The 115,343-nt window shown below is 51.8% G+C and carries 110 protein-coding genes, 1 other RNA gene and 1 pseudogene (2 of these 112 only partly in view); 49 read left to right on the top strand and 63 right to left on the bottom strand.

The annotated features are described in order from the left end of the window. From lon to bolA, 5 genes are all read right to left on the bottom strand, one after another. Positions 1-2,168, bottom strand: the 5' portion of a protein-coding gene (gene lon / locus ACZRKO_RS00835) for an endopeptidase La (RefSeq protein ID WP_463735392.1). It extends 187 nt beyond the left edge of the window; only the first 2,168 of its 2,355 coding nucleotides appear in the window; its start codon is at positions 2,166-2,168; the stop codon falls past the left edge of the window. A gap of 192 nt (positions 2,169-2,360) precedes the next feature. Beyond that, a complete protein-coding gene (gene clpX, locus ACZRKO_RS00830) occupies positions 2,361-3,635 on the bottom strand; it encodes an ATP-dependent protease ATP-binding subunit ClpX (RefSeq protein ID WP_463735391.1) in 1,275 nt (424 codons plus the stop codon). Positions 3,636-3,829: 194 nt separating this feature from the next. Next, a complete protein-coding gene (gene clpP, locus ACZRKO_RS00825; RefSeq protein ID WP_463735390.1) occupies positions 3,830-4,453 on the bottom strand; it encodes an ATP-dependent Clp endopeptidase proteolytic subunit ClpP in 624 nt (207 codons plus the stop codon). A gap of 437 nt (positions 4,454-4,890) precedes the next feature. Then, complete coding sequence (gene tig, locus ACZRKO_RS00820) at positions 4,891-6,195, bottom strand: trigger factor (protein ID WP_463735389.1); 1,305 nt, start codon at positions 6,193-6,195, stop codon at positions 4,891-4,893. Between the two features lie 459 nt (positions 6,196-6,654). Beyond that, complete coding sequence (gene bolA, locus ACZRKO_RS00815) at positions 6,655-6,969, bottom strand: transcriptional regulator BolA (RefSeq protein ID WP_463735388.1); 315 nt, start codon at positions 6,967-6,969, stop codon at positions 6,655-6,657. A 366-nt stretch (positions 6,970-7,335) separates the two neighbouring features. Between bolA and ACZRKO_RS00810 the strand changes: the two genes are divergently transcribed. The 8 genes from ACZRKO_RS00810 to ACZRKO_RS00775 all read left to right on the top strand — a co-directional run bounded on the left by ACZRKO_RS00810 (position 7,336) and on the right by ACZRKO_RS00775 (position 16,462). Next, positions 7,336-7,914, top strand: coding sequence for a lipoprotein (locus tag ACZRKO_RS00810; protein ID WP_463735387.1), 579 nt, complete (start codon positions 7,336-7,338; stop codon positions 7,912-7,914). 175 nt (positions 7,915-8,089) lie between these two features. After that, entirely contained in the window at positions 8,090-9,568 is a 1,479-nt protein-coding gene (gene ampG, locus ACZRKO_RS00805) for a muropeptide MFS transporter AmpG (RefSeq protein ID WP_463735386.1), read from the top strand. Positions 9,569-10,122: 554 nt separating this feature from the next. Further along, entirely contained in the window at positions 10,123-11,076 is a 954-nt protein-coding gene (cyoA, locus tag ACZRKO_RS00800; RefSeq protein ID WP_463735385.1) for a cytochrome o ubiquinol oxidase subunit II, read from the top strand. 3 nt (positions 11,077-11,079) lie between these two features. After that, positions 11,080-13,071 carry a cytochrome o ubiquinol oxidase subunit I gene (gene cyoB / locus ACZRKO_RS00795; RefSeq protein ID WP_463735384.1) on the top strand — a complete coding sequence of 664 codons (1,992 nt, stop codon included), beginning with the start codon at positions 11,080-11,082 and terminating at the stop codon, positions 13,069-13,071. After that, the gene (locus tag ACZRKO_RS00790) at positions 13,061-13,678 is read left to right on the top strand and encodes a cytochrome o ubiquinol oxidase subunit III (RefSeq protein WP_463735383.1); all 618 of its coding nucleotides are present in this window, start codon (positions 13,061-13,063) and stop codon (positions 13,676-13,678) included. Before cyoB ends, ACZRKO_RS00790 begins: the two co-directional genes overlap by 11 nt. Continuing rightward, complete coding sequence (locus tag ACZRKO_RS00785) at positions 13,675-14,007, top strand: cytochrome o ubiquinol oxidase subunit IV (RefSeq protein ID WP_463735382.1); 333 nt, start codon at positions 13,675-13,677, stop codon at positions 14,005-14,007. Before ACZRKO_RS00790 ends, ACZRKO_RS00785 begins: the two co-directional genes overlap by 4 nt. A gap of 18 nt (positions 14,008-14,025) precedes the next feature. Then, positions 14,026-14,910 (top strand): heme o synthase, encoded by an 885-nt coding sequence (cyoE, locus tag ACZRKO_RS00780; RefSeq protein WP_463737430.1) that lies wholly within the window; start codon positions 14,026-14,028, stop codon positions 14,908-14,910. 187 nt (positions 14,911-15,097) lie between these two features. Next, positions 15,098-16,462, top strand: a complete 1,365-nt coding sequence (locus ACZRKO_RS00775; RefSeq protein ID WP_463735381.1) for an MFS transporter — start codon at positions 15,098-15,100, stop codon at positions 16,460-16,462. A gap of 79 nt (positions 16,463-16,541) precedes the next feature. On the opposite strand, the gene ACZRKO_RS00770 is transcribed toward ACZRKO_RS00775, so the two are convergent. Further along, positions 16,542-17,033 carry a YajQ family cyclic di-GMP-binding protein gene (locus ACZRKO_RS00770; RefSeq protein WP_463735380.1) on the bottom strand — a complete coding sequence of 164 codons (492 nt, stop codon included), beginning with the start codon at positions 17,031-17,033 and terminating at the stop codon, positions 16,542-16,544. A gap of 258 nt (positions 17,034-17,291) precedes the next feature. Between ACZRKO_RS00770 and panE the strand changes: the two genes are divergently transcribed. Together panE and yajL are read left to right on the top strand one after the other, a co-directional pair. Continuing rightward, positions 17,292-18,203, top strand: a complete 912-nt coding sequence (gene panE / locus ACZRKO_RS00765; protein WP_463735379.1) for a 2-dehydropantoate 2-reductase — start codon at positions 17,292-17,294, stop codon at positions 18,201-18,203. Continuing rightward, positions 18,166-18,771, top strand: coding sequence for a protein deglycase YajL (gene yajL / locus ACZRKO_RS00760; protein WP_463735378.1), 606 nt, complete (start codon positions 18,166-18,168; stop codon positions 18,769-18,771). The genes panE and yajL overlap by 38 nt, the downstream gene beginning before the upstream one ends. A 75-nt stretch (positions 18,772-18,846) precedes the next feature. Here yajL and thiI read toward each other — a convergent pair whose 3' ends face one another. Then, a complete protein-coding gene (gene thiI, locus ACZRKO_RS00755; protein ID WP_463735377.1) occupies positions 18,847-20,295 on the bottom strand; it encodes a tRNA uracil 4-sulfurtransferase ThiI in 1,449 nt (482 codons plus the stop codon). A 293-nt stretch (positions 20,296-20,588) separates the two neighbouring features. Between thiI and xseB the strand changes: the two genes are divergently transcribed. From xseB to ACZRKO_RS00735, 4 genes are all read left to right on the top strand, one after another. Further along, entirely contained in the window at positions 20,589-20,831 is a 243-nt protein-coding gene (xseB, locus tag ACZRKO_RS00750; protein WP_463735376.1) for an exodeoxyribonuclease VII small subunit, read from the top strand. A gap of 6 nt (positions 20,832-20,837) precedes the next feature. Further along, positions 20,838-21,767, top strand: a complete 930-nt coding sequence (gene ispA, locus ACZRKO_RS00745; protein ID WP_463735375.1) for a (2E,6E)-farnesyl diphosphate synthase — start codon at positions 20,838-20,840, stop codon at positions 21,765-21,767. 19 nt (positions 21,768-21,786) lie between these two features. After that, entirely contained in the window at positions 21,787-23,649 is a 1,863-nt protein-coding gene (gene dxs, locus ACZRKO_RS00740; RefSeq protein WP_463735374.1) for a 1-deoxy-D-xylulose-5-phosphate synthase, read from the top strand. 153 nt (positions 23,650-23,802) lie between these two features. Continuing rightward, a complete protein-coding gene (locus tag ACZRKO_RS00735; RefSeq protein WP_463737429.1) occupies positions 23,803-24,777 on the top strand; it encodes an aldo/keto reductase in 975 nt (324 codons plus the stop codon). A gap of 92 nt (positions 24,778-24,869) precedes the next feature. Here ACZRKO_RS00735 and pgpA read toward each other — a convergent pair whose 3' ends face one another. The 6 genes from pgpA to nrdR form a co-directional block, all read right to left on the bottom strand. Beyond that, entirely contained in the window at positions 24,870-25,364 is a 495-nt protein-coding gene (gene pgpA, locus ACZRKO_RS00730; RefSeq protein WP_463737428.1) for a phosphatidylglycerophosphatase A, read from the bottom strand. 77 nt (positions 25,365-25,441) lie between these two features. Beyond that, entirely contained in the window at positions 25,442-26,428 is a 987-nt protein-coding gene (gene thiL / locus ACZRKO_RS00725; protein WP_463735373.1) for a thiamine-phosphate kinase, read from the bottom strand. 128 nt (positions 26,429-26,556) lie between these two features. Continuing rightward, the gene (gene nusB, locus ACZRKO_RS00720) at positions 26,557-26,976 is read right to left on the bottom strand and encodes a transcription antitermination factor NusB (RefSeq protein ID WP_463735372.1); all 420 of its coding nucleotides are present in this window, start codon (positions 26,974-26,976) and stop codon (positions 26,557-26,559) included. Between the two features lie 20 nt (positions 26,977-26,996). Next, positions 26,997-27,467 (bottom strand): 6,7-dimethyl-8-ribityllumazine synthase, encoded by a 471-nt coding sequence (ribH, locus tag ACZRKO_RS00715; protein ID WP_463735371.1) that lies wholly within the window; start codon positions 27,465-27,467, stop codon positions 26,997-26,999. Between the two features lie 180 nt (positions 27,468-27,647). Then, positions 27,648-28,772 carry a bifunctional diaminohydroxyphosphoribosylaminopyrimidine deaminase/5-amino-6-(5-phosphoribosylamino)uracil reductase RibD gene (gene ribD / locus ACZRKO_RS00710; protein ID WP_463735370.1) on the bottom strand — a complete coding sequence of 375 codons (1,125 nt, stop codon included), beginning with the start codon at positions 28,770-28,772 and terminating at the stop codon, positions 27,648-27,650. 8 nt (positions 28,773-28,780) lie between these two features. Beyond that, positions 28,781-29,230, bottom strand: coding sequence for a transcriptional regulator NrdR (gene nrdR / locus ACZRKO_RS00705; protein ID WP_463735369.1), 450 nt, complete (start codon positions 29,228-29,230; stop codon positions 28,781-28,783). Positions 29,231-29,434: 204 nt separating this feature from the next. Here nrdR and ACZRKO_RS00700 point away from each other — a divergent pair, with 204 nt between their 5' ends. Beyond that, positions 29,435-30,004: a SadB/YajI family lipoprotein gene (locus tag ACZRKO_RS00700; protein WP_463735368.1), complete on the top strand. Its 570-nt coding sequence runs from the start codon at positions 29,435-29,437 to the stop codon at positions 30,002-30,004. Between the two features lie 73 nt (positions 30,005-30,077). On the opposite strand, the pseudogene ACZRKO_RS00695 reads toward ACZRKO_RS00700, so the two are convergent. The 6 genes and pseudogenes from ACZRKO_RS00695 to queA form a co-directional block, all read right to left on the bottom strand. Next, positions 30,078-30,693, bottom strand: a pseudogene (locus ACZRKO_RS00695) (cytochrome-c peroxidase); the annotation flags it as partial. Between the two features lie 199 nt (positions 30,694-30,892). After that, complete coding sequence (secF, locus tag ACZRKO_RS00690; protein ID WP_463735367.1) at positions 30,893-31,864, bottom strand: protein translocase subunit SecF; 972 nt, start codon at positions 31,862-31,864, stop codon at positions 30,893-30,895. 10 nt (positions 31,865-31,874) lie between these two features. Then, complete coding sequence (secD, locus tag ACZRKO_RS00685; protein ID WP_463735366.1) at positions 31,875-33,722, bottom strand: protein translocase subunit SecD; 1,848 nt, start codon at positions 33,720-33,722, stop codon at positions 31,875-31,877. Positions 33,723-33,749: 27 nt separating this feature from the next. Next, complete coding sequence (gene yajC, locus ACZRKO_RS00680; protein WP_140470712.1) at positions 33,750-34,082, bottom strand: preprotein translocase subunit YajC; 333 nt, start codon at positions 34,080-34,082, stop codon at positions 33,750-33,752. A gap of 165 nt (positions 34,083-34,247) precedes the next feature. Further along, entirely contained in the window at positions 34,248-35,372 is a 1,125-nt protein-coding gene (gene tgt, locus ACZRKO_RS00675) for a tRNA guanosine(34) transglycosylase Tgt (protein WP_463735365.1), read from the bottom strand. Positions 35,373-35,482: 110 nt separating this feature from the next. Beyond that, entirely contained in the window at positions 35,483-36,556 is a 1,074-nt protein-coding gene (gene queA, locus ACZRKO_RS00670; RefSeq protein ID WP_463735364.1) for a tRNA preQ1(34) S-adenosylmethionine ribosyltransferase-isomerase QueA, read from the bottom strand. 135 nt (positions 36,557-36,691) lie between these two features. Here queA and ACZRKO_RS00665 point away from each other — a divergent pair, with 135 nt between their 5' ends. The 3 genes from ACZRKO_RS00665 to ggt all read left to right on the top strand — a co-directional run bounded on the left by ACZRKO_RS00665 (position 36,692) and on the right by ggt (position 40,130). Next, on the top strand, positions 36,692-37,273 hold the full coding sequence (locus ACZRKO_RS00665) for an ACP phosphodiesterase (RefSeq protein ID WP_463735363.1): 582 nt from the start codon (positions 36,692-36,694) through the stop codon (positions 37,271-37,273). 208 nt (positions 37,274-37,481) lie between these two features. After that, complete coding sequence (locus tag ACZRKO_RS00660; protein ID WP_463735362.1) at positions 37,482-38,084, top strand: peroxiredoxin C; 603 nt, start codon at positions 37,482-37,484, stop codon at positions 38,082-38,084. A gap of 282 nt (positions 38,085-38,366) precedes the next feature. Next, positions 38,367-40,130, top strand: coding sequence for a gamma-glutamyltransferase (gene ggt, locus ACZRKO_RS00655; protein ID WP_463735361.1), 1,764 nt, complete (start codon positions 38,367-38,369; stop codon positions 40,128-40,130). 76 nt (positions 40,131-40,206) lie between these two features. On the opposite strand, the gene proY is transcribed toward ggt, so the two are convergent. The 5 genes from proY to phoB form a co-directional block, all read right to left on the bottom strand. Continuing rightward, positions 40,207-41,631 (bottom strand): proline-specific permease ProY, encoded by a 1,425-nt coding sequence (proY, locus tag ACZRKO_RS00650; RefSeq protein WP_463735360.1) that lies wholly within the window; start codon positions 41,629-41,631, stop codon positions 40,207-40,209. Positions 41,632-41,777: 146 nt separating this feature from the next. Beyond that, positions 41,778-43,097, bottom strand: coding sequence for a branched-chain amino acid transport system II carrier protein (brnQ, locus tag ACZRKO_RS00645; RefSeq protein WP_463735359.1), 1,320 nt, complete (start codon positions 43,095-43,097; stop codon positions 41,778-41,780). A 444-nt stretch (positions 43,098-43,541) separates the two neighbouring features. Continuing rightward, positions 43,542-44,645 (bottom strand): cobalamin-independent methionine synthase II family protein, encoded by a 1,104-nt coding sequence (locus ACZRKO_RS00640; RefSeq protein WP_463735358.1) that lies wholly within the window; start codon positions 44,643-44,645, stop codon positions 43,542-43,544. A gap of 237 nt (positions 44,646-44,882) precedes the next feature. Beyond that, a complete protein-coding gene (gene phoR, locus ACZRKO_RS00635; RefSeq protein ID WP_463735357.1) occupies positions 44,883-46,208 on the bottom strand; it encodes a phosphate regulon sensor histidine kinase PhoR in 1,326 nt (441 codons plus the stop codon). A gap of 87 nt (positions 46,209-46,295) precedes the next feature. Continuing rightward, entirely contained in the window at positions 46,296-46,985 is a 690-nt protein-coding gene (phoB, locus tag ACZRKO_RS00630) for a phosphate response regulator transcription factor PhoB (protein ID WP_463735356.1), read from the bottom strand. Positions 46,986-47,226: 241 nt separating this feature from the next. On the opposite strand from phoB, the gene sbcD reads away from it, so the two are divergent. The 3 genes from sbcD (at position 47,227) to ACZRKO_RS00615 (ending at position 52,148) form a co-directional block, all read left to right on the top strand. Next, a complete protein-coding gene (gene sbcD, locus ACZRKO_RS00625; protein WP_463735355.1) occupies positions 47,227-48,465 on the top strand; it encodes an exonuclease subunit SbcD in 1,239 nt (412 codons plus the stop codon). Next, positions 48,462-51,710 (top strand): exonuclease subunit SbcC, encoded by a 3,249-nt coding sequence (gene sbcC, locus ACZRKO_RS00620; RefSeq protein ID WP_463735354.1) that lies wholly within the window; start codon positions 48,462-48,464, stop codon positions 51,708-51,710. The genes sbcD and sbcC overlap by 4 nt, the downstream gene beginning before the upstream one ends. Positions 51,711-51,941: 231 nt before the next feature. Further along, positions 51,942-52,148 carry a hypothetical protein gene (locus tag ACZRKO_RS00615; protein WP_463735353.1) on the top strand — a complete coding sequence of 69 codons (207 nt, stop codon included), beginning with the start codon at positions 51,942-51,944 and terminating at the stop codon, positions 52,146-52,148. On the opposite strand, the gene mak is transcribed toward ACZRKO_RS00615, so the two are convergent. Further along, positions 52,145-53,065: a fructokinase gene (gene mak / locus ACZRKO_RS00610; protein WP_463735352.1), complete on the bottom strand. Its 921-nt coding sequence runs from the start codon at positions 53,063-53,065 to the stop codon at positions 52,145-52,147. The two genes, ACZRKO_RS00615 and mak, sit on opposite strands and share 4 nt — an antisense overlap. A gap of 176 nt (positions 53,066-53,241) precedes the next feature. On the opposite strand from mak, the gene rdgC reads away from it, so the two are divergent. Further along, complete coding sequence (gene rdgC / locus ACZRKO_RS00605; protein WP_463735351.1) at positions 53,242-54,156, top strand: recombination-associated protein RdgC; 915 nt, start codon at positions 53,242-53,244, stop codon at positions 54,154-54,156. Positions 54,157-54,364: 208 nt separating this feature from the next. Here rdgC and ppnP read toward each other — a convergent pair whose 3' ends face one another. Further along, entirely contained in the window at positions 54,365-54,658 is a 294-nt protein-coding gene (gene ppnP, locus ACZRKO_RS00600; RefSeq protein ID WP_463735350.1) for a pyrimidine/purine nucleoside phosphorylase, read from the bottom strand. 198 nt (positions 54,659-54,856) lie between these two features. Here ppnP and ACZRKO_RS00595 point away from each other — a divergent pair, with 198 nt between their 5' ends. Further along, the gene (locus ACZRKO_RS00595; protein WP_463735349.1) at positions 54,857-55,750 is read left to right on the top strand and encodes a LysR family transcriptional regulator; all 894 of its coding nucleotides are present in this window, start codon (positions 54,857-54,859) and stop codon (positions 55,748-55,750) included. 78 nt (positions 55,751-55,828) lie between these two features. On the opposite strand, the gene ACZRKO_RS00590 is transcribed toward ACZRKO_RS00595, so the two are convergent. The 8 genes from ACZRKO_RS00590 to ACZRKO_RS00555 form a co-directional block, all read right to left on the bottom strand. Further along, positions 55,829-56,506 (bottom strand): AroM family protein, encoded by a 678-nt coding sequence (locus ACZRKO_RS00590; RefSeq protein ID WP_463735348.1) that lies wholly within the window; start codon positions 56,504-56,506, stop codon positions 55,829-55,831. Between the two features lie 5 nt (positions 56,507-56,511). Then, positions 56,512-57,441 carry a DUF1177 domain-containing protein gene (locus ACZRKO_RS00585; RefSeq protein ID WP_463737427.1) on the bottom strand — a complete coding sequence of 310 codons (930 nt, stop codon included), beginning with the start codon at positions 57,439-57,441 and terminating at the stop codon, positions 56,512-56,514. A gap of 164 nt (positions 57,442-57,605) precedes the next feature. Beyond that, positions 57,606-59,186, bottom strand: a complete 1,581-nt coding sequence (locus tag ACZRKO_RS00580; protein WP_463735347.1) for an OPT/YSL family transporter — start codon at positions 59,184-59,186, stop codon at positions 57,606-57,608. Positions 59,187-59,278: 92 nt separating this feature from the next. Beyond that, positions 59,279-60,043, bottom strand: a complete 765-nt coding sequence (locus tag ACZRKO_RS00575) for an IclR family transcriptional regulator (RefSeq protein WP_463735346.1) — start codon at positions 60,041-60,043, stop codon at positions 59,279-59,281. 498 nt (positions 60,044-60,541) lie between these two features. Beyond that, positions 60,542-60,733 carry a YaiA family protein gene (locus tag ACZRKO_RS00570; RefSeq protein ID WP_463735345.1) on the bottom strand — a complete coding sequence of 64 codons (192 nt, stop codon included), beginning with the start codon at positions 60,731-60,733 and terminating at the stop codon, positions 60,542-60,544. A 149-nt stretch (positions 60,734-60,882) separates the two neighbouring features. Continuing rightward, complete coding sequence (gene aroL / locus ACZRKO_RS00565) at positions 60,883-61,407, bottom strand: shikimate kinase AroL (RefSeq protein ID WP_463735344.1); 525 nt, start codon at positions 61,405-61,407, stop codon at positions 60,883-60,885. A 270-nt stretch (positions 61,408-61,677) separates the two neighbouring features. After that, entirely contained in the window at positions 61,678-62,256 is a 579-nt protein-coding gene (locus ACZRKO_RS00560) for a class I SAM-dependent methyltransferase (RefSeq protein ID WP_463735343.1), read from the bottom strand. Positions 62,257-62,541: 285 nt separating this feature from the next. Continuing rightward, entirely contained in the window at positions 62,542-62,817 is a 276-nt protein-coding gene (locus ACZRKO_RS00555; protein WP_463735342.1) for a YdgH/BhsA/McbA family protein, read from the bottom strand. A 314-nt stretch (positions 62,818-63,131) separates the two neighbouring features. Here ACZRKO_RS00555 and ACZRKO_RS00550 point away from each other — a divergent pair, with 314 nt between their 5' ends. Next, positions 63,132-64,055 (top strand): DUF808 domain-containing protein, encoded by a 924-nt coding sequence (locus ACZRKO_RS00550; RefSeq protein ID WP_463735341.1) that lies wholly within the window; start codon positions 63,132-63,134, stop codon positions 64,053-64,055. A 46-nt stretch (positions 64,056-64,101) separates the two neighbouring features. Here ACZRKO_RS00550 and ACZRKO_RS00545 read toward each other — a convergent pair whose 3' ends face one another. Then, the gene (locus ACZRKO_RS00545; RefSeq protein ID WP_463735340.1) at positions 64,102-64,872 is read right to left on the bottom strand and encodes a class I SAM-dependent methyltransferase; all 771 of its coding nucleotides are present in this window, start codon (positions 64,870-64,872) and stop codon (positions 64,102-64,104) included. A gap of 138 nt (positions 64,873-65,010) precedes the next feature. Between ACZRKO_RS00545 and ACZRKO_RS00540 the strand changes: the two genes are divergently transcribed. From ACZRKO_RS00540 to sseA, 3 genes are all read left to right on the top strand, one after another. Continuing rightward, entirely contained in the window at positions 65,011-65,799 is a 789-nt protein-coding gene (locus tag ACZRKO_RS00540) for a helix-turn-helix transcriptional regulator (protein ID WP_463735339.1), read from the top strand. 80 nt (positions 65,800-65,879) lie between these two features. Continuing rightward, positions 65,880-66,437 carry a GNAT family N-acetyltransferase gene (locus ACZRKO_RS00535; protein ID WP_463735338.1) on the top strand — a complete coding sequence of 186 codons (558 nt, stop codon included), beginning with the start codon at positions 65,880-65,882 and terminating at the stop codon, positions 66,435-66,437. Between the two features lie 53 nt (positions 66,438-66,490). Next, entirely contained in the window at positions 66,491-67,336 is an 846-nt protein-coding gene (gene sseA / locus ACZRKO_RS00530) for a 3-mercaptopyruvate sulfurtransferase (RefSeq protein ID WP_463735337.1), read from the top strand. Between the two features lie 10 nt (positions 67,337-67,346). Here the strand turns inward: sseA and ACZRKO_RS00525 are convergent, their stop codons facing one another. The 5 genes from ACZRKO_RS00525 to purL all read right to left on the bottom strand — a co-directional run bounded on the left by ACZRKO_RS00525 (position 67,347) and on the right by purL (position 75,553). Continuing rightward, complete coding sequence (locus ACZRKO_RS00525; protein WP_463735336.1) at positions 67,347-68,138, bottom strand: phosphate/phosphite/phosphonate ABC transporter substrate-binding protein; 792 nt, start codon at positions 68,136-68,138, stop codon at positions 67,347-67,349. Positions 68,139-68,151: 13 nt separating this feature from the next. Beyond that, positions 68,152-69,156 (bottom strand): fatty acid desaturase, encoded by a 1,005-nt coding sequence (locus ACZRKO_RS00520; protein WP_463735335.1) that lies wholly within the window; start codon positions 69,154-69,156, stop codon positions 68,152-68,154. Between the two features lie 162 nt (positions 69,157-69,318). Continuing rightward, positions 69,319-70,614, bottom strand: a complete 1,296-nt coding sequence (agp, locus tag ACZRKO_RS00515) for a bifunctional glucose-1-phosphatase/inositol phosphatase (RefSeq protein WP_463735334.1) — start codon at positions 70,612-70,614, stop codon at positions 69,319-69,321. Positions 70,615-70,779: 165 nt separating this feature from the next. Continuing rightward, on the bottom strand, positions 70,780-71,379 hold the full coding sequence (gene pagP, locus ACZRKO_RS00510) for a lipid IV(A) palmitoyltransferase PagP (protein ID WP_463735333.1): 600 nt from the start codon (positions 71,377-71,379) through the stop codon (positions 70,780-70,782). Positions 71,380-71,662: 283 nt separating this feature from the next. Next, positions 71,663-75,553, bottom strand: coding sequence for a phosphoribosylformylglycinamidine synthase (gene purL / locus ACZRKO_RS00505; protein WP_463735332.1), 3,891 nt, complete (start codon positions 75,551-75,553; stop codon positions 71,663-71,665). 279 nt (positions 75,554-75,832) lie between these two features. On the opposite strand from purL, the gene mltF reads away from it, so the two are divergent. Beyond that, the gene (mltF, locus tag ACZRKO_RS00500) at positions 75,833-77,299 is read left to right on the top strand and encodes a membrane-bound lytic murein transglycosylase MltF (RefSeq protein ID WP_463735331.1); all 1,467 of its coding nucleotides are present in this window, start codon (positions 75,833-75,835) and stop codon (positions 77,297-77,299) included. Between the two features lie 2 nt (positions 77,300-77,301). On the opposite strand, the gene tadA is transcribed toward mltF, so the two are convergent. Beyond that, the gene (tadA, locus tag ACZRKO_RS00495; RefSeq protein WP_463735330.1) at positions 77,302-77,841 is read right to left on the bottom strand and encodes a tRNA adenosine(34) deaminase TadA; all 540 of its coding nucleotides are present in this window, start codon (positions 77,839-77,841) and stop codon (positions 77,302-77,304) included. 286 nt (positions 77,842-78,127) lie between these two features. Between tadA and yiaY the strand changes: the two genes are divergently transcribed. After that, positions 78,128-79,279, top strand: a complete 1,152-nt coding sequence (yiaY, locus tag ACZRKO_RS00490) for an L-threonine dehydrogenase (RefSeq protein ID WP_463735329.1) — start codon at positions 78,128-78,130, stop codon at positions 79,277-79,279. A gap of 68 nt (positions 79,280-79,347) precedes the next feature. Here yiaY and yfhb read toward each other — a convergent pair whose 3' ends face one another. Genes yfhb through murQ form a run of 3 tightly spaced genes read right to left on the bottom strand, consistent with a single transcriptional unit; the run spans position 79,348 to position 82,287 of the window. Then, entirely contained in the window at positions 79,348-79,986 is a 639-nt protein-coding gene (gene yfhb, locus ACZRKO_RS00485) for a phosphatidylglycerophosphatase C (RefSeq protein ID WP_463735328.1), read from the bottom strand. 4 nt (positions 79,987-79,990) lie between these two features. Then, entirely contained in the window at positions 79,991-81,355 is a 1,365-nt protein-coding gene (locus ACZRKO_RS00480; RefSeq protein ID WP_463737426.1) for a PTS transporter subunit EIIC, read from the bottom strand. A gap of 38 nt (positions 81,356-81,393) precedes the next feature. Then, complete coding sequence (murQ, locus tag ACZRKO_RS00475; RefSeq protein ID WP_463735327.1) at positions 81,394-82,287, bottom strand: N-acetylmuramic acid 6-phosphate etherase; 894 nt, start codon at positions 82,285-82,287, stop codon at positions 81,394-81,396. Positions 82,288-82,430: 143 nt separating this feature from the next. Between murQ and ACZRKO_RS00470 the strand changes: the two genes are divergently transcribed. Both ACZRKO_RS00470 and ACZRKO_RS00465 read left to right on the top strand, forming a co-directional pair. Beyond that, a complete protein-coding gene (locus tag ACZRKO_RS00470) occupies positions 82,431-83,279 on the top strand; it encodes a MurR/RpiR family transcriptional regulator (protein ID WP_463735326.1) in 849 nt (282 codons plus the stop codon). A gap of 101 nt (positions 83,280-83,380) precedes the next feature. Further along, complete coding sequence (locus ACZRKO_RS00465; protein ID WP_463735325.1) at positions 83,381-83,635, top strand: YfhL family 4Fe-4S dicluster ferredoxin; 255 nt, start codon at positions 83,381-83,383, stop codon at positions 83,633-83,635. A 22-nt stretch (positions 83,636-83,657) separates the two neighbouring features. Here ACZRKO_RS00465 and acpS read toward each other — a convergent pair whose 3' ends face one another. The 7 genes from acpS to lepA all read right to left on the bottom strand — a co-directional run bounded on the left by acpS (position 83,658) and on the right by lepA (position 90,211). Beyond that, the gene (acpS, locus tag ACZRKO_RS00460) at positions 83,658-84,038 is read right to left on the bottom strand and encodes a holo-ACP synthase (protein ID WP_463735324.1); all 381 of its coding nucleotides are present in this window, start codon (positions 84,036-84,038) and stop codon (positions 83,658-83,660) included. Then, positions 84,038-84,769, bottom strand: a complete 732-nt coding sequence (pdxJ, locus tag ACZRKO_RS00455) for a pyridoxine 5'-phosphate synthase (protein WP_463735323.1) — start codon at positions 84,767-84,769, stop codon at positions 84,038-84,040. The genes acpS and pdxJ overlap by 1 nt, the downstream gene beginning before the upstream one ends. Before the next feature lie 104 nt (positions 84,770-84,873). After that, the gene (recO, locus tag ACZRKO_RS00450; RefSeq protein ID WP_463735322.1) at positions 84,874-85,611 is read right to left on the bottom strand and encodes a DNA repair protein RecO; all 738 of its coding nucleotides are present in this window, start codon (positions 85,609-85,611) and stop codon (positions 84,874-84,876) included. Between the two features lie 11 nt (positions 85,612-85,622). Next, the gene (gene era / locus ACZRKO_RS00445; RefSeq protein ID WP_463735321.1) at positions 85,623-86,528 is read right to left on the bottom strand and encodes a GTPase Era; all 906 of its coding nucleotides are present in this window, start codon (positions 86,526-86,528) and stop codon (positions 85,623-85,625) included. Next, the gene (gene rnc, locus ACZRKO_RS00440; RefSeq protein WP_463735320.1) at positions 86,525-87,205 is read right to left on the bottom strand and encodes a ribonuclease III; all 681 of its coding nucleotides are present in this window, start codon (positions 87,203-87,205) and stop codon (positions 86,525-86,527) included. Before rnc ends, era begins: the two co-directional genes overlap by 4 nt. Before the next feature lie 201 nt (positions 87,206-87,406). Further along, entirely contained in the window at positions 87,407-88,384 is a 978-nt protein-coding gene (lepB, locus tag ACZRKO_RS00435) for a signal peptidase I (protein WP_463735319.1), read from the bottom strand. Between the two features lie 27 nt (positions 88,385-88,411). After that, entirely contained in the window at positions 88,412-90,211 is a 1,800-nt protein-coding gene (lepA, locus tag ACZRKO_RS00430; protein WP_463735318.1) for a translation elongation factor 4, read from the bottom strand. A gap of 394 nt (positions 90,212-90,605) precedes the next feature. Between lepA and ACZRKO_RS00425 the strand changes: the two genes are divergently transcribed. Beyond that, complete coding sequence (locus tag ACZRKO_RS00425; protein ID WP_463735317.1) at positions 90,606-91,427, top strand: DUF6585 family protein; 822 nt, start codon at positions 90,606-90,608, stop codon at positions 91,425-91,427. Between the two features lie 11 nt (positions 91,428-91,438). On the opposite strand, the gene rseC is transcribed toward ACZRKO_RS00425, so the two are convergent. Genes rseC through rpoE form a run of 4 tightly spaced genes read right to left on the bottom strand, consistent with a single transcriptional unit; the run spans position 91,439 to position 94,142 of the window. Beyond that, positions 91,439-91,918, bottom strand: a complete 480-nt coding sequence (gene rseC, locus ACZRKO_RS00420) for a SoxR-reducing system protein RseC (RefSeq protein ID WP_463735316.1) — start codon at positions 91,916-91,918, stop codon at positions 91,439-91,441. A gap of 17 nt (positions 91,919-91,935) precedes the next feature. After that, positions 91,936-92,886, bottom strand: coding sequence for a sigma-E factor regulatory protein RseB (gene rseB / locus ACZRKO_RS00415; RefSeq protein WP_463735315.1), 951 nt, complete (start codon positions 92,884-92,886; stop codon positions 91,936-91,938). Further along, entirely contained in the window at positions 92,886-93,536 is a 651-nt protein-coding gene (rseA, locus tag ACZRKO_RS00410) for an anti-sigma-E factor RseA (protein WP_463735314.1), read from the bottom strand. Before rseA ends, rseB begins: the two co-directional genes overlap by 1 nt. A 30-nt stretch (positions 93,537-93,566) precedes the next feature. Next, positions 93,567-94,142: an RNA polymerase sigma factor RpoE gene (gene rpoE / locus ACZRKO_RS00405; RefSeq protein ID WP_463737425.1), complete on the bottom strand. Its 576-nt coding sequence runs from the start codon at positions 94,140-94,142 to the stop codon at positions 93,567-93,569. Between the two features lie 214 nt (positions 94,143-94,356). On the opposite strand from rpoE, the gene nadB reads away from it, so the two are divergent. After that, positions 94,357-95,958, top strand: coding sequence for an L-aspartate oxidase (gene nadB, locus ACZRKO_RS00400; protein WP_463735313.1), 1,602 nt, complete (start codon positions 94,357-94,359; stop codon positions 95,956-95,958). A gap of 49 nt (positions 95,959-96,007) precedes the next feature. On the opposite strand, the gene trmN is transcribed toward nadB, so the two are convergent. Next, the gene (trmN, locus tag ACZRKO_RS00395; RefSeq protein WP_463737424.1) at positions 96,008-96,754 is read right to left on the bottom strand and encodes a tRNA(1)(Val) (adenine(37)-N(6))-methyltransferase TrmN; all 747 of its coding nucleotides are present in this window, start codon (positions 96,752-96,754) and stop codon (positions 96,008-96,010) included. A gap of 157 nt (positions 96,755-96,911) precedes the next feature. On the opposite strand from trmN, the gene srmB reads away from it, so the two are divergent. Further along, entirely contained in the window at positions 96,912-98,243 is a 1,332-nt protein-coding gene (srmB, locus tag ACZRKO_RS00390) for an ATP-dependent RNA helicase SrmB (RefSeq protein WP_463735312.1), read from the top strand. Between the two features lie 79 nt (positions 98,244-98,322). On the opposite strand, the gene grcA is transcribed toward srmB, so the two are convergent. Further along, positions 98,323-98,706: an autonomous glycyl radical cofactor GrcA gene (gene grcA, locus ACZRKO_RS00385; RefSeq protein ID WP_463735311.1), complete on the bottom strand. Its 384-nt coding sequence runs from the start codon at positions 98,704-98,706 to the stop codon at positions 98,323-98,325. A gap of 346 nt (positions 98,707-99,052) precedes the next feature. Here grcA and ung point away from each other — a divergent pair, with 346 nt between their 5' ends. Next, complete coding sequence (ung, locus tag ACZRKO_RS00380; protein WP_463735310.1) at positions 99,053-99,733, top strand: uracil-DNA glycosylase; 681 nt, start codon at positions 99,053-99,055, stop codon at positions 99,731-99,733. A gap of 48 nt (positions 99,734-99,781) precedes the next feature. Here the strand turns inward: ung and grpE are convergent, their stop codons facing one another. Then, positions 99,782-100,369, bottom strand: coding sequence for a nucleotide exchange factor GrpE (grpE, locus tag ACZRKO_RS00375; RefSeq protein WP_463735309.1), 588 nt, complete (start codon positions 100,367-100,369; stop codon positions 99,782-99,784). Between the two features lie 135 nt (positions 100,370-100,504). On the opposite strand from grpE, the gene nadK reads away from it, so the two are divergent. The 3 genes from nadK (at position 100,505) to bamE (ending at position 103,615) form a co-directional block, all read left to right on the top strand. Beyond that, a complete protein-coding gene (gene nadK, locus ACZRKO_RS00370) occupies positions 100,505-101,383 on the top strand; it encodes an NAD(+) kinase (protein WP_463735308.1) in 879 nt (292 codons plus the stop codon). Positions 101,384-101,496: 113 nt separating this feature from the next. Then, a complete protein-coding gene (gene recN, locus ACZRKO_RS00365) occupies positions 101,497-103,158 on the top strand; it encodes a DNA repair protein RecN (protein ID WP_463735307.1) in 1,662 nt (553 codons plus the stop codon). 112 nt (positions 103,159-103,270) lie between these two features. Continuing rightward, complete coding sequence (bamE, locus tag ACZRKO_RS00360; RefSeq protein ID WP_463735306.1) at positions 103,271-103,615, top strand: outer membrane protein assembly factor BamE; 345 nt, start codon at positions 103,271-103,273, stop codon at positions 103,613-103,615. 77 nt (positions 103,616-103,692) lie between these two features. Here bamE and ACZRKO_RS00355 read toward each other — a convergent pair whose 3' ends face one another. Both ACZRKO_RS00355 and ACZRKO_RS00350 read right to left on the bottom strand, forming a co-directional pair. Further along, entirely contained in the window at positions 103,693-103,977 is a 285-nt protein-coding gene (locus ACZRKO_RS00355; protein ID WP_463735305.1) for an RnfH family protein, read from the bottom strand. Beyond that, entirely contained in the window at positions 103,970-104,404 is a 435-nt protein-coding gene (locus ACZRKO_RS00350; RefSeq protein WP_463735304.1) for a type II toxin-antitoxin system RatA family toxin, read from the bottom strand. Before ACZRKO_RS00350 ends, ACZRKO_RS00355 begins: the two co-directional genes overlap by 8 nt. A gap of 157 nt (positions 104,405-104,561) precedes the next feature. Between ACZRKO_RS00350 and smpB the strand changes: the two genes are divergently transcribed. From smpB to ACZRKO_RS00325, 5 genes are all read left to right on the top strand, one after another. After that, positions 104,562-105,044, top strand: a complete 483-nt coding sequence (gene smpB / locus ACZRKO_RS00345; protein WP_463735303.1) for an SsrA-binding protein SmpB — start codon at positions 104,562-104,564, stop codon at positions 105,042-105,044. 49 nt (positions 105,045-105,093) lie between these two features. Next, positions 105,094-105,456: a transfer-messenger RNA gene (gene ssrA, locus ACZRKO_RS00340) on the top strand. 193 nt (positions 105,457-105,649) lie between these two features. Next, positions 105,650-106,843 carry an integrase domain-containing protein gene (locus ACZRKO_RS00335; RefSeq protein ID WP_463735302.1) on the top strand — a complete coding sequence of 398 codons (1,194 nt, stop codon included), beginning with the start codon at positions 105,650-105,652 and terminating at the stop codon, positions 106,841-106,843. 13 nt (positions 106,844-106,856) lie between these two features. Continuing rightward, positions 106,857-108,515 (top strand): RNA-directed DNA polymerase, encoded by a 1,659-nt coding sequence (locus ACZRKO_RS00330; RefSeq protein ID WP_463735301.1) that lies wholly within the window; start codon positions 106,857-106,859, stop codon positions 108,513-108,515. After that, positions 108,512-109,252: a hypothetical protein gene (locus ACZRKO_RS00325; RefSeq protein WP_463735300.1), complete on the top strand. Its 741-nt coding sequence runs from the start codon at positions 108,512-108,514 to the stop codon at positions 109,250-109,252. The genes ACZRKO_RS00330 and ACZRKO_RS00325 overlap by 4 nt, the downstream gene beginning before the upstream one ends. A gap of 337 nt (positions 109,253-109,589) precedes the next feature. Here ACZRKO_RS00325 and ACZRKO_RS00320 read toward each other — a convergent pair whose 3' ends face one another. Beyond that, entirely contained in the window at positions 109,590-109,760 is a 171-nt protein-coding gene (locus ACZRKO_RS00320) for an ogr/Delta-like zinc finger family protein (RefSeq protein WP_463735299.1), read from the bottom strand. Continuing rightward, positions 109,760-110,479: an NAD-dependent aldehyde dehydrogenase gene (locus ACZRKO_RS00315; RefSeq protein WP_463735298.1), complete on the bottom strand. Its 720-nt coding sequence runs from the start codon at positions 110,477-110,479 to the stop codon at positions 109,760-109,762. Before ACZRKO_RS00315 ends, ACZRKO_RS00320 begins: the two co-directional genes overlap by 1 nt. Positions 110,480-111,012: 533 nt before the next feature. Here ACZRKO_RS00315 and ACZRKO_RS00310 point away from each other — a divergent pair. From ACZRKO_RS00310 to ACZRKO_RS00285, 6 genes are read left to right on the top strand one after another with little or no spacing between them, the layout of a single operon-like run. After that, on the top strand, positions 111,013-111,273 hold the full coding sequence (locus ACZRKO_RS00310) for a helix-turn-helix transcriptional regulator (RefSeq protein WP_463735297.1): 261 nt from the start codon (positions 111,013-111,015) through the stop codon (positions 111,271-111,273). Beyond that, complete coding sequence (locus ACZRKO_RS00305) at positions 111,270-111,500, top strand: hypothetical protein (RefSeq protein WP_463735296.1); 231 nt, start codon at positions 111,270-111,272, stop codon at positions 111,498-111,500. Before ACZRKO_RS00310 ends, ACZRKO_RS00305 begins: the two co-directional genes overlap by 4 nt. Before the next feature lie 13 nt (positions 111,501-111,513). Beyond that, positions 111,514-112,038: a host cell division inhibitor Icd-like protein gene (locus ACZRKO_RS00300; RefSeq protein ID WP_463735295.1), complete on the top strand. Its 525-nt coding sequence runs from the start codon at positions 111,514-111,516 to the stop codon at positions 112,036-112,038. Then, entirely contained in the window at positions 112,035-112,298 is a 264-nt protein-coding gene (locus ACZRKO_RS00295; protein WP_463735294.1) for a hypothetical protein, read from the top strand. Before ACZRKO_RS00300 ends, ACZRKO_RS00295 begins: the two co-directional genes overlap by 4 nt. Further along, the gene (locus tag ACZRKO_RS00290) at positions 112,295-112,636 is read left to right on the top strand and encodes a DUF5375 family protein (protein ID WP_463735293.1); all 342 of its coding nucleotides are present in this window, start codon (positions 112,295-112,297) and stop codon (positions 112,634-112,636) included. The genes ACZRKO_RS00295 and ACZRKO_RS00290 overlap by 4 nt, the downstream gene beginning before the upstream one ends. An 11-nt stretch (positions 112,637-112,647) precedes the next feature. Then, complete coding sequence (locus ACZRKO_RS00285; protein WP_463735292.1) at positions 112,648-114,978, top strand: primase-helicase zinc-binding domain-containing protein; 2,331 nt, start codon at positions 112,648-112,650, stop codon at positions 114,976-114,978. 347 nt (positions 114,979-115,325) lie between these two features. Here the strand turns inward: ACZRKO_RS00285 and ACZRKO_RS00280 are convergent, their stop codons facing one another. Continuing rightward, a protein-coding gene (locus ACZRKO_RS00280; RefSeq protein ID WP_463735291.1) for an HNH endonuclease crosses the window boundary here: on the bottom strand, positions 115,326-115,343 show its end. 759 nt of this gene lie beyond the right edge of the window; 18 of the gene's 777 nt are visible here — the last part of the coding sequence; its start codon lies beyond the right edge, outside the window; its stop codon occupies positions 115,326-115,328.

The following is a 115,343-nucleotide window of genomic DNA, read 5'->3' as shown; positions in this document are numbered from 1 at the left end:
AGCTTCTCTTTCAGACCACCGATCGGCAGAACCAGACCACGCAGGGTGATTTCCCCGGTCATCGCCACGTCGGCACGAACCGGGTTACCGGTCAGACAGGAAACCAGGGCGGTACACATCGCGATACCGGCGCTTGGACCGTCTTTTGGCGTAGCCCCTTCAGGTACGTGAACGTGGATATCACGTTTCTCGTAGAAGTCAGGGTTAATACCCAGTTTATCCGCACGGGCACGTACCACTGTCAGCGCCGCCTGGATGGATTCCTGCATGACTTCACCCAGAGAGCCGGTGTAGGTCAATTTACCTTTACCCGGCACGCAGGCAGTTTCGATAGTCAGCAGTTCACCACCGACTTCGGTCCAGGCTAAACCAGTTACCTGACCGACGCGGTTTTCGGTATCAGCACGGCCGTAATCCACTTTCTGCACGCCAAGGAAATCTTTCAGGTTGTCGCCGTTGATCTCAATGTGCTTGAGGGTTTTATCCATCAGCAATTGTTTGACCGCTTTACGGCACAACTTAGAAAGTTCACGTTCCAGGCTACGCACGCCCGCTTCACGGGTGTAGAAACGAATAATGCCGATGATGGCGCTGTCGTCGATCGTCAGTTCGGTCTTCTTCAGGGCATTACGCTCAATCTGTTTCGGCAACAGATGCTGTTTCGCGATGTTCAGCTTTTCATCTTCGGTATAGCCGGACAGACGAATCACTTCCATACGGTCCAGTAACGGTGCCGGAATGTTCATTGAGTTGGACGTCGCGACGAACATCACGTCTGAGAGATCGTAATCGACCTCCAGATAGTGGTCGTTAAACGCCACGTTTTGCTCTGGATCCAGCACTTCCAGCAGAGCAGAAGCCGGGTCACCGCGCATGTCCGAAGACATTTTGTCGATCTCATCTAACAGGAACAGCGGGTTTTTAACGCCCACTTTCGCCATTTTCTGAATCATCTTACCCGGCATGGAGCCGATGTAAGTGCGGCGATGCCCACGGATTTCCGCTTCATCACGCACCCCACCCAGCGCCATACGGACATATTCACGGCCAGTTGCACGGGCAATGGATTGTCCCAGTGAGGTCTTACCCACACCCGGAGGCCCAACCAGACAGAGGATCGGCCCTTTAATTTTGCTGACGCGCGTCTGCACAGCAAGATATTCAAGAATACGGTCTTTGACACGTTCGAGGCCAAAGTGGTCGGTATCGAGAACTTCTTGCGCTTTACGCAGATCTTTCTTCACTTTGCTGCGGGCATTCCATGGCACCTGAAGCATCCAGTCGATATAACCCCGTACAACGGTGGCTTCGGCGGACATCGGCGACATCATTTTCAGCTTTTGCAGCTCAGCTTCGGTTTTTTCACGCGCTTCTTTCGGCATTTTTGCCGCATCGATTTTGCGTTTCAGCGCTTCGTGTTCGTCAGGCGCATCGTCCATTTCGCCCAGTTCTTTCTGAATCGCTTTCATTTGCTCATTCAGATAGTACTCACGCTGACTCTTTTCCATCTGTTTTTTGACACGGTTACGGATGCGTTTTTCAACCTGTAACAGGTCGATTTCCGATTCCATCATCGCCATCAGATATTCCAGACGCTCTGTGATATCAAACATTTCCAGTACGGATTGTTTGTCACTGAGTTTCAATGGCATATGTGCGGCAATGGTGTCAGCCAGACGGGCTGCGTCTTCAATGCTATTGAGTGACGTCAGCACTTCCGGTGGGATCTTTTTATTCAGTTTGATATAGCCTTCAAACTGATTAATGGCGGTGCGAACCAGAACTTCCTGTTCGCGCTCGTCCACGGCCGGTGATTCAAGGTATTCAGCCTGAGCAGCAAAGTGCTCTCCGCTGTCAGACAGCGTAGTAATACGTGCGCGCTGTAAACCTTCAACCAGGACTTTGACAGTACCGTCAGGCAGTTTCAGCATCTGCAATATGGAGGCAACTGTGCCTACAGAGAAAAGATCGTTAACACCCGGCTCATCGGTAGACGCTTCTTTCTGCGCAACCAGCATGATTTTTTTGTCGTGATCCATCGCAGCTTCGAGGCAGCGAATCGATTTTTCCCTGCCAACAAACAACGGGATCACCATGTGCGGATAAACCACCACGTCGCGCAAAGGCAAGACGGGGATTTCTATGCGTTCGGAACGCTCAGGGTTCATAGAGCTCTCTCTTAGTTTAGCTTCCGCCAGGTTAAGGAAATCTCGTGAAACACGAGTCAAACGGGTTTCAGCAAGTCGTTATCTGAGTATATGGGGATGAATATCTGACATTCAACGACAAGAATGCGAGTAAAAAAAAATGGGGGACAAAATCCCCCATTTCTTCACTAACCTTATGGAACAGTTGGCTAATTATTCGCCAGATGCCTGTTGCGCTTCAGGTTTACCATAAATCATCAGGGGTTCTGACTGACCCGAAATAACGGATTCATCGATAACCACTTTCTCAACGCTGTCCAGTGATGGCAGGTCATACATGGTATCGAGCAGTGCGCCTTCAACAATTGAACGCAGACCACGCGCACCTGTTTTACGTACCATCGCTTTTTTGGCAATCGCCACCAGCGCTTCATCACGGAATTCCAGTTCAACACCTTCGAGGTTGAACAATGCCTGATACTGCTTAGTCAGCGCATTTTTCGGTTCTTTCAGGATCTGGATCAGCGCGTCTTCGCTCAGTTCGCTCAGGGTAGCGACAACAGGCAGACGGCCTATAAATTCCGGGATCAGACCAAATTTGATCAAATCTTCCGGTTCAGCCTGAGCCAGTAACTGACCTTCAGTGGCTTTTTCAGACTTACCTTTCACTTCAGCACCAAAACCAATGCCAGTACCCGTGTTAATACGCTGTCCAATCACCTTATCCAGACCGGCAAACGCGCCGCCACAGATGAAGAGGATCTTGGAGGTATCAACTTGCAGGAACTCCTGCTGAGGATGCTTACGTCCGCCCTGAGGTGGAACCGCAGCAACGGTACCTTCGATCAATTTCAGCAGCGCTTGCTGAACACCTTCACCGGACACGTCACGAGTGATCGATGGGTTATCAGACTTACGGGAAATTTTATCGATTTCATCGATATAAACGATCCCGCGCTGCGCTTTTTGTACGTCGTAATCACATTTCTGCAGCAGTTTCTGGATGATGTTTTCCACATCCTCACCGACGTAACCGGCTTCGGTCAGCGTGGTGGCATCAGCCATGGTAAATGGTACATCCAGGAAACGTGCGAGCGTTTCAGCCAGCAACGTTTTACCGCTACCAGTAGGACCGATCAGCAGAATGTTGCTCTTGCCTAATTCGATACCATTAGTGGTATCGCCATTACGCAGGCGCTTGTAGTGGTTATAAACCGCCACAGCCAGAACCTTTTTAGCGGGTTCCTGCCCGATGACGTAGTCATCGAGGTGTTGGCGGATCTCATGGGGAGTCGGCAGTGCACTGCGTTCGCGGTGCGGCGCGACTTCTTTAATCTCTTCGCGAATAATGTCGTTACACAGATCGACACACTCATCGCAGATATACACTGACGGCCCGGCAATCAGCTTACGCACTTCATGCTGGCTTTTGCCGCAAAAAGAGCAGTACAGCAGCTTTCCTGAACCGTCTTTGCGCTTATCTGTCATCAGTAAACCTCTTCTTTAGTATCTGTTCCGCAAAAATACTCGGTACGGCCATGTTAATCGCTGCCGTGTTGACGGCGGATGGCTGTTATGTCGGTGATAGGCGAAACGCAGCACTCACAATAAAACTTATGCGTCAGCCCGCGTTGCCTCAGTATGACTTAACTATAGACCATCAACCCGGCAGATTTAAGCCGTCATTCGCGATGGGTAAATACGGAGTCAACCAGTCCATACTCTACAGATTCTTGTGCTGACAAGAAACGGTCACGCTCGGTATCGCGCTCGATCTCTTCCAGCGATTTGCCAGTATGCTTCGCCATCAGCTCATTCATACGGGATTTCACTTTCAGGATCTCTTTGGCGTGAATTTCAATATCCGTCGCCTGTCCCTGGAAACCGCCCAGAGGCTGGTGAATCATGACGCGTGAGTTTGGCAGGCAGAAACGCTTACCTTTCGCCCCTGCAGTTAACAGGAACGCGCCCATTGAACAGGCCTGGCCCATACAAATGGTACTGACGTCAGGTTTGATAAACTGCATGGTGTCATAGATAGACATACCGGCAGTGATCACGCCGCCCGGAGAGTTAATGTACAGAAAAATGTCTTTTTCCGGACTCTCGGCTTCCAGGAACAGCATTTGAGCCACAATCAGGTTAGCCATATGGTCTTCAACCTGACCCGTCATGAAAATAATACGTTCCTTCAGCAGGCGGGAGTAGATGTCGTAAGAACGCTCACCCCGTGAAGTTTGCTCCACAACCATGGGAACCAGTGCCATGTTCGGTGCAAATTGATCTCGTCCACTATTGTATGACATAACCGTCTCCTAATAGAATTCTCTTTGGCGCTAGTTAAACCGATTCTACTTGAGATAAGCATTGATGACTATGCTCAAGCGGCCAAGTCGCCGATTACGCGGCTGACGGTTGTTATCAGTCAGAATTTAACAGCAAAGTACTCTGCATTTGTAGTTAACAATTGGGGGAATAAACACCCTTTTTCAAGTCTGCAGTGAGATTTCTTTTCGCGACAGACACAATTTGTTCATCCCCTGGCTCTGCAAAAATGTCTGCTCGCCCTCAATTTTGTCAGCGGCTGCACCACTTACCGGTTATCTCAACTCACTTCGGTAAATATAGTGCAAAAACAACAGCAAAAAAGAAAAATGTCACACTCTGCGCATAAAAAAACCCGCAGTAAAAACTGCGGGCTTTGTTTTTGAGCATATGTAAGCTCAACAACGTACATAAAACATTATGCAGGTTGAGTTTGGTTCATCAGTTCAGTAAAGGTAGTGGCTTTCTCAGTCACTTTCGCTTTAGACAACAGAGTTTCGACCGCTTGTTCTTCCAGCGCGACGTTACGCATGTTGTTCATCAGCTCTTTATTTTTGCTGTAGAACTCAACAACTTCAGATGGATCTTCGTAAGCAGAAGCCATTTCTTCGATCAGCGCTTTAACGCGATCTTCGTCAGCTTTCAGTTCGTGCTGGCTGATCACTTCACCCAACAGCAAACCAACCACTACGCGACGTTTAGCCTGCTCTTCGAACAACTCACGCGGTAATTCCAGCGCTTGTTTTTCGTTGCCGCCAAAACGCTGTGCAGCCTGACGGCGCAGAACGTCAACTTCACCGTCGATCAGTGCAGCTGGAACATCGATGTCGTTGGCGTTAACCAGACCGTCGATTGCCTGAGTTTTGATGCGGTTACGTACAGCACCTTTCAGTTCGCGTTCCATGTTTTTACGCACTTCAGCACGCAGACCTTCAACAGAACCATCAGCCACGCCGAAACGTTTGATGAACTCTGGAGTCAGTTCTGGCAGCTCACGCACTTCAACTTTCTTCAGGGTAATGACGAATTTAGCCGCTTTACCTTTCAGATTTTCAGCGTGGTAATCTTCTGGGAAGTTTACGTCGATGGTGAATTCTTCACCGGCTTTGTGACCAACCAGACCTTCTTCAAAACCTGGGATCATGCGGCCCTGGCCCATTGCCAGAACGAAATCAGAGGCTTTGCCGCCTTCGAATTCTTCGCCGTCGATAGAACCGGAGAAATCAACAGTGACACGATCTTCTGCTGTTACAGCAGCGTCACTTTCTTTCCAGTCAGCTTGTTGCTTGCGCAGAGTTTCCAGCATGGTGTCAACATCGGCATCGTTAACTTCAACGACTGGTTTTTCAACTTCGATGTTTTCCAGATCTTTCAGCTCTACTTCTGGGTACACTTCGAATTCAACGGTGTAGTTGAAATCTTCGCCCAGTTTGTATTCACCCGGCACATATTTAGGCGCGCCAGCTGGATTGATTTTTTCTTTGATGATCGCATCAACGAAGTTGCGCTGCATCAGATCACCCAGAACGTCCTGACGAACAGAAGCACCGTAACGCTGCTCGATGATGTGGCTTGGTACTTTGCCTTTACGGAAGCCGTCAATACGTACTTTTTTAGATACGTTGACCAGTTCGCTGCTCACTGCTTTTTCAATGCTGTCAGCAGGAACAGTAATCGTTACACGGCGCCCAAGGCCTTGAGTGGTTTCAACAGAAACTTGCATCTTGTTACCTCAAAAAAATTACAGTGCTCGGTCAACTCCAGAAGTCGTTCTCAAGATGAGAAGCGTGGAAAAGAACGAACTTACCTTGAAAACGACTTCTAAGAACCGGGACAGTCCTCTATAAGAACGTAGCCCTGTATTCGAAAGCGTCCCGAAACCATTCCGGAAAAATAAGACGCGACATTATAGCGGCGCATAGACGGCGAGTCGAGGACGGTAATCCACTGCGTGGGAGGAAAAATCACATCGCGGTCAATCCCTCGAAAAACGTAGTCGATGCAAAGGCTTAAACAACCCTGTCGCCTGCCCGTCATTTATTCATCACGGCTAAAAACAGAAACGGCCCTCAGGCCGTTTCAAAATTCGCTTCTAGTAATACCGCATCTTGGGAAGAAAGTTCCACTGATACCGTATCGGGAAGAAGATCTTTGTGGTTTTTGAGAGCGGGATCCAGACCCGTCAGGCCAGAGTTCCAGCACCGCGACACGGCGGAGAAGCCGGGACGGTATCTTGTAAACCTTCCCACTCTTTTTGCGTATATGTATGCAACGCCAGCGCATGTACGCTGCCCGCAAGTTCCACGGACAACTCACCGTAAATGGCGCGGTGACGCGACAGAAAACGCTCCCCCACAAACTTATCGGATACTAGCACCACTTTGAAATGGCTCTCTGATCCTGCTGGCACATTGTGACGATAACTTTCATCAGTCACTTCCAGGTACGCAGGTTCAAACGCTGCAACTAATTTTGCTTCTATTTGCTCGCGAATCATAGCAATCTCCTCACACCGCTTTAGCAGAGAACTGCGCCCTCACTGGAACATCTGTCACCTAGTAAGGATAGGCGGGTTTACGACTTATTAGTATGTTACAGAAACAAAATTTCTGCGGCGATTGATAAAAAAGGCGATCAGTTTGTCTTACCTGATGGTATTTAGCCATCATTGCGCAAATTGGCGGGAATCATTAAATATCCATACGTCAGTTTGCTGTACTTCGTGAGATGTAAATGTAGGCAAATGTTGTTTTTTCATACCGTCAGGACTTCCCCCATAAAAAGGCGATGTTATGATGTGCGAACTTTGCGTAACCCGTCCCATTTTGCATCTTGAGTCAGATGCATTTATTGAGAATTTAACATGTTGAAAAAAATAATTTTTCCCGTGCTGGCATTATTGATGCTTGCCGGTTGCGCCACCAGCACCAACACCCTGAATATTGCACCAAAAATTACCTTACCGACTCAGGATCCTACCCTGCAGGGGATCACCATCAGCGTTAACGGCGCTGACCAACGCCAGGATCAGGCGCTGGCAAAAGTGAACCGTGATGGCCAGTTGGTTTCCCTGACACCGTCACGCGATCTGCGTTACCTGCTGCAGGAGTCTCTGGAAAAACAGATGACTGCACGAGGTTATATGATTGGTCCGAATGGCGCTGTTGATCTGCAAATCGTGGTTAATAACCTCTTCGCTGACGTTCAGGAAGGCAATCTGCGTTACAACATCACCACCAAAGCAGACATCTCCATTATTGCTACCGCGAAAAATGGCAATAAGCAGGTTAAAAACTACCGCTCAACCTATAACGTTCAGGGGGCGCTTACCGCCACCAACGATAAAATTACCAATGCGGTTAACAGCACGCTGGGCGATGTCATCAATGATATGGCGCAAGACACCAGCATCAGCGACTTTATCAAGGCTAACGCCCGGTAATTCCGCCGGTATTGGCTGACGAACTACTCCTTCTGCCCGGCACCGTCGGGCAGAACTATTTTTAGCCGTCTTCGCTTTGAAATCACGCGTTCTGCTAATCCCTTCTTTATTATCTCCCTGCATCCTTTATTATGCCCTGCGCCACTCTTTCACCGGTCAGCGGGAACACATTTGCATGGTAAGTCAGTACTTCAAGATTTTCACACAACGCAATACCCTAATCCTGCTGCTGTTAGGCTTTGCATCCGGCTTACCTCTTGCGCTGACATCCGGAACACTTCAGGCCTGGATGACGGTGGAAAATGTCGATTTAAAAACCATCGGTATCTTCTCGCTGGTCGGCCAGGCTTACGTTTTCAAATTCCTCTGGTCCCCGATGATGGACCGCTATACACCCTCATTTTTTGGCCGCCGCCGGGGATGGTTAATCCTCACGCAGTTGCTGCTGGTCGCCGCTATTTTTGCCATGGGCTACATGGACCCGTCAAAAGAGCTGTTCTGGCTGGCTGCGCTGGCCGTGTTGATCGCTTTTGCCTCGGCGTCGCAGGACATCGTATTTGATGCCTACAAAACTGACTTACTGCCTGCGGCTGAGCGAGGCAGCGGTGCGGCGGTATCGGTACTCGGGTATCGTCTGGCTATGCTGGTTTCCGGCGGGCTGGCGCTATGGATAGCCGACCGCTACCTCGGCTGGCAACACATGTACTGGCTGATGGGCGGGCTGATGCTGGTTGGCGTGGTTGCTACGATTATGGCGCCGGAACCTGATGTTTCCGAACCCGCGCCACGCACGATAGAAATTGCAGTTGTCGCGCCCCTGAAAGACTTCTTCGGACGTAACAACGCCTGGCTGATCCTGTTGTTAATCGTTATGTATAAAATGGGGGATGCCTTTGCCGGCAGCCTCAGTACCACCTTTTTGATTCGCGGCGTGGGGTTTGATGCCGGTGAAGTCGGGTTGGTGAACAAAACGCTAGGATTACTGGCGACTATCATCGGTGCGCTCTACGGCGGTATGATGATGCAGCGGCTAAGCCTATTCCGTGCGCTGATGATCTTTGGAATTTTGCAGGCGGTATCCAACGCCGGATACTGGATTCTGGCGGTGACCGATAAGCACCTTTATTCGATGGGCACGGCGATATTCTTCGAAAATCTGTGTGGCGGCATGGGTACAGCAGCCTTCGTTGCCCTGCTGATGACGCTGTGTAACCGCTCATTCTCGGCCACCCAGTTTGCCCTGCTTTCTGCCCTTTCTGCCGTTGGCCGCGTCTACGTTGGCCCGATTGCCGGATGGTTTGTCGAGGCTCACGGCTGGCCGCTGTTCTACCTCTTTTCCATCGTTGCCGCCGTGCCGGGCTTACTGTTACTGGCCGTCTGCCGCCAGACGCTGGAATATACCCAACAGACCGATCAGTTCCTGCCACGCACCGAGTTTTCAGGAAGTTACAAACTGGCCCTGCGTATGTTGTTAACCGGGACTCTCCTGCTGGCCGCCTGGCTCATCTCTCTTATGAGTAACGGACTGGGCTGGACGAACCTGACGACGTTGCCGTATCGTCTGCTTGAAGCCGGTGCACTAATTTGCCTGGTTGGGATTGTGCTTGGCAGCATGCTGGATTTTCTGGCGTTGCGCCGTCAAAAGGCAGCCTAGCTTACGCAGGCCGGTATTTTAGGAATAGGTGTCCTTGCACCAAACATCAAAGTCTGGCCTGATGTATTTTGTTGATCTGTGAAGGGTATTTTGAGCTGGTTCAACCCTAACTGACGGAATCTAATATTGTTATCGAGAGAGTAAATCGAAGCGATTTTCCCTGCGCTAAGATAAGTTTTCCTCAATAATTTATATTTAATAAGTTACAGCATCTTTCAAATACACTTTTTTTTTACCTGCTTTTGATTTTTAAATTCACCATATTTATACATCGCATTAACATTAATTAAACTTACCCAGAACATTACACTTCGCGTTAAATATTCCCCCTGAGTGCTATACCTTGTTTTTGCTCACCATAGTGGCCGTTCCCATCGCAACATATTGTTGACACTGAGAAATTGTCACTCTCCGTGACATCTGTGACCCCGTTAACATAATGTGGCAGCGGCCTGCTGACACTTCCCTAAGCGTGTTTACAGTACTGCAACCTTCCCGTAAAATGCCCGCACACATGGAGCGACAATAGAGCCCTGATTTATTGAGGTCGTTAGATGAGACTTAAGAAATACAATAAAAGTATTGGGATGTTGTCCTTATTTGCCTCTGCGTTAATGTTAAGCGGTTGCAATACGGCATTGATGGATCCCAAAGGAGCAATTGGACTCGAGCAGAGAACACTGATTTTAACTGCAATCGGCTTGATGCTGATCGTCGTTATCCCAGTGATTATCATGGCCTTGGCGTTTGCCTGGAAGTATCGTGCTTCTAACACAAATGCTAAGTACAGCCCGAACTGGTCCCATTCCAACAAAATCGAAGCCGTGGTTTGGACTGTTCCGATTATCATTATTGCCATTCTGGCAACGATAACCTGGAAAACCACTCATGCGCTTGATCCGTTCAAGCCTATCGTATCTGACCAAAAGACAATGACAGTTGAAGTCGTTGCTCTGGACTGGAAATGGTTGTTCATTTATCCAGAACAAGGCATCGCGACTGTTAACGAATTGGTTATTCCTAAAGATGTTCCGGTTCAGTTCAAAGTCACTTCTAACTCAGTGATGAACTCGTTCTTTATTCCTCAGTTAGGCGGGCAGATTTACGCGATGGCCGGTATGCAGACTCAGTTGCATTTGATTGCAAATGAAGCGGGTACCTATAAAGGCATCTCGGCAAACTTCAGTGGCCGCGGTTTCTCTGGCATGAAGTTCAACGCAATTGCGACCCCAACCCGTGCCGATTTCGACACTTGGGTAGCAAAAGTGAAGACCGCGCCTAACCAGCTGGCAACCACCGGCGACTTCAACAAACTGGCAGCCGATAGTATCGACAACCCGGTTGAATACTTCGCCAGCGTCAAACCTGATTTGTTCAAAGAGATCATTGGCAAATTCATGGGTGATATGAACATGCACAAAGGCCAGACCATGCCTATGCCAGCAGGCACAGACATGAAAGGCATGGACATGGGTGATCATGCTCACGCAGCCGGAGCCGAGGAATAAACGATGTTCGGAAAATTAACGCTTGATTCGGTTCCGTATCATGAACCGATTATCATGGTCACCGTTGCCGCGATAATTTTAGGTGGTTTGGCCGTTGTGGCTGGCATCACCTATTTCGGCAAATGGAAGTATTTGTGGACTGAATGGATCACATCCGTTGACCACAAAAAATTAGGTATCATGTACATCATTCTGGCCTTCGTCATGTTGTTGCGTGGCTTTGCCGATGCCGTCATGATGCGTAGCCAGCAGGTCCTTGCCTCCGCTGGCGAACCGGGCTTCCTACCGCCTCATCACTACGACCAAATCTTTACCGCGCATGGCGTGATCATGATCTTCTTCATGGCAATGCCTTTCGTTATCGGTCTGATGAACGTGGTCGTTCCATTACAAATTGGTGCCCGCGACGTTGCGTTCCCGTTCCTGAACAACATCAGCTTCTGGTTTACCGCCGCTGCAGTGATCCTTATCAACATCTCTCTGGGTGTCGGTGAGTTCGCACAGACCGGTTGGTTAGCCTATCCGCCGTTGTCAGGTAAGGAGTACAGCCCGGGGGTCGGGGTCGATTACTGGATATGGAGTCTACAGATATCCGGTATAGGGACCTTGCTGACCGGTGTTAACTTCTTCGCCACCATCCTCAAGATGCGTGCGCCTGGTATGCCGCTGATGAAAATGCCGGTATTTACCTGGGCTGCACTGTGTACCAACGTCCTGATTATCGTGTCGTTCCCAATTCTGACTGTAACCGTTGCGTTGCTGACCCTGGATCGCTATCTGGGCACCCATTTCTTCACGAATGATATGGGCGGCAACATGATGATGTACATCAACCTGATTTGGGCCTGGGGCCATCCGGAAGTGTACATTTTGGTTCTGCCAGTGTTTGGGGTGTTCTCGGAAGTTACCGCGACCTTCTCCAAAAAACGTCTGTTCGGCTACACCTCACTGGTATGGGCAACCATCGCTATTACCGTGCTGTCGTTCGTCGTTTGGCTGCACCACTTCTTCACCATGGGTTCAGGCGCCAACGTCAATGCCTTCTTCGGCATCATGACGATGATCATTTCTATCCCGACCGGGGTAAAAATCTTCAACTGGCTGTTCACTATGTATCAGGGCCGTATCCAGCTTAACGCTGCGATGCTGTGGACCATCGGCTTCATCATCACCTTCTCCGTGGGTGGTATGACCGGCGTTCTGCTGGCGGTTCCGGGTGCGGACTTCGTGCTGCACAACAGTCTGTTCCTGATTGCCCACTTCCATAACGTGATTATCGGTGGTGTGGTGTTCGGTTGCTTCGCAGGCCTGACTTACTGGTTCCCTAAATCTTTCGGCTTCACGCTGAACGAAAAATGGGGCGTGCGTTCATTCTGGTGTTGGATCATCGGCTTCTTCGTTGCCTTCATGCCGCTCTACATTCTGGGCTTCATGGGCATGACTCGCCGTGTCAGTCAGAATATCGACCCTGAGTTCCACCCATTGCTGGTTGTTGCAGCTTGTGGTGCAGCGTTGATCGCACTCGGTATCCTGTGTCAGTTGATCATGATCTTCGTTTCTGTCCGCGACCGCGATCAGAACCGTGATCTGACCGGTGACCCATGGGGTGCCCGTACTCTGGAGTGGTCTACCTCTTCACCTCCTCCGTTCTATAACTTCGCTATCGTGCCGCAAGTTCACGACCGTGATGCATTCTGGGACATGAAAGAGAAAGGCGAAGCTTATGTAAAACCGGCTAAATATGAAAAAATTCATATGCCACGCAACAGCGGCGCAGGCTTCGTCATCGCCATGCTCAGCCTGGTCAGCGGTTTTGCATTAATCTGGGACATCTGGTGGTTGGCGCTCGTTACCTTCATCGGCATTGTTGTGACCTGGATTGTGAAAAGCTTCGATGAAGATGTTGATTACTACGTTCCGGCTGAAGAAGTTGAACGTATCGAGAACCAGCATTTTGAACAAATCAGCAAAGCAGGCGTGAAACATGGCAACTGATACCCTGACTAACCACGACGCAGCCCATGCAGAGCATGGGCACCACGACGCAGGTGAAACCAAAGTCTTCGGCTTCTGGATCTACCTGATGAGCGACTGCGTACTGTTTGCGAGCTTATTCGCAACTTACGCGGTACTGGTGCATGGGACCGCTGGCGGCCCGACTGGTAAAGACATTTTCGAACTGCCGTTCGTTCTGGTCGAAACCTTCTTCCTGCTGTTTAGTAGTATTACTTACGGCATGGCGATGCTTGGCATGACTAAAGGCAGCGTAAAAGCTGTTAACGGTTGGTTGTTCCTGACCTTCCTGTTTGGTCTTGGCTTCATCGGGATGGAGTTGTATGAATTCCATCACCTGATTAAAGAAGGTTTTGGTCCGGATCGCAGTGGTTTCCTGTCTGCCTTCTTTGCGCTGGTTGCCACTCACGGTATCCACGTAACCTGCGGCCTGATCTGGATCATCACCATGATGGTACAAGTAAGCCGCCGTGGCCTGACTGCCGTTAACCAAACCCGTCTGATGTGTCTGAGTCTGTTCTGGCACTTCCTGGACGTTGTCTGGATCTGCGTGTTCACCGTTGTTTACCTGCTGGGGGTATTAGGATGAGTCATTCTGTAACTTCCCATGGCGGCGCAAGCCACGGCAGCGTGAAGTCATACCTGATTGGCTTCATCCTGTCAGTTATCCTGACGGTGATCCCGTTTGCCATGGTGATGAGCGACACTGCTTCGCATTCGCTGATCATTGGCACCGTGGTCGCCTCCGCGGTCATCCAGATCGTGGTCCATCTGGTGTACTTCCTGCACTTAAGTACTGCGTCGGAAGCACGCTGGAACCTGGTGGCATTTCTGTTCACCGCTGTGATTATCTTTATCGTCGTTGTGGGCTCATTGTGGATTATGTATAACCTCAACCTCAATATGATGGTCAGTTAAAGAGCCGAGCTGCACGTGATGATTAAGCAATACCTGCAAGTAACGAAACCAGGAATTATTTTCGGCAACTTAATTTCTGTCATCGGGGGATTCCTCCTTGCTGCCAAAGGCAGCATCGACTTCCCACTCTTTCTCTCCACGCTGGTGGGTGTTTCGCTGGTCGTTGCATCGGGTTGTGTGTTTAACAACTTCATCGACCGCGACATCGACCGGATCATGGAAAGAACGAAAAACCGGGTCCTGGTGATGGGGCTTATACCACCGAAAACAACCCTGGTTTACGCGACCATTCTGGGTATTGTGGGCTTTGCGTTGCTGTATCTGGGCGCCAATCCGCTGGCGATGTGGCTGGCAGTGATGGGCTTTGTGGTTTATGTCGGCGTTTACAGCCTGTATATGAAACGCAAATCGGTTTATGGCACGCTGGTCGGTAGCTTGTCAGGCGCTGCGCCTCCGGTTATCGGTTACTGTGCCGTTACCGGCCAGTTCGATATGGGCGCGGCCATCCTGCTTCTGATCTTCAGCCTGTGGCAGATGCCGCACTCGTACGCGATTGCTATCTTCCGCTTTAAAGATTATCAGGCAGCAGGTATCCCGGTACTGCCAGTGGTGAAAGGTATTTCTGTCGCCAAGCATCATATTACTGTCTACATTTTGGCATTTATGATTGCGACACTGATGCTAACCCTGAGTGGTTATGCAGGGTATAAATATCTGATCGTCGCTGCCGCTGTCAGTATCTGGTGGCTGGGCATGGCGCTGAAAGGTTACAAAGCCGAAAACGACATTATCTGGGCGAGAAAGCTGTTTGGCTTCTCTATCATCACGATCATGTCGCTAAGCTTTATGATGTCGGTTGATTTTAGTTCAACCCCAACATCAATGTTGACCTACATCTGGTAACCCAAGGGTTAGTCTGACGCGCTGCTATTCATCCCGAACACAGCACACTGAAAGGCCAGTAGCGATACTGGCCTTTTCTTTTCCCGCGCCGGGCAGCAATAACCGTAATATCTACTAAAGATCCATCGTTTTACCCTAACTGGCTAACCGCACTACAATGGCCGGATTGTAATCTTGAGGTAGTAATGTGAACGATAACCAAATGACCCCGCAGGAAAGCCGGGCGACATGGGGATTAGGGACAGTCTTCTCCTTGCGCATGCTCGGCATGTTTATGGTATTGCCCGTCCTGACCACTTACGGTATGGCCCTGTCAGGTGCCAGTGAAACCCTTATCGGCATTGCTATTGGCATCTACGGACTGGCTCAGGCCGTCTTCCAAATTCCTTTCGGCCTGCTGTCTGACCGCGTGGGCCGTAAACCGCTGATCGTCTTCGGCTTGATCATCTTCTGCATCGGCAGCGTGGTCGCCGCCTCAACCGACTCCATCTGGGGTGTGATCATCGGTCGTGCAATGCAGGGTTCCGGTGCAATTGCCGCCGCCGTCATGGCCCTGCTTTCAGACCTCACACGTGAACAGAACCGTACCAAGGCGATGGCGTTTATTGGCATCAGCTTCGGCGTAACCTTTGCCATCGCCATGGTACTCGGCCCGATCATCACCCACGCCTGGGGGTTACACGCCCTGTTCTGGGCGATTGCGGTACTGACGCTGGTGGCCATTGTGATCACCTTGCTGGTGGTCCCCTCCCCTGCCACGCATTTGCTCAACCGTGAGTCGAGCATGGTCAAAGGCAGCTTTGGCAAAGTGCTGTCCAACCGCAAACTGCTGAAACTTAACTTTGGCATTCTGTGTTTGCACATCCTGCTGATGTCGAGTTTCGTCGTGCTGCCGCAGGTAATGGAACATGCGGGATTCCCGCCGAGTGAACACTGGCGCGTCTATCTGGTCACCATGCTGGTTTCTTTCGTCGCGGTGATACCTGTGATTATCTACGCCGAGAAGAAGCGCCATATGAAGCAGGTCTTCATGGGTTGTGTGGCAGTGATTCTGTTGGCCGAACTGGTGTTGTGGTACGCAGGTTTGCGCCTGTGGGTGGTGATTGCCGGTATTCAGCTGTTCTTCCTGGCCTTCAACGTGATGGAAGCGATTTTGCCTTCGCTTATCAGCAAAGAATCCCCTGCGGGCTACAAAGGAACGGCGATGGGGATTTACTCCACCAGCCAGTTTCTGGGTGTCGCCATTGGCGGCAGCCTCGGTGGTTTTGTTTATGGTCACATGGGTGCCGGTGCGGTATTTCTTGTCTGCGCCACCATCGCCGTTATCTGGCTGGTGGTGAGTTCCACTATGAGCGAACCGCCTTACGTCAGCAGCCTGCGTATCACGCTCTCTGAACTGGCCGTGAAAGATTTTGCACTCGAAGCCCGCATCAAAGCCCAACCCGGCGTTGCCGAAGCCATTGTGGTTCCGGAAGAGTTGAGCGCTTACGTCAAAGTGGATACTAAACAGACTAACCGGCAAAAACTGGAACAACTGGTGGCTGCTATCTGACGGTACTGACCATCTGGAAACGTCAATAAAAAAGGACGCTAACCTTAGCGTCCTTTTTTTATATCCGCAGCAAAAAGAATCAGTCGCGGAAGTTTTTAAACTGGAAAGGCTGGCCTAAATCACCGTTGCGCACCAGCGTCATCACGGCCTGTAAATCATCGCGGGCTTTGCCGGTTACACGGACTTCGTCGCCCTGGACCTGCGCCTGCACTTTGATTTTGCTGTCTTTGATGAGTTTAACGATCTTCTTCGCCAGTGCAGATTCAATCCCTGAATGCAGTTTGGCTGCCACACTGTACGTTTTACCGCTGTGCTCCATCTGCTCAGGTACTTCGAGCGCCCCGCCTTCAATACTGCGTTTTGCCAGTTTTTCACGCAGAATATCCACCAGCTGGTTAACCTGGAAATCAGATTCACTGGCGCACTTGATAGACTCGTCCTTTTCGTTCAGCTCGAAGCTGGCTGAAATGTTGCGAAAATCCCAGCGGGTGGTCAGTTCACGGCTGGCATTCTCGACCGCATTGCGGACTTCCTGCATGTCAATTTCGGAAACAATGTCGAATGACGGCATAATCTCTTCTCCTGGGATATTAACCCATGTCGTTATGATGATAAGTCGTTTGATGGCGTGCATAATACCGCCTTCGCTCTTTGATGCCAAAAACAAGCCGCATCCTTTTGCAGATTGACGCCCCATCAGACATTAAATGCCCAAATAAGTGTGACACACAGCACAAACAGCTATACTAAAAAACACAAATAAATAACAAATAAGAAACATTACATTCGATTTACTGAGTGCGCTCGATTCAATTGCTCAGGAGGCATAATGAAGATTACAGTACTTGGCTGCGGTGCACTGGGCCAACTATGGCTTTCCACCCTGTACAACCAGGGACACGATGTCCAGGGCTGGATCCGCATTCCACAACCATTCTGCGCCGTGAATGTGATCGGCACTGATGGCACGGCATTCAACCGTAACTTACCCACCAATGATCCGCAGCACCTCGCAGAGAGCGAACTGTTACTCGTGACCCTAAAAGCCTGGCAGGTTTCCGGGGCGGTCAGCGCGTTAATACCCATGCTTAATGATAACTGCACTTTGCTGCTGCTGCACAATGGCATGGGCGCAGGTGAAGAGTTGCCGCCTAACCGTTTCTCGATTTTACAAGGCGCTACGACCCATGCAGCCCGTCACGAAGGCAATTCTATTCTCCACGTCGCCAGCGGCTTAACCCACATCGGCCCGACCTCTGCGCGCGGTGCGGCAGCGAGTCATCTGGCTGATGTTCTGCACAACGCCCTGCCCGACGTCGCCTGGCACAATAACATCTTCCCTTCGCTGTGGAATAAGCTGGCGGTTAACTGCGTGATTAACCCGCTTACCGCCCTGAATAACTGCACCAATGGCGATCTTATTGCATACCCGACTGAAATTGAGCAAATCTGCGCTGAAGTGGCCGATGTCATGGCGATTGAAGGTTATCAGACGCGGGTGGAAACCCTGCTGAGTTATGTTTATCAGGTGATCGACACTACGTCAGCCAATCATTCGTCGATGCTGCAGGACATCCGTACCCAACGTCATACTGAAATTGATTACATCACCGGCTATGTGATTCGCCGCGCGCGCAAGCACGGGCTATCGCTGCCGGTGAATACCCGTTTATTTGAGCTGATTAAAAGAAAGGAAAATGACTATGAGCGTTTCAGTTCTGGTCTGCCTGGCACCTGGTAGCGAAGAGATCGAAGCCGTCACCGCCATTGATTTACTGGTTCGTGCCGGCGTGAAAGTGACGACAGCCAGCGTGGCTGGTGATGGTAATCTGGAGATCCTCTGTTCACGCGGCGTGCGAATTATGGCGGATGTCGCGCTGGTCGACGTCGCTGATAATCCTTTTGATGCCATTGTTTTACCCGGCGGCCTCAAAGGTGCAGAGTGTTTTCGTGACAGCCCGCTGCTGGTCGAAACCGTCCGTCAGACCCATTTTTCAGGCAAGATTGTGGCAGCTATTTGTGCGGCGCCCGCGCTGGTGCTGGAATATCACGACCTTTTCCCGGTAGCCAACATGACAGGTTTTCCGACACTGAAAGGTAAAATCCCGCCGTCAAAATGGTCAGACAGGCGCGTCATGCATGATCCGCGCGTCAATCTGCTGACCAGTCAGGGACCAGGCAGCGCGATGGAATTTACCCTCAAGCTGATCGAACTGCTGCTTGGCAGAGCCAAAGCGGCGGAAGTCGCGGCACAGCTGGTAATGTCACCGGGGATCTATAATTTTACCGACGAAGGTGCTCGGGAATAACCGCCTCTGTCGAGGCAAAAAAAGCACATAAAAAAAACCGGCCAGACCGGTTTTTCACTGCTTTCGTCCTAAAAATTAAGGGCGATAGACTTTCACGTTAGTGAAGCCCTGCTCGATCAGATAAAGCGCCTGTAAGCGGCTCATTACACCACGTTCGCAGTACAACAGGTAGGTTTTGGTCTGGTCGAGATCCGCAAACTGCGCGCTGAGTTTGTAGAACGGCAAGGTCTTCACTTGCACATTTTCCAGCTCAAGCGGCTTGTCATCGGCTTCGTCCGGCGCGCGGATATCCAGCAGAATATCGGTGGAAACAAATTCTGCCACCGTTTCAACCTCAGCCACTTCTTTTGCGGTCTCTTCAGCGATATGGCGGATGTCGTAGTTTTGCGCTTCGCTGACCACTTTATCGAGCACTGAGAAATCAAACATCTGCTCTTCGGCTTCGATTTTGGCTTTCACCGCTTTGACGGTCGGGCTTTTGGAAATGACACCGCAATATTCCGGCATCGTTTTAGCGAAGTCTTCGGTGCCAATCTCGCGGGCAACCTTGATGATGTGCTCTTTATCATGGGAGATAAGCGGGCGCAGGATCAGGGTATCCGTCGCATTGTCGATCAGACGCAGGTTGGTCAGGGTCTGGCTGGAAACCTGTCCCAGCGCTTCGCCGGTCACCAGCGCCTGCACGCCATAGCGTTCAGCAATTTGCGATGCCGCACGCACCATCATGCGCTTAAGTACGACACCCATCTGACCGTCTTCGATCTTCTCAAGAATTTCGCCCACCACCGGCTCAAAGTCGATGGCGATAAAGCGTACCTTGTGTGAACTGCCAAAACGGTTCCACAGATAGTAAGCCACCTGTTTCACGCCAATCTCATGGGCAGAACCACCGAGGTTGAAGAAGCAGTAATGCACGCGACAGCCGCGACGCATCAGCATGTAACTGGACACGCCGGAGTCAAAACCGCCTGAAATCAGCGACAGCACATCTTCCTGTGTCCCGATCGGGTAACCGCCCTGGCCTTCGTGTCGGCTTTTGATCAGCACCAGCTGGTCATCGTAGATTTCAAGCTTCACGGTCACTTCAGGTGAAGTCAGATTCACCTTCGCCGATTCAATATGCTGATTCAAACCGCCGCCGACATAACGTTCAACATCACCGGAACTGAAAGTATGCTTACCACGGCGTTTTACGCGCACGCAGAAGGTTTTGCCTTCCACTTCAGAGCGGTAGGCTTCCAGCGCCTGCTCGAAGATGTTGTGAACGTCGGTATAAGGACGATCTTCCACCTCTTCTACATGGCGGATACCGGGAATGCGGCACAGTAATTCGATGATCAGATCGTGTTTGCTTTCGTCTTTACTGCGAACTTCGATATGATCCCAGTGGCGAACCACCGCGAGAGTCTCGTCGTGAGGCTTTACGATGTTACGGATGCTGCTTGCGAGGATCTTAATGAAGCGCAAACGCACAGATTGACTCTTGATGGTAATTTCTGGGAACAATTTAATGATAAACTTCATGGCAGTCTTTTGTTAGCAGTGAGAATTAGGGGTAGTGAGTAGCTGAACCGGGCGCAAAGAGCCTATTATTGTTAAACCCAATGCAGTGACTGCAAGGGCTTTAGGCTTAACAATGCTTTTTGACTGAACAAAACAGTAGCGGCGCGAAGTATATCACCTAAACTGAGTACTCTGCGCGCAAAACCACATCTCGGATGTCACGCCGACACGGAATTTCAACCGGAGCGTTACTCAGCATCGCAACGCCGCATGGCAGCTCCGTCCATCTGATCCAACGAGTTTGAAAGAGAATTATGCCGAAAAAAGCTGCACCACCTGCCAATTTTGAAACCGCACTGGCCGAACTGGAACAGATTGTCGCCCGCCTGGAATCCGGTGAGTTACCGCTAGAAGACGCACTGAATGAATTCGAAAACGGTGTACAGCTGGCCCGTCAGGGGCAACAAAAATTACAACAGGCGGAGCAACGGGTGCAAATCCTGCTCGACAGCGACAATGACGCTGCGCTGACACCTTTCACACCCGACGCTGAGTGATCTGTTATGGCTGATATTGAGCAACAGGCCGAAATCATCGATTTCAACCACCAGCTTCGCATGCTGCAAAAACGGGTCGACCAGGCGCTGACGACGTATATTGATGCACAGCCGTTCTCCGACAGCTCGCTTGTGAGCGCAATGCGTCATGGTGCGCTGCTCGGCGGTAAACGTCTTCGCCCTTATCTGGTGTATGCCACCGGCGAGCTGTTTGGGCTTGATCTCAAGAATCTGGATGCGCCTGCGGCGGCGATCGAATGTATTCACGCCTATTCGCTGATCCACGATGATCTCCCGGCGATGGATGACGACGATTTGCGTCGCGGCCAGCCCACCTGCCACATCAAGTTTGGAGAAGCCAATGCGATCCTGGCGGGAGATGCCTTGCAAACGCTGGCCTTTACCCTCTTAGCCGATGCCCCGATGCCTGCGGTTCAGATGCAGGATCGCCTGTCGATGATCTCCGAGCTGGCCTCGGCCAGCGGCGTGGCGGGCATGTGTGCCGGTCAGGCGCTGGATCTGGCAGCGGAAGGTCAGCACATTGATTTACAGGCGCTGGAGCAAATTCATCGCCACAAAACCGGGGCGCTTATCCGCGCCGCCGTGCGCATGGGCGCACTGGCAGCCGGTGATGCAGGCCGCGCCGCGCTGCCTGTGCTAGACATCTATTCGCAGGCTATTGGCCTGGCTTTTCAGGTACAAGACGACATTTTGGATGTCATTGGCGATACCGAGAAACTCGGAAAACGTCAGGGGGCTGACCAGCAACTTGGTAAAAGCACCTATCCGGCCCTGCTGGGACTGGACGGCGCACAAGCGAAAGCCAGGGATCTGTATCAGGAAGCCGTCTCTGCATTAGCGCAGTTAGACGCACTTTCCTATAACACTGCGCCGCTCCTGGCGTTAGCCAGCTTCGTTATTGAACGCGATAATTAATTCTTACTATGAGCAACTGATGAGTCTTGAACTAGCCAAATACCCGACACTGGCGCTGGCGGAGAATCCTGAAGAACTCCGTTCGCTCCCTAAAGAGATCCTGCCCAAGCTCTGTGACGAACTACGCCAATACTTGCTGGCCAGCGTCAGCCAGTCCAGCGGGCACTTCGCGTCCGGCCTCGGTACGGTAGAACTGACTGTCGCGATGCATTACGTCTATAACACGCCCTTTGATCATCTGGTGTGGGACGTGGGCCATCAGGCCTACCCGCATAAAATATTGACCGGACGCCGTGACAGGATCTCCACTATTCGCCAGAAAAACGGGCTGCATCCGTTCCCGTGGCGCGGCGAAAGTGAGTTTGACACGCTCTCGGTCGGACATTCTTCGACTTCCATCAGTGCCGGTTTAGGCATGGCCGTCGCGGCAGAGCGCGAAGGCAAAGGCCGCCGCACCATCTGCGTGATTGGCGATGGGGCGATCACTGCCGGTATGGCTTTCGAAGCGATGAACCACGCAGGGGATATCAAGTCCGACATGCTGGTGGTGCTCAACGACAATGAAATGTCGATCTCCGAAAACGTCGGCGCGCTGAATAATCATCTGGCGCAGCTGCTCTCCGGCCAGCTCTATTCGCGTCTGCGCGAAGGCGGCAAGAAAGTACTGTCAGGCATTCCGCCAATCAAAGAGCTGGTGCGCCGTACCGAAGAACATCTGAAAGGCATGATGGTTCCGGGCACGCTGTTTGAAGAGCTTGGCTTTAATTATATTGGCCCGGTTGACGGCCATGATGTGCTGGCGCTGGTGCAGATGCTGAAAAATATGCGTGACCTGAAAGGGCCTCAGCTGCTGCACATCATGACCAAAAAAGGTAAAGGCTACGCGCCGGCCGAAAAGGACCCGATCAGCTGGCACGCCGTGCCGAAGTTTGACCCGATCCTCGGCACCTTGCCAAAAAGCAAAGAAGGCTTGCCGACGTACTCGAAGATTTTCGGTGACTGGTTGTGTGAGACAGCTGCCAAAGACAGCAAACTGATGGCCGTCACACCCGCCATGCGCGAAGGTTCAGGCATGGTGCGGTTCTCCCGTGAATATCCACAGCAATATTTTGACGTGGCGATTGCCGAACAGCACGCGGTGACCTTTGCCGCTGGTCTTGCGATCGGCGGTTACAAACCGATTGTCGCGATTTACTCGACCTTCCTGCAACGCGCATACGATCAGGTGATCCACGATGTCGCGATCCAAAACCTGCCGGTGATGTTTGCCATTGATCGTGGCGGTATCGTCGGTGCCGACGGCCAGACCCATCAGGGCGCATTTGATCTTTCGTTCCTGCGCTGCATTCCGAATATGATCATCATGACCCCAAGCGATGAAAATGAATGCCGCCAGATGCTGCATACCGGTTATCACCATCAGGATGGGCCGGTGGCTGTGCGCTACCCGCGCGGCAGCGGTACCGGTGCGACCTGCGAGCCTCTGGCTTCACTGCCTATTGGTAAAGGAATTGTGCGCCGCGAAGGCGAGAAAATCGCCATTCTCAACTTCGGTACCTTGTTGCCGGAAGCTCAGGCTGTGGCTGACAAACTGAATGCGACGCTGGTCGATATGCGTTTCGTTAAGCCGCTTGACGACGCCCTGGTGCTTGAGCTCGCAGCCTGCCATGAAGTGCTGGTGACGCTCGAAGAAAACGCCATCATGGGCGGTGCGGGCAGCGGCGTAAACGAACTGCTGATGGCAAAACGCATCATGGTGCCTGTGCTTAATATCGGCCTGCCGGATCACTTCGTTCCTCAGGGCACGCAAGATGAGATCCGCACAGAATTAGGTCTGGATGCCGCCGGCATTGAACGCCAGATCAGCGACTGGCTGGCCTGATATTACTGGCTGCTCAGCTCTGAACTTCCCCTCTTTTGCCAGAAAGAGGGTTTTTTACTCCCCTCCTTCGTTATACCTCCTGCCGTGAACTACAGTTATAGCGTGCTAAGCATTTCACTTTTTCACTTATGAAAATAAAAATCAGGAGGAATGATGCAATTTATTACCCTCGGAAAAACCGATCTCAAGGTGTCGCGCCTGTGCCTCGGCTGTATGACTTTTGGCGAACCAGATCGCGGCACCCACGCCTGGACACTGCCCGAAGAGAGCAGCCGACCGATCATCAAACAGGCGCTGGACGCTGGCATTAACTTTTTCGATACCGCCAACAGCTATTCCGACGGCAGTAGCGAAGAAATTGTCGGCCGTGCCCTGCGTGATTTTGCCCAACGAGACAACATTGTGGTCGCAACCAAAGTCTATAACGCCGTTACTGGCCTCAAACCCGGCCTTTCGCGCGCGTCCATTATGCAATCCATCGACGACAGCCTGACGCGCCTTGGCATGGACTATGTTGACCTGCTGCAAATTCACCGCTGGGATTACGAAACACCGATCGAGGAGACACTCGAAGCGCTCAACGACGTGGTGAAAGCCGGGAAAGCGCGTTACATCGGAGCGTCGTCTATGCACGCTCACCAGTTCAAACAAGCACTGGACGTTTCAACGCAAAACGGCTGGGCACGTTTTATTTCGATGCAGGATCAATACAACCTGATCCAGCGTGAAGAAGAAAATGAGATGCACCCGCTGTGCCTGCATGAAAATATTGCGGTGCTGCCCTGGAGCCCGCTGGCGCGCGGTAAGTTGACCCGCCCGTGGGGTGAAACCACGGCCCGTTCAGTTTCGGATAAATTTGCCAGTCAGCTTTATGACGCGACCGAAGCCGCCGATGCGAAAATCGCTGAACGCGTGGCAAAGGTAGCAGAAGATCACGGCGTACCGCGCGCGCAGATAGCGCTGGCATGGCTGCTCGCCAAACCGGTGGTCACCGCGCCGATCATCGGAGCTTCGCGCGCGGAGCACCTTGAGGACGCCATCGCTGCCCTGCGGGTGAAACTGTCGATTGAAGAGATCGCCGAGCTGGAAATGGCCTATCAACCCCATGCTGCCACCGGTTTCCAATAGCAGATCTCCAATAACAGATTTCCCGCCTCCGCAAACAAAAAGGGCACTGAACGTTACACGTCAGCGCCCTTCATTTTATTACCTGGTCGGGATCAGAACAGGCCGAGCGGCCAGTGATGTCCAATCAGATAGATAATGCCCGCAGCGATAATACCGGCTACCACGTCATCAATCATAATGCCCATACCGCCCTGCACGTTGCGGTCAAACCAGCGGATCGGCCAGGGTTTCCAGATATCCAGGATGCGGAAGATCACGAAACCGGCCAGCACCCATTGCCAGTCATTGGTTGGCAGGGCCATCAGGGTGATCCACATCCCGACAAATTCATCCCAGACAATGCTGCCGTGATCATGTACGCGCATATCTCTGGCCGTCTGGCGACAGAGATAAACACCGATACAGATGCTGAACATCACCACCAGCGAATAGACCTGCCACGGCAGATAGGTCAGTATCATCCAGAAAGGAATGGCGGCAATTGAGCCTGCGGTTCCGGGGCCAACCGGGAACAAACCACTACCAAAACCGGTCGCCAGCAAATGCCACGGATTGCGTAAATCCAGACGCTTCTTCGCTGCCGCCATGTCCTGCACGTGATCGCCCGTTTTACCTTTATAATTCGCCGGACGCTTTTTATGACCGATAGGTTTCGGATCCTGAGTCACGCGGTTTCTCCTGCAGCAAAGTGATCAAATCCGTGCCAGTCCAGTTCTACCGGCTCGCCCGAACGCAGCAATTTAATGCCTTCGGAGAGCGGAGCAATCTGACCGATACAGGTAAAATCAACGCCCAGATGGCTGAGTGCCACATCCAGTGCGCCACGGTTAATTTCAGGCACGGTGAAACAAAGTTCGTAATCTTCGCCCCCGGTCAGTGCCCATTTCAGCGCCTGTTCCTTGTCGACACTGGCGAGCAGCGATTCTGACAACGGCAGCGCGTCAAGATCCAGCCGTGCGCCACAGCCACTGGCGGTAAGTACGTGCTGTAAATCAGAAATAAGACCGTCAGAGATATCGATGGCGGAGGTCGCGAGATCACGCAGCGCCTGTCCCTGAAGAATGCGCGGCGTCGGACGCAGATGGCGTTGCAGCAAAGTCTGGCGGTGCCCGACATCGCTGACTTCCAGCTGTTCAAGCAAAATCGCCAGACCAGCGGCGCTGTCACCGAGCGATCCGGTCACAAAAATCCAGTCGCCAATACTTGCACCGGCACGCGTCAGGGCGCGATCCATAGGAATTAATCCCTGAATGGTGAGCGTCATGCTGAGCGGACCGCGGGTAGTGTCACCGCCAATCAGCTGCATTCCGTAATAATTCAGTTGTTCAAACAGGCTGTCACTGAAGGCTTCGAGCCAGTCAGTGTTCACTTCAGGCAGGGTCAGCGCCAGAGAAACCCAGGCAGGGTCAGCGCCCATAGCCGCCAGATCGCTAAGGTTCACCGCCAGCGCCTTGTAACCAAGGTCTGCCGGGTCAATGGTCTTGAGAAAATGGATGCCTTCTACCAGGGTATCGGTGCTTACTGCCAATAACTGCTTTTCTGCGACAGTCAGCAGGGCGCAATCGTCGCCAATGCCTAACTGTACGTCCCGGCGTGCTGTTCTATACCGGTTAAAATAGCGCGCTATTAAATCAAATTCGCCGCATGCCATAGTACAATTCCAGATCGATAGAATGAATTAAGGCCGGATATCCGGCCCTAACAGGTTAGTCAACGCCATGGTAAGCGATGCAACATCACATGATTATCAACGAACTGCGTGACTAACAGTCTTTTCAGTTACTTCTTATTAATACGAATGTGTGGGCCTGCTTTATCCAGCACGCCATTCACAAACTTGTGGCTGTCTTCTGCGCCGAAAACTTTCGCCAATTCGATCGCTTCGTTGATTGCCACTTTGTACGGGACATCCTGACGTTTGCTCAGCTCGAACAGTGCCAGACGCAGAATCGCTCTTTCCACCTGACCGAGTTCTTCGAGTTGACGTGAGAGGTACGGAGCCATCAGTGCATCAAGTTTCTCAGCATTGGTAGCAACACCGGTCAGCAACTCGCGGAAATAGGTGATGTCGACATCTTTGACATCCTGCTCAGTCAAGAATTCTAATTCAACATCGGCGATGTCATTTTTCGACAACTGCCAGGAGTAAATTGCCTGTACGGCACATTCACGGGCGCGGCGACGAGCAGCAGGTTTCACGGATTTCCCCTTAACTAGATTCAGGCCTTAATGGCCTTGATAACATTAATCATTTCAAGCGCGGTCAGGGCAGCTTCAGCGCCTTTATTACCGGCTTTTGTCCCTGCACGTTCAATGGCTTGCTCAATACTTTCGGTAGTCAGCACACCAAACGCAACCGGGATCTCGCTGCTCATGGCAACGCTGGACAGGCCAGAGCTACATTCACCAGCAACGAATTCGAAATGGGCAGTGCCCCCACGGATGACGGTACCCAGTGCGATAACGGCATCGTATTTGCCGCTGTTCGCCAGCGCACGGGTAGCCAAAGGCAGTTCATAAGCGCCCGGGACCCATACAACGGTGATGTTGTCGTCGCTAACCTGACCAATTCGTTTCAAGGCATCAATCGCGCCGGAAAGCAGGCTGTCGTTGATGAAATTGTTGAAACGGGCAATAGCGATTGCTACGCGCGCGTTCGGCGTGGCTACAACACCTTCGATAACGTTCATAGGTTTTCCTTTAAATGGGTTCAAGAGTTAAGCTTTTAACAACCCCAGCCTGGCCCAGCCGCAGGGGGGCGGATTCTATCATAATATTCCCATGTCTGGACATGCGATTTATAAACCCATGCATGACAGGGGGATATTGCAGGCGGGGGCATGGCCGTCTGCTGGCGATTCAGTCACCTATCAGTGAGAAGGTTTCAGGCGCAGACGCAAATCAGGCCCGACCTGCCGCACATCGCGGAGGGTGAATTGTGGCGCATCGGACAGGGTTTGCAAGCCTGGGAGCACACAAAGCGCACGTCCGTTTTCCCCGAGTAATTTGGGTGCCATATAAACAATCAACTCATCAACCAGACCCGCCTGCAGCAAAGCACCGGCGAGTTCAGCGCCGGCTTCGACCCAGATTGAGTTCACCTGACGCTTAGCCAACATCATCATCATCAGTACCAGGTCAACGCGGTTGCCACGCCCAGGCACCACCCATTGTTGCGTGGCGTCAGACCAGGTCTGTGTATCGGCCTGCAAGCGTGCCAGCCAGGTTTCCCCCGGCTGATTAACCAGTTGATGTTGCGGCGTCACGCGGTTTTGGCTGTCGATAATAATGCGCAGTGGCTGGCGCAAATTTTCCTGCGGATAAAGATTTTGGGTGTCGCTGTCGAGTTCACTCCAGCGCACATTCAAAGAGGGGTTGTCTGCCAGCACGGTAGCGCTGGAACTGAGGATGGCCGAACTCTGGGCGCGAAAACGTTGCACGTCAGCGCGGGCAGCGGCGGAGGTGATCCACTGACTTTCGCCCGAAGACATCGCAGTGCGACCATCAAGGGAAGCTGCCATTTTTAGTTGCACATAGGGAAAACCGGTGCGCATACGTTTGAGAAAACCCAGGTTTACCGCTTCGGCCTCGCTATGCATCAGCCCGTGAGTGACGTCTAGCCCGGCCTGTTTGAGACGGTAAAGCCCGCGCCCCGCGACTTCCGGATTTGGATCCTGCATGGATGCCACCACCCGTGTAACACCGGCAGCAACTAATGCATCGGCACAGGGTGGCGTACGTCCATGGTGGCTACAGGGTTCGAGCGTGACGTAAGCCGTTGCACCTTTGGCCCGTTCACCCGCCATGCGCAGGGCATGCACTTCAGCATGAGGTTCGCCCGCACGCAGATGGTAGCCTTCACCAACGATCTCGCCGTCACGAACAATCACGCACCCGACGTTAGGATTAGGCGTGGTGGTAAAACGTCCCCGGCGCGCCAGTTCAAAGGCGCGTGCCATGTACTTTTCATCGGCATGTAGCTGTTCAGCGGGCATAGCGTTCCTTAATCCTGCAGGCGGGCAATTTCTTCGCCGAATTCACGGATGTCTTCAAAGCTGCGGTAGACCGAGGCAAAGCGAATATACGCGACCTTATCCAGCCCTTTAAGTGCATCCATGACCAGATTACCGATCATCTTAGCGGGGACTTCACGCTCGCCAGTGGCGCGCAATTGCGACTTGATATGGCTGATCGCCATTTCGACATCATCAGAACTGACCGGCCGCTTTTCCAGAGCCTTCAAGAAACCACGGCGTAATTTGTCTTCATTAAACGGTTCACGAACTTCATTACTTTTAATGACACGCGGCATAACCAGCTCAGCCACTTCAAACGTGGTGAAGCGTTCATGGCACACCAGACACTGGCGGCGACGCCGGACTTGTGACCCATCGCCGACCAGGCGGGAATCGATGACTTTCGTATCAACAGCAGCACAAAATGGGCAATGCATAGCACTTCCTGATGGCGGACCCGATTGGCCTCTAGTTTAGCGCGAAGTCGCACGACAACAAAGGCTGTCGCTACTTTGGCTGACATCGGGTTAAACTTAGCCACCCGTTAGAGCGGCGGTAGGGTATCTCCCCCGACGTATCTATGATTTCATATGTCCTGACGGACGATTATTTACAGGACAACAGAAAAGGAAATTACTGACATGACACGATATTTTCGCACAGCATTCGCCGTTACGGCCCTGCTGACACTGGCTGGTTGCGCCGCACAAAACCCGCAATTGCCTGAGCTGAAAACTGAAGTCGGCCAGTTAAATCAAAAGTTACAGCGCCTGACCGATTTAGCCAGCGCGCTCGAACAACAAACACTGCTTAACCGTCAGTCAAATACCGGCCTGTATATTTTGCCCGCCGCCAAGAGCCCTGCCGTGCTGAAAAGTAACATCGGTGAATTAAACGTCTCGCTGACCAACGTCATGCCAGACGCCATGGGTGTGCAAGCGATATTGCATATCAAAAATTCCTCCGGACAGCCATTGCCGATGTTCACGGCCTCTCTCGACTGGGGGCAGTTGGATCCCGTGACCGGCAAACCGCTGACCGTCGATATGCAAACACAGACTCTGACCAGCACGCCGACTCTACTGCCAGGCGCTGAACAAACACTCGACATCCGTTTACGCAATGTCAGCGTTGAAACCCTCGGATTTATCCGCTTGCATCATATCGAAGCGGAAACCAAGTCTGCGCCACAGGTTGCCACCCAACCCTGAGCTACAAGAAAATAGTATAGTAAACCCGACGTCATCTTCTGGCGTCGGGTTTGGTTGTTTGCTTTATCAGGTTTTAATGGCTGATAAGAACATAGGGCTGATACTGCCCCTGCAAACTGCCGAGAAACGCAACAATATCATTAACATCCTGCCATGATGCTTTTTTGCCAACCTGATACACCAACATCGGCTTAACCGCCTCGTCCGGCGTTGCCACATCCCCGATGAAAGCAGGGCGCGTTCAGAGTAATGTTACGCAGCGTCGGGACTTTCTGCCTGAAACGGTCGCGTTCGTTTTTCGTCACGTTGAATCGACCAATATCGGCATCGTTAAAACCTGTCGTGAAAGAGTATTTTCTCAACCCGAGCGGCTCATAAGATTGCCCACCCGGTGTTTTACTGGTATGGCAGGTGGCGCACTTATTGTCTTTAAACAACGGATAGCCATGAGCCTGTTGCGCGGTAATGGCTTCATCATCGCCGCCTAAGTAGCGATCGAACGGGCTGTTCTGGGTCAGCAAAGTTTTCTCAAACTCGCTGATGGCATCGGTAATCGATGCAGCTGTAAATCCCTGCGGATAACTCTCGAAAAACTTCGTCTTGAACCCTGCATCCTGATTGAGTTTGATGATGATCTCATCCCATGAAGTGGGGCCCATCTCTCTCGGATTGAATCGAGGCCCATGAGCAAGGCCATGTTTTTCCGTCGAATTTCCGACAAGTTATAGTAGAGAGGCTGACATGAAGAGATGGATTAACATCAAATAGCAGAACGCCAGTGGCCAATGGTTACAATAGGATCTGACGATTGATCAAAACAGCCAGCCGTTGAACAGGCATAAAAAAGCCCCGCAATGCGGGGCTTTTAGTGACTCACATCTTGACAGCTTAAGGCAGGAGCGAAGGCTGATCTGCGCCCTCTTTCTCGACTTTTTGCTGCAACATGTGTTCGCGTTTCATGCCCAGTTTCAGGGCCAGCGCGGACGCCACGTAAATTGATGAAGCCGTACCGATTGAAACACCAATCAACATGGTCAGTGAGAAGCCACGTAACATCGCACCACCAAACAGATACAACATCAGGATCACGACTAACGTCGTACCGGATGTGATTAATGTCCTGTGCAACGTCTGGGTCAACGACACGTTAAAGATTTCATAAGGTGTCCCGCGGCGGATCTTGCGGAAGTTCTCACGAATACGGTCCGATACCACGATGCTGTCGTTAAGCGAGTAACCGATAACCGACATCAACGAGGCGACGATGGTCAAGTCAACCTCGATGTGGAACAACGAGATAACGCCCATGGTGATCACAACGTCGTGAGCAAGCGAGATAACCACACCTGCGGCCAAGCGCCACTCGAAGCGGAAACCGACGTAAATCAGGATAGCGATCAACGCCACTAACAGTGCCATGGCACCATTCTGCGCCAAATCGGCCCCAACGCTCGGCCCAACGAACTCGATGCGTTTCACCTGGGCATTCTGGCTGGTCGTTTCGTTAATCACGCTAAGAACTTTGGTACCCAGAACCTGGCCGCCTGTTTCACCCTTAGTCGGTGGCATACGTACCATGATGTCACGGCTGCTACCAAAGTTCTGTACCAGCGGTTCTGCGAAGCCTGCTTTCTCAAGCGCTGCGCGCATCACATCCAGATCCGCAGGTTTTTCCAGCGAGATTTCGATGACCGTACCACCGGTGAAATCCAGACCCCAGTTGAAACCTTTCACACCGATAATGGCGAGAGAAAGGATCAACAGGAAACCGGAGATACCGAAAGCCCAGTAATCCCAGCGCATAAAGTCATAGACTCTACGGCCATGGTTTAATTGTTCAACAGTATATTCCTGTGCCACAACGCACTCCTCAGATAGACAGCTTTTTGATGCGCTTGCCGCCGTACAACAGGTTTACGATGGCACGGGTACCGATGATTGCGGTAAACATTGACGTCGCTACACCAATACCGGTTGTAATCGCAAAGCCTTTAATTGCCCCGGTGCCGACGGCATACAGGATGATGACCTTGATTAGCGTCGTGACGTTGGCATCAAAGATGGAGCTGAACGCGCCTTTATAACCTTCCTCAATGGCCTGTTGTACTGAACGTCCGTTACTAAGTTCTTCCTTAATACGTTCGTTAATCAGCACGTTGGCATCAACCGCTACCGCAAGGGTTAATACGATACCCGCAATACCCGGCATGGTGAGCGTCGCCCCTGGTATCAGGGACATGATCCCAACAATAAGCACTAGGTTAGCAATCAGCGCAGAGGTCGCAATCAGGCCAAACTTCTTATAGAAGAACAGCATGAAGATAATTGAGACCGCAAGCCCTGCCAGACAGGCTTCCAGACCTTGCTTGATGTTTTCCATACCCAAGGTCGGGCCGATGGTACGTTCTTCAACGATCTGAATTGGCGCAATCAGTGCACCGGCACGCAACAACAGAGAGAGCTGACGGGCTTCATTCGGATCATTAACGCCGGTAATACGGAAGCTGTTACCCAGACGTGACTGAATCGTCGCCACGTTGATCACTTCTTCCTGCTTAGCCAGAATTGAACGGCCGTTGGCATCTTTCTTACCGCTGTCTTTGTACTCCACGAACAGGGTTGCCATCGGTTTACCGATGTTGTCCTTAGTGAAGTTAGACATGGCGTTACCGCCAGCGCTGTCGAGGGAGATGTTAACCTGCGGCTGGTTGTACTCGTCCATATTTGACGTTGAGTCAGTGATGTGGTCACCGGTCAGGATCACGCGCTTGTACAAGACAACCGGACGGCCTTCACGGGTATTTTTCACTTCGCTGTCACCTGGCACGCGGCCAGAGGCTGCAGCAGTGGCATCAACGTTGGTATTAACCAGACGGAATTCCAGGGTCGCTGTTGCGCCCAAAATTTCTTTGGCACGCGCAGTATCCTGGATACCCGGCAGTTCAACCACGATACGGTCAGCACCCTGACGCTGTACCAGCGGCTCGGCCACACCCAGTTGGTTTACACGGTTACGCAAAATAGTAATGTTTTGCTGAACAGCGTATTCGCGAGCTTCATTCAAACGCTCATCAGTCATGACGACGCGTGCAGCTTTATCGCCGCTGGCGCTGATGACTAAATCACGGTGGCGTGGGGAAAGATAGCTGACGGCACTGTCGCGGGTCGCGGCATCCCGGAAAGTAACTTCGACACCATAGTTGTCGAGTTTACGTACCGTGGCGTAAGGAATATTTTTCTCGCGCAGATCACTGCGCATGTTGTCCAAGGTCTGCTCTTGCAGCTTGCTCAACGCGGTATCCATGTCGACTTCCATCAGGAAGTGCACACCACCACGCAGGTCAAGACCGAGTTTCATCGGCTCAGCACCCAACATGCTCAACCATCGCGGCGTTGCCGGCGCAAGGTTAAGTGCAATAACAAATTTGTCGCCCAGGGCGCTGGTGAGGGCTTCGCGTGCGCGCAGCTGCACATCAGTGTCTTTAAAGCGGGCAAGAATCTGACCATTCTCCAGAGCAATGGACTTGACCTGAATTTTGTCTTGATCTAATACGTCTTTGACTTGGTCCAGCGTTGCAACACTGGCGTCGGAGCCCCGAGCGCCAGTAATTTGAACAGCCGGATCCTCACCATAAAGGTTGGGAAGTGCATATAGCAGACCGACGATGATCACAACGATCAGCATCAGATACTTCCACAAAGGATAACGGTTTAACACGGCAGTTCCCTTCGGGAAAATCGAAAATTAAAGAGCCTTCATCGTACCTTTCGGCAGAACGGCAGCCACGAAGTCACGCTTGATCATCACTTCAGTGGTGTCATTCAGCGCGATAACAACATAACCAGTTTCGGCTACTTTGCTTACGCGACCGATCAGACCACCGGTGGTCATCACTTCGTCACCTTTACCGATGGAGTCCATCAGTTTTTTGTGTTCTTTAGAGCGTTTCTGTTGCGGGCGCAGGATCATGAAATAGAAAATCAGACCAAAAACTACCAGCATGATGACCAGAGAATAAGGACTTCCCTGTGACGGTGCGCCGGAAGCTGCGACTGCATCGGAAATGAAAAGACTCATTTAAATTCCCTCATTGTTGTTATGAAACATGACGATCACCGTCTGTTTCTGTTGAATCGACTCGTTTAAAAGCGCCGCCAAAATAGCGACGCCAGGTAAATCGTTGATGGCGGCGTTTGATCTCAGAATTCTGACATCACAACGTTGCCACCAAAGGCTTCCGGATCAGAAGTTGAGAGGCGGAACCTCTTTACCTTTGCGCTCGTAGAAGTCTTTTACAAACAGCTCTAATTTACCCTCTTCGATAGCTTGGCGTAAACCTGCCATCAAACGCTGGTAATAGCGCAAATTATGGATGGTATTAAGACGTGCACCCAGTATTTCGTTGCAACGGTCAAGATGATGCAAGTAGGCACGGCTATAATTGCGACAGGTGTAACAGTCACAATGCTCATCAAGGGTCGTTGTATCGCTTTTATACTTGGCATTACGGATTTTTACGATACCGTCGGTCACAAACAAGTGACCGTTACGCGCATTACGCGTTGGCATTACGCAGTCAAACATATCCACGCCACGACGCACGCCTTCGACTAAATCTTCAGGTTTACCGACCCCCATCAGATAGCGCGGTTTATCTTCCGGAATCTGTGGGCAAACGTGTTCCAGAATGCGGTGCATGTCTTCTTTTGGCTCGCCTACTGCCAGGCCGCCCACAGCGTAACCATCAAAGCCAATATCTACCAGCCCTTTTAATGATACATCTCGTAAATCTTCGTAAACGCTGCCCTGAATAATTCCGAACAAAGCATTCTTATTATTCAATTCGTTGTGACGATCGCGGCTGCGTTTCGCCCAGCGCAGTGACATCTCCATCGAACGTTTCGCGTAATCCCAGTCCGCTGGATATGGCGTACATTCGTCGAAGATCATCACGATGTCAGAACCGAGATCGTTTTGGATCTCCATCGACTTTTCAGGGCTGAGGAAAACCGGATCGCCATTGATCGGGTTGCGAAAATGTACACCCTCTTCTTTGATCTTACGCATCGCGCCCAGGCTGAACACCTGGAAGCCGCCTGAATCGGTGAGGATCGGGCCATGCCAGTTCATAAAGTCATGCAGATCGCCATGCAGCTTCATGATTTCCTGACCCGGACGCAGCCACAGGTGGAAGGTATTTCCGAGCAGGATCTGCGCACCGGTTTCTTTGACTTCTTCCGGCGTCATGCCTTTTACCGTGCCGTAAGTACCGACTGGCATAAAGGCAGGGGTTTCAACCACGCCGCGGTCGAAAACCAGACGTCCGCGACGGGCGCGGCCATCGGTGGTGCTTAATTCGTACTTCACATTGCCTCCAGCATCAGAGAAACAGTCTGATGAGGTTAAATCCGTGGCATCACGCCCGGAAAGAAAGCCCAGATACACGCAGTGCGCCCAGGCCGATAGTTACTGATTACTTATTGCTGCGCCACCACTTCCTGCGGGGCCAGCGGGTTACGGTTAATGAACATTGCATCGCCGTAACTGAAGAAACGGTACTGTTCTGCCACGGCTTGATGGTAAGCGTTCATGGTGTTCTTGTAGCCGGCAAACGCCGAGACCAGCATGATCAATGTTGATTCAGGCAGGTGGAAGTTAGTGATCAGGGAATCAATCACCTGATAATGATAGCCGGGATAAATGAAGATCTTGGTGTCGCCAAAGAATGACGCAATCAGTCCGTTGTCACAGGCTTTGGCCGCGCTTTCCAGCGAGCGGACGGACGTGGTACCCACCGCCACCACTTTGTTGCCGCGCGCTTTACAGGCCAGCACCGCGTCGACCACGTCCTGAGGCACTTCAGCATACTCCGCGTGCATAATGTGCTCTTCAATGGTGTCAACGCGCACCGGCTGGAAGGTGCCCGCGCCCACGTGAAGTGTTACGAAGGCAAACTCTACGCCCTTTTCTTTAAGCTGATCCATCAGTGGCTGGTCGAAATGCAAACCGGCAGTCGGTGCCGCTACAGCGCCAAGACGTTCGCTGTAGACCGTCTGATATAACTCGCGGTCGGCGTCTTCATCCGGGCGATCAATATAGGGCGGAAGTGGCATATGGCCGATTTCATCGAGCAGTGTGAAAACGTCGCGATCTTCATTGAATTCGAGTTCAAACAGCGTGTCGTGGCGGGCTACCATGGTGGCTTTGATATTTTCGTTATCACCTAACAACAGTTCAGCACCTGGTTTCGGGGATTTTGACGCCCGGACATGCGCCAGAATGCGTTTGGTATCCAGCACGCGCTCAACCAGCACTTCAATCTTACCGCCGCTGGCTTTACGGCCAAATACACGGGCAGGGATCACGCGGGTATTGTTGAAAACCAGCAGATCGCCGGGCAGGATTTTATCAAGAATATCGGTGAAAACGCCGTGCGTCAGCTCGCCGGTCGGACCATCCAGCGACAACAAACGGCAGCCGCTGCGCTGGGTCTGCGGATAGCGGGCAATCAGGGACTCGGGGAGTTCAAAAGAAAAATCGGCAACGCGCATGGCTTTTCACTTCACTTAACGGACAAAAACAGGCGGGTTAGTCTAGTGGTACGGCGCCCCCCCTGCAAGGGGATGCGCTAATAAAGGCACCCGCTACCCTGTCAGAGATCAAGTTTCCTGCGCTATACTCCCCCGATGAATTTTTTAGCGCACCTTCATCTGGCCTCAATGGCCGACAGTTCGCTGCTGGGCAACCTGCTGGCTGACTTCGTTCGCGGTAATCCTGACGGCCTCTATTCCGACACGATTGTCAGCGGTATCCGCATGCACCGCCGGGTTGACGTCATGACGGACAGCCTGCCGGAAGTGAAAATCGCCCGCGGCTATTTTCGTCCGGAATTCCGCCGCGTGGCGCCCATCACGCTGGATGTGGTCTGGGATCACTTCCTCTCCCGTCACTGGGAAACGCTAGTGCCCGTTGTTTCGCTGGAGGATTTTATCGACCAGTGTCAGCAGGAAATTGAACCGCAACTGCCCGATATGCCCGAACGCTTCCAGAATTTGAATGCCTGGCTTTGGCCTGAACGCTGGATGCAACGTTACGCCGCCCTGCCCTTTATCGGCAACGTATTAACGGGGATGGCGTCCCGGCGACCAAAACTCAGTGCGCTGGAGGGATCCTTCCACGATCTTGAGCTGAACTACGACGCCCTTGAGCAACTTTTCTGGCAATTTTATCCGCAGATGATGCAGCAGGCGAAAAACCGACAGCTTTAAGCCCTCCGGCTAATAACGTGAACGAACGCACAAAACCCTGCAAATAAGGCGGTTAATCATAGCCAGTATTGCGACTTGGCTCGCAAACTGATAGCCAGATACTATCTGATTGATTGGTCTGATGGGGTTTATTCGCTTTCCTTCAGACCCTATACTAGCTAGCGATTTATACATCCTATTCACTTACCTACTATAAACAGGAGTACTTATGGTCCTGGTAACTCGTCCAGCCCCTGATTTCACCGCAGCAGCAGTACTCGGTAGCGGCGAAGTTGTTGAAAACTTCAACTTCAAAAAACACACTGCAGGCAAGCCTACTGTGATCTTCTTCTGGCCGATGGACTTCACCTTCGTGTGTCCTTCTGAGCTGATCGCTTTCGATCACCGCTATGAAGAGTTCCAGAAACGTGGCGTTGAAGTTGTGGGTGTTTCCTTCGACTCAGAGTTCGTTCACAACGCATGGCGTAACACTCCGGTAGAGAAAGGCGGTATCGGTCCTGTTAAATACGCAATGGTTGCTGACATCAAACGCGAAATTCAGAAAGCTTACGGTATCGAACATCCGGACGCTGGTGTTGCACTGCGCGGCTCATTCCTGATCGACAAAGCCGGTGTGGTTCGCCACCAGGTTGTTAACGACCTGCCACTGGGCCGTAACATCGACGAAATGCTGCGTATGGTTGACGCACTGCAATTCCACGAAGAGCACGGCGAAGTGTGCCCGGCTCAGTGGGAAAAAGGCAAAAAAGGTATGGGCGCATCACCAGATGGCGTTGCTAAATACCTGTCTGAAAACGCCTCAAACCTGTAATCCTCTTTCGGATTTCAAGGTCAATAACGGTCAGCCTCGCTGGCCGTTTTTTTTGCCCGCCCTCCCATTCGTTCACATATTCGTAACAAATCACTGCGCGTTCCCCACAATAAACGCTACTCTCAGTATGTCCCTTGCCTGCTGTGCGAAACCTCGATAACTGGCGCGTACCTTGCATAGATCCTTCGGGCGAAATGGACGCGATCGCCATAAAAAAGCGTTATCACACAAGAGCCTGAAGGTTCTGATATCAAAATGACTGGGTAATAAACAGGAGTTTATATGTGGGTAATTCCATGGAAAAAATCGCTTATCGCACTGGCTATGCTCTCCAGCGCACCGCTGTATGCAGCCTCCAGCCCGGCAGTAGAAGCCAAAAACGGTATGGTGGTGACGTCACAATATCTGGCCTCGCAGGTGGGCGTGGATATTTTGAAAATGGGCGGAAACGCCATTGATGCCGCCGTTGCCGTGGGGTATGCGCAAGCCGTCGTGAACCCGTGCTGTGGCAATATCGGCGGTGGCGGCTTTATGACGGTACACCTGGCGGACGGCAAAGACACTTTTATCAATTTCCGTGAAACCGCACCGGCCGCTGCCAGCGCCAATATGTATCTCGACGCCGACGGCAACGTGAAAAAAGGCGCCAGCCTGTATGGCTATCTGGCCGCAGGCGTCCCCGGTACCGTACTGGGAATGGATACAGTACAGAAAGAGTACGGCGCGCTGAGCCGCCAGCAGGTGATGGCGCCGGCGATTAGACTCGCGCGTCAGGGCTTCGTGCTGACCCGCGCAGATACCGATATTCTCGATACCAAAGTCCAGCGCTTTAAAGAAGATCCGGAAGCAGCACGCATATTTCTGCGAACGGACGGCAGTCCGTTACAACCCGGCGACAAACTGGTGCAAACCGATTTAGCCAATACGCTCGAATCCATTTCCGAACATGGCCCGGACGCATTTTATAAAGGCAAAATCCCGGCGGCGGTGGAAGCGGCATCAAAAAAAGGCGGTGGCATTCTGACTGCGGCGGATTTCGCAAACTACAAAGTCACCGAAACTGCCCCCATCACCTGCAGTTATCGCGGCTATAAATTTGTCTCCGCACCGCCACCCAGCTCCGGCGGCGTGACGATGTGTGAAATTCTTAACATCGTTGAAGGCTATGATCTGAAAAGCATGGGCTTCAACTCTGCGGCGTCCATCCACACGCTCACCGAAGCCATGCGCCATGCCTATATGGACCGTAACACCTATCTTGGCGATCCAGCATTTGTGAAGAACCCGGTCGATCGTCTGGTCAGCAAAAGCTACGCCGAAGAAATTCGTAAGAGAATAGAAGCGGATAAAGCCACGCCGTCCACGCAGGTGCAGCCGGGTATGGAACCCCATGAGAAGCCGGAAACCACGCATTACTCCATCGTCGATAAAATGGGGAATGCTGTTTCTACGACCTACACCATCAATGGACTGTTCGGTTCCGTGGTGATTGCGCCGGGCACCGGTTTCTTCCTTAACGATGAAATGGATGATTTCACCACCAAAGTCGGCGAAAAAAATCTGTACGGTCTGGTGCAGGGTTCGCGTAACGCCATCGCCCCCGGTAAGCGCCCACTCTCCTCAATGAGCCCGAGTTTAGTGACCAAAGATGGCAAAATCTTTATGGTTCTCGGCTCGCCTGGCGGTTCCCGCATCATCACTATTACGCTTCAAGCCGCGCTTAACGTCATTGATTACGGCATGCCGCTACAGGAAGCGGTCGATGCACCGCGCATTCACCACCAGTGGCTGCCAGACGAAGTGTATTACGAGCAGCGCGGTGTCTCTCAGGACAGTCTGAATGTTCTGGCGAAGATGGGCTACAAAATGGTGGAACAAACCCCTTGGGGCGCAGCAGAGCTGATTCTGGTGGGCTTACCGGGTGCTGCGGGTGTCACGCCGATGAACTCAGGCAATGACTCGGCGGTATCGGGCAAAGTGCGTGAGGGCTATCTGTATGGCGCCAATGATGTGCGCAGACCCGCGGGTGCTGCTATTGGATATTAATCCGTAATAAGATGAAAAAGCCCCCGCTATCATGAGGATATCGGGGGCTTTTCTTTATCTTAATGTGAGCGTTTACTTAGCCGTTGTTGTCCACAGTCAGCGCTTCTTTCTTGCGATCGTTACGCAGCTTGAACGCATAACCGATCAGCAGTACTGCCACCCATACCAGACCGACGTACAACGAAACGCGGGTAGTAGGGAACCAGCCAATCAGGCCGATGATGAAGAACAGGAACAGGATGCCGAACACCGAGGTATAGATGCCACCACGCAGCGGGAATTCCAGCGCTTTAACCTGCTGTTTACTCAATTTACGGCGAAACGCGATCTGCGAGAACAGGATCATAATCCACACCCAGACGGTCGCGAAGGTCGCCAGAGAGGCAATCACCAGGAACACGTTAGACGGCATGATGTAATTGAGGTAAACCGCCACCAGCAGCGCCGCCATCATCACCAGAACCGTGACCCATGGCGTACCCAGACGGGAAACCTTGCTGAACATTTTAGGCGCCTGGCCCTGCTTCGCCATTCCGTGCAGCATACGGCCAACGCCGAACACATCGCTGTTAATCGCAGAAAGCGAAGCGGTGATCACCACGAAATTTAGAATGCCGGCCGCCGCGGTAATGCCCATGTGCTGGAAAGTCAGCACGAACGGACTGCCCTGTGTGCCCACCTGATTCCACGGAAAAATCGACATAATCACAAACAGCGTACCCACATAGAACACCAAGATACGCAGCGGAACGGAGTTAATGGCTTTGGGAATCGACTTCTTCGGATCTTCCGCTTCACCGGCTGTAATACCAATGATTTCAATGCCGCCATAGGCAAACATCACCAGTTGCAGGGATAAAATGGTGCCCATAATCCCCTGACTGAAGAAACCACCGTGACTCCACAGATTGTGGATACCGGTCGGCTGGCCGCCGTTGCCAATACCCCAGAAGATAATGCCAAAACCCGCCACAATCATGATGATGATAGTCGCGACCTTGAAGAAGGAGAACCAGAATTCCAGTTCACCGAACACTTTGACACTGACCAGATTGATCGCACCGATGATCAGCACCACGCTGAGCACCCAGGTCCACTGCGGGACATCCGGGAACCAGATACCCATGTAGATGCCGAACGCCGTCACGTCAGCAATCGCCACGATCAGGATTTCAAAACAGTAGGTCCAGCCGGTGATATATCCGGCCATTGGCCCGAGATAATCCTGCGCATAACGCGAGAAAGAGCCGCTTTGCGGATTGTGCACCGACATCTCGCCCAGAGCGCGCATGATGATGAATGCAACGATCCCGCCGATCAAATACGCCAGTAATACGCTGGGGCCGGCCATTTTTATCGCTTCGGCCGAACCGTAAAACAGCCCGGTTCCGATGGCCGAACCAAGCGCCATAAAACGAATATGCCGGGTCGTCAGGCCGCGCTTTAATTTAGTCGCAGGCGGTTCTTTCTCAACGGACGGTTGCTCAACTGAGTGCTGCATGTAATTAATCCAATTTCTGTTTTCATCAAATCTGATGAGAGACTTTACTCAAACCAATGAAAAAGCCACGGAAGGGATCCCGTGGCCTGTTTGGCGAAAATCAATTATACGATCTAAACATCACTTGCGTGAACCTTCAATACGGATCACTGATGTGCAGTAACGCTGCGCGGACCGCTGATTTTGTCGTAAATTCCGACCAACACCAGCATCACCACTGAAGGCGGCAACCATGCCAGACCCTGCGCCGCCAGCGGCAGGTGCGAAGTCCAGGCTGGCATAAGGTCTGCCAGTGCAGACGTTTTGATGCCATCAATCACACCGAACAAGAAGCTGACCAGCATCACCGGTGCCATGATACGGGTGGTGTTATTCCACCAGCGCAGCGTGAAGCTCAGCACTACCAGCGCGATACACGGCGGATAAATCGCCGTCAGCACCGGGATGGAAATCTGAATCAGATGGCTCAGGCCGAGGTTCGAGACCAGCATGGAGAACAAGCCCAGAATAAATACCAGCGTCTTATAAGAGAGCGGCAAATATTGCGCGAAGAACTCCGCACAGGCGCAGGTCAGGCCAACCGCGGTCACCATACAGGCAACGAAAATCAGTGCGGCCAGGAAGAAGGTGCCAACGCCACCAAAAGTATGGGCAACATAAGCATGCAAGACAACCGCGCCATTGGTCGCATCCGGTACCAGTGAGGCACTGTTTTCACCGAGTTTAAACAGGCTCAGGTAAACCAGCATCAGGCCCACACCGGCAATCAAACCCGCCATGACGGTATAACGGGTCAGCAATTTGGCATCGCTTACGCCACGTGAACGCGCTGCGTTCACAATGACGATCCCAAAGACCATCGCGCCCAAGGTGTCCATGGTCAGATATCCATTCACAAAACCGCTGGAGAACGGCACAGTTTGATAGACTTCTGTCGCCGGAATACTTTGGCCCGCAGGCCACAACACGGCGGCAATGCCCAATACACCCAGCGCGACAATTTTCAACGGCGCGAGGAAGTGGCCGACAGTATCGAGCAATTTCCCCGGATAGAGGGAAATGCCAATCACCAGCGCAAAGTAGATCACGCTATAGATGAACAGCGGCATCGGGCCGTCACCGGTCAGTGGCGCGATCCCGACTTCGAAAGAAACCGTTGCCGTACGCGGCGTGGCGAACAGCGGACCCACGGCGAGATAACAGACCGTCGCCAGCAGTAAACCGGCCGCACGGCCAATCGGCGTACTCAGGGCGTCAACACCACCACCGACGCGCGCCAGCGCGATCACGGTCATCACCGGAAGGCCAACCGCCGTCACCATAAAGCCGGCAGCTGCCCACCAGACTTCATGGCCAGCCTGTAAGCCGACCATCGGTGGGAAAATAATGTTCCCTGCACCGACGAATAAGGCGAAGGTCATAAAACCCAGCGCCAGAATATCTTTGCTTGCTAAACGAGTACTCATGATTGGTGTCGTGTTGCCTGTTCAAATGAATAAAAGTGACCGTTGCTGGCACCCTGCTCTTTCGTCATGAGACAACGCCGCGATGAGCGCGCGTTAACATCGATGTGAGGGCAGAAAGGAGCTTATAAACGCCTGATGATATGCAGATAAAGATGTTGTTATGCAGGGAGTATCGAGCGACAGCGGGAGCTAAGGTAAACGTTTATAGTGCGGAAAGGCAAGTCGCGATCCAAAAAGCAGAGTCTTCCACCAGATAATTACAACAAAGCAGTAAATACCACTAAATAAGCGTTAAAACACGTCACATGATATGTATGATTTATGAACATACGAAGCACAAGATATGCACGATTGACAATAAAAGTGCGCAAAACTACCAGATTACAGTCATTTCACGCACGTTTATAAAGTGTTAACAGAAGGTTAACCTACTAGTTTTTCAGGTCACCAAATACGGGCAGCGATATCTACGACCCGTTTCAGCTTCTCCCACTGCTGCTCTTCACTCAGGCTGTTTCCCTCTTCCGTTGAGGCAAACCCACACTGCGGGCTGAGGCAAATCTGGTTGATATCAAGGAATTCGGCCGCTTCTGCAAGACGGCTTTCCACCGTTTTCGCCAGCTCCAGTTCGCCAGATTTAGTGGTGATTAAGCCCAGAACGGCCTGCTGATGACCCGGCTTGATGAAACGTAAAGGCGCGAAGCCACCGGAGCGCTCGTTGTCATACTCCAGGAAGAACGCATCGATGTTGACGCCGCCGAACAGAATCTCAGCTACCGGCTCATACCCGCCTTCGGAGATCCAGGTCGAGCGGAAATTGCCCCGACAAACATGCAGACCAATCACCAGATCGTCGGGTTTACCGGCAATCGCTTTGTTCAGCACACCGGCGTAAGTACGCGCTAACTCTTCCGGAGAATCACCGCGTTCGCGAATTTGCTTCTTCTGATCTTCCGAGCACAGATACGCCCAGACGGTATCGTCGAGTTGCAGATAACGGCAGCCAGCGTCATAGAACGCTTTGATTGCGTCACGATACAACTGCGCCAGATCGTCAAAATAGGCGTTCAGATCCGGGTAAATCTCTTTGCTGATTGCGTCACGGCCGCCGCGAAAATGCATCACGCTTGGGCTCGGGATCGTCATTTTCGGTGTGGCAGAACCGCTGATGCTTTTCAGGAAGCGGAAATCTTCCAGCATCGGGTGGTCACTAAACCCCAGCTTGCCGGTGACTTTGATGCTGCGCGCTTTGGTTTGTACGCCGTTGAACTGAATCCCCTGAACTGCATCGTAACCTTCTACGCCGTCCAGCCCCTCGAAGAAATCGAAATGCCACCACGCGCGGCGAAACTCACCGTCAGTAACCACTTGCAAACCGGCTTCACGCTGTAGCTCAACCACGCGGCGGATCTCGGTATCTTCTACTGCGCGCAGCTGGCCGGCATCAATCTCACCCGCCTGGAATTGCTTACGCGCATGCTTAATGGCCGCCGGACGTAAAAAACTGCCTACCACGTCAGCACGGAAAGGGGGAAGAGTACGTTGCATGAAAATCTCCTGAAGGTGCCTCCCGCCAGAGGCAGGGAGCCAATGATTCACAAAGTGAATAATCACTTAAAGTTACATAAAGCCATCCAGATGGCTAAACATCTTTAAGGCTATCCTGTCATGCCAAGGTTTCACCGACAAACGAGGATTTTTCATGGGACGTGAAGGAAATTCATGATGGCGATGAGATTCGTGCAAGGCAAAAAGGGAAAGCTGCTCTGTCAGCAGCTTTCCGGTTTATTCCGGATGCTTAACCCGTACTCCGCTGTTTTGCCCCGCAGGTACAATCAGCCGTTGCGGCAGAGTGAACATAAAGCGGGTGCCGGTGCCCACTTCACTGATGATATCGAGCTTGGCGTTGTGGTGGCTGAGTGCATGTTTGACGATCGCCAGCCCCAGTCCGCTGCCGCCGGTCTGGCGGGAACGGGCCTTATCAACGCGATAAAAACGCTCCGTCAGGCGTGGTAAATGCTGAGGGGCAATACCCGGTCCGTTATCGCTGACCTGAAATTGCGCACCGAGTGGCGTCTGCTGCCAGCTGACTTCAATCCGGGTACCCGCTGGCGTGTGATTGACCGAGTTATAGACCAGGTTCGAGACCGCGCTGCGCAGCTGATCTTCATTGCCAAACACCTGCAATTTGTCGTTAACGCGAAACACGATGTCGTGACGGCCACTGCTCAGCGTCTGCACTTCCCGTTCAAGCATTCCCAGCATCAGCGGCATATCCACCCGCTCATTGAGATCAATATTCGCGGCGGCTTCAATGCGCGAAAGCGTCAGCAGTTGCTTAACCAGCCCGTCCATGCGACGGGTCTGCTCCTGCATTGTGTCCAGCGCTTTGCTGCGAAAAGGCTCTTCCAGCTTCTCGTCTTCCATCATCTCCAGATAGCCCTGCAACACCGTCAGCGGCGTGCGTAATTCATGGCTGACGTTGGCGAAGAAGTTGCGACGGGCACCTTCGAGCTGGCGCATCTGAGTGACGTCGCGCGCCACCATCAGCAACTGCCCTTCCGAATAAGGCATGACACGGAATTCGACATAGTGATCGTTGTTCAGCTGTAAATTCAGGGCACGGTCAAAGTCGCGGTTCTGCACCCAGGCGCGAAATTCCGGGTAACGCAGCAAGTTGAAAATATGCTGCCCGTTATCTTCCGGCCAGCGAAAGCCCAGCAGCTCCTGCGCCAGACCGTTGCACCAGAAAATATTCCCCTCTTCGGTCGCCAGCACTACCGCATCAGGCAGCGATTCTGCGCCGCTGCGAAAACGTTTGATCAGTTGACCGAGTTCACGCCGCCGCCGTCGGTTGCGCATCTGCATCTGGTTAAGGCCATAAAACAGCGGTTCCCAGCTCCAGCGGCCATTTGGCGGAGTAATGCTGCGGTCGAGCCACAGCCAATGAGAGAGTTTAAGCTGGTTATAATAGTTCCAGCCCAGCGCCGCCAGCAGGGACGCAAAAAGCAGCCATCCGAAATGGCCGAAGAAAATACCGATGATCAGCGCCGGCAGGCAGAACAGGAACAGTTCCCCGGCCAGCCGTTTCCAGGACAGACGTTCTAACACACAGTAACTCCGTCAGTTGTTCTCTACCCTAAATGATTCGTTACCCTAAATAATTCAAGTCGCCTGCAGCTTGAAGTATGACGGATATTAGTAGCGTGTTGAGAACCGGTACCCGGTCCCACGTACGGTTTGAATCATCCGATCGTGCCCGCTGGTTTCCAACGCTTTGCGCAGGCGACGGATATGAACGTCCACTGTGCGATCTTCCACATACACGTTAGTGCCCCAAACGTTATTGAGCAACTGTTCGCGGCTGTAAACACGTTCGGAATGGGTCATAAAGAAGTGCAGAAGTTTGAACTCGGTCGGGCCCATGTCGAGCGCCTGCTCGTTCGCCATCACGCGGTGTGATGACGGGTCGAGGATCAGGCCCTGCATGTCGATCACCTCTTCCACCGCCATCGGTGAAATCCGGCGCATCACGGCTTTAATACGCGCCACCAGCTCTTTCGGTGAGAACGGTTTGGTGATGTAGTCGTCAGCACCCACTTCCAGCCCGCGCACCCGGTCTTCTTCTTCACCACGTGCCGTCAGCATCATGACAGGGATTTCACGCGTTAACGCTTCGCGTTTAAGGTGTTTGATGAACTGTATGCCGGAACCGCCCGGTAGCATCCAGTCGAGTAAAATAAGTTCGGGGAAAGGTTCGATTAACCGAGCGATTGCCGAGTCAAAATCTTCTGCTTCAATTGCCTGATAGCCATTCTGTTCCAGTACGAAGCAGACCATTTCACGGATCGGAGCTTCATCTTCAACCACTAATATACGTCTAGCCATCGTAGATCCTGCCAATAGGTTAGCGATCAATTGTTTGATTGCGGGAGGCATTATGCGTCAGTTTTGTGACAGATTTATGAAAAAAAACCAGCAACCGAACTAAGTGTAGCTAAGCCTTCATTATTACGTCATGCCGCTGAAATCCGGCTGATTTATCAGGGACAGCCGACCCTGCTGGCGTTTATACTTTGCGACACTCTTTGCGACACTGCATCGTGGCACACTTCATCACGGGAGTTTCATGCGCCTGATCCATACTTCAGACTGGCATCTTGGTCAGTACTTTTTCACCAAAAGCCGTGCCGCCGAGCATCAGGCGTTTTTACGCTGGCTGACGGAACAGGTGGAAAATCATCAGGTTGACGCCGTGATTGTGGCCGGAGATATCTTCGATACCGGCTCCCCACCGAGTTATGCGCGCGAACTGTATAACCGCTTTGTGGTGGAACTGCAAAAAACCGGCTGCCAGTTAATTGTTCTGGCCGGAAATCACGATTCGGTTGCGACGCTTAATGAGTCACGCGAACTGCTCTCCTGCCTCAATACCCGGGTGATTGCTACCGTCGGCGAAGATTTGTCGCAGCAGATTCTGGTGCTTCATCAACGTGACGGCACGCCCGGAGCGGTGCTGTGCGCCATTCCGTTCCTGCGCCCTCGTGATTTGATTGCCAGTCAGGCTGGTCAGTCCGGTAGCGACAAGCAGCTGGCATTGCAGGAAGCCATCGCCGCACATTATGACGCACTTTATCAGGCCGCCGTGGCCGAACGTGAACGCCTCGGCGTGCTGATACCGATCATCGCCACCGGTCATCTGACCACCGTCGGCGTCAGCACCTCTGACTCAGTACGCGACATCTATATCGGCACGCTCGACGCTTTCCCCGCACAGGCTTTTCCGCCGGTAGATTATGTGGCCCTCGGGCATATTCATCGCGCCCAGTGTGTGGCGAAAACCGAGCATATCCGCTACAGCGGCTCACCGATTGCCCTGAGTTTTGACGAGCTGGGCAAAGTGAAAAGCGTCTATTTACTCGATTTTGATGGCGCGACCCTCAACGCCATCGACACGCTGGAGATCCCGCAATTTCAGCCGATGCAGATGATCAAGGGCGCGCTCGTCGACATCGAACAACAACTAAAACAGTTTACTGACGCTGAGACCGACAAGCCGGTGTGGCTAGATATTGAAGTCGCCACGCAGGATTATCTCAGTGATATTCAGCGCCGGATTCAGGCCCTGACCGCCGACCTGCCGGTCGAAGTGGTGTTACTGCGCCGCAGCAAAGAGCAGCGGCAAAACAGCATTTCGCAACAAGAAAAAGAGACCCTCAGCGAACTGAGCGTCGGCGAGGTATTTGAACGCCGTCTGGCACTGGAAACCGGGGTAGATGAAAACCGCCAGGCGCGGATGCGCACCCTGTTCGCTCAGGTGGTGGAACAGGTACAAAGCGGCACCTCAGCCGAGGAGAACGCATCATGAAAATTCTCAGCCTGCGTCTGAAAAACCTGAACTCACTGGAAGGTGAATGGAAGATCGACTTCACCGCCGAGCCCTTTGCCAGTAACGGTTTATTCGCGATTACCGGCCCGACCGGCGCGGGGAAAACCACCCTGCTCGACGCCATTTGTCTGGCGTTGTATCACCAGACACCACGCCTGAACGTTTCACCGACGCAAAACGAGCTGATGACCCGCCACACGGCCGAATCTCTGGCGGAGGTGGAGTTCGAAGTCAAAGGCATCGGCTACCGCGCCTTCTGGAGCCAGCGCCGCGCCAAAAATTCACCGGATGGCAATTTACAGGCCCCCAAAGTCGAGCTGGCGTTACTGGCCGACGGCAAAATTCTGGCCGACAAAGTGCGCGATAAACTTGACGCCATCGCCCAGCTTACTGGTCTGGATTTCGGCCGTTTTACCAAATCGATGATGCTCTCGCAGGGGCAGTTTGCCGCATTCCTGAATGCCGACGCCAATGACCGCGCCGAACTGCTCGAAGAGCTGACTGGCACTGAGATCTATGGCCGCCTGTCGGAACAGGTGTTCGAACAGCATAAACAAGCGAAGAATCAGCTTGAAGGTTTGCACCAGCGCATGGCGGGCATTGAGCTATTGAGCGAAGAGCAGCGTCAGTTACTGGAAAGCCGACTGGCGGCGGTCAGTGGGCAGGAGCAGCAGTTAAGCCAGCAATCTCAGATGCGCCAAAAGGATCTTAACTGGCTGCAACAGTGGCAAGTCGCACAGCAAAAACAGGCCGAATACCAACGCCAGCTGGCAGCCACGGAACAGGATATCGCGCAGGCCGCGCCGCAGTTACAGCAACTGGCGCGCAGCGAACCGGCTGAAAAACTGCGCCCGTTGCTCAATGACCGCAACCGTATTCGTCAGGAAAATCAGGCTTTATCGCAGCAGATCACTGACCTGACGCAGCAACAGGAACAGCAGCTGGCCCAGATGACGCCGTTGAATCAGGCGCTGGAACTGGCACGTACCGCCCGTCAGCAACAGATGCAGATTCAGGAGCAGCAACAAAAGCTCATCGACGAACAGGTACAGCCCCTCGACAACCAGATTGCCCAGTGGCGAAAAACGCAGGCAGACGCGTCGCAGTCGCTCACGGAGGCGAATCATCAGGTCCGTGAGCAAAATGCCGCGCTCGAACAACTGACCGCCCAGCGCGCCCAACTGGAAGCCCAAAGCACTCAGCATCAGGCCCAACAGACCCCGCTGACTGCGGCCCTGAGCACCCAGCAGCAGCAACAGGCGGAGCTGGAGAAACAGCATCCCCTCGCTGCGTTGCGTTCACGTCAGGCAGAACTGGTGCAACTGCGGCCGGTGCGCCAGCAGCTGTTTTCCCTGTCCCAGCTGTACCCGCAAACAAGCCTGCGGGTCGCACAGCAGACCACCGAATTCACACAGCGCCAGACCGAACTGGCCGTTGCAGAACAACAGCTGGAACTTATCCGACAGCAATTCAAACAGCAGAAAGCTCATCTTAATGATGTTGAAAAATTGCTGGAGCAGGAAAAGCGGATTGTCAGTCTGGAAGCCGAACGCGCCCGTCTGCAAACCGGAGAAGCCTGCCCGCTGTGCGGCTCGACGTCTCATCCGGCCATTGAACGCTATCAGGAGATTAAACCGTCTGAAACAGCGCAGCGCGTGGCAGAAATGCGCGCGAAAGCCGAAGCGTTACATACCGCCGGTACGGAGCTGCGGACCAGAACTGAAAGCCTGAAAGAGCAGCAGTTACGTCTGCAAAACAGCCTGACACAAGACCAGCAGCAACTGGACTCTCACCTGAAGAGCTGGCAGCAGCTTAGCGCGCCGTTGCAATTATCCTTCACTTTGCAGGACGCTGATAAGCTCGGGCAATGGCTGGAACGCTGCGAACAGGATGAACAACAGTGTCAGCGGCATCTCACCAGTCATGAGCAGGCCGAACGCCTGCTGCAACAGGCCAAAGATGCGCTTGCCGCCGCCGTCAACCAGCAGCAAAACGCCCGCCAGCAAGCAGAGCTATTAACTGAACGCTTTACGCTGATGCAGAAAAATCATGCTCAGACACAGCTTCAGCTTACGCGCCTGCAACAGCAGTTCAGCGACACCGAAAAAGCACTGGCGGAACTCAGTGCTCAGCGCACCGCCCTATTTGGTGAACAGCAAATTCCTCAGGTGCGTGAACAGCTGCGAACCCAAATGCAGGCGTGCGAAAACACTTTCCAGCGGGCATCAGAACAATTACTGAAAGCCCAGGAGCAGCGCGATCGTCTGGCCGGCCAGTTGGCAACGTTGAACCAACAGCAGCAGCAATCTGCTATACGTTTGCAGCAGGCCGAAGAAGCGTGGCAGCAGGCGCTTAACGCCAGCGAATTCAGCGATGAATCGGCGCTGATGCAAGCTCTGCTCGACGATAATTTGCGCCAGCAGTTACAGATACGCAAAGAGCAGCTCCAGCAGCGCCAGGCCGAGCACCGCGCCCTGCTCGAACAAGCCAACGCCACGCAGGCACAGCTGCGCGAGATTCGCCCGGAGACACTCGGTGATAATGACCACGATGCCGCCATGCTGACGGCTGAACTGAGCCAGCTCTCCCAACAGCTGAAAACTCTGCAACAACAACTCGGCGAGATCCGCAACCAACTGACCAGCGACATTACGCGTCGCGAAGGCCAGCAGGCGTTGATCGCGCAGATTGCGCAGTCGCAACAGTTCTGCGATGACTGGGGTTATCTGAATGCGCTGATTGGCTCCGGCGATGGCGCTAAATTCCGCAAATTCGCGCAAGGTCTGACGCTGGATCATCTGGTCTATCTGGCGAATAAACAGCTGGAGAAGCTGCACGGTCGTTATCTTTTACAGCGTAAAACCAGCGATGCCCTGGAGTTACAGGTCGTCGATACCTGGCAGGCAGACGCGGTACGAGACACCCGCACGCTCTCCGGCGGCGAAAGCTTCCTGGTCAGTCTGGCCCTTGCACTGGCGTTATCCGATCTGGTCAGCGATAAGACCCGCATCGATTCGCTGTTCCTTGACGAAGGTTTCGGCACACTCGATGCCGACACCCTGGACACCGCTCTGGATGCCCTCGACAGCCTGAATGCTTCGGGGAAAACCATCGGCGTCATCAGTCACGTCGAAGCGATGAAAGACCGCATTCCGGTGCAAATCAAAGTCACCAAAGTGAACGGGTTAGGCGTCAGTCGCCTGAGCAGCCAGTTTAAAGTGTGATCCTCATAAACCGCCAGCCATCCGCTGGCGGTTTGCACATTGAACGCTCAACATCCCTCCCTTCTTTCTGCTTTGCGCACCGGTGCAGTGCATCTCTTTTTTGCCGCCTGCTGAAAATCCGGGTTTTACTGTTCATGCACACTATGGCACGGCCTGTGCTTGAGGTTATGTAGACAAAAAAATTGCAGTCCAGACTGCAACCGAGTGGATCACCCGCAGAGAGGCCAGCCGATGAAAGAGACTAAACCTGAGACGCTTTCCACAGAGAACCGCCGCCGCCAACTGATGCAGTGGCTGTCAATTACCGGTGGCGTAATGACGCCCGGCGGCATGATCCCGACCACTGTTTTTTACCAAAGCAGTGGCAACCCAAACGGTTTGCATGCGCCATCACGCAGACCGTTTTCTTTTGGAAGAGTGAAAGAACAAAAGATTTAGAGCGAGAAACGCCCCTGCGGCCATAACCAGGCCGCGCCGCGTACACCGCTGGAATCCCCGTGCGTCGCTTTGAGCAACGGCGTTTCGCACTCGCCGCCGAATACCCACTGTTTCAGCAACAAAGGAACGGTCTGATACAGACGGTCAACGTTGCTCATGCCGCCACCCAGAACAATCACATCCGGGTCGAGGATATTCACCACGTTCGCCAGCGCCTTGGCTAAACGGCGCTCGTAGCGGCCAAGTGCCAGTTCAGCCACCGGATCACCGCCTTCAGCCAGTTTGATGATTTCCGCGCCCTTCAGACGTTGAGTGGAAAGACGGAAATAGTCCTCCTCAAAACCGGTACCTGAACAGAAAGTTTCTACGCAACCTGACTTACCGCAATAACACGGTACTTCCTGAGCAAAGCGGATTTCGTCTTCGTCAGGCCACGGCAGCGGGTTATGCCCCCACTCTCCGGCGTTGCCGTTGCCGCCCGCGTGGGCTTCGCCATTCAATGCAATGCCAGAACCACATCCGGTGCCGATGATCACAGCAAACACTGTTTTTTTCCCAGCACCTGAGCCATCCGTCGCTTCGGATACCGCCAGACAGTTGGCGTCGTTGGCAATGCGCACTTCGCGCCCTAACAGCGTGGCGAGATCTTCGTCCAGCTGCTGACCGTTCAGCCACACCGAGTTGGCGTTTTTAACCTTGCCGGTGAACGGCGACAATGTACCAGGGATCCCCAGCCCCACGCTACCGCGGTGGCCGGTGGCTTTTTCGGCGTCAAGCACCAATCCTTCAATGGCTTTCAGGGTCTTTTCGTAGTCATTACGTGGCGTATCGACACGCTTACGGAACAGTTCATGGCCTTCATCCGACAACGCGATCACTTCAATTTTTGTTCCACCTAAATCAATGCCAATTCGCACGGGTGCCTCACTTGGTTGGGGTCTTCGCTTCAGGGTGTTCAGGTTACTCAGTGTAGAACCCAATGGCGCGTCTGCGGGAAGATTTCCTAACGACGCACGCCGCTCAATTGGGTATCATGCCGCCCTGCATTCTATAAATCAGCGTACCACGGGTGCGCACGGACAGGGATAACATCATGTTATGGTTTAAAAATTTGTTGGTCTACCGTTTGAGCCGTGAAGTCTCTTTGTCTGCCGACGAGATGGAAAAGCAGTTAAGCGCCTTTACCTTTACGCCTTGCGGCAGTCAGGACATGGCGAAGACCGGTTGGGTCTCCCCTATGGGTTCTCACGGCGGCGATGCGCTGACCCACTCGCATAATGGTCAGATCCTGCTGTGTGCCCGTCAGGAGCAAAAGATCCTGCCGTCTCCGGTCATCAAGCAAGAGCTACAGGCCAAGATCGACCAGATCGAAGGCGAACAACACCGTAAACTGAAAAAAACTGAGAAAGACTCGCTGAAAGATGAAGTGCTGCACACGCTGATGCCGCGCGCGTTCAGCCGGTTCAGCCAGACTTATATGTGGATCGACACCGTTAATGATCTGATCATGGTTGATGCCGCCAGCGCCAAGAAAGCCGAAGATATGTTGGCGTTGCTGCGCAAAAGTCTGGGCTCGCTGCCTGTCGTTCCGCTGACCATGGAAAGCCCGATTGAGCTGACGCTGACCGAATGGGTGCGCTCTGGCGAAACGCCGGCCGGTTTTACCTTACAGGATGAAGCTGAACTGAAAGCCATTCTGGAAGAAGGCGGTGTGATCCGCTGTAAAAAACAGGCACTGGTCAGTGATGAAATCGCCACGCATATCGAAAACGGTAAACTGGTAACCAAACTGGCCGTGGACTGGCAGGAGCGTATCGCCGTGGTGCTGGCCGATGACGGCAGCATTAAACGCCTCAAATTCAGCGATGTGATCCGCGAACAGAACGACGATATCGACCGTGACGACTTCGCGCAGCGTTTCGACGCAGACTTTATCCTGATGACCGGTGAGATTGCCGCACTGATCAAAAATCTGGTCGAAGCTTTGGGCGGCGAAGCACAACGCTAATAGACCCGTCATAAATAGACCCGTCATACTTCACATCGCAGGTGCGTTGTCCGCGTTCGCTCACCCGGTTCACTCCTCTGAGTAAGGTCACCGGAATTCGTTCACTTGCTGCCTGACTGCAACGTGAATTATTGAGGGTATAAACCGGCCCAATGTAAAAAGGACGCAAATGCGTCCTTTTTTATTGTTAACCGTCTCCGGTCAGACATTATTTATTCAGGAACTTGCACAGATAAGCTGTAGACTCAACAACTTGAATGTTGAATTCACTGTGACCCGGTACATAGAATTTTTCACCCGGCATAAACACCTGCCAGTCCAGTGAGCCTGGAATTAACACTTTCAGGGAACCGAGCAAAACAGTCATCTCTTCAGGTTTCTCGGTGCTGAAGGTGTACTCCCCTTTCTCCATCACGCCGACGCTGGCTGAACAACCGGCGCTGTCGCTGTCAAAACCAATCGACTTTACCTTCCCTGCAAAATACTCATTATTTTTCAACATAGATTGGCCCTTCGCGATAAGTTTCAGAATCTCCATATTAGGGTTAGAAAAGGGCTGCTGTCACTGATTATTGTTGGTTTATGGGCGACTCCCGAGGCGTGCCGCAAAGGCAGGACACTGATTTGATTTTATTGTGACGCAGTGCCATTCTGAACAGTTGCTACTTCCCCCGCCCTTTCTTATTTGCAGGCTACGCTCATGTCTTTGCCGCTGGAACTTCACCGTTTACTGCCTTCATTTCTCAGCGCTGCGCAAAGTGAGAATTTTTCGGCTGCTGCGCGCCAGTCGGGCGTGACGCCGGCCGCAATCAGCAAAAATATCCGCGTGCTGGAAGAGAAACTAGGGCTGCGCCTGTTTGCCCGTAATACCCACAGCGTGGTGCTGACCGCCGAGGGTAAAGCACTGTTGGCGCAGATCCAGCCACTGTGGCAGGCGTTATCCGCCACGCTCGACAGCGCCGCCAGTCGCGAAGGTCAGCCTTCCGGCAGCGTGCGAGTGAGTGTCATCCCCGGTTTTGGTCAGCTGATGCTGATGCCGCTGTTGCCTGAGTTTCTGGGTCGCTATCCGCAAATCCATCTCGACCTTTCGCTGGAAGCGCGGGTGGTGAATCTGGTGGCCGAGGGGTTTGACGTCGGCATTGGTAACCGCGTCGATCCGGACAGCCGCCTGATTGCGCGCCAGCTAAACCCGATGCGTAACATCCTGGCGGCCTCGCCCGCCTATTTGCAACAGCACGGAGTGCCGCAAACGCCGGATGAATTAGCGCAGCATCAGTGTCTGCTGCACCGCAATCCGGGTAATAATCAGGTGGTGAGATGGCCGCTGGGAGAGAGTTTCACTACGCGCGAATTACAGGGGCGCATTACCGCGTCCCGGCCGGACTTACTGATTGACGCGGCGCTGGCCGGTCTGGGGATCGTCTGTCTGGCGGACTGGTATATTAATCCGCATCTGCAAAGTGGCGCACTGCGGCCGGTGCTGGAACCGCACTGGCAGCCCGGCGTACCGCTCTGGCTGTATTACGGTTCCGCCGATTTACCCCCGCGCGTGCGGGTGTGGGTTGAGTTTTTACTGCACCATTTTCGTGGCTGATCGCCGTTCACGCGCCAGTATTACGCGCATAAAAAAGGCCTGAATATCAGGCCTTTTGGGATTTTTGCCGCCACAGGGTCAGACAATCAGTTCTGCGGCCAGTTTGGCGACCAGCACGTTGGAGAGCAACACCGGAATACCGAGTTTGCTTTGCAACAGATCACCATGCAGACGGTGATAACCAATGCAGTCGAGCACAACGACTTGTGCCCCCTGCTCTTCCAGTGCCAGCGCGGCTTCGGTCAATTTCTCTTCATCGGCCAGATAAGGGCTGGCGACGGCAAAACAGGGCGCTTTCGGCAGCTTCGCCCATTTGATGGCTTGCTCGGCAATCTGCGATTCAACGGGCACCACGATACCGACCTGATGGGTGCCAACAATGGCGCGGATCAGCGGCGGAATAATACGGTCCGGCTCAAGCAGCATGGCTGTTTTAGCATTCAGGTTTTGAAAAACACCGGTACAGAGCAGCAGGATCGTTTCACAGCCAAGCGCTTCCAGCCAGTCGATCTTTTCCTGCAATCCCTGTTCAACCCGGTGCGATCCCAGCGTGACCTGCGTTCCGTCCAGCAGACGTGACACCAGCTGCGGCTCCCCCTCAGCCGGTGAATAACGTTGCTCTATTTGTTGCCGCGACATACCGTCGAGCAGGCCAATGTGGGTCACTGACGCTTCGGGAAGATATTCCGACAACAACGGCATGATGTCGTTGCGCGGGGCCTGACCGATGGTTAAGGTCGCAAAGGATGTCATCATAGTGATCAACTCCGGCTTTGCAGGTGACGCAAGCTTCCGTACAGCGACAACAACAGTTGATATTCATCGGCATCAAAGAACTGACAGGTGCCGCGACCAAACTCTTTCGCCACTTCAACAGCAAATTTTGCCGCCAGTGCGATGTCAATTTCATGGCTTGCACCGGTTCCGCAACCCGGTACCACCGATTCAGCGGTGATGGCAACGCCAACAACCGGTACATCAGTCGCCGTGGACGGTTGCAAAATACTGTTCAGGTGGTGAACACCGTTGCCGTAAGGCGTGATGTCCTGCGTGGTGATCGGGAAGGTGACCGCCGGTTTGCCAGTGGACATCTCCATGATACGCAGCAGATCTTCAGAGATCCGCAGGATGTAACCCTCTTTCACCGTCGGCGAGATGGCAAAGCCTTTGTGATTGATGATGCGGTTACCCTTGGTGGTATCAATGGACAAAATCGCGTCCACGCCTTCCACCACTTCGTTGTCATTCATGGTGACGTCATCGATAGGCGAGTCCATGAAATCGACGGGATCATGCGGACGGGTTGGCGCATTGGGGCAGATGTGGGTCGTGATGATCACGTCACCGTCGAGGATATCGCCTTTGCGCTGCATGTCGGCCAGCTTCAATGCGCTGGTGACTGCCGCGATGGCGCCGTCGGCATCAGAGACCACGCCGATACGCGTCGGGCGCGCACCGATACCACCGAGACGACCAATAATACCCAGCGTTGGCGCATGGCCTCCGCGGCTTTTCCCGTGGCTGCCAGGCACGGTGATGCGTACAAAATCGGTGCCGCCTTTCGGGCCGTCAGCACGGTGGGTGCTGGCGGTGACGCCGGGATAGCCAGCAAATAAGTCCACTACGTCCTGACCGCTGACGTAAGCACTGTCGATCAATTCGAACACGGTCAATGTCTGTTGCAAACTCATCATGCTTTCCTCTTAAAACATCGCGGCAGGCGCTGCAAGAGCGCATCAACCAAAACTGCCGCGAGATGGGTTCAGCTTTTCATTTCAACGTTTGATTTCGCAAATGCATGAATGATCAGTCTGTTTTTTTCATATGGCTTAAAAGCCCTGGTGTTAACGCACTATTACTTGGTTTTGGCACTGAAAATCGAATTAAAGAAGCTGTACAGGGCATCACCGGCAATAAAACCGGCTGCCAGAATTTCCATCGGTGTGCGCCCTTTTTCACCCCAGATACGGATGATGATGATGCGCAGAACAATACCGGTGATCACCGCCCAACCGGCCATCACGCTGTTAATCAGTAAGCCCGTCGCGAGCAAAACCCCTAACTGACGCTTCGGTCCGCCGATAAGCTGGATAAGCGCTCCTGGGATCGCCCAAATCATCAGGCTGTAAGCGATACCCGGCTGCGCGCCTGCCTGAATGGTTTTGGCGTAGACACGGGCAACCGGCGGGACGAGGTCTTGCGCGAAGTAACCGATATGCGCGAACCAGACCACCGGAATGGCAATCACAAAAGCGATCAGCGCGGCAAATAGCTGAATACGACGCCCGGTGAGTTCAGCCTGCAAATCTTTGCCATAACCGCGCAGGATGAATCCGGCTTTGAGGTCAAAGCCCATATCGGCAAAGGCCGGTCCGGTAGCGGCGGTGAAACCGGTCAGCACGCATAGTGCCAGCGGCGGGAAGCCAATCAGAATACCGACGATAAGCGTGATTAACGCGACGGCGAAGGCAGGAAACCAGCCGGAGTGCATCGCGGCAATGCCTACAATCAGTTCGTGGAAGAAAGCGGCAAACGCGGCATACACAATGAAGGCAATCAGCATGCCGATTGACATTTCGGTGTACAAACCGCCCGCCAGCGCAAGCAGTGCGGCGATAGCGATATAACCCACGGCGCCAAATCCGAGTGCTTTACGCACTTCAGTAGCCGGTTGCGTAAAGCTTGTTTTGGCATCGGCGTTCTTCGCCCGCACGACCTGAATCACCTGAATAAGCGACACCAGCCCCGCGCCCACCATCATGCCGTGCGGGATATACATAGCACTGAGGTCCAGTCCGGCAATCGGTTGTGCGTAAGCTCGGATCAGTAAACCAATGCCAAACATGCTTAACGCCCAGATATTGCCAATAAATGCCGTGCCGAACGCCGCCATCGGAATTTTGAGCATCGCGCCGCCCAGCCCAATCACCACGCCAACCACCAGCAACCACGCCTGACGCCCGCCTTTATCACCGGCTTTGATGGCTTCCGCAGCGGCAACGCCCGGTGGCCACGCATTGCTGGCCGGGAAAACTTTGGTATCGAACAAGCGATAAAGCAGGTATGCGTCGAGCAGCATAGCGACCGAAACACCGATAAACATCGGCAGAATCAGCTGCGGTTGCCCCATCACATACGGAATGGCAATCGGCATCAGCAGGCTGTTAGCCGCACCAAAGGTGGCGGAAGAGATCACCGTTTGGGCCAGATTCTGTGTGTGTATAGAGCGGTAACGCTGGAAAGCCTGCATCGGAATACGTGCCAACAGCATGGCAAACAGCGCGCCGATAATAGACGTATTCGGCGTAACGCCTAACGTGGTGATCAGCTGCACACCGATGATTGCGCCCAATATAGAGAGCAAAATCATGACCAATAGCGTGCCAATATCCCTGAGTGGATTTTGTTTATTATTCTGAAGATCGTGTTCTGACATAACGGCCCCTGAGTGTGGTGCAAATAAACGCGTTATTTTTAAGCCTGGAAATACCTATATTCACAGGCGATCAGTCGCGGTGCGGTACCGGTCTATTGCCAATACTCGTCACCTAGTTTTTCAGCTAATTGCTGAGTGACGGCGATCAGACCCTCTTTAATCCCAGCGGGAATTTCACGACCTTCCTGCGGAGAAGGAAACGATAAACACAAACCCACCATTTCATTACGGTGCTTATTGGTGATACTCGTGGCTAATGTACTGATACCTTGTAATGTTTCGTTGCAGGCATGAGACATGCCACTTGCCCGAATCTCTGCAAGTCGGGCCAAAAGAGCCTCTAAAGTTTGCGGAGAATTGACTGAATTGACGCGGTAATCCGTGCCAAAACGTTGAATAACTTCATCCTCGGTGTGGCGCGCCAGAATCGCACGCCCGATGGCCGTTTCATGAGCCGGAAGCAGGCTGCCTGCGGGTGTCACCACTTGCAGATAGGTGCGCCCGGGGAACATACGCATCACCATGATGTCCCGCCCGGTCAACATCGAGATATACCCGGTGCATTGGGTCGATTGCCCAAGTTGCGCCATATAAGGCGACGCGGCATCGACCAGTGGGGCCGAAAGATGATGACTGGCGACGGAGAGGATCAGTTTCCCAATCCGGTATAGACGGCTGTCCGGATCGCGCTCCAATAATCCCTGGCTTTCCATGGTCATTAATAATCGCGAGGCCGTACTCTTCGGCAGCTTTAAATTTTCCACCACATCACTGAATGACAGGCCCGGATGGCCCTGTCCGCTCCCCTGTCGGGAAAATAATTGTAATACCGCAGAGGCATTTTCTAGGGTGGTCATAATGATGGTTCCGATATATGGAACTTTGTTCCTGATTTGTTAACTAAAAACTAAGGCTGTTAACGATCAGGGTCAAGTTGTTTATTTTTTGTCAGGCTGAAGGTGACGGGCAGATATTCTTAATCGTCAAATAAATCGCAGATAATGACACGCGATGGGGTGAGGCTACCGCTTATTACGGCACCCTGGTTTAAAATATCAGCAGAATATATTGATTAAGCCCGATGTCAGAGATTGCGCAGAATATAGAGCGCTATAGAGGCTTCGATAACAACGATAGACAGGGCACCAAGAGCCGGCATCAGCCGGTTATGATTGGATAAAAAGATCGTCAGGCGTTTCATGGCAAAATCCGTAACACGCGTTTAATTGATAACCTGAGTGATTATTTTACGCTCGAATATTCACTCATGCAATGTGCTGGATAACGGTTGGGGCTGACGATGAAGGTGATAAAAACCAAACGGCCTACTCACTGCAGGCCGTTTTAAAAAGTAGCTAGCTGATGCTTTGATCCTCGTAGCGCCTTTTTGAATCCAGGGCTTCGCGTTCGGTTTCGTGTTCGCTGATCAGCGTGTCGGGTTTCGGATGGTCGGCCCGCAGTTCGTACCAGGTTTCCGTTTTGCCTGGCTCGCCTTTTTCAACGGGAACAATGTAAGCAGTGCGTGGATAGGGAGGCTGACTCGGCATAAAAACTCCTTGGCTGAGGGTGAATACGTAAACACGTCAGGGTTTAAGTATAGTCAGTCAGCAGCAATGCCTCGTAAAGTCGGGGTCGGAAGCCTCTGAAAAGCAAAACGGGCCATCAGGCCCGTTCTCTCACCTCTGCGGGTACGTCATTATCGCGCGACAGGCAGCGCCAGTGCCTCGAGAATGGCGTCAACCACATGAGCGGGGGTCTGCGCACCGTCCACCACGATATGCGCCGCAGCCTGATAGAGCGCTTCGCGCTCGCTGAGCACTTCGAGCATCTCTTCGGTAATAGGTTTACCGGTCAGGGTTGGGCGCTGTTCTTCCAACGGCGACTCCTGCAGGCGAAGCGCCAGCGTAGCGGCCGGAGAACGCAGATAAATCACGGTGCCGGTACGGCGCATAAAGTTGCGGTTATGCTCGGCGAGTATCACACCACCACCGGTTGCGACCACGGTCAGCGGTGAACTGATGCTTTCCAGCACTTCGGTTTCACGGCGGCGAAAGCCTTCCCAGCCTTCACGTTCGACAATTTCAGCCACGCTGAGCCCGGAAGTTTGCAGCAGATAACTGTCGGTATCGACAAATTTGTAATTCAGCGCCGTTGCCAGTGTGCTGCCTACCGTCGTTTTACCTGCGCCGCGTGCGCCTGTCATGAAAATGGGTTGAGTCATTTACCGCTGTCCTTAATACCCTGGGGCTTTTTGTATCCGCTGGATGACGAGTCTGAATCGTCTTGTGTGTGTCAAAATCGTTAAATTGTACTCGCAAAAGAGTACAACAAAAAAGCCTCATCAACAGGTTTAAATCGCCCGCTGGTGAAGCCTTAGTTCGGTACTGACCTGATGCTAATAATAATCTTACTTGAGGGCATCATACTGATAAATGCCAGTGGTGCAATGTCTCGCCAGATTCCGCCGGTAAAAGAGATGTAAACCGCCGTTTTAGCGCGGCTTACAGACATACACCAGCGCAGGCGGGAAGTTTTTCACCACGCGGATTCTCTGCCAGGTGAAGTAGCGGGACAACATCTTTTCTGACAAGTGGCTATATTGGAACTGTACCATAACGCCATTATTGGCCTTCAGCCTTTGTTGCGCTTTTTGCAGAATTTTCATGCTGATACGGGTAGGAATCGACAGCAGTGGCAGGCAGGAGAAAATGGCGTCGAAATCACCTTCCAGATGCTCTGCGGAGTGCGCCATCACCTGCAGGCGCGAATCGTCGATCAGGTTCAATTTATGCACGAAGCCGGATTGGATCTCAAACGCCTGCAACTGTGCATCCACCCGCATGTTATCGAGGATACGCTTGGTCAGGACACCGTCTGCAGAACCCAGTTCTGCAATTTTCAGTGATTTTGCCCAGTCAATCTGGCTCAGCATCGAGCGGCATAACCAGGGCGAAGACGGCACCAACGTTCCCATGGTGCGCGGTGACGAGATAAAATTCTGTAAGTAATAAAATTGATTCTGTAATGAGACCCTGGTGTTTCTGATAGTCAGTCTTGTGGCATTTAGCATTTTTTATAACCCCTGGGGAAGTAGACCACTATCACATAGAATAATTCTTAAGGAATAATTAATTAGCCCTATTAATTCCCACATAAAGCGTAATAGTCCCGGGGAAATGAGATTATTCTCTAATTACAGCGATTAAATTTATTCTTAAGCGGTGTTTTGTAAGAAAATATTGGCGGGGAGATAAAAACAGACTGACAGTAGCGACCAATAAAATAACCGGCTCAGTTGCCTGATGCCGGTTATTTGCACTCAATCCAATCAATGCCGGTTCCCCGGCAGTTGGACTTAGCGATACAGTTCTACGCTTGCACGTTCGAGGCTGGAGTCGCCTGGGGTGCTCATCCCAATCACGCGGTAGTGGCCTGCGCCTTTCTCTGCCGCTTGGGCATTAAGCTGCTCTTTAATGCTGCCCGGTGCGCCACTCATCTGACTGATAGAGACGACACCCAATGATTGATAATTACCGCTGTCAGCTTCAGCTGACGTTATCTTGGTGACTGCCATGGCAGAGAAAGAGGCGGTAGTAATAATGGCTGCGGCTAAAATCGGTAAGAATTTCATAATGCATACCTTCTGCTGTTTGCTGTTCTAAATTAATTAGTTAATTAAGTTTGCGGATGTTTTCCGTTGAGTTAATTATCTGCCAGCGAATGCAAGAAGACGTAATGCGCCGTAAAGATCGTTAATCTTTGTGACGGAAATAAGGAGAGAGTGAAAGTAAAAATTTCAGTGCAGAGAAAGTGCAGGGAATTAAGGAGTTTTGATGGATTTCAATGACAGTTATTTACAGCCCGAACAGCAGATTCGCACAAATCGACGCCTGATAGCAATCACTGTTATGATTCTTTTTATTCTTTACAAAAGGGAGTTCGTTTATGGCTGGAACCAGCCTTCTGGCACTGATTGATGATATTGCTTCGATCCTTGATGACGTGGCAGCCATGAGTAAAGTGGCCGCGAAGAAAACCGCGAGCGTACTGGGTGACGATTTAGCCCTGAATGCTCAGCAAGTCAGTGGTGTAAAGGCCGACCGCGAACTGCCTATCGTCTGGTCCGTTGCCAAAGGTTCTTTGATTAATAAGGCGATTTTAGTCCCGCTTGCCCTGCTGATCAGCGCCTTTGCACCGTGGGCTATCACACCGCTGTTGATGATTGGCGGTGCTTATTTATGTTACGAGGGTTTCGAAAAAGTCGCGCATAAGCTGATGCACGGCAAAAAAGAAGAGCATCACGCAAAGCCGGAGACCTCGCGCGAGGTGAAATCCGAGGCTGACGTTGCCAAAGTAGAGAAAGAGAAAATTAAAGGCGCGGTACGCACCGACTTCATTCTTTCGGCAGAGATCATTGTGATTTCACTGGGCACCGTGGCTGCCGCGCCATTTATGAGCCAGGTGACCGTGATGGTGCTGATTGCAGTAGCCATGACGCTCGGCGTGTACGGGCTGGTTGCGCTGATTGTCAAAATTGACGACGCCGGTTTATATCTCAGCAAGCTTAAAGGTGAAAGTGGTTTCATGAACGGTGTGCGTGCGTTTGGCGGGATGATCGTTAATGCGGCGCCGTGGCTAATGAAAACCTTGTCCGTCGTCGGCACATTTGCGATGTTTTTGGTCGGTGGCAGCATTATCAGCCACGGCCTGCCCTTCATGCACAGCCTGATTGAAGTGCTCAACCACGGGCATCAGGGTTTTGTCAGCACACTGATCACCGGTGCGACCGATCTGGTGGCGGGCCTGATTGTCGGGGCTGCGGTTCTGGCAGTGGTCATGCTCGGACAGAAGATTTTCAGTAAAAAATAGCATTGTCAGGGCGCAGCATGTTGTCTGCCGCGCCCTGCTCTCTCACTCAGCGTTTGCTGGCCACGATCATCGCCAGATCCACGGTAAACGAGCCGTCCGGCTGAATGTCAAAATGCTGAACCACATCATCCGGCATCACCTTTTGCAGTTCACGAATTGCCACCATAAAGTGTTCCGGAGTGCGCATTCTCGCCACCCAACTACTGAACTCCAGCACCAGACGACCGCTGGTCAGCTCCTCGGCTTGTAAACCTGCCTCCGAGAATAAGCTCAGCCACTCACCCGGTGCATAGTTGTGGACGTGCGACGTATCACGCAGCTTCTCCACCGTTTGCAGATAGATATCCAGCAGCAGATTTCCCGGTGACGCCACATCCATCATGATGATTTTCCCGCCCGGCTTCAGCACGCGGCGGGCCTCACGCAATGCCTGGCCGACGTCATGCCAGTGATGCGCCGAATAGCGGCTAATGATCACCTCTGCGCTGTTGTCGGCAAACGGCAGCGATTCCGCCACGCCCTGCTGCACTTCGATGTTATTCAGTCCTTTCTCTTTGGCCGCCTTCGCCACGACGTCCAGCATTTGCGCAGACAAATCGTAGGCGATCACCTTGTTGACCACGGCGGCGGCGATAAAGCTGGCATGGCCTGCACCACAGCCTAAATCGATCACGAGCGCGTCCGGGTAAGACTGCAACAACGTCGCCAGCCGTTGTAAATCCGCGCCCTGTGAATGGACTGCGCTGGTCAGGTAATCCTGTGCCTGCGACCCAAACTGCTTTTCAACCGCCTGACTGTGACTGTTTTTGTTTTCCATTGCCTGCTCCCGTCGTTTTATGGTGATTTTTATAGGCTGGCCCGCTGCCCGCAAAACCACTATAAACAGCGTGCTATACGGGTACAATATGAGCAATTATACTGGTATGAATAACACCCTGTCTGAGGTTTTACGTCTATGAACAGCGCTGAACCGCTGAACGGTCCAAAAGCCCTGGGCGCCTTTTTGCGCGCCCAGCGCGAACGCACGACGCCGCAGGCCGTAGGCCTGCCGACGTCGGCCCGCCGTCGTACCAGCGGCCTGCGCCGCGAGGAGCTGGCGCAAATCAGCGGTATCAGTACCACCTGGTACACCTGGATTGAACAAGGGCGCGATGTTTCCATCTCCGCGGCAGCGCTCGACAGGCTGTCAGTCGCACTACGTCTGGAGACGGCGGCCCGCGACTATCTATTCAGTTTAGCCGGTGTCAAAGACCCGTTGGCGCGTCTTACCGCCGATACGCCCGACGCCCGGGTCACTGCCTGTGTTCATCAGCTCACCTGCCCCGGCTATTTGCTTGATAGCGCCTGGAACGTACTGAGCTGGAACCCGCAGGCCGGACAGCTTTTTGCGGGCTGGCTCGACGCAGACCCGCAACCTAATTTATTGCGCTTCATGTTTCTACACCCCCTGGCCCGCACGTTAGTGGTGGACTGGCCTGAGCGGGCCAAACGCGTGGTGGCGGAATTTCGTGCAGAGTCCGGGCATTTCGCCCAGTCCGACGCCATCCGCCAGTGCGTCATGGCATTGCGGGAGGAGAGCGACACGTTTAATCAATGGTGGAATCAACAGGACGTACTCGGGCGGGAAGGCGGCGAACGTCGCTTCCTGCATCCGATTCAGGGCGACGTAGTGTACCGCCAGCAGACCTTTTTCCCTGCGGGCCATGCGGAATTCAAACTGGTGATGCTGGTTGAACAGGTCTGATTGACAGAGCGCCCGCGGATGTGTGAGGCTGAATTCATTATCAAAATGCAGATTTCTTTAACGCAGATGACAGGAAAATAATGATGATAATGCGTCAGCTGTATCAGGACGGCCATACCGAAATCCGTGTCGCGACCGAACTGGAAGCCGCCCTGCACCTTGATGCCATTCTGGATTCAGTGCAGGAAATCGGCGCTTGGGAAACCTGGTGTACCGATCAGTATCAATTGGAAGATAGCCGCAAATACCTGATCGACTCCGAGCAAAAACGCCATCGCGGCGTTGAATTCAATTTTTGCCTGTTTGACTGCGCCAGCGGCCAGATGATTGGCTCTGTCAGCGTTAACCGTATCAATCAGGATTATAAGTTCGCCAATATCGGTTACTGGATCCGCACCGGCTTCACCGGCCGTTCGCTGGCCCCGCTGGCGGTCCGCGCCGCTGCACGTTTCGCCTTTGACGAACTGGCCCTGACGCGCCTGGAAATTGTCGCGATGGACGGCAATCACCGTAGCTGCCGCGTGGCTGAAAAAGCCGGTGCCGTGGCCGAAGGTTTACACCGTAATCGTCTTTATTATCGCACAGAGCCGAGAAACGCCTGGGTGTATTCCCTTATTCCCGGCGATTTACCGGCCTGAGACCCCAATTCCCTTTCACCCTCTACCTACAAAATCTGGATAAGGCACTGAACATGACCTCTTCTGCGCATACCGTCTCCACCGAGTGGCTGGCGAAAAACCTTAACTCACCGGACGTGGTGATCATCGACTGTCGCAAGTCAAAACCCGGCATCACGCCGCCCATCGATTTCCACGGAAAATATCTGGAAGCGCATATTCCCGGCGCCATCTACGTCGAAGTCGACAGTATCTCCGACTGCTCTACCGGGCTGCCCCACATGATGCCGACGGAGGAAGCATTTTCGGCCTCAATGAGCCGCCTCGGCGTGGCCGATGGCCAGACCGTCGTGCTATATGACGAAGGCGATCTGTTTTCTGCCCCGCGCGTCTGGTGGATGCTGACCAGTTTTGGCGCGAAAAGTGTGCGCGTGCTGGACAGCGGGTTAAATGCATGGGTTGCCGAAGGCCGGCCAACTCAAAGCGGCGAGATTGTCCGCGTCCCCGCCACGTTCACCGCCAAACTGGTTCGCCCGGTGGTGGTCAGCGCTGAGCAGGTACAGGACGCTTTGGGGAAAGTGCAAATCATCGATGCGCGTTCGCTTGGCCGCTTCAAAGCGGAACAACCGGAGCCGCGTCCCGGCCTGCACGGCGGCCATATTCCCGGCAGTCTCAGTGTCCCGTTCACCGAATTGACCGAAAACGGCCACTTGAAATCACCCCAGGCATTAAAGGCGACCTTCGAAAGACTGGGTGTGAATCTGAATAAACCGGTGATCACCACCTGTGGTTCAGGCGTAACCGCAGCAGCGCTGGCATTCGGGCTGGATTTGCTCGGTGTGAAAGAGGTGATGTTGTATGACGGTTCGTGGGCCGAATGGGGAAATATCGACGAAGATTACCCGATCGAAACGCACTAAACCCTGCATTTCACAGCCCGGTGACCCCCTGTTGCCGGGCCTGTTCTTTCATCTGCTCAATCACCTGATACTCCTCGCGCGGCAGTACGCTGAAATGCTGAATCAGCAGACGTTCGCACAACGCCTCGTTTTGCGGATTAGCGACGGTTTCCAGCAAGGCCAGACGCAGCAAATTGAGCGTTTCTGGCGGTGTTGCAACTGAAGTGATCAGCGGCAACCCCGGCGCAGCGGCCGTTTCGCCAATGATGCTCAGCCCGGCAAGTTCATGAGGCTGATAACGACGCAGCAACTCCAGCGTCACGCAGTCAATCGAGGCAATATCTGCCTGCCCCTGCCGGACAAATTCCAGAGAACGCCGGTGACCGCCGCTTTCCACTGCCCGCCCAAAGAACCGACCGCTTTCCGCCAGTGGCGCGATCAGTGCGCGCAGGGCGTTGTATCCGGACTGTGAATCCGTGCTGTTAAAAGCCAACCTGCGTCCGCGAAAATCATTCAGGTTAGCATGACGATCTGCTTCACGCGCCACGATGAAGCTGCGGTAATACAGCCCCTGACACCCCGGCGCGTCATAGCTAAAGCTGCCGACCAACTGCACCTGCGGCAAAAATACCACCAGCGGAAATCCACAGGTCTGACTGAGGAGTAAATCCGGCTGCTGCCAGTGCGAAAGCAGATCGTCGGGCCACTCCAACGTTGAAGGGAAATCGCTTGCGCTGAGCTGAAAAAGTTCACGGCGCAGCACCTGCCAGAATTGTTCGACATCCGCCTGCACCACACCGTACATCGGTAAAGAGATCAGCATTCACAGTGTCCGTTCATTCCGTGCTCCTGATCGGTTGTTGCTGATAATCATAGTCGCTGAATGGTTCTCCGGGGGCCAGCGGATGCACTTCTACCGCCACGGGGCTGAGCGCATGGTCACTGAACCACTGGGCATACCCTTCGACGAGGAATCCTTCGCTGCGCTGAATATAGGCGTCACGCTCCGCCAGATAGACTTTTCTCAAACCAAACCACGGCAGACCGGGTAAATCATGATGCACCAGATGGTAATTAAGATTGAGGAATAACAGACGCCAGCCCGGACCCGCTTCATTCAGGGTGGATCGCGCCTCGGGTACGCCATGCGCACGATGCTCAAAGAAAGAGCGCAGTTTGGTAAGGCTCAGCGCCGGATAGCTGACCGCCAAGACAAAATAGAGGGGTGACAGGCCGCACCGTGACATCCAGTGAAAGAGTCCGGCCAGCAAAATAACGTGAGTCAGCCACATCACGATGGTTTTGGCTTCACCCTGTAGCACGCTCAGGAATGCGCTTTTCAGGGTCGCGTAAATATCAAGCGCCGGGCCGATGAGCATTCTCCCCGGCAAGGTGTTACGCAATTTAATCACAGCGATACACCATGCAGGGAATCTTTCCCAACGCGCGCGGGTAAAGTAATAACCTTCCGGATCATCCTCAGGCAGCGTCAGATGATCGTTACGGTGATGCTGCAAATGGGAGTCGCGGTATAAGCCATAGGGGTACCACACCGCCAGCGGCAATGTGCCAAAGAGCTGATTGAGCCTGGCATGACGCGTCGGGTGCCCATGAATCAGTTCATGTTGCAACGACATATACCAGGTCGTGAAGAGAATAAGTAAAGGGGTACCGGCCCAACTTCCCAGTGTCTGCCAGAAAAAAAACACGCCAAACCAGCCGCCATAAACTGCCGCCATTAATAGCCAGGTCGGCAGTTCCAGTCGCCACCACCAGACCTGAGAATGCCGGTGGATATCGACCCGCTGGCGGGCATGCAGGTAGTGAGCAGAAGAAGACATAGGGACGCGCCTGAAGATAATATGGCGTAATTATCAGGTAGCAATATGAGTAAGTTAAATGACTAATAACGCATTGATAAGTGAATAAATTGCTAAGGGGCTAAAAGGGGATATTAGGGGCCTCTGACCCGCCAAAAGGGAAGAGGCCCCCCTTCACTCTACTCAGCCTTGCAGATCTTTTTGCAGTGCCTGGGTGAACTGATCCATCGGGCAGAATCCTTGTTTATCGGTTTGACACCCTTCTATTTGCAGGGTCACGCGCTGTGGCGGATTTTTCATGCTCAGCGGCGTGTTATTGCGGATCTGTTTTGCCGTCGGATAGACGTACTCAATCTTCATCAGATCCTTGTTGGCTTTCTTATCATGCCAGCGCTGGAATACCACTGCGCCACTGATAGGCGTACGTTCGTACTGACCCGGCAGGGTATAATCTTTGGTTTTCAGAGCAGCCAGTAAGGACGCAATGTTAGAGTCATGCCCGACCAGCAAGGCCAGTTTAGCCTGCTGTGCTGACTGTTGATCGGCAGATTTTGCATCACTTTTATTCAGCGCCCCGGAGATAAAGGTCAGCAAAGGTTTTGCCGCGTTAGCGGCAATGGCCGGTGAGCCGAACAGGGTCTCGTGGTAGAGGTTTTTGATGGTTTCCAGTTTCGTCCATTGTTCAGACGTGGTGATTTGTCCCCACGCGACATCTTTCATCGGGAAGCCTTCGTAATACTGCAACATAAAAGCATCAGTGGCGCCGGTCGCCATACGCAGAGGTCCAGTGATCCCTGGCTCCTTGCCCTGAACTAACACCACGGCCGATGGCTGCGAAGCCAAATCACACTGTTTGTCCTGCTTACAGAGTTTGGAATTCTGGTAGTCCATCACTTTTTGCAGCAGTAAATAATTCGGTTTTAGCCGCTGATTCAGGCCGTCAATGCCACCCTCACCTGCATGCTGATTGATGGAGTTAAGTGCATCCGTTTTGAATTTTTCGTTCACATCGGCGGTAATGATCGGGTTGAAGACCGGATCCATCTTTCCGATTTCAACCCTGTTGACGACCGCAACGTCACAACCGGGGAATGCGCCGGTCACGAAATGTTTGGCGGTATCAATTGTGCGCGGCAGGCTGTTGGCATAAGCAAAAATCTGGCCACCGGTCGGGCATTGCGCCGCAGGCAGCAGTTGGGTTTTCGCCAGCCAGGCGCGGAAGTACTGGCCCATATGTTCTTCAACTTTGCCGCCTTTAGGCGTCAGTAAGCCCCCTTCTGTTTGCCATTTTGGCCAGGTGTGAGTAGTCGACTCTGCCAGAACGTCACCGTAGTTCACCAGTGGTGCACGGATCCCGTGGCGACTCATCACCAGAACCTGTTGTAGTTCGAGAGACGAGTTGGCAGCAAAAGAGGGGGCGGACATCGGCAGCAGGCAAGCTAACGCCGTCAGCGCAAAAGCGCGGGGTAATATTTTCACGTGTTAATCCTCTGTAGTTTCCTTGGCAATAGACATCCACCGTGGCTCAATCTTTTCAACAGATTGATTCCAGCGGTGAATTTCCAGCATAGGGGAATATGTGATAACAGAGGGGGATCAAGCTCACATCAAAACGTTAACAATGACACTTTTATGACAGTGCGGTCAGAACTGATAGCGCAGCCAAGCGAAAAACACATTGCCGTTATTATAGGTACCCGGGATATAAGTGGCCTGAAAACTCAGCTTGTCATAACTGATTGATGCCAAAGGTAACACCAGAGGAATGGGGATATAAGAATAGTCATCCCGCGCCGTGACAGCTGCGGTATATCCCAGACCCAATCGGAAATTTTTATCCTCCGCCGGTTGCCATATTTTCTCATAGCCATAACCCCCGATAGGCTCCCATTTATTATGCGAGTCTTTGAAGGCCATAAAATAAATTCCATGCCAGTCGCCATTTTCGTCATACCGGGAAATACCATAACCTCCTCCCCATGGACGTTCGTTATAACTGTCCGTTTTCTCTTTGTCATAGGTCAGGCGGTTATGCCAGGTAATGACCGGCAGATAAAGGTCTTTATCGGGTGAATCATTCCAGGTCGTTGAGACATCATTTGACCATGAGTCCCACCACCCCATGAAACCCGGTCTGGCAGGCGTCGGTGCTGACGACGTACTTTCGGTACTGGCAAAAGCAGGCAAAGCAAAGAAACTGGATAATATAAATACCCAGGAAAGCATCTTTTTATAAATAACCATTTACTGTATTACTCCCTTCGTTATGGAGTAATAGTATCAATTGACGATTAAATAAGATTTAAACAGACAGAGTCCAATTTGTAAGTAAACATTCAAAGCCTTATCTTCTGGCACCTCCCCCCATAACAATGGGAAAATTCTTAGCCATTTTCAGCATTTAATGCCCAGTAAAATCCATTTACAATACTTTCTCTTTATAATTTCCATAATAAACAAATGAGAGAATTAACTAAAAAAAACCGAAGCCAAAAAGCACTTCGGTTTTTTCACGCTCAGTCAGGCATTAGCCAAGCTGTTTGCGTGCATTGCGGAACATGCGCACCCACGGGCTATCTTCACCCCACTCTTCCGGATGCCAGGAGTTGCTGACGGTACGGAATACGCGCTCAGGGTGAGGCATCATGACCGTCACGCGACCTGACAGGTTAGTAACCGCAGTGATGCCATTCGGTGAACCGTTAGGGTTTGCCGGATAATCTTCCGTTACTCGGCCATGGTTGTCCACAAAGCGCAGTGCTACCAGATTGGCATGTTCAAGCTGCGACAGATGCACCGCATCACGCACTTCTACATGGCCTTCACCGTGTGACACCGCGATTGGCATACGTGAGCCGATCATCCCCTGCATCAGCAACGACGGGCTGGCGGTAACTTCGACCAGACTGAAACGCGCCTCGAAGCGATCCGACAGGTTACGCACAAAGCGTGGCCAGTGTTCTGCTCCCGGAATGAGCTCTTTCAGGTTAGACATCATCTGACAGCCGTTGCATACACCCAGCGCCAGCGTCTGCGGGCGGTGGAAGAAATCTTCGAATTCGTCACGTACACGGTCGTTGAACAGCACGGATTTGGCCCAGCCTTCACCGGCACCCAGAACATCACCGTAGGAGAAGCCGCCGCACGCGACCAGCGTATGGAACTCCTGTAAATCACGGCGGCCTGCCAGCAGGTCACTCATATGTACATCTACCGCATCAAAGCCCGCGCGGTGGAATGCGGCGGCCATTTCAATGTGGGAGTTAACGCCCTGCTCGCGCAGCACAGCCACTTTCGGGCGCGCACCTTTGGCAATGTAAGGCGCTGCCACGTCTTCCTCAGGCGAGAAGCTTAGCTTAACGTTCAGGCCCGGATCGCGGTCGTGGGTCTTGGCTTCATGCTCCTGATCGGCGCACTCCGGGTTATCACGCAGACGTTGCATCTGCCAGGTGGTTTCTGCCCACCAGGTACGCAATGTAGTGCGGCTTTCGCTGTACACCGGCTTATCGCCATGCGAGATCACAAAGCGATCGCCCGCTTCGGCGCGGCCCAGATAGTGGGTGCAATCGCCCAGTCCGAACTTCGCCAAGGTCTGCTCAACGTCCGCGCGATCTTCAGCACGCACCTGAATAACTGCACCCAGTTCTTCGTTAAACAACGCAGCCAGTGTGTCTTTGCCCAGTGCCGCGATGTCCGCCGTCAAGCCACAGTGACCGGAAAACGCCATCTCAGCCAGTGTCACCAGCAGGCCGCCGTCTGAGCGGTCGTGGTAAGCCAGCAGCTTGCGATCGGCCACCAGCGCCTGCATCGCGTTGAAGAAGCCACCCAGTTGATCCGCACTGCGCACGTCTGCAGGTACATCGCCCAGTTGACGATAAACCTGCGCCAGCGCAGTGGCACCCAGCGCATTGTGCCCACAGCCGAGGTCCACCAGCAGGAGTGCCGTGTCGCCCTTATCGGTCCGCAATTGCGGCGTCACCGTGCTGCGGACATCTTCCACGCGGGCAAACGCGGTGATCACCAGTGACAATGGCGAGGTCATCTCACGTTGTTCGTTGCCTTCCTGCCAGCGGGTTTTCATCGACATGGAGTCTTTGCCGACGGGAATGGTGATACCCAGAGCAGGGCAGAGTTCTTCACCGACAGCTTTTACTGCGGCGTAGAGACCGGCATCTTCACCCGGATGGCCCGCTGCAGACATCCAGTTAGCAGACAGCTTCACGCGCTTCAGGTTGCCTATTTCGACAGCAGCCAAGTTCGTCAGCGCTTCGCCCACGGCCATGCGGCCTGATGCGGCAAAATCCAGCAAAGCGATAGGCGCACGCTCACCGAGTGACATGGCTTCACCATGGTAGCTGTCGAGGCTGGCGGTGGTAACCGCACAGTCAGCTACTGGAATTTGCCACGGGCCGACCATCTGGTCGCGCGCAACCATACCGGTGACCGTACGGTCGCCGATGGTGATGAGGAAGGTTTTTTCCGCCACGGCTGGCAGATGCATAACGCGTTTCACGGCTTCGGTCAGCTGAATATTTTCGGCATTCAGGCTGTCACCCACGGCTTTGAGCGTGGTGACGTCGCGGGTCATCTTCGGTGTTTTACCCAGCAGCACATCCAGAGGCATGTCGATCGGCTGGTTGTTGAAGTGGCTGTCTTCGAGGGAAAGGTGCATCTCCTCGGTGGCTTCACCGATAACGGCATAAGGTGCACGCTCACGCTGACAAATGGCGTCAAATTGCGCCAACTGGGCCGGGGAAACCGCCAACACGTAGCGCTCCTGCGATTCGTTACACCAGACTTCCAGCGGACTCATGCCCGGCTCGTCGTTCAGAATGTCACGCAGCTGGAAGCGGCCACCGCGGTTACCATCGCTCACCAGTTCTGGCATCGCGTTGGACAAACCGCCCGCGCCGACGTCATGAATAAACAAAATCGGGTTGGCTTCACCCAGCTCCCAGCAACGGTCAATCACTTCCTGACAGCGCCGTTCCATTTCCGGGTTATCGCGCTGTACTGAGGCAAAATCCAGATCGGCGTCTGACTGACCCGAGGCCATGGAAGAAGCAGCGCCGCCGCCCAGACCGATGTTCATCGCCGGGCCACCGAGTACAATCAGTTTGGCGCCAACGGTGATCTCACCTTTCTGCACGTGGTCAGCACGAATGTTGCCGATACCGCCTGCCAGCATGATCGGTTTGTGGTAACCGCGCAGTTCAGGGCCGTTGTGGCTGTTGACGTTCTCTTCGTAAGTACGGAAGTAGCCCAGCAGCGCCGGACGACCAAATTCGTTGTTAAAGGCTGCACCGCCTAACGGGCCGTCGGTCATGATCTCCAGCGCGGTCACGATGCGGTCCGGTTTGCCGAAGTTCTCTTCCCACGGCTGTTCGAAGCCCGGAATACGCAGGTTGGAGACAGAGAAGCCCACCAGCCCGGCTTTCGGTTTAGCACCGCGTCCGGTCGCGCCTTCATCACGGATTTCACCGCCAGAGCCGGTCGCCGCGCCCGGCCACGGAGAGATCGCCGTCGGGTGGTTATGGGTTTCAACCTTCATCAGGATATGCGCCTGCTCCTGATGGAAGTCATAAAGACCATCTGCCGCATTGGCATAAAAGCGCCCCACCTGCGAGCCTTCCATCACGGCGGCGTTATCTTTATAAGCAGACAGCACGTGGTCTGGCGTCTGTTCAAAGGTATTTTTGATCATCTTGAACAGCGACTTAGGCTGCTCCTGACCGTCGATTACCCAGTCAGCGTTAAAAATTTTATGCCGGCAGTGTTCGGAATTGGCCTGCGCGAACATATATAGCTCAATGTCTGTCGGGTTGCGCCCCAGCGACGTAAAAGCGTCCATCAGGTAATCAATTTCATCCGGTGCCAGTGCCAGACCCAGTTTGGTATTGGCGGCTTCGAGCGCGCCGCGACCTTCGCCGAGAATATCGACGTGCTGCACCGGAGCAGGCTGATGTTGGGCAAACAGCGCCTGTGCTTCTTCGAGGCTTTCAAACCGGGTTTCCATCATGCGGTCGTGCAGCAACGCGCCTAACTGCGCCCACTGTTCGTCGGTCAGCGTGGGGGCCTGAACGTAAAAAGCCAGACCGCGCTCGAGGCGTAATACCTGCGACAGACCGCAGTTGTGCGCAATGTCAGTGGCTTTGGAAGACCAAGGAGAGATGGTGCCCGGACGTGGTGTCACCAGCAATAAGCGACCGGCGGGAGCGTGTTCAGCGAGAGAGGGACCGTATTTGAGAAGGCGTTGTAATTTGTTTTGTTCGTCCGGGCTCAGCGGGGCGCTGACGTCGGCAAAGTGTACATATTCGGCGTAAATATCACTGACCGGAAGACGGGCATCCTGACAGCGGGACAATAACTTATTAATACGAAAAGCCGACAAAGCAGGCGAACCACGCAGTATTTCCATAATCACAGATCTCTCGTCTTCGAAGCAACTGACCACAGTGCTTCATTGGGCGCAACAGGGGGAAAACGCGGGCTATTATAAAGAAACCCTGAGCCCGACGAAACCGTTTGCGTCAGGAATATTCACATTAACTATTAAGCTTACTCATCGGGTGGTTATTATGAATAAAGTTGCAGCCTGCCGTTTTGTTGAGCAAAATGCGTCGGCACTGGGAATATAACCATAGAAATGAAAGAGCCTGAGCTCAATAAAATAATAGCGCCGCAGAGAGATAACTATTTGACGCGCATAAAATTAAACTACTTTCTGGTCGGTCTTGCTGCCCTGTTGCTGGCGTTGGCTTTATGGCCAACGATCCCATGGCATCGGGGTGAAGGCGACCAACTGGAACAGATAAAATCCCGTGGAGAATTACGCGTGAGCACGCTTAATTCTCCACTGACTTTTTTCAGCAACCCCGACGGCAGCGCCGGGTTTGACTACGAACTGGCTAAACGCTTTGCTGACTATCTTGGCGTAACGCTGGTGATGTCGTCTCATGACAACATCTCATCAATGTTTAATGACCTCGACAACAACAAAGCCGACATGCTGGCATCGGGTCTTATCTACAATACAGAGCGCCTGAAAAACTACCGTACAGGGCCTGAGTATTATTCGGTGTCACAACAATTGTTGTACCGCCAGGGATCGGTGCGCCCGAAATCCCTGGCCGATATCAAAGGATCGCTGGTCGTCTCTTCCGGTACGGCACACATCGTGGCGCTTCAGGCTGCCAGCAAAAAATACCCTGCGTTAACCTGGGCCGAAACCGACAAACTCTCGCCGAGTGACTTACTGCAACAAGTCGCCGAAGGAAAACTCGACTATACGTTGGGCGATTCTGTAACCGTGGCGTTGATGCAGCGAGTCTATCCGCGCTTAGCCGTGGCGTTTAACGTCACCGCCGACGAGCCGGTTACCTGGTATTTCAGCAAGAAACCTGACGATGACAGCCTGTATGCCGCCATGCTGGATTTCTTTAGCCAGATTTCCGAAGACGGTACGCTGGAAAAGTTGGAAGAGAAATACCTCGGGCACGTGGGGGAATTTGACTACGTCGATACCCGCACTTTCCTCAAAGCGATCGACACGACCCTGCCCGCGCTGCAACCGCTGTTTGAGAAGTACGCCGGTGATATCGACTGGCGGCTGCTGGCGGCGATCTCCTATCAGGAATCTCATTGGGATCCGCTGGCGACATCCCCGACCGGCGTGCGCGGCATGATGATGCTCACCCGGGCAACCGCCTCAGGTCTGGATGTTGATGACCGCACGGACGCCGAGCAGAGTATTCAGGGCGGCGCACTGTATCTGTCTCGCCTGATGGACAAAATGCCGGAAACGATCCCCAAAGATGAACGGATCTGGTTTGCGCTGGCCGCTTACAATATGGGTTACGGTCACATGCTGGATGCCCGCAAACTCACGGCTGATCAGAAAGGCAACCCTGACAGCTGGCTGGATGTGAAACAGCGCTTGCCGATGCTAAACCAGAAGCGCTATTTCAGCCGGACTACCTATGGCTATGCGCGCGGAACGCAGGCCTATAAGTACGTCGAAAACATCCGCCGCTATCAGTTAAGTCTGGTGGGGTATCTGATGGAAAAAGAGAAAAAACAGGCGCAGGAAGCGGCGTTGCAGGCTCAGTTAGGCGCCGGTTACCCGGCGGTGAGTGTGGCGCAGGCACTGGCACCTGCGCATTAACGTCAGGGTTTGTCGTCAGGCTCTTCGGCGGCGCGCTGCGCCTGTTTAAGGGCTTTGTGCTGACTGCGGCGGTAACGGAAAAACGCACTCAGCATGGCCGAACAGTCATCTGCCAGAATGCCGGACGTGCTCTGCACCTGATGATTCATCCCCGGATGGCCTAAGATATCCAACAGTGAACCTGCGGCACCGGTTTTAACGTCCGCCGCACCGTAAACCACCCGGCGAATACGGCTGTGAATCATGGCACCCGCACACATCACGCAGGGCTCCAGCGTCACATACAGGGTGGCGTCCAGCAGCCGGTAGTTTTGTACTTTCTGCCCGCCCTGACGCAGCGCCATGATTTCAGCGTGAGCGGTAGGATCATGATGGCCGATGGGCCGGTTCCAGCCCTCGCCAATCACCTGATTGTCGAGCACCAGCACGGCTCCCACCGGGACTTCACCCTCTTCCTGCGCCTTAAGGGCAAGATTCAATGCGTGACGCATCCAATCTTCATCGCTGTATTGCTCTGCCACTTTCACCTCATACCCATTCATTCAGCCGTTATTATACCTAAGGCCGCGCAGGCAACCCAACTTCCGCCACAGGTAATTTCACGCAGAAAAATACAGTAAAAATACTAAATAATTCCCACGAAAACCATTTCTTCCCTTCAGGTTTCGATTAATCATAAATGGTTGGAAATACCAGTTATGTACATGATATTTATAATTTTATTCCTCATGTCAATATTGTAATTCTTGCTTCAGATCATTTTAGGATGTCGGCAAAAAACTTAAGGTTAATGCATATATCATTACAACAGACGGCAGGAATGACACTATGGCTACCTCAACTTTCTTCATCCCATCAGTAAATGTCATCGGTACCGGCGCATTACAAGAAATGGCCAATGCCATCACTCAACATGGCTTTCATCACGCACTGATCGTCACTGATAGAGTGCTGTTTGATATCGGCGTAGTTAAACAGGTGCAAGATTTACTGGCGCAAAGTGATGTACAAAGCAGCGTCTACCACGGTACTCACCCAAATCCGACTACCCGCAACGTGCGTGAAGGTCTGGAGATTCTTAAACAGCATGCATGTGATTGTGTTATCTCTCTCGGCGGCGGCTCTCCGCACGACTGCGCCAAAGGTATTGCGTTACTGGCAACCAACGGCGGTAAAATTGAGGATTACGAAGGGCTGGACCGCTCAGGCAAGCTTCAACTTCCGCTGATTTCCATCAATACCACCGCCGGCACTGCCTCTGAAATGACCCGTTTTTGCATCATTACCGATGAAGAACGTCATATCAAAATGGCAATTGTCGACAAGAATGTTACGCCACTGATGTCGGTGAATGACCCCCATCTGATGGCAGGAATGCCTAAAGGGTTGACCGCCGCGACAGGTATGGACGCCCTGACCCACGCCATTGAGGCCTATATGTCCAGCGCGGCCAATCCCATCACCGATGCCTGCGCACTAAAAGCGGTAACAATGGTCACCGACTCCCTACGTGACGCGGTCAATGACGGCGGCAACATGCAGGCGCGGGAGAATATGGCATACGCACAGTTCCTTGCTGGAATGGCCTTTAACAATGCGTCACTGGGATATGTTCACGCGATGGCCCACCAACTCGGGGGGTTCTACAACCTGCCCCATGGTGTCTGTAATGCAGTGCTATTGCCTTTTGTTCAGGAATATAATGCCCGTGTCGCCAGTCCACGCCTGAAAGAGATTGCCGCAGCAATGCACCTTGATGTCGCAAATATGGATGATAAAGAGGGTGCGAAGGCCTGTATCGGCGCGATTCGCCAACTGGCACGGGACATCGGCATTCCAGCAGGGTTACGTGACCTGAAGGTGAAAGAAGAAGATTTCAACACGCTGGCTACCAATGCGCTGAACGATGCCTGTGCGCTGACTAATCCGATTCAGGGAAGCCATCAGGACGTCGTAAATATTTTCAAAGCCGCAATGTAGAATGTCTGAAACCCAGGCAATAAAAAAGCAGGACGGATCACCCGGCCTGCTTTTTTTACAACAAACGGTTACTCAAGCTGTTGCAACTCACCGTGTTTGCTGACGCGAAAACGATGTTCGCAAAAGAACAACAGCGGGTTGTCCTGTTTGCTGTCGCTGTAGCCGCTGTAGAGTTTTAACGGCGAACCAATGCGCTGTTCCAACTGAGCCACTTTCTCTTCCCCCAGGCAGCGTAAAGGCAGTATCCATCCCCCTTTCCCCCTTTCCATCCGGCTTCCTACCAGGCGCACCTTTGGCAGGAAAGATGAGGCGTTATATACCTGCTGCACCAGATTTTCCGGCGAACCGGTGATCAGCCACACTTCAGCATCGTGGTTTTCAATGTAGTCACGCAAGCGCATCTGCACCACGGGAAAGGCCACCACTTTCTGGCGAAACCAGTTAACAAAGCGCAATTCGAGATCTTTAAGTTTGGCTTCGCTGTGACCAAAAGTGATCGACCACAGCAATAAGCTCATCGGCCAACGCGTCGCCCGCCCCTGTACCAGCATTCCAAGGCCGACCACCGGTAACATGGGTATCACCAGCAGCAGGTTTTGCGGCATCCGCCACAACAGAAACCGCATAAAGGTGCCAAACATATCCTGCTGGTGAAGCGTGCCATCCAGGTCAAAAAATACTACTCGTCGATCCGCCGTCGCACTCAATGCGTTACTCCTCGGGATCGTTGAACCCCATCATCCAGGTGAAAATAAATCCGGCTATTACGGTAATCAATATCCCCGCCAGGTACAACATCACTTTTCCAGAGACAATGGTCAGCGCCAGCGGCAAACCGGAGATCCCAAAGGTGATCACCGTGGCGACCTTCCAGTAACAGATTAGCGCACCACCTACTGCGCCGCCTAAACAGGCGCCAATAAATGGCCGCCCAAGCGGTAAGGTGACGCCGAAAATCAGCGGTTCACCGATGCCGAGGATCCCTACCGGCAGCGCACCTTTTATCACTTTTTTCAGGCGCGGATTGTGGGTTTTCATGTAGACGGCAATCGCCGCCCCCACCTGCCCGACCCCTGCCATCGCTAAAATAGGCAGCAGTGGATTCGAACCATGCGCCTGGATCAGTTCGACGTGAATAGGCACCAACCCCTGATGTAACCCCGACAGCACCAGCGGCAGGAAGAATCCGGCCAGGAGCGCCCCCACCACCAGGCCGCCTTTATCTATTGCCATATTCACGCCGTGCGCGATGGCGTCCGAAATAACGCCGCCTAACGGCTGAAGAATGACAATCGCCAGCGTCGCCGTCACCAGCGTGGTGATCAGCGGATTGAGGATCAATTCGACAGACTCCGGCAACCACTGACGCAGGCGTTTTTCCAGCCAGCACATCAGGGCGACGACGAATAACACGGCGATCACCCCGCCACGGCCCGGTTGCAGGGTTTCACCAAACAGGGTGATTTGCGCCAGTGCCGGGCTGGAAAGGATCCCCGCCATTACGCCGCCCATCGCCTGTGAGCCACCGAAGACCCGCGCAGCATTCACACCGACCAGAATATTCATGATGGCAAATACGGCACCGCCGAAGATCGCCAGCAGGCCCAGAATATTGGGGTAATCAAGCGCCAGTGAACCGGCGATGTCAGGCCGCTTCAGCAGATTAATAATGCCCATGATCAGACCCGAGGCGATAAACGCCGGGATCAGCGGAATGAAAACATTGGCAAGCTGACGCAGCGCGCCACTCATCGGTGCGGAATATTTCGCTTTGGCTTGGGCTTTATTGCGGGAAATGGCATCGGACGGCGGGGGATTTTCTCCGCCCACCAGTAACGCACGTATAGCATCGACCACTTTGGCCGCCGCGCCGGGGCCAACAATAAACTGATGCTGTTCCCCCTGTTTGATGTAACCCTTGATGCCCGTCAGGGTTTGAATCCCCGTCAGATCCAGTTTCTGCTCATCAAAGACTTCAACCCGCACGCGGGTCATGCAGTTTTCCAGCTTGCTGATATTGCTTTCACCACCCACGCGTTGCAGGATTTGCGTTGCCAGAAGCTGCGTTTTATCCATTGCCGTCGCCATGCCCATTCCCCTATGTCAGTGAAGCATTACCCCGCCAGCGCCGCGCGCAGGAAGCCGTGGTGCGTCGCCAGCCGCTGTATAGCCTCTTCGGCGCTGATCTGACTGAGCAGCATCAGAATGGCCGGTTTAACTTCAAATTCAGTTTGTGCCAGAGCCGCTTCAGCGTCAGCACGGGCGGCACCGGTGGCTTCAACCACAATGCGGCAGGCGCGATCCACCAGTTTGATGTTGGTGGCTTTCACATCCACCATCAGGTTCTGATACACCTTGCCGGTTTTCACCATCGCGCCGGTGGAAATCATATTCAGCACCAGTTTTTGCGCGGTCCCCGATTTCATACGGGTCGAACCCGTCAGCGCTTCAGGTCCGACGACAGGAGAAATCGCGACTTTGGCTTCGAATGCAATGGGGGAATCTGGGTTACAGGAGATAGCTACCGTGGCGCAGCCAAGTTCACTGGCATAACGCAGTGCGCCGATAACGTAAGGCGTGCGTCCCGATGCCGCGAGACCGACCACGGTATCGGCTATGGTGAGCTGAATATTCTTCAAATCTTCAACGCCCAGCGCTTCGCTATCTTCCGCACCTTCGACCGCTTTAAGCAGCGCGCCGGGGCCACCGGCAATCAGACCAATCACCATGCCGTGCGGCACGCCGAACGTCGGCGGGCACTCAGAGGCGTCCAGCACACCCAGACGTCCGCTGGTGCCTGCCCCTAAATAGATAAGTCGTCCGCCCGCTTTAAAAGAAGCGGCCGCCATGTCCACAGCCTGTGCTACCTGCGGTAAAACAGCATGAATGGCTTCGGGGACTTTGCCGTCTTCATGGTTGAAAGCGGCCACCATCTCCAGTGTCGACATCTCGTCGAGACCCATTGTTGCCGGATTACGGCTTTCAGAAACCAGGGATCCTAAGTTCATAACGTTACCTCGTGAATTTTTAATTCATAAATATGATTAGATATTTGAATATTTTATTCTTAAAGGCGAGAAATATTTGCTACTTTAGATAACATAATTGTTAATTCGTGATGTGCGCAGGTACCGGGGCGAGGAACTAAAAAATGAGCAGCATGATCCGCATCCGCCAGATCTATCCCACACTGGCGCAAAACGACCGCAGGCTGGCGGATTTTCTGCTGGAGCATCCTGAGCAGGCACGGCATCTGAGTTCACAAAAACTCGCGGAGCTGGCGGGGGTGAGCCAGTCAGGGGTAGTGAAATTTGCCCAGAAGCTCGGGTACAAAGGTTTTCCCGCGCTGAAGCTGGCCATGAGTGAAGCACTGGCATTGCCGCAAAAAGAGCTGGCCGTTACCGTACATAACCAGATTATCAGCACCGACAGCTTACAAGTGGTTGGCGAGAAACTTCTGGCGGAGAAACAGTCCGCACTGCGCGCCACGCTGGATATCAACAGCGAGCAGCGGCTGCAACAGGCGCTGGCGATGTTATCTGGAGCACGAAAAATTATCCTTACCGGCATCGGTGCATCAGGTCTGGTCGCGAAAGATCTGGCCTATAAGCTGCTGAAAATCGGGCTGACGGCGATTGCAGAATCGGATACCCATGTGTTGCTGGCGACGGTTCAGGCACTGTCGGATGAAGACTTACTGCTGGCAATTTCGTTTAGCGGTGAGCGGCGGGAGATCAATCTGGCAGCCGACGTTGCGCGTCAAAGCGGGGCCAAAGTGCTGGCACTGACCGGCTTCTCCCCCAACGCACTCCAGCAACTGGCCGATCACTGCCTCTACACGGTTGCGGAATTACCGGCGACGCGCGGTGCGGCGGTTTCAGCCACCACAGCGCAATACTCACTCACCGACCTGCTTTTTATGGCTCTGATTCAGCAAGATACGGTCCATGCTCCGGAAAGAATCAAACATAGCGAAGAGTTGGTGAAAAAGCTGGTTTGATCGGGATCATTTCGGGGCGGGATAGACGACGAGCAAAGGCAACGCAGAGGTCAAACCTGCTATACTGCGCGCCCGGATTATTGCTGAAAACGAGAGAGATTATGGCCCTGCTTATCACACACAAATGCATCAATTGCGATATGTGCGAGCCGGAATGCCCGAATCAGGCGATCTCGATGGGCGCTGAGATTTATGAGATTGACAGTGACCGCTGCACCGAGTGCGTCGGCCATTATGATAAGCCGACCTGCCAGAGCGTCTGCCCGATCGATAACACGATTATCATCGATCCGCAGCACAGTGAATCCAACGAGCAGTTATGGGATAAGTTCGTTGTACTGCATCACGCCGTTTGATTACACAGCGTGATGCGGTTCATTAGTTCTCAATAATGACTGTAGCGCACGCATAACGCCGTTCATCGGCCAGCGTAACGTGTACCGCTTTCACGCCTAACTCGGCCGCCATTTCAGCGGCGCGATCGTGGAATATCAAACCGGGTTTCCCCAGCGGATCGTTAACCACTTCGAACTGTTCAAATGCCAGACCGTTGCGAATACCCGTTCCCAGTGCCTTTGCTGCGGCCTCTTTCACGGCAAAACGTTTGGCCAGAAACCGTACCGGTTGCTGGTGATTCTGATAGAGCAACCACTCATTCGCACAAAGAATGCGCTTCGCCAGCCGGTCGCCGCTGCGCTCAACCACGGCTTCAATCCTCGTGATTTCAACGATGTCAGTACCAAGTCCGAGAATAGCCATTACCGGCGCGCTTCACGCATCAGCACTTTCATTTCACGCACCGCACCTGACAGGCCGTCAATCACTGCCTGCCCGATAATGGCATGGCCGATATTCAGTTCATGCATTTCCGGTATTGCAGCGATCGGCTGTACGTTATGGTAAGTCAGGCCATGACCGGCATTCACTTTCAAGCCCTTACCTGCCGCATAGGCCGCGGCCTGTTTGATGCGTTCAAGTTCCGCCCGGCTTTCAAGATCGTTTTTCGCCTCCGCATACGCGCCGGTGTGGATCTCAATGTAAGGCGCGCCAACGGCGACGGCGGCGTCGATCTGGCGCATATCGGCATCGATAAACAGCGAAACGAGAATACCGGCTTCGGTCAGTCGGGAAACTGCCACGGTCATTTTGTCTATCTGACCGGCGACATCCAGACCGCCTTCGGTGGTAACTTCTTCGCGTTTTTCCGGCACCAGGCAGCAAAAGTGTGGCTCAATTTCGCAGGCGATCCCGACCATTTCATCGGTGACGGCCATTTCAAGATTCATGCGAGTCTGAATGGTTTGACGCAGCAGGCGCACGTCGCGGTCAGTGATATGACGGCGATCTTCGCGCAGGTGGACGGTAATACCGTCAGCGCCTGCCTGCTCAGCAATAAATGCGGCCTGAACCGGATCAGGGTATGCCGTACCACGCGCATTGCGCAGTGTCGCGATGTGATCGATGTTAACGCCCAGCAGCAATTCAGCCATGACAGCTCCAGATTGTTTATAGAGTTTAATTACAGGGGAAACAAAGCAACTAATGGAGGCAGTTTACACCCTCGACCCGCGTGACGGGTACCCCAAAAGGCAATTTAGCTAGCGGAATTATCAGAGGGCGAGTCGGGCTTTTTAACGAAAAACTGGCGGAAGAGTTCGCGGCTTTTCAGCGGCTTGCCACCAAGATAAGGCTTCAGCGCCATGCGGGTGAAACGTTTGGCGGCGCGCAGGGTGAGCGCATCGGGGAATTCACGACTGGCCAGCGCCTTGAGATCACGCCCGGTAAAGCTGCTGTTATCGACAACCAGACTGGCAATAAAGCCTTTTTCTTCGCGATAGCGATAAGTCATGGTGTCGCTGACTTCTTCTCCACTCCCCGCGCAATGCAGGAAGTCCACCCCATAGCCAAGATGATTGAGCAGAGCCAGTTCGAACTGACGCAGAGGCTGCTCGGGCGAACCGCTGGCTCCCGCTAAATTTTGTAAACAGTTGAGGTAATCGAAAAACAGCGAAGAGTAGTTCGTCTCCTGCTCAAGCACGCGGGAAACAAGCTCGTTGACGTAGAGGCCACTGTAGAGCATCGAACCAGAAAGAGGGAGTGCGAGGGAAACCGGCTCGGCGTTACGCAGGGTTTTCACTTCACCCCGCCCGCTCCAACGAACCAATAAAGGCGTAAAAGGCTGCAAGCAGCCTTTTAGATTGGACCGGCGACCGCGCGCTCCTTTTGCAAGAATGCGCACCCGCCCCTGTCCTTCAGTGAAGAGATCCAGCATTAAGCTGGTTTCACTGTAAGGTCGCCCATGCAAAACAAATGCGCGTTGCCAGCCTTCCATAGGCGCGGACCTTATAAGTCGTCTACATAACCCAGGCTGCGCAGTGCACGTTCGTCATCTGCCCAACCGGATTTAACCTTGACCCACAGCTCAAGATGGACTTTCGCTTCAAACATGTTTTCCATGTCCTGACGCGCTTCGATACCAATGGTTTTAATTTTCGAACCCTTGTTACCGATAACCATTTTTTTCTGGCCTTCACGTTCAACCAGAATCAGGCCATTGATGTCGTAGCCACCGCGCGCATTCGTCACGAAACGTTCGATTTCCACCGTGACCGAGTATGGCAATTCTTCACCCAGGAAACGCATCAGTTTTTCACGGATGATTTCAGAGGCCATAAAACGCTGCGAACGGTCAGTAATGTAATCTTCTGGGAAGTGATGAATCGCTTCCGGCAGGCGCTTACGGACAATGCTGGCGATGGTATCAACGTTAATACCTTTCTCCGCTGACATTGGTACGATATCGATGAAATTCATCTGCTCGCTCAGGAACTGCAGGTGCGGCAACAGCTTCGACTTGTCAGTGACGTTATCAATTTTGTTAATAGCCAACAGAACCGGGGCTTTAATATCACGCAGTTTATTAACGACCATCTCGTCATCAGGCGTCCAGTGGGTGCCTTCAACCACGAAAATCACCAGCTCAACATCACCGATGGAGCTGCTGGCAGCACGGTTCATCAGACGGTTAATCGCCCGCTTCTCTTCCATGTGCAGCCCTGGGGTGTCAACGTAGATAGCCTGATAAGGGCCTTCAGTATGGATGCCCATAATACGGTGACGGGTTGTTTGCGGTTTACGCGAAGTAATGGAGATTTTCTGCCCCAATAATTCGTTGAGCAAGGTCGATTTGCCGACGTTAGGACGGCCAACGATTGCTACAAAACCACAGTAATTCTTTTCTTCGCTCATTCAAGCTCCAGCTGTATCAGCGCTTGTTCCGCTGCCGCCTGCTCGGCTTTTCTACGGCTTGAACCGGTTCCTACAACCGGTTGGTTCAAGCCACTGACCTGGCAGTGGATAGTAAACTCCTGATCGTGCGCTTCACCGCGAACCTGCACAACCAGATAAGAAGGCAACGGCAGATGGCGCCCCTGTAAAAACTCCTGCAAGCGAGTTTTTGGGTCTTTCTGCTTATCACCGGGACTGATTTCGTCTAGACGACTGCGGTACCATTCGAGAATCAGTCTTTCGACGTTTTGGATGTCACTGTCCAGGAATACGCCGCCAATGAGCGCCTCCACCGTATCCGCAAGAATGGACTCGCGGCGGAAACCACCACTTTTCAATTCTCCCGGCCCTAAACGTAAGCATTCGCCGAGGTCAAATTCACGCGCCATTTCTGCCAGGGTATTGCCACGCACCAGCGTCGCACGCATCCGGCTCATATCGCCTTCATCAACGCGGGGAAAGCGTTGATAAAGCGCATTGGCGATGACATAACTAAGGATGGAGTCACCCAGGAATTCTAACCGCTCATTATGTTTGCTGCTGGCGCTGCGGTGAGTCAGTGCCTGCAATAAGAGTTCCTGCTGTTGAAAAGTGTAGCCCAGCTTTCGCTGAAGCCTATTTATTACGATGGGATTCATGAGTTACCAATAGATCAAGAATGCGTCAAAAACTTCAGCATACGGAACAGGCCTGCTTCGCCTAAAGCAAATCCAAAGCTGTTTCGTTTGCAGTGGCTCCCTATTCATTTTAACAAAAATTCAGGGAGCCAACTTTTATCGCTCGAAAGAGTATTCTACAACGTGTGGAAATATAATGCTGCGGAAATAGGCAGCATTGAATTAATGAATTCCACCGATGCGGCTCAGGCGTACGCCCGTTGGCCACTCACCTTCCTGCTTTTTAAAGCTCATCCAGATACCGGATGCACGACCGACCAGATTCTTCTCTGGTACAAAGCCCCAGTAACGACTGTCAGCGCTATTGTCACGGTTGTCACCCATCATGAAGTAATGGCCGGCCGGAACCACCCAGGTGCCCATAGGCTGACCTGGTTGCTGATAGTAAGCACCGAGCTGATCGCGTGCGCCTGGCACCGTCAGAATATTGTGGGTCACATTACCCAGCGTTTCCTGACGCTGCAGCAGACGGATACCGTCTTGCGGCACGTTGGCCGAAGGAGGGATCTCAAAGAAACCGCTGCTGGCTTCGCTGCCGGACGCCTGACCAAAGGTCTGTACGAAGTCACTCGCATGACCGGCATCGTAAGTTACCGCCAGAGCCGTACTGCAATTCTGACCACTGTTACACGCTGGTTGAACGGTCACTTCTTTGCTGAAAGGATCATAGGTCACCCGGTCACCCGGCAAGCCCACTAAACGTTTGATGTAATCCAGACTTGGATTAAGCGGATATTTAAATACCACCACATCGCCACGTTTAGGTTCACCTGTCGGGATGAGCTTGGTTTGCGTGATCGGATCTTTCAGGCCATAAGCATACTTCTCGACGACAATGAAATCGCCAATCAGCAAGGTTGGCATCATCGAACCGGATGGGATCTGGAAAGGTTCGTAAATAAACGAACGCACTACAAACACCACCAGCAATACAGGAAAAACAGAGGCACAGGTTTCTACCCAACCTGGTTGTTTAGCCGCTTTGTTTAGCGTTTTTTCGTCAACCGCACCAGCGGTTTCAACCTTGAGTCTGGCAATTTTCGCCCGACGAGCAGGAGCGAATTTGAAACGATCCAGGCACCAGATAATCCCGGAGACCAGCGTTGCAATCGCCAGAATCAAGGCAAACATGTTAGCCATGCATACTCCTACGAACTTATTGAGGGCTTATTTGCTGTCTTTACCGACATGGAGAATGGCCAGGAACGCTTCTTGTGGTAACTCAACGTTGCCTACCTGCTTCATGCGTTTCTTACCATCTTTTTGTTTCTGCAACAGTTTCTTCTTACGGCTAACGTCACCGCCGTAACATTTCGCTAATACGTTTTTACGCAGTTGTTTCACCGTTGCACGCGCAATGATATGCCCGCCGATAGCGGCCTGAATGGCGATATCAAATTGCTGACGCGGGATAAGTTCCTGCATTTTCTCGACCAACTGACGGCCACGGAACTGCGCATTGCCACGGTGAGTGATCAGCGCCAAGGCGTCAACACGTTCACCGTTGATCAATACATCAACACGTACCATGTCTGACGTCTGGAAGTGCTTGAAGTTATAGTCCAGTGACGCATAACCGCGAGAGGTTGATTTCAGGCGGTCAAAGAAGTCGATAACCACTTCAGCCATAGGAATTTCATAGGTCAGGGCAACCTGGTTACCGTGGTAAACCATGTTGGTCTGAACGCCGCGTTTCTCAATGCATAAGGTGATCACGCTGCCCAGATATTCCTGAGGCATCAGCATGTGGCATTCGGCAATCGGCTCACGCAGCTCTTCGATGTTATTTAGCGCAGGCAGCTTAGAGGGGCTATCAACGTAAATGGTCTCTTTACTGGTGGTTTCCACTTCATACACTACGGTCGGCGCAGTGGTGATCAAGTCCAGATCGTATTCACGCTCCAGACGCTCCTGAATGATCTCCATGTGCAGCAAACCGAGGAAGCCACAGCGGAAGCCAAAACCCAGCGCGGTTGAGCTTTCTGGTTCATAGAACAGAGAAGCATCGTTCAGGCTGAGTTTGCCTAATGCATCGCGGAAGTTTTCGTAATCATCAGAGCTGACCGGGAACAGACCTGCGTAAACCTGAGGTTTTACTTTCTTAAAACCAGGTAACGGTTTCTCAGCCGGATTACGTGACAGTGTCAGGGTATCGCCAACCGGCGCGCCCAGGATGTCTTTAATCGCGCAAACCAGCCAGCCCACTTCCCCACAGCCCAACATATCGCGATCAACGCGTTTTGGCGTGAAGATACCCAGACGGTCGGCGTTATAGACCTGACCGGTGCTCATGACTTTAATTTTGTCGCCCTTTCTCATGGTGCCGTTCTTAATACGGACCAGAGAAACCACGCCAAGGTAGTTATCGAACCATGAATCGATGATCAGCGCCTGCAGAGGAGCTTCCGGATCACCCTCTGGTGGCGGAATGTCGCGCACCAGACGTTCCAGAATATCCGGAACACCGACGCCGGTTTTAGCCGAGCAGCGCACCGCATCCGTGGCATCAATGCCAACGATATCTTCAATTTCCTGCGCTGCGCGATCGGGATCGGCGGCTGGCAAGTCAATTTTGTTCAATACCGGCACGACTTCGAGATTCATTTCCATCGCGGTGTAGCAGTTTGCCAAGGTCTGTGCTTCTACGCCCTGACCGGCATCCACCACCAGTAATGCGCCTTCACAGGCGGCAAGAGAGCGTGAAACTTCATAAGAGAAGTCGACGTGGCCTGGAGTATCGATGAAATTCAGGTGATAGGTTTCGCCATCTTTTGCTTTGTAGTCCAGCGTTACGCTCTGGGCTTTGATGGTGATACCGCGCTCACGTTCCAGATCCATGGAGTCAAGAACTTGCGCTTCCATTTCACGATCGGACAAGCCGCCGCAGATCTGAATAATGCGGTCGGACAGCGTCGACTTACCGTGGTCAATGTGGGCGATGATGGAAAAGTTTCTTATGTTCTTCATTATAAAGATTTTCTACCTTGGTATTTCTGAATCATTCGCCATAACAACACAGCGACGGTTTGTAGGTTGGCTGTCTTTCGCCTGAGTCGCAGCATTCTACATGTGAGGACCGTGAAAACCTAGTCTCCCCGCCACCTAACTGATGATTATGCCTATCTTCGGGTGAAAGCGGGTCGTAACGATTGCAATAAGTTGTAAGCAACTCTCCGTTATGACGTTTTCATCCGCCGGACATAACCTTCGGGAAGGCAGGACTTTAGGAAAATGCTCATTTACTCATCAGCAAAAAAACCTTTAAATACCTGTTATAAAAGAATTTATTTATGCTCTATTTTGAATTATTTGAACATTTGCTTTGTCTTACTTTTCTCAATCCGGTCACAAGGTTAGCATCATGATCAATGAAGGACGGTTGCTCAGTCAGCATGGGTTTGCCAGAGCCAATTCCTGGATCACAATGGTTCTTGCCACGCTGTTAATGGTGGGGGGCGCAATACAGGTCGTATTTCTTCTTGCTCTTGGCAGAACAGGTAGCGGTGGCCTGCATATTATTACGTTGTCGGCTATTTTCAGTATTGGATTAGGCTCGCTGTTATTTGTCCTCAGACACTACACCAGACCTCAACAAATTTACCAATTGCATGAGAATGGAATATTAGTGATCAACGAAAGAGACCAAAAAAATCGCTTTGTGCCTTTCGACCAAATTACTGAGATATATCGTTACAGAACCGGTAAATATACCCGGAAAATATTAGACACCATGGCGTTTCGCGAAGGGAATGATAAATGCTGGCATAAAATCACCCCTAATATCGCACATGCTGAACGGCTGATTGAAGTCATCAAGAATGAACAACTGATGTCCCGTGGCCCGCAGGCACTGGCTGTTCTGGCAAACGATGGGAGTTTTTCATTCACTTATCTGGCCGCGTCGAAATGCAAACTGAATCAGTTTTTCAGCCGTAGTTTATTGATGTTAAATGAAAAAAAATTACGATTGAGCGCAAGGTTTATTACATCAGATGAAGGGCTGTGTATTCCGGTCGAGGATATACAATATATCAGCGGGGGAAGTAACAGCCAGATGATCCGACTGCTTGATACCAATGGGCGTATTCTCTTTTCCATACTCTATACTTCCCTGTTCAGCGCCGATCTTTTCATCGCACTGATCGAGCATATGATCCAAAACCGGATCCCGATCAGGAACTAAGAGGGCGATACTCAGGAAGGTAGACGACCATTATTGTGCTGGAACCGGAATGCGTCAGGAGGCAGACCTATTTGCAGGATGACAGGCTGATAACCTGCCTGATTTTCCAGCTTTGCCGCCAGCGCACGCGCGACAACAAAACCTATTGCCCCACCCGCTACTGCTCCGAGCACGGAGTAAAAATCTCCCTGCGTCAGCCATTGCAGCAAGCCGCCCCCCAGAATAACGCCCAATAGGGGGGTCATATAAACCAGGAAAGCGGAGCGCAACAAACTGCCCTCCGTGATGCCAAGCTCAACTTTCTGGCCTGGCTCAAGGCGTTCAGCAATATTCACCAAAAGATTATGTTCTGTTTGCGGGCCGAGTTCATTGAGAACCCGGGCTCCACAGCCAGATCGCGAATGGCAGCTGCTGCAACCCGCTTGCGTCTCACAACGCAGCTTAGCAATACCGTCTTGCCACGAAACGACAGTGGCCCATTCTTTCATCATCTTGATTACCTGACCTTTTATTGCGCAGTGAAGACGATGCTTTCTGCAATTCGCTTAGCCGTTGACGGCGGCAATTCACCGACAATCGTAATTTCATTCGCGTTGCGGACTTCCGTCTGCACGGTTCGACGCCCCTGCCTGACCAACTGCTCAGAAGGAGCACTGGTTGTCGCATTCACGTTGATCGAGAAACTGAAAAGCCCGTCAGAATAAAGACGTGATTCTATCGCGACTGGCATATTTGGCAAGTTTCTGCGGCTGCGCGCCACTTCAGTCACGCCATCAGGTAACCACTTTGGTTGCCAGGTGAACTGCGCGTTATCCCCAGCAGGTACGGAAAGTACCGGAGGAAGTGTCGCCTTCTCTAAGGTCGTCAGAGATTCTTTGACAGCGTCGTCAGCGACAAAAGAGATGACGCGGAATTGTTCCAGCGTCTCACCATCACGGTCAAGTAGATCAACCCGCAGGGGAAGCTTGGTATTTTCGTCAACCCAGATCACGTAACTAAAACGGGTACCATCGCGTGATACAACCCGGATAACCTGACTCAGTCTGTCCACTGCACGTGCCCTGCCAACCGGTATAAAGTCATAGTATTTCGCCAAACGCGCGAAATCACTGAAAACAATACCAGGCAAAGAGTCGACGATATGGTCGCCATCCAGCGTAAACGGCTGTAAGCCCGTTTCGAAATAGCTGATGTCTTTACCACGTTGAACAATTTCACGGCGAGGTCCGTCCATCAGGACTAACTGCGCGAGAGGGAAATGATTAGAGGTGGCATGACGATAGCGATAGGAGTCAATTCCCTGCTTCGTAATGCTGATGAAGGCGATTTCATAATTTAAAGACTGGGTGGCCTTGTTCATTTCCTGCAATAACGCCTCGGTCGTTGGTTCTGCCGAGGCGATTGCTGGAGTCAACAGGCTGCCCGTCATTAAACAGACGGCAAACCAAATTTGCTTCATTACTGCGTTTGCATTCCTAAAGACTGAGTTCCGGGTACCTGAACAGCGGCCTGCTGTGGTGTGACAGATTCCAACTGGAGCTGATCAGAGTGTAATCTGCGCTGCAGCTCGTAATCCTGCAAAATGGCATTAACGCGTTTGCGTTGTTCCTGCACATTTTGTTGCCCATTCAGTGCTGTACTGTCACTGGTCGGCACGCCAAAGCTTACCGGTGATGCTTTACCCATCATCGGCAACGTATTAAACGCAGGAGTTTCAGGAGAAGCACCTGATGCATCCGGCTGATTGTAATGCTGTACACCCACGATCACGGCCAGGGAGACACAAGCCGCAACGCCGACCTGAGTCAGTTGGCTTGCCCAAGGGCGAACCTTATGCCAGAACGGCATTTTTTCCCAGGTATGAGGCTGAGGTTGGGATTCCGGAACAGCGCCGGGAACCAAACGAGCAGGCTCATTCGCTAACGCAGCGGCGACACGATCTGCGATATCCAGATGCACGACATTTCCCATATCACCGCGCATAGTGTCGCGGATCAAATGATAACTCTGCCAGCTTTGTTGAAGCGTTTTATCATCCGAGAGCGAACTCAGCAGCTCGGAATCCAAGACTTCACCATCCATTAGAGCCGAAAGCTTTTCTTTCTGCATGCCTAAGTACCCTTCCTGTGTCCGCCATCGTTAACGCTGAATCAGCGGTTGAACTTTATTATCAATAGCTTCCCGGGCGCGGAAAATACGCGATCTCACCGTGCCCACGGGGCAATCCATGATGGCGGCTATCTCTTCGTAGCTCAATCCATCTAACTCCCTTAAGGTGATCGCCATGCGAAGATCTTCAGGAAGTGCTTCAATCGTACGGAAAACTATTTGCCGCAACTCTTCTGACAACATCAAATTCTCAGGGTTCGAAATTTCTTTCAATGCGCCGCCACTTTCAAAGTTTTCGGCATCATTGGCATCCACATCACTGGCTGGCGGACGCCGTCCCTGAGCAACTAAATAATTCTTCGCTGTGTTGACCGCGATACGGTACAACCACGTGTAAAAAGCACTATCGCCTCGAAATGATTCCAACGCACGATACGCTTTAATGAATGATTCCTGAACCACATCAGGCACATCGCCCTGTGGTACGTAGCGGGAAACCAGGCTCGCTACTTTATGCTGGTAACGGATAACCAGTAAATTGAACGATTTCTGATCACCCTTCTGGACCCGCTCAACCAGAACCTGATCTGCTAACTGCTCGCTCATCCGAGGTAAAATCTCCCCAAAACTATCTCCGCGCATAAAGTCGTACTGCCAGCTTTCATCATTATATTCCTGAGCAAGTACTGCTTGGAGTTCACATGAAACATTAAGTTCCACATCGCCATTGTTTTTTCTATTGAAGTCTCAAGTCCGTGGCTTTTGCCAGGATGTTTAGGCTAACATGATTTTCCCTCTTCTTCTGCAAACATCATACGTTATGCAACCTTCATCTGAATTTGTCAGCGATGTATTGATTATCGGGAGTGGTGCTGCCGGCCTGTCTTTGGCTTTACGGCTTGCAGACCATTGTAGCGTTACTGTACTCAGCAAAGGACCTTTAAACGAAGGCGCGACCTTTTATGCTCAGGGCGGCATAGCCGCAGTCTTCGATGAGCAGGACAGCATTGCCTCTCACGTCGATGACACTCTCATCGCCGGTGCCGGATTGTGTGATAAGGAAGCCGTCGAATTCATCGCCGGTAATGCCCGTCATTGTGTACAGTGGTTAATTGATCAGGGTGTGCTGTTTGATACCGAAACAAACGCAAGCTCTGAGGAGCGTTATCACCTGACTCGCGAAGGCGGTCACAGTCACCGGCGCATACTGCATGCTGCTGATGCTACTGGTAAAGAAGTAGAGACCACGCTGGTAGGGAAAGCAAGATCACACCCCAATATTTGCGTGAAAGAGCGCTATAACGCCGTTGACCTGATCACGTCTAGCAAAATTGGCCTGGCAGGTACTCAGCGCGTGGTGGGCGCGTATGTCTGGAACCGTGAGAAAGAGCACGTCGAAACGCTCCGGGCAAAGGCGGTGATCCTCGCCACCGGCGGCGCGGCAAAAGTGTACCAGTACACGACGAACCCCGACATCTCTTCGGGTGATGGTATTGCGATGGCCTGGCGCGCGGGGTGCCGTGTGGCGAATTTGGAATTCAACCAGTTCCATCCCACCTGTTTGTATCACCCTCAGGCCAGAAACTTTCTGCTGACCGAAGCGTTACGCGGTGAAGGAGCTTTCCTGAAGCGCCCTGACGGCAGCCGGTTTATGCCTGATTTTGATGCACGCGGCGAACTGGCTCCCCGTGACGTCGTCGCCCGCGCCATCGACCATGAAATGAAGCGTCTTGGGGCAGACTGCATGTATCTGGATATCAGCCATCGTCCGCCTGAGTTCATCATGCAGCATTTCCCGATGATCTATGAAAAGCTGATGTCGCTGGGCATTGATCTGACGAAAGAGGCGATTCCGATCGTCCCTGCCGCGCATTATACCTGTGGCGGCGTGATGGTGGACCAGCATGGTCGTACCGATTTGGACGGTTTGTATGCCATTGGTGAGGTGAGTTATACCGGTCTGCACGGCGCCAACCGCCTGGCATCGAACTCACTGCTCGAATGTCTGGTGTATGGCTGGTCAGCAGCAGAGGACATTATCAAGCGCCTTCCGCACGCTAAACTGGCAAAACATCTGCCTCAGTGGGATGAAAGCCGGGTCGACAATTCCGACGAGCAGGTGGTGATTCAGCATAACTGGCATGAACTGCGCCTGTTTATGTGGGACTACGTGGGCATTGTGCGTACGACCAAGCGGCTTGAGCGCGCCCTGCGCCGTATTATGACCCTGCAACAGGAAATCGATGAGTACTACGCTAACTTCCGCATTTCTAACAATTTGCTGGAATTACGTAATCTGGTTCAGGTTGCCGAACTGATTGTTCGCAGTGCTATGGAGCGTAAAGAGAGTCGCGGATTACACTTCACGCTCGACTACCCGGATCAGCTCCACCACCCTCAGCCCACCATCCTTCAGCCATAAACAATCCCCCAAACAGTGCGATGGACCGCACCGTTTTTGCAGCCACTTGTTAATAATTCAGATAAAAATCCGCAATCAGCGAACGAAATGCCAGGCTGTAGACGCCTTCTTTCTCGCGTAAATTCAGTTCCTGAGCATCAGTTTCAGCAGGCTCGCGCGATAGAACCAGCAAGAGACGGTTAAGCGCTTTGCCAGGACGGTCACGCACAGCGAGCCGGCGGGACGTAAACCAACCCTGTTTATGCGCATTATTTTCTAGCGTCAGGCCGATGTCATAAGGCAGCACAACGCAAAACAGCCCATGCGCCATCAGTAATTTTTCCGCACACAACAACAGTGCGCTATGCGTCAGCGTTTCTGTATAACGCGCCGTATTACGGGCTTCATCCCGGCAGGCAACGGCAGATTCAAAATACGGGGGATTACTGACGATTAAATCGTACCGGCCCGGGTGCGTTTGTGCGACGACATTGATATCCTGCGCGAAGATATTAAGACGTTCAGCCCAGAGTGACGCCTGAAAGTTCTCTTTTGCCTGATCGGCGGCGGGAAGGTCTAACTCGACGGCATCAATAATGACGGACGGCGACGTCCGCTGCGCCAGCATCAGGGCAATCAAGCCACTGCCTGAACCGATATCCAGAATACGTGTTGCCTGTTCTACCGGTACCCAGGCGCCCAGCAAAACGCCATCGGTACCCACTTTCATGGCACAGCGATCGTGTGCGACAAAAAACTGCTTAAAAGTAAAACCGTTACGCCGCAAAGGCTCGCTGGCACTGACTTCATTCACCACATTATTCACCGTTAAAACCCTCTGCGTGACGGCCTGATATTCAAAACTGTCGTAGCATAGGGCAAACATACGCCAAGGAAAAGCCGCGCTATCCGCTTAAATAGGTGAAGATCGCGTCTAACACGTCTATAATCGGCGCCCCAAGTAGAGGTAGACCATGACTGTAACCAATTTTTCCGAACTCGAACTCGATGAACGCCTGCTAGACGCCCTGGGCGAAAAAGGCTATACCCGCCCGACTGTCATTCAGGCAGAGGCAATTCCGCCTGCAATGGACGGACGCGATGTGTTGGGTTCGGCTCCTACCGGCACCGGCAAAACAGCAGCATTTCTGTTGCCTGCATTGCAGCATTTGCTGGATTTCCCGCGTAAGAAATCTGGTCCGCCACGTATTCTGATTCTGACACCCACGCGAGAACTGGCTATGCAGGTTGCTGACCAGGCGCGTGAACTGGCTAAACATACCGATCTGGATATCGCGACGATCACCGGCGGTGTGGCATATATGAACCACGCCGAAGTGTTCAGTGAAAACCAGGACATCGTCGTTGCGACGACCGGCCGTTTGCTGCAATACATTAAAGAAGAAAACTTCGATTGCCGCGCTATTGAAACGCTGATCCTCGACGAAGCTGACCGCATGCTGGACATGGGCTTTGCTCAGGATATCGAAACGATTTCAGCCGAAGCGCGCTGGCGTAAACAGACGTTGCTGTTCTCCGCAACGCTGGAAGGCGAAGCCATTCGCGAATTCGCAGAACGCATCCTGACCGAGCCGGTTGAAATCGAAGCCGATCCGTCCCGCCGCGAACGCAAAAAAATCCTGCAATGGTATTACCGCGTTGACGACGTCGCGCATAAAACCCAAATGCTGATCCATCTGCTTAAGCAGGAAGATGTCACCAAATCTGTGATCTTCGTACGTAAGCGTGAACGAGTACACGAGTTGGTTGCCTGGCTTCGCGAAGCGGGGATCAACTCCTGTTACCTCGAAGGCGAAATGGTCCAGGTTAAGCGTACTGAAGCCGTAAAACGTATGGTTGAAGATCGCGTTAACGTACTGGTTGCAACCGATATCGCCGCACGCGGTCTGGATATCAACGACATCAGCCACGTCTTTAACTTCGACCTGCCGCTGACTGCTGATACCTATCTGCACCGCATCGGTCGTACTGGTCGTATGGGCCGTAAAGGCACCGCGATTTCATTTGTTGAAGCGCATGACCATTTGTTACTGGGTAAAATCGGCCGTTACCTCAATGAGCCGTTGAAGCCACGCGTCATTGATGAACTGCGTCCTAAAACCAAAGCGCCAAGCGAGAAGACGACCGGCAAGCCATCCAAGAAAGTGCTGGCGAAGCGTAAAGAAAAGCAGAAAGAAGCGCAGGTGAAGTCTAAGGTGAAAGTGAAAGTCCGTCACCGTGACAGTAAGAACGTCGGCAAGCGCCGCGTTAAAGCCGAAACTGAAACCAAAGATTCCTCAAAGTAATCTGCTGATTTCAGTCATAAAAAAACCGCCTTTCGGCGGTTTTTTTATTCCATCACACACTGCATTTCATCCGACGCTTTTACAGGCTTTCGGTGAAAGTACGAGTGATGACATCACGTTGCTGTTCAGGCGTCAGTGAGTTGAAGCGCACTGCATAACCGGACACGCGAATCGTCAGCTGTGGGTATTTTTCCGGATGCTTAACTGCATCTTCCAGAGTCTCACGGCGCATCACGTTAACGTTCAGGTGCTGACCACCTTCAACGCGAACAGTAGGCTTGAACTCCATCGGTACTTCACGATATTCAATCTGACCCAGATCGCTCACTGCAACGATTTGATCTTCTTCATAACCGCCTTTCGCACAAATGCAACGTGCTTCAGCTTTCTCATCATCAAGAAGCCAGAAAGAGTTTTTCAGCGCTTCATTGTTGGCTTTAGTAATTTGGATTCCGGTGATCATGTGTTGCCTCCGTTAATGGCTACGATACTGATACTGTTAACATGAATGTCGTCAAAATTGACGCCAGACTTCTGTTCCTGTTATCAGATATAACAGTTGAAGACCCCGCATTCTTTGATAAATATCAACTTTAAACCTGTGGTTATTTCCCGCTCACGGCAAATTAATGTTTTATATCAATTTTTACTCGCCACTATTTTCAATTTAATTTGAAAAATATCAATTATTTTTGCAGAAAACACTTCATCAGCATCCTTTTCCTCATTCCTTACAACGCACGGTTTCCCTGCTATGCGCATGCAGGTAAGCTAACGCGATTGAAATTATAGAGAAAAGGATCGCGTTAATGTCTACCACTCTCACCTGGCATGACGTTATTGGTGCCGAAAAAGATCAACCCTACTTCGTTGACACCCTAAAGTACGTTGCCAGCGAGCGCGTTGTTGGCAAAATTATTTATCCGCCGCAGGCCGATGTTTTCAGCGCTTTTCGCTCAACGGAACTCTCAGATGTCAAAGTCGTGATCCTCGGTCAGGACCCCTACCATGGCCCGAATCAGGCACACGGTCTCTCTTTTTCAGTCCGCCCCGGCATCCCGGCACCGCCTTCTCTGGTCAATATTTACAAAGAGCTGGTGACAGATATCCCTGGCTTTGAACGCCCCGCACATGGCTATCTGCAAAGCTGGGCTGATCAGGGTGTATTGTTGCTCAACACGGTGTTAACCGTTGAGGGTGGCCAGGCCCACTCCCATGCAAAACTAGGCTGGGAAACCTTCACTGATAAAGTCATCGCTGCACTCAATGAGCATCGTGAAGGCATCATTTTCCTGTTATGGGGCTCCCATGCACAGAAAAAAGGCAACTTTATTGATGCACAACGCCACCACATACTGAAAGCACCGCACCCGTCACCGCTGTCAGCACACCGCGGTTTTCTCGGTTGCAAACATTTCTCCGCAACCAATACGCTGTTGCAAAAACAGGGCCTCGAACCGATTAACTGGATGCCGGTACTGCCCGCTTAAAACAGAAAAGGCATCCCGCAGGATGCCTTTTCTCGGATCACAGCGGGATTAAGCCTTGGCTTTAGACACCGCTACCATCGCAGGACGAAGTAAACGTCCGTTCAGCGTGTAACCTTTTTGCATCACCATCATCACGTGGTTCGGCTCAAGATCTTCCGACTCCATCAGTGTCATGGCCTGATGCAATTCGGGGTTGAATGGAACGTGGATATCGCTCACCACTTCCATACCAAACTTACGTACCGCATCCAGCAATGATTTCAGCGTTAACTCCACGCCTTCAATCAGACCCACCAGTTCCGCATTGGACTTGTCAGCCAGGTCCAGCGCGCGCTCCAGGTTGTCGATCACTGGCAGCAATTCGCTGGAGAATTTTTCCAGAGCGAATTTATGCGCTTTCTCAATGTCTATCTCGGTGCGGCGGCGGATATTTTCTACTTCCGCTTTGGCACGCAACAGACTATCGCGTTCGTGTTGCTGAGCGTCTTTCAGCTGGGCTTCAAGTTCTGCAATACGCTCGTCGCGCGGATCAACGACGTCTGCCGCCTCATTTTCCGCTTCCGTATGCAGCGCTTGCTCCTGATTTAACTCATCCGAGGCTTGCTCGTTAGGCGTCTTATGTTCTTTACTACTCATGAATTTCTCCGCGTTTTAGCATTAATCTTGCTACTGGGTTTATTATGGGGATCAAAACCGCCGTTTCAAGGTTTGCTTTCAAAGGTTCAGACATTATGCAGGCGTTAAAAAAGCCTACTGAGGATAACCACAGCGATGAATAAAAAATTTGAGTGCATAGGCATTGTCGGCCACCCGCGCCACCCATCTGCACTCGCGACCCATGAAATGCTTTATCACTGGTTAGTCTCGAAAGGCTATGAGGTTGTGGTTGAACGCCAGGTTGCTCAGGATCTTAAACTTGAGGGCGCACAAACCGGCAGTCTGGCTGATATTGGCAAAAAAGCCGATCTGGCTGTTGTTGTCGGTGGTGATGGCAATATGTTGGGTGCCGCGCGCGTTCTGGCACGCTATGACATCAAAGTCATTGGTATCAACCGTGGGAATCTCGGCTTTCTGACCGATCTCGACCCGGACAACGCCCTGCAACAGTTGGACGACGTCCTGAAAGGGGAGTACCTCAGCGAGCAACGCTTCCTTCTGGAGGCCATGGTGCGCTGTGAGGGTCGCCAGTGTCGAGTAAGTACTGCCATTAACGAAGTGGTTCTGCATCCGGGCAAAGTGGCACACATGATTGAATTTGAAGTCTACATTGACGATAAATTCGCCTTCTCCCAACGCTCAGATGGCCTCATCATTTCTACCCCGACTGGCTCCACGGCTTACTCATTATCAGGGGGCGGCCCCATTCTTACGCCCACACTGGATGCCATAGCCTTGGTGCCGATGTTCCCGCATACCCTCTCAGCACGCCCGCTGGTGATTAACAGCAGCAGCACCATTTGCCTTAAATTCTCCCACATCAGCAGTGACTTAGAGATCAGTTGTGACAGTCAGATAGCGCTGCCTATCCAGCAAGGGGAAGAAGTGGTCATTCGGCGCAGTGAGTATCACCTCAACCTTATTCATCCAAAAGACTACAGCTACTTCAATACATTGAGCACCAAGCTCGGATGGTCGAAAAAACTGTTCTAATGGAATCCCCTTCAAGAATTTTAAAAAATAGTGCGCCGAGGACTTTACTGTATATAAAACCAGTTTATACTGTATGTAATTACAGGTCTGTTGTCATGTACAGGAAGGTGATCATGCTGGCGCAATTAACTATCAGTAACTTTGCCATTGTTCGTGAGTTAGATATCGATTTTCATCGCGGAATGACGGCGATCACCGGCGAAACTGGGGCGGGTAAATCCATTGCAATTGACGCACTGGGTTTATGTCTTGGCAACCGTGCCGACGGCAGTACCGTACGCTTGGGCTCAGCTCGCGCCGATATCTGCGCCCGCTTCACCCTTGCTGACACACCCTCTGCAAAACAGTGGCTGGCTGACAATCAGCTGGATGAAGGTAATGACTGCCTTCTGCGCCGCACAATCAGTGCAGATGGCCGCTCACGGGGCTTTATCAATGGCACTCCTGTCCCGCTCTCCCAGTTGCGTGAGGTCGGGCAACATTTAATCCAAATCCACGGTCAGCATGCTCACCAGCTTTTGCTTAAGCCAGAACATCAAAAACAGCTTCTCGATGCCTATGCTGACCAGCCTACACTGTTGTTGCAGATGCGGCAGGCCTATCAGGAGTGGCACTACAGCTGCCGCCAGTTGGCGCAATATCAGCAGCAAGTCTCTGAGCGTGAAGCCCGCCGTCAGTTGCTGCAATATCAGCTCAAAGAACTCAACGAATTTTCACCGCAGGCGGGTGAGTACGAACAGATCGATGAAGAGTACAAACGGCTGGCAAACAGCGGACAGCTTCTCTCACTGAGCCAAAGCGCACTTTACCTACTGGCCGATGGCGATGACCAAAATATTGTCAGTCTGCTGCATACCGCTAAAAATCAGCTGGTTGAGCTGGCCGAAATCGACAGCAAAATAAACGAGTTGCTTGTGATGCTAGATGACGCTTCCATTCAAATCAGCGAAGCAAGCGATGAACTGCGTCACTACAGCGAGCGCCTGGAGATGGATCCTAACCGTCTCTACGAGCTGGAGCAGCGTCTCTCGCGTCAATTAAGTCTGGCCAAAAAACACCGTGTATCGGCTGAAGAGTTACCGGAGTTACATCGCCAGTTGCTTGAAGAACAGCAGTTACTTGATGATCATGAAATGAATCAAGCTGAACTTAGCGCAACGGTAAACCTGCATTACCTTCAGGCGCTTAATATTGCTGAGCAGCTCCATGAAAAGCGACAGTTTTTTGCCGGTGAGCTGACGTGTTTAATCACAGAGAGCATGCAGGCACTCTCCATGCCTCACGGTAAATTCAGGATTCAGGTACAGTTTATGCCCGAGCACCTGAGTTTGGAGGGCGCTGACCGACTGGAGTTTCAGGTCACCACCAACCCAGGCCAGCCCTTACAAGCATTAGCGAAAGTAGCCTCTGGTGGCGAACTTTCCCGTATTGCTTTAGCGATTCAGGTTATCACTGCGCAGAAAATGGAAACACCCGCACTGATCTTTGATGAGGTCGATGTGGGCATCAGTGGTCCAACCGCGGCTATCGTGGGTAGATTACTGCGTCAGTTGGGGGAGTCGACCCAAGTCATGTGCGTTACGCACTTACCGCAGGTTGCAGGTTGTGGTCACCAACATTATTTTGTCAGCAAAGACACCGATGGTGAAGTGACAGAAACACAGATGAACCGACTTGATAAAAAGGCAAGATTGCAGGAACTAGCCCGTCTGCTGGGCGGTAGCGAAGTGACGAGAAATACTCTGGCGAACGCAAAAGAACTACTGGCAGCCTAAAAAGCTCAACTTTTTTACATTTATGGGGTCATACAGGTGCCCTGCAAAGGTTTCAAACTGATGAAAGGTCTATTATCATCGGCATCTTATGCCCTAAAGGAATGTAATCACTATGCGCTGTAAAACGCTAACTGCCGCCGCAGTAACTCTTGTAATGCTGACTGCGGGCTGTTCCACACTGGAAAAGGTGGTTTATCGGCCTGACATCAATCAGGGGAACTATCTTTCACCTGCTGATGTACAAAAAATTCATACCGGTATGACCAAGCAACAAGTTGCTTATGTTCTTGGTACTCCGATGCTGCATGACCCGTTTGGCAATAACACCTGGTACTATGTTTTCCGTGAACAGCCAGGCCATGAAGGCGTGAAACAGCAAACTCTGACACTGACCTTTAACGAGGCTGGCACATTAACCAACGTCGATAACAAGCCTAAATTAGACAGTCAGAATTAATTTCCCGGTCAGAGGGTGGTGGTGATCGCTTGCCAATACCTTTCCTCGGGGTAAAAAAATAAGGCGCTCAGGGCGCCTTATTTTTTAGAACGTTCTGCACGTAATCGCCTCAGCTCTTTCGGATCCGCGATCAACGGTCGATAAATTTCAATACGGTCACCGTCTTCAAGAAAATCAGAAAGTTTGACCGGTCGGCTATAAATCCCAACTTTGTTACTTTTAAGATCGATGTCTGCTCGAAGCTCAAGCAGCCCTGATGCAAAAATAGCCTGTTCGACTGTGCTTCCTGACTCCAATTTTACCGTGCGCAGATACTGACGTTCAGGTAACGCGTAAACAACCTCAACGCAGATCTCAGACACTGTAAACCTCCTTGGCGCGCACAGTGAAAGCCTGCACCATGCTGCCGGCCAGCTCTTTGAAAATCTTACCGAATGCCAGCTCAATTAATTTATTGGTAAATTCGAAATCCAGATTGAGTTCGACCTTACAGGCCTCAGGGCTGAGCGCGATGAAATTCCAGCCGCCCAACAATTTTCGAAATGGTCCATCAACCAGTTGCATATCAATGCGCTGATTATTGATCAGTGTATTTCGAGTCGTGAACGTTTTGCTGATACCCGCTTTGGAAACATCCACTGCGGCAACCATTGAATCGGGGCTATGCTCTAAAATACGGCTGCCGGTACAGCCAGGCAAAAATTGCGGATAAGCATCGACATCGTTTACTAAATTGTACATCTGCTCCACGCTGAAAGGCACAAGCGCAGAACGACTTATCTGTGGCATATCATTTTCCAGGTGTCATAAATCGTACAAATCATACCATTTATCCACCTTGAGACAAAAAACTACCTGGCCACTACAGCAACAATGGCCAAAATCCTCCAGCTGTAGACCTGTGGGGATTTCATTCGCCAACGCTTACAGTATAATAAGTATCACTATGACAAATAAAAAAGCACACAAACCCGGTTCCGCAACCATTGCGATGAACAAACGCGCTCGCCATGAATACTTCATTGAAGAAGAGATCGAGGCGGGGCTTGCTTTGCAAGGATGGGAAGTCAAATCGATGCGCGCTGGCAAAGCGAACATCACTGACAGTTACGTCACATTCAGGGATGGAGAAGCCTATCTTTTTGGCGCAACTATCCAGCCATTGAGTGTTGCATCCAGCCATGTTGTCTGCGACCCAACCCGCACACGAAAATTACTGCTTAACAAACGTGAATTAGAAACGTTGTTTGGTAAAGTGAGCCGTGATGGTTATACCGTTGTCGCCCTATCCATGTATTGGAAAAATGCGTGGAGCAAAGTCAAAATTGGCCTTGCCAAAGGTAAGAAAGAACACGACAAACGTGACAACATTAAAGATCGTGAGTGGAAAGTAGACAAAGCGCGAATCATGAAGAACTCAAACCGCTAAGCTACTGGCTTAGCGGAGCTATTTTCTGATATAGTGTTCGATAGTACTTGGGGCTGATTCTGGATTCGACGGGATTTGCGAAGCCCAAGGAGCATGCCGAGGGGCGGTTGGCCTCGTAAAAAGCCGCAAAAAAATAGTTGCAAACGACGAAAACTACGCACTAGCAGCTTAATAACCTGCTCAGAGCCCTCTCTCCCTAGCCTCCGCTCTTAGGACGGGGATCAAGAGAGGTCAAACCTAAAAGAGATCGCGCAGACACTTTGCCTGGAGTGAAAGCGTTAAACCCAATCAGGATAGTTTGTTAGTGGCGTGTCTGTCCGCAGCTAACCGGCGAATGTAAAGATAGACTAAGCATGTAGTGCCGACGGTGTAGTAATTTCGGACGGGGGTTCAAATCCCCCCAGCTCCACCAAATTATGATCCGGTTATTACCAGATAAGTCCGGAGAAGTCCTGAAAGCCCGCATCCCTCCTAGGTTTGCGGGCTTTTTTGTGTCTGTAGTAGTCCGAGGAGATCCGCCTGAAACCGGAGTCTATTGGTATACGAATTGGTATACGCTAAGATGTATACCAATAAACGTATACCAATTAAGGGAAGATCCTTGCATGGCGCGGACTACACGCCCCCTCACCCACACCGAAGTACAAAAAGCTAAAGCCCTCGACAAAGACCTGACCCTGCACGATGGTGACGGACTCTTTTTGTTAGTCAAAACCACCGGCAAGAAAATTTGGCGTTTCCGCTACCAGCTTCCCAACAGTAACAAACGCACCATGATCAGCCTCGGCGCTTACCCTGCCCTCTCCCTTGCCGATGCCAGAGAAATCCGCGCTGAGAAGTTAGCGATGTTAGTCCGTGGAATAGATCCGCAGGCAAGTGCTGATGAAGAGGCGGAGAAGCTCCAGATTGCTCAGGAAAGCATTTTCGTGAACGTGGCGCGTAAATGGTTCGAGTTGAAAGAAAGCCAAGTTAGCGCTGACCACGCTAAGGATATCTGGCGTTCTATCGAAAAAGACATTTTGCCAAGCATCGAAAATGTTCCTGTTAACGAGCTGAAAGCGCGCACCCTGATTCAAGTGTTAGAACCAATTAAAGCACGCGGAGCGTTAGAGACGGTCAGGCGGTTAGTACAACGCATAAACGAGATAATGATTTACGCGGTTAATGTCGGGCTAATGGACGCAAACCCGGCCTCAGGTATTGGCAATGCTTTCGAACGCCCGAAGAAGCAGCATATGCCGACCATACGGCCCGAAGAACTGCCTAAGTTGATGCGCACCATTTCTATGAGCAACTTATCGATACCAACCCGCTGCCTGCTTGAGTGGCAGCTACTGACGCTCATACGCCCTGCCGAGGCATCGGCAACAGCATGGTCAGAGATTGATATAGAGAATAAGCAGTGGTGTATTCCGGCAGAACGTATGAAGGCAAAGCGCGAACATGTCGTTCCTTTGTCAGAACAAGCTTTAGAGCTACTGGAAATCATGCGCCCAATTAGCGGTAATCGTCAGTACGTTTTCCCTAGCCGCAATGACCCGCGCAAGCCCATGAACAGCCAAACAGCTAATGCTGCTTTGAAACGTATCGGATATGGAGGAAAGCTTGTTGCTCATGGCTTGCGATCTATTGCTAGTACTGCTATGAATGAACACGGGTTTAACGCAGATGTAATTGAAGCTGCCCTTTCGCATTATGATAAGAATGAAGTTCGCCGTGCTTATAACCGATCCACATATCTCAATCAGCGTAGAGAATTAATGGATTGGTGGTCAAAAATAATTTATATAAATAGATAAATGGAGTTTACACATGGCAAAAGCTGCAAAGGTTGCAAAAGCAGAATTTAAGTTCAAACAAGAAAGCATGGAAAGTTGTTTCCGTCTCGCGCTAAAAAACATAGTTAAGTATGGTGATACAGATATTTTCCCATTCCCTTATGAAACTCGAATGTTTGATGATATGGAAGAGGAAATGGTAGCCTCTTTGAAAGACACTTATGACAATTTTGATAAGAAAAGGGATTTGGCGCCACCATTAAATATTAGCAGTTGCTCTACTGTTGGATATACTGGCTACAGGTGGGCAACACAAATTGATCCTTATTGGAATGCTTTCTTCTTAGGGGTAGTACTGAAGTTAAGCAATGAAATAGAAAAAGATAGACTAGATGCTAGTGTTGTTTATTCATACAGATTCAATCCTGATAGTTCCGATTACTCCTTATTTGATAAAAATACAAACTGGAGGAAATATCAAACAGATAGCTTGAAACTTTGTGAGGACAATGAAGATATAAATTATATCCTTACCTGTGATATAGCTGATTTCTACCCTAGGATTTATCATCACAGATTAGAAAACGCATTAGATCGACTTGATGAACATAAAAACACATCAAGTAAAATTAAGAAATTATTACAACTTTTCTCAGGAACTAACTCCTATGGTGTTCCCGTTGGTTGTCCAGCATCACGTATTCTGGCAGAACTATCTCTTAGTTCAATTGACCATATTTTAAGTGTCCATGGATTTAAATTCAAACGTTATGTAGATGACTTTTATATATTCTGTAAAACAAGGGAGTCAGCACACTCAGCATTAACATTTCTAAGTAGAAAGCTTATGGAAAATGAAGGGCTAACACTACAGAAGCATAAGACTAATATAATGTCTAAAGAAGAATTTATGACTATAACTAAGTCAAAAATAAATGGATTGGATGAGGATGAGAAATCCCCGATGAAGGCTAGTTTCATGTCTTTACCAATCAGATATGATCCGTACTCAGCAAATGCAGCAGAACAATATAAAGAAATCAAAGAGTCTCTTAAAGACTTCGATTTGTTAGGTATGTTAAGTGATGAATTACAAAAATCAAAAATAAACCAACCTTTCAGTAAGCAATTAATCCGTTCATTTGCAGCAGTGGATGACAAAACTTTATCAAATGCTTACAGTGTTATTTGCTCTAGCTTTAATGATTTATATCCTATTTTTACCACTATAATACAAGTTGCAACATCTAATTGGGATAGATTTAATGACAATGCAAAGGAATATATATTCAACTCAGTAAAAGATCTCATTGACAATGATTCATTTATATTAAAAACCGAGCTCAATTTAGCTTATGTATGTAAACTTTTATCACGGCAAAATAGCACTACAAGTAGAATATTACTGACGGAAATATATAATAGCAATGTTAACAGTATACTCATCACGAATATAATTACTCAAGCCATGCTTAAATGGAATGTACACTATTGGTTATCAGATTTGAAGCGTACTTTCCCAACAATGAATGCTCTTCAGCGCAGGACTTTTGTAATTGCAACGTATCAACTCGGTGACGAAGGTGACCACTGGCGAACCCATAATAAAAGAAATTTAAACTTTATCGAAAACATCTATAAGGAATGGGGAGCAAAAAGAAAAGCATCTAAAAATATCGGAGATGCGCTATGATTTCTGAATTAACATTCGCAAAAAAATTCACATCATTTTGGAATCAACTTCTTCCAAATGAGAAACACTATGTCCGTCTCATAAATGAGGGTCTATTTGAAGTTTTCGATGCTCCTACGGGCCAAGGAAACCGCAAAGAAAATATCGCATTTATTAATGAATTAGCATTTGAACTATACAAAAGCATCGTTCAAAAAGAAATCAAAATTTCTGATATAGATAATATTAAGTTCTACCAAGAGAATACCTTTAACATAATTTATGAGAAAGCAAGGTCTAGACTAGCAAAATTTGCATATGGTTCTAATTTTTCCCTTCCGTTAGATGCAAATGAATTTCACACCATGAAACAGCTAGTTATGAGACTGCATACTAGATATTTTCAAAGTTTAGTTGATATAACAGCATCACCCTTTTTCTCTGGCTGTGGTTATATAAATAATTCATTTGGAGATTTATATATCCCAGGAAAACTGATAGAGGTTAAGTCTGGTGCGAGAAATTTCGGAGTGGTCGATTTTCGCCAAGTACTGATTTATTGCACGCTAAACTTCTATTCAAAGAAAAGTGTAAAAATAGACAATATAGAACTGGTCAATCCAAGGATGGGCATTACGTACTCATCTAAAATTGATGACTTAAGTAATAATCTTGGTTCGCTTGATCCAGAGGATCTATTTTTTGAGATAAAACAGCATATAACTGAAAATAGTTTCATTGAAGGTGCAATTTCTTAACGCCTGACCATAAGCTCATAAATTGAATGGCTAGACCACTATGCTGCTTTTCAGTGCTGCGCGCAATGTTACCCGCCTGCCCGCTGTGACTTTATCATGCGTTTTTCATGCATGATGCTAAAGGCCTCTAAGCCCTTGTAGCAAGGGCTTCCTGCCAATTTCACCACAGTTTCATGCATGCAAAACCATGCGCCCTATGCATGCACAGGTCTTTAAAGACGGCTAGCCAGAGAAAAGGGGCTGCAGAAACGTAGGCCTTGTGGATATGACGTGAAAAAGCCGCCTTAATTGAAAGCGGCTAATCGTAATATTTAAGTAGGTAACTGGAATTATATTTTCAGCTAATTCGGCTCTCTCTGTTTATTACCTTGCTTATGCTCTCAATCGTTTTAAAGGCACATGAGCAATCGAGATTGGCGCATTGGTAATAAGCCTCTTTCGTCTGATCCGTAATATAACGACTCGTTCGAATATAAGAGACATGAGTACACAACGGGCAACGCATCATTATTTACTTTCTCGTTGCTGTAAACGAAGGCGTTGTTCGGCAAGCTTTGTTGCAGCCTGCATCCGACGTATTGGACTATTTTGCAGCTCCGCCAATACGCCAGAAGCCTCGGGCCGTCTTGGTACTATTTCTTTCAATACTGGATGTTCGACGCGCTGTACTCCCATAGATGCAGCGATACGCTCAGCGACTACTTTCAGAAGTCGGTTTCCGATAATTTCCGTCGCGTTGCTCTGATATACACTATAGGCACATGCAGCGACTACACAGGCATTAATAACATCGGTATTTAGAATGTGCTTGCTAAATGCATCCGCAGCATTATCCATTGTATGTTCTGCAAATGCTGTGATCGCCGTTCTATGGGCATCAAGCAAAATGGGAGCAGACGAGCCGCACCTTAAATGGAGTTCCATCTTGTCTAGCTCCATTTCTTCAATCAGGCCATCGAACTCTTTCGCCAGTTCACGTTTAGAAATCCGGCTATCGTGCTGCGCCTGTAACTCCGGGGTTATTTCTCCTCGCAGCTTGCGGAACAAAGTACGCCACTGACTTTCAGCCTCATGGCTTTCTAGTTCTGTGTCTTTCTTCTGCTGCTGGCAACGGGCTATACCTGCTACAACGTCAGACAGCGCCTGAAAGTTTTTGTTATGAGCGGCTCTCGCGTTATGCAGGACTTGCAGCTTTTCGGTGACATGTTGGGGTAAGGCGGTGCTCATGATGGAATTTCCTGTGTCAGTAAATATGAATCTATTGTGCGGAGGCTGACACAACATTTCTATTGAAGGGTTCTTGCTGGTCGCTGGTACAACAGCCCCAAAGTCGCCCTCATGAGTTAATGACTGATTTTTAGTTATATAAATACTGTTCACTACTATTCACTTTCAAATTAAAACCATATAAATCACAAAATTACACAGTGAACACTTTAGTTATTACTCATCACCAACTATTCACAAGTGTTCATTACTAAGAAAACGACCTTTCTCTGGCCAGCCTGATATTGACTGTTTATTCCGATTAATAAACACAATATCAATCGATTATACCGATGATACGATTTGCCAATATTACTCAGTAGTACTCAATGTTAACCAATACTCCCATTTGACTAAAAAACAGACAAAAAGCCTTAAGTATCAGACATCATCGCCTTGTTGCCACCCTGCAAAAAATTCACATAATAGGGCGCTACTTAACGAAACCACCGGTACTGGACAGTTCCAGCCGGATCCCCAAAAGAGGTAGCACCATGCTTTCCATCGCTCCAAACACTCCCCCTGCATCATACTCAGTCATGCCGCCAGCGTTTCCCCGTGACCGCTTTATGCGACTGCCAGAAGTCATTCATACCACCGGCCTGTCCCGGTCAACCATCTATGATTTGATCAGTCGCCAGCAGTTTCCCGCCCAGATCTCTCTCGGTGGTAAGAACGTTGCATGGCTGGCCTCAGAAATTGATAGCTGGATGAATGACCGTATCGCAGCACGCGTTCAGGGGACGGTTCAATGATTTCTCTGTCTGTCGGTCACCAAAATATTGCGCTCAAGACTGATGAAGCGATCTACCTTGCCGAAAGTCTGATTGCTGCCGCGCTCGGCGTGAAAAATGATCTACCTGCATTTACCAGCGAAACTCTCGGCCTGCTGTCAGTGGCGGTTAAGGATGAAAGTAGTGATTCGTCGCGCCACTTCCGATCAAATCCGCAGCAGTCCGATCACGTCCTGACCGATTGCTAAGAGGGAAAGGCTAATGCAGCAAAAAAGGCTTTTCTCTGACAAGCGCCTGCTCTATAGTTTTTGTGCTGCCGCAAAATCGGCAGCCGGGCGTGGAAACCCGAGTTTAACTATGGCGACACAACACGCGCCTTGCGTGTTTTTTTATGTCGCGGCCTTAGCGCACCTGTTATCTGCTCAGTGGTTTCTTAACCGCTGTGCTTATCAAGCAATGGTGGCTCAGGCGGGGCAGCCTTCGGGCTGGCCGGTTCACATAGTTACCGGTATTTCCACCCCCGTCTGGGCTACCACCCATAAGCGTGGAAACTTCGGTGGTAGCTGTAACCAGCTAACTATGGAGGCCAATATTTTGGCTACTATCCTCGCATCCTTACCCCCGAAATTCACGTTCCTGTTCGCCGCCGTTCGCCGTGCTGAACCGAAAGCGCCGATCTGCATGCTGCGCTCAACCGCCGACAGTGAACCTTCTGCCCGCCGCCTGCTATCCCGCGATTATGTGCTGTGCTTCGCCGGTCGCCTGCCAGTACAGGGGGCCGCATGAACAAGCTTGCTTCCATCTATTTTCCAAATACCCACTACCCTATTCCCCACGCTGATTTCCTGCGCCTGCAGCATGCGCATAACGTCGGCGTGATGTTCCTCGACATGCTAGATACGCAAGAGACATTCGGGCATACGCCGGATAAAAAACAGCTAAATTCCGTGGCCTCAATGGTCGCGCTGCTCACAGACCAATTAGGGAAAGTCGTAGACACCTGCGAAACAGCCATAAAAACGCAGATGGAGGATCTTTACGAATGAACAGCGCCCAACAATCTTGCCTGCCTGTGGAAGTACTCACCGCCCTTTATCGCCGCGCTCTGGCACAGGCTTATCTCGATGCCTGCGCCTCTCATGGTCTTGAAATTGGCTACACGCTTGATGAACTGCAGATGACTATCGCGGCAGAAGTCGAAAATTATTACGTCGGTCAGCACGGTCCGAAGGTTGGCATGGATATGGCCTGCGCCATGCTCCGCGATATGGTTCAGCCGGATATTCTGGTAGCAAAACCCCGCCTGACGCTGCTGGGGGAATCCATGATGGACGAGCTGTGCCATCAACATATCGCATCTACCCCTAACACAACGCTGCACTGATGGAGGCGCACATGACACAACTTACCGTTTCAAACACCGTTAGCGCAGCAAAGGGGCGCTGGCCTCAACTTCTGCCGCTGCTGGGTATCAACATTGCCGCCAATGGCAATCACTCCCCCTGCCCCGTATGCGGTGGCAAAGACCGTTTTCGTTTTGATAATCAGGAAGGCAGAGGGACATGGTTCTGCAATATATGTGGGGCCGGTGACGGGCTGCGTCTGGTAGAAAAGGCATTTGATGTGACCACAAAAGACGCCGCCGGTAAGGTGGCGGCTATTCTTGGTAATACGCAAGCAGCTCAGGCGCCGGTTGAACATTCTATGATTGCTCAGGAAAAAGAGGCGTCACGCAGCAAAGCTATTGAAAGAGCCAAAGAGCTGATCCGAACATCCAGTAAACAGACAGGCAATGCCTATCTCACGACAAAAGCATGGTCCGATAAAGAAGTACCCACCTTGCAAGGGAATGAATTACGGATCGCCGGCATTAACTACCGCGCAGGTGATTTACTGATACCGCTGACTGACCTGTCCGGCAGCTTGCTCAACGTGCAGCTCATTAACGCAGAAGGTATTAAACGCATGTTAGCGGGTGGTCAGGTGAAGGGTACGTGCCATCACTTTGCCGGTAAAAGCGACGCCGTTATATGGCTTACCGAAGGTTACGCTACCGGACTGACCGTGCATGAACTGACGGGCGAAACGGTATACGTGGCGCTCAGCGCCAATAATTTCCCGTACCTTGCCCAGCGCCTGCGCGATGAGAATCCCGATGCCCTGCTACTTATGGCCGCCGATAACGATGAAAATGGGATCGGCCAGAAAAAAGCCGAAGAAGCCGCCAGCCTGACCGGTGGTAAGGTAGCTCTCCCCTTCATCATCGGTGACTGGAATGACGTATATATGCAGGAAGGTCGCGTGGGGACACTGGAACAGCTCAACGTGTTTACCCAACCCGAGGTCAAAAGTCCTTTTGAGACACTCAGTGAAGCAGATCTAAAATCCATGAGCGTCAGTGAAAAAGCTGAATTATTGAATGTGCATTACAACTACCAGATAGCCGTTCCAATGATTGGTGAAGATCTGTGCCGCTATGAGAACGGTGCATGGCAGATATTGCCTCACCGCCGATTCAGCAGGGAAATTGCCGCCTTATTTCAGAAAATCCGTGCACATTTCTCAGCGCCGAGTATCAGCGGCGTTATCGACACGCTTAAATTAATGGTGCCAGAAATGGGCAAACCGGCGCGAAGACTGATTGGTTTTCGCAACGGTGTGTTTGATACCGTCACAGGCAAGTTTGGCCCACACCATCAAACCCACTGGTTGCGCACCGTAAACAGTGTCGATTTTACCCAACCCAAAGCCGGTGAAAACCTTGCAGATCATGCACCGAACTTTTGGCGATGGCTGACGCGGGCAGCAAATCATCAAGTTGAAAAACAAGAGCGTATTCTCGCGGCGCTTTTTATGGTTCTGGCAAACCGCTATGACTGGCAACTCTTTCTTGAAGTCACAGGGCCGGGCGGTAGCGGTAAAAGCGTAATGTCTTCGATTGCGCGAATGCTGGCAGGCGAGGACAACACGACTTCTGCCAGTATCGAAACGCTGGAGTCTGCTCGGGAGCGTGCTTCGGTAGTCGGGTTCTCATTGATTGTCTTACCCGATCAAGAGAAATGGAGCGGCGACGGCGCAGGAATTAAAGCCATTACTGGCGGCGATGCGGTAGCGATTGACCCGAAATATCGTGATGCTTATTCAACACATATTCCGGCGGTTATTCTGGCAGTGAACAATAATCCGATGCAGTTCAGTGACCGCAGCGGCGGTGTCTCGCGCAGGCGTGTGATCATCACATTCCCCGAGGTGATACCCGCCAATGAGCGAGATCCTCAGCTGATAGAGAAAATAGGTCGGGAGCTGGCCGTCATTGTTCGCCACCTGATGCAACGTTTTGCCGTTCCGAGCGATGCACGTGAGCTGTTACAGGCACAGCAGAATTCCGATGAAGCGCTGGAGATAAAACGCAGTGCCGATCCGTTGGTAGATTTCTGCGGTTACCTGCTCGCTGTCAGCACACCAAACGGCCTTTATATTGGCAACGCCAACATTATTCCGGCTAACCCGCGCAAGTATCTCTATCACGCTTACCTGTCTTTTATGGAGGCGCGAGGGCATCAGCGTCCTATGAGCCTGACGGCCTTTGGGCGGGCCGTACCGCAAACGCTAAGGGAGTATGAGATTGAATTCTTGAAGCGCAAGTCCAATCAGGGAATGCAAACTAACCTCACGCTAAACGATGACAGTGAGGTGGATTGGTTGCCGAAGTGCGAAGCATTATAACGACTCATTTCAAACCGGCTTAGGCCGGTTTTTTTGTCCCAGAAATGGCGACTGGTCACTTTCAAGTGATCAGTTATGGATAGTTAGGAACAAACCAGTCACCACCTAACCGCATGAAGTTAAATACAAAAAACCCAAAAGTGAACAGTGTGATTAGTTTCCCAATGAATTTTATACATCGCGAAAATTTAGTGCTTTCGAGTGTATATCTGGTTAACTTGATCGAACGGCATTACACACTTTTTTCACCAAAGTACATCTGTCTTATCGGAACGGATATGCCCCCAATATAACCATTTTAATATCAGTTGGTTACTTAAATAGCGGACGTTTTTGTTAGATTTGACCTAAAACCCATAATCATC

The sequence above is a fragment of the Ewingella sp. C233 genome (genome assembly GCF_055407225.1).
The sequence above is the reverse complement of the archived record's forward strand: the minus strand, read 5'-3'. Positions and strand labels throughout refer to the sequence as shown.

Bases quoted from the DNA above. Each gene is read 5' to 3' on its own strand.
- ACZRKO_RS00770 (WP_463735380.1), bottom strand. From the start codon at position 17,033: ATGCCGTCATTCGACATTGTTTCCGAAATTGACATGCAGGAAGTCCGC.
- ribD (WP_463735370.1), bottom strand. From the start codon at position 28,772: ATGCCCGCTGAACAGCTACATGCCGATGAAAAGTACATGGCACGCGCC.
- ACZRKO_RS00315 (WP_463735298.1), bottom strand. From the start codon at position 110,479: ATGAGCACCGCCTTACCCCAACATGTCACCGAAAAGCTGCAAGTCCTG.
- ung (WP_463735310.1), top strand. From the start codon at position 99,053: ATGTCTACCACTCTCACCTGGCATGACGTTATTGGTGCCGAAAAAGAT.
- ACZRKO_RS00810 (WP_463735387.1), top strand. From the start codon at position 7,336: ATGTTGAAAAAAATAATTTTTCCCGTGCTGGCATTATTGATGCTTGCC.
- ACZRKO_RS00540 (WP_463735339.1), top strand. From the start codon at position 65,011: ATGAACAGCGCTGAACCGCTGAACGGTCCAAAAGCCCTGGGCGCCTTT.
- ACZRKO_RS00555 (WP_463735342.1), bottom strand. From the start codon at position 62,817: ATGAAATTCTTACCGATTTTAGCCGCAGCCATTATTACTACCGCCTCT.
- ACZRKO_RS00330 (WP_463735301.1), top strand. From the start codon at position 106,857: ATGGCAAAAGCTGCAAAGGTTGCAAAAGCAGAATTTAAGTTCAAACAA.
- dxs (WP_463735374.1), top strand. From the start codon at position 21,787: ATGAGTCTTGAACTAGCCAAATACCCGACACTGGCGCTGGCGGAGAAT.
- sseA (WP_463735337.1), top strand. From the start codon at position 66,491: ATGACCTCTTCTGCGCATACCGTCTCCACCGAGTGGCTGGCGAAAAAC.
- bolA (WP_463735388.1), bottom strand. From the start codon at position 6,969: ATGATTCGCGAGCAAATAGAAGCAAAATTAGTTGCAGCGTTTGAACCT.
- murQ (WP_463735327.1), bottom strand. From the start codon at position 82,287: ATGAACTTAGGATCCCTGGTTTCTGAAAGCCGTAATCCGGCAACAATG.
- recO (WP_463735322.1), bottom strand. From the start codon at position 85,611: ATGGAAGGCTGGCAACGCGCATTTGTTTTGCATGGGCGACCTTACAGT.
- ACZRKO_RS00335 (WP_463735302.1), top strand. From the start codon at position 105,650: ATGGCGCGGACTACACGCCCCCTCACCCACACCGAAGTACAAAAAGCT.
- ACZRKO_RS00350 (WP_463735304.1), bottom strand. From the start codon at position 104,404: ATGCCACAGATAAGTCGTTCTGCGCTTGTGCCTTTCAGCGTGGAGCAG.
- ACZRKO_RS00300 (WP_463735295.1), top strand. From the start codon at position 111,514: ATGCAGCAAAAAAGGCTTTTCTCTGACAAGCGCCTGCTCTATAGTTTT.
- ACZRKO_RS00700 (WP_463735368.1), top strand. From the start codon at position 29,435: ATGACACGATATTTTCGCACAGCATTCGCCGTTACGGCCCTGCTGACA.
- phoB (WP_463735356.1), bottom strand. From the start codon at position 46,985: ATGGCTAGACGTATATTAGTGGTTGAAGATGAAGCTCCGATCCGTGAA.
- ACZRKO_RS00550 (WP_463735341.1), top strand. From the start codon at position 63,132: ATGGCTGGAACCAGCCTTCTGGCACTGATTGATGATATTGCTTCGATC.
- tadA (WP_463735330.1), bottom strand. From the start codon at position 77,841: ATGAATGGGTATGAGGTGAAAGTGGCAGAGCAATACAGCGATGAAGAT.
- ACZRKO_RS00560 (WP_463735343.1), bottom strand. From the start codon at position 62,256: ATGCTAAATGCCACAAGACTGACTATCAGAAACACCAGGGTCTCATTA.
- rpoE (WP_463737425.1), bottom strand. From the start codon at position 94,142: ATGAGCGAGCAGTTAGCAGATCAGGTTCTGGTTGAGCGGGTCCAGAAG.
- ACZRKO_RS00290 (WP_463735293.1), top strand. From the start codon at position 112,295: ATGAACAGCGCCCAACAATCTTGCCTGCCTGTGGAAGTACTCACCGCC.
- era (WP_463735321.1), bottom strand. From the start codon at position 86,528: ATGAGCGAAGAAAAGAATTACTGTGGTTTTGTAGCAATCGTTGGCCGT.
- ACZRKO_RS00585 (WP_463737427.1), bottom strand. From the start codon at position 57,441: ATGAGTTTGCAACAGACATTGACCGTGTTCGAATTGATCGACAGTGCT.
- recN (WP_463735307.1), top strand. From the start codon at position 101,497: ATGCTGGCGCAATTAACTATCAGTAACTTTGCCATTGTTCGTGAGTTA.
- ACZRKO_RS00520 (WP_463735335.1), bottom strand. From the start codon at position 69,156: ATGTCTTCTTCTGCTCACTACCTGCATGCCCGCCAGCGGGTCGATATC.
- ACZRKO_RS00310 (WP_463735297.1), top strand. From the start codon at position 111,013: ATGCTTTCCATCGCTCCAAACACTCCCCCTGCATCATACTCAGTCATG.
- cyoE (WP_463737430.1), top strand. From the start codon at position 14,026: ATGATTAAGCAATACCTGCAAGTAACGAAACCAGGAATTATTTTCGGC.
- bamE (WP_463735306.1), top strand. From the start codon at position 103,271: ATGCGCTGTAAAACGCTAACTGCCGCCGCAGTAACTCTTGTAATGCTG.
- ACZRKO_RS00295 (WP_463735294.1), top strand. From the start codon at position 112,035: ATGAACAAGCTTGCTTCCATCTATTTTCCAAATACCCACTACCCTATT.
- ACZRKO_RS00535 (WP_463735338.1), top strand. From the start codon at position 65,880: ATGATGATAATGCGTCAGCTGTATCAGGACGGCCATACCGAAATCCGT.
- ACZRKO_RS00470 (WP_463735326.1), top strand. From the start codon at position 82,431: ATGAGCAGCATGATCCGCATCCGCCAGATCTATCCCACACTGGCGCAA.
- proY (WP_463735360.1), bottom strand. From the start codon at position 41,631: ATGCAGCACTCAGTTGAGCAACCGTCCGTTGAGAAAGAACCGCCTGCG.
- nadB (WP_463735313.1), top strand. From the start codon at position 94,357: ATGCAACCTTCATCTGAATTTGTCAGCGATGTATTGATTATCGGGAGT.
- sbcD (WP_463735355.1), top strand. From the start codon at position 47,227: ATGCGCCTGATCCATACTTCAGACTGGCATCTTGGTCAGTACTTTTTC.
- purL (WP_463735332.1), bottom strand. From the start codon at position 75,553: ATGGAAATACTGCGTGGTTCGCCTGCTTTGTCGGCTTTTCGTATTAAT.
- yajC (WP_140470712.1), bottom strand. From the start codon at position 34,082: ATGAGTCTTTTCATTTCCGATGCAGTCGCAGCTTCCGGCGCACCGTCA.
- pgpA (WP_463737428.1), bottom strand. From the start codon at position 25,364: ATGGCGGCAGCGAAGAAGCGTCTGGATTTACGCAATCCGTGGCATTTG.
- ACZRKO_RS00615 (WP_463735353.1), top strand. From the start codon at position 51,942: ATGAAAGAGACTAAACCTGAGACGCTTTCCACAGAGAACCGCCGCCGC.
- ACZRKO_RS00465 (WP_463735325.1), top strand. From the start codon at position 83,381: ATGGCCCTGCTTATCACACACAAATGCATCAATTGCGATATGTGCGAG.
- thiL (WP_463735373.1), bottom strand. From the start codon at position 26,428: ATGGCATGCGGCGAATTTGATTTAATAGCGCGCTATTTTAACCGGTAT.
- ggt (WP_463735361.1), top strand. From the start codon at position 38,367: ATGTGGGTAATTCCATGGAAAAAATCGCTTATCGCACTGGCTATGCTC.
- ACZRKO_RS00785 (WP_463735382.1), top strand. From the start codon at position 13,675: ATGAGTCATTCTGTAACTTCCCATGGCGGCGCAAGCCACGGCAGCGTG.
- grpE (WP_463735309.1), bottom strand. From the start codon at position 100,369: ATGAGTAGTAAAGAACATAAGACGCCTAACGAGCAAGCCTCGGATGAG.
- yiaY (WP_463735329.1), top strand. From the start codon at position 78,128: ATGGCTACCTCAACTTTCTTCATCCCATCAGTAAATGTCATCGGTACC.
- ACZRKO_RS00325 (WP_463735300.1), top strand. From the start codon at position 108,512: ATGATTTCTGAATTAACATTCGCAAAAAAATTCACATCATTTTGGAAT.
- srmB (WP_463735312.1), top strand. From the start codon at position 96,912: ATGACTGTAACCAATTTTTCCGAACTCGAACTCGATGAACGCCTGCTA.
- ACZRKO_RS00570 (WP_463735345.1), bottom strand. From the start codon at position 60,733: ATGCCGAGTCAGCCTCCCTATCCACGCACTGCTTACATTGTTCCCGTT.
- panE (WP_463735379.1), top strand. From the start codon at position 17,292: ATGAAGATTACAGTACTTGGCTGCGGTGCACTGGGCCAACTATGGCTT.
- tig (WP_463735389.1), bottom strand. From the start codon at position 6,195: ATGCAAGTTTCTGTTGAAACCACTCAAGGCCTTGGGCGCCGTGTAACG.
- ACZRKO_RS00285 (WP_463735292.1), top strand. From the start codon at position 112,648: ATGACACAACTTACCGTTTCAAACACCGTTAGCGCAGCAAAGGGGCGC.
- ACZRKO_RS00790 (WP_463735383.1), top strand. From the start codon at position 13,061: ATGGCAACTGATACCCTGACTAACCACGACGCAGCCCATGCAGAGCAT.
- ACZRKO_RS00575 (WP_463735346.1), bottom strand. From the start codon at position 60,043: ATGACCACCCTAGAAAATGCCTCTGCGGTATTACAATTATTTTCCCGA.
- ACZRKO_RS00580 (WP_463735347.1), bottom strand. From the start codon at position 59,186: ATGTCAGAACACGATCTTCAGAATAATAAACAAAATCCACTCAGGGAT.
- nadK (WP_463735308.1), top strand. From the start codon at position 100,505: ATGAATAAAAAATTTGAGTGCATAGGCATTGTCGGCCACCCGCGCCAC.
- cyoB (WP_463735384.1), top strand. From the start codon at position 11,080: ATGTTCGGAAAATTAACGCTTGATTCGGTTCCGTATCATGAACCGATT.
- smpB (WP_463735303.1), top strand. From the start codon at position 104,562: ATGACAAATAAAAAAGCACACAAACCCGGTTCCGCAACCATTGCGATG.
- ACZRKO_RS00590 (WP_463735348.1), bottom strand. From the start codon at position 56,506: ATGATGACATCCTTTGCGACCTTAACCATCGGTCAGGCCCCGCGCAAC.
- rseB (WP_463735315.1), bottom strand. From the start codon at position 92,886: ATGAAGCAAATTTGGTTTGCCGTCTGTTTAATGACGGGCAGCCTGTTG.
- ACZRKO_RS00305 (WP_463735296.1), top strand. From the start codon at position 111,270: ATGATTTCTCTGTCTGTCGGTCACCAAAATATTGCGCTCAAGACTGAT.
- acpS (WP_463735324.1), bottom strand. From the start codon at position 84,038: ATGGCTATTCTCGGACTTGGTACTGACATCGTTGAAATCACGAGGATT.
- ACZRKO_RS00545 (WP_463735340.1), bottom strand. From the start codon at position 64,872: ATGGAAAACAAAAACAGTCACAGTCAGGCGGTTGAAAAGCAGTTTGGG.
- rdgC (WP_463735351.1), top strand. From the start codon at position 53,242: ATGTTATGGTTTAAAAATTTGTTGGTCTACCGTTTGAGCCGTGAAGTC.
- ACZRKO_RS00480 (WP_463737426.1), bottom strand. From the start codon at position 81,355: ATGGATAAAACGCAGCTTCTGGCAACGCAAATCCTGCAACGCGTGGGT.
- rseA (WP_463735314.1), bottom strand. From the start codon at position 93,536: ATGCAGAAAGAAAAGCTTTCGGCTCTAATGGATGGTGAAGTCTTGGAT.
- lepB (WP_463735319.1), bottom strand. From the start codon at position 88,384: ATGGCTAACATGTTTGCCTTGATTCTGGCGATTGCAACGCTGGTCTCC.
- pagP (WP_463735333.1), bottom strand. From the start codon at position 71,379: ATGGTTATTTATAAAAAGATGCTTTCCTGGGTATTTATATTATCCAGT.
- ACZRKO_RS00595 (WP_463735349.1), top strand. From the start codon at position 54,857: ATGTCTTTGCCGCTGGAACTTCACCGTTTACTGCCTTCATTTCTCAGC.
- yajL (WP_463735378.1), top strand. From the start codon at position 18,166: ATGAGCGTTTCAGTTCTGGTCTGCCTGGCACCTGGTAGCGAAGAGATC.
- grcA (WP_463735311.1), bottom strand. From the start codon at position 98,706: ATGATCACCGGAATCCAAATTACTAAAGCCAACAATGAAGCGCTGAAA.
- ACZRKO_RS00425 (WP_463735317.1), top strand. From the start codon at position 90,606: ATGATCAATGAAGGACGGTTGCTCAGTCAGCATGGGTTTGCCAGAGCC.
- ribH (WP_463735371.1), bottom strand. From the start codon at position 27,467: ATGAACGTTATCGAAGGTGTTGTAGCCACGCCGAACGCGCGCGTAGCA.
- ampG (WP_463735386.1), top strand. From the start codon at position 8,090: ATGGTAAGTCAGTACTTCAAGATTTTCACACAACGCAATACCCTAATC.
- ACZRKO_RS00665 (WP_463735363.1), top strand. From the start codon at position 36,692: ATGAATTTTTTAGCGCACCTTCATCTGGCCTCAATGGCCGACAGTTCG.
- ACZRKO_RS00640 (WP_463735358.1), bottom strand. From the start codon at position 44,645: ATGCAACGTACTCTTCCCCCTTTCCGTGCTGACGTGGTAGGCAGTTTT.
- clpX (WP_463735391.1), bottom strand. From the start codon at position 3,635: ATGACAGATAAGCGCAAAGACGGTTCAGGAAAGCTGCTGTACTGCTCT.
- ACZRKO_RS00735 (WP_463737429.1), top strand. From the start codon at position 23,803: ATGCAATTTATTACCCTCGGAAAAACCGATCTCAAGGTGTCGCGCCTG.
- sbcC (WP_463735354.1), top strand. From the start codon at position 48,462: ATGAAAATTCTCAGCCTGCGTCTGAAAAACCTGAACTCACTGGAAGGT.
- rnc (WP_463735320.1), bottom strand. From the start codon at position 87,205: ATGAATCCCATCGTAATAAATAGGCTTCAGCGAAAGCTGGGCTACACT.
- ACZRKO_RS00660 (WP_463735362.1), top strand. From the start codon at position 37,482: ATGGTCCTGGTAACTCGTCCAGCCCCTGATTTCACCGCAGCAGCAGTA.
- queA (WP_463735364.1), bottom strand. From the start codon at position 36,556: ATGCGCGTTGCCGATTTTTCTTTTGAACTCCCCGAGTCCCTGATTGCC.
- ACZRKO_RS00320 (WP_463735299.1), bottom strand. From the start codon at position 109,760: ATGATGCGTTGCCCGTTGTGTACTCATGTCTCTTATATTCGAACGAGT.
- xseB (WP_463735376.1), top strand. From the start codon at position 20,589: ATGCCGAAAAAAGCTGCACCACCTGCCAATTTTGAAACCGCACTGGCC.
- ACZRKO_RS00525 (WP_463735336.1), bottom strand. From the start codon at position 68,138: ATGCTGATCTCTTTACCGATGTACGGTGTGGTGCAGGCGGATGTCGAA.
- thiI (WP_463735377.1), bottom strand. From the start codon at position 20,295: ATGAAGTTTATCATTAAATTGTTCCCAGAAATTACCATCAAGAGTCAA.
- pdxJ (WP_463735323.1), bottom strand. From the start codon at position 84,769: ATGGCTGAATTGCTGCTGGGCGTTAACATCGATCACATCGCGACACTG.
- cyoA (WP_463735385.1), top strand. From the start codon at position 10,123: ATGAGACTTAAGAAATACAATAAAAGTATTGGGATGTTGTCCTTATTT.
- ispA (WP_463735375.1), top strand. From the start codon at position 20,838: ATGGCTGATATTGAGCAACAGGCCGAAATCATCGATTTCAACCACCAG.
- rseC (WP_463735316.1), bottom strand. From the start codon at position 91,918: ATGATGAAAGAATGGGCCACTGTCGTTTCGTGGCAAGACGGTATTGCT.
- brnQ (WP_463735359.1), bottom strand. From the start codon at position 43,097: ATGAGTACTCGTTTAGCAAGCAAAGATATTCTGGCGCTGGGTTTTATG.
- lepA (WP_463735318.1), bottom strand. From the start codon at position 90,211: ATGAAGAACATAAGAAACTTTTCCATCATCGCCCACATTGACCACGGT.
- clpP (WP_463735390.1), bottom strand. From the start codon at position 4,453: ATGTCATACAATAGTGGACGAGATCAATTTGCACCGAACATGGCACTG.
- aroL (WP_463735344.1), bottom strand. From the start codon at position 61,407: ATGACTCAACCCATTTTCATGACAGGCGCACGCGGCGCAGGTAAAACG.
- ppnP (WP_463735350.1), bottom strand. From the start codon at position 54,658: ATGTTGAAAAATAATGAGTATTTTGCAGGGAAGGTAAAGTCGATTGGT.
- nrdR (WP_463735369.1), bottom strand. From the start codon at position 29,230: ATGCATTGCCCATTTTGTGCTGCTGTTGATACGAAAGTCATCGATTCC.